Source organism: Methylosinus sp. LW3, assembly GCF_000527115.1.
Classification (GTDB): Bacteria; Pseudomonadota; Alphaproteobacteria; order Rhizobiales; family Beijerinckiaceae; genus Methylosinus.
The window spans coordinates 1-115,343 of sequence record NZ_AZUO01000005.1 but is presented as its reverse complement, the minus strand read 5'-3'; the positions used below and the strand labels follow the sequence as shown (position 1 = coordinate 115,343).

The following is a 115,343-nucleotide window of genomic DNA, read 5'->3' as shown; positions in this document are numbered from 1 at the left end:
AACAACCACGAATAGAACAACGCCCAACCAACCAAGGTGATCACGATTGGAAGCTGCTTCAGCTTCTCGACAATCTGCATGATGTTTTCTCCCCCCTGCGACGCAGGCTCGAATCGGCCGGCGCGCGCGACGGTTCACGTCCGAAATACGGAAACCAGCCACGTCGCGACGGTCACGACATTGATGAGCATGATCCCGAACATGAACTGCACGCCACAACCGCCGGCGCTGCGATTGCTGCGGCCCGCGATCACCGCATTCCATGTCAGCATCGCGAAGAAGCAGGACATCGCGCCGACGGCCTGGAAGAACCCCTGGAACAGCGTCACGATATTGACGACGGAGTCGCCAGGAGTTTGCCCCAAGATGTTCCCATTGACGGTCGGCGCCGTGTAGCTCGTCAACGCCCCGATCGACACTTGCAGATTGGTTCCGGCGGTATTGTTCGCCATCGTCAGAATCGACGGAAACGACGCGAAGGCGCCCGAGAGGACGAGCGCCACGAACGGAACCCAGGGACGGCCGCGATAGGGATTGTGGCTCTGTGATTGCGTCCAGAATCCCCATCCGGCCGACATGAACAGCGCGAGCGCCGTCAGATAACAAAAGGTCGGCAACAAAATCGCGATTGCGTTGCCGATCTCTCCTGCGAAATTGACCAATCCTTGCACGTCAGCCCCCTCCTACCGAATGCCGGAAAGCCGATCCGCTCAGCGGATCGGCCCCTTCTCCGTCTGCACGACCCATTCGGTTCCGCGCTGGCTGATCTTCGTGACGCGCCCATAGCCCGGCACATGCGCTCCGATCCCGATTTGCAGCGGGGCGATCTCGTCTCCACTGCGATCGAGTTCGGCCAGCATGGCGAGCCCCGGCGACGCCGCCTGCACACGATATCGGGCGGGCGGAGTGGGAGCGTCGGGCTCGCTCTTTGTGGACAAGGACGCCGGGACGACGCCCTTCATCGCTGCCGGCCGCGTGGTCGGGGGCGCAACGGGCGGGCTCGCCTGGTCCGGCGGCGATGTCGGAGTGGCTTTGGCCGCGTCGAGCGAGCGCTGCGCTTCGCCGAGGTTCAAGCGCCGTTCGAAATCGTTCAGCTTCGCCTCGATCGCGCGCGCCGTTCTCTTGTCGCTGTCCTGCAGCGTGGCGATCTCCTCTCTGGTGCGGCGCACCAATGTCGAGAGCTCGGTGATCATGCCGAACAATCTCGTTTCCATCTCCAGCTGCTTCTCTTCCGCCTTGATGGGCGCGTCCGGCGGCAATGACGCGACGCGTTTGACCACTTCCTCTCTCGCCGCGGTGGGTACGGCGACGGGAAGCGTCGCCGCGGGCGCTGCGGCGATCGGGGCGGGCGACGTCGAGGCGGGCGCAGCCGCCGCCTTTGCGGCGACGGCAGGCGCGACTTTCGGCGCCTCGGGAGCCGCGGTCGCGGGTCTTACGCCGACCTCTCCGACGACCCCCGGCGACACCGGAGCGGGCGCGGGCGCGGCACCGGCGGGCGGCTTTCGGTTCTCCGGGTCCTTCTCTTTTTCGGGGCTCCAGAACGCTTGGACCTCCTCCGCGATCTTCTGAGGAGGCGACGCCGCCGGCATTTCCAAGGTGCGCTCGACGCGCTCGTTCAGCGGGACAGCAGCGAGCTTCGACGCCGGAGCCATGAGCCCGGCGTCGACGCCTTTCTCCGTCACCCCGCCCTCGAAGGCTCCGCCATTCGGCAAAAGAGCGACTGCGGCGATGGCCGCGACGCCGAGAGTCGCGAGAGAAACCGAAGTCGCGAGCCTGTAGCGTTCGAACGGATCGAAGAAGTTCGTCCGCACGCCCTTTTCGTCGGCGCGCGGAGCGTTCGGCTCGGCGTCCGCGTCCGAGAAATGAGGTTCCTTCGCCGCCACAGTGGGCTTTCCTCGGGGACCGAGGAATTCCGTGCGGATGCGCGCGAAGCTGGTCGCGATCGACGCGGCCAGCGTTTTCTTTTGGGCGCCGTGGTCTTCCTCGGACTTCGGCTCGCTCGGCGCCGCTTCGGCGTCAGCCTCGGGCAGGCCGAGGGCGAGCTCGCGGCTCTCGTCGCTATCGACGAAATTCAGATTGGCGGCAACATCGCTCATTGGTGTTCTCCTACTTCGTGTTGAGACTCGCGGGATCGACGCTCACCGTTTCCGGCGCCGCGGCGACATTGGACAAGAAGATGACGCCGACGCCCGCATTGGCGGCGAGGAAGACGGTCGCTCCCTTCGGCGTTTGCTGTTGCAGCGTCTGGCCGATCTGCGCAGCCGCCGCGCCGCCGGCGATGCCCGCCTGCTGTCGGAAATCCAGCTTGCCGTAGCTCTGGACCATGCCGCCGAACGGCGTGTAGCCGATCGTCGAGTTCGACAGCGCGATCGCCTGTCCGAGACCGGCGACAAATGCCGCCGCGGTCGGCAAAGCGAAGCGCTCGATGTAATGCTGGTCGACGCTGGTCGCGACGGCGGTCTCCATGCTGTCCGGCGCGATCACCAGGCCTTGCACGTTGATCGTCTGTCCGTGGTGCTCGACCGAATTGATCCGGACAATGAGCCGCTCGGTGTCGCCGAACAGCGCGCCGACCGCCTGGTTCTTGGAGAAGGTCCCGATCATTCGGTCGCCCGCAAGCGGTCCGGTGTCCGCCTGCAGGACGATCGGTCCTCCCGTGTCGGAATTGACCGAGAGCACCGTATGGGCGTAGACGCCGCGCCCTGCCGGGACCAAGACGTTTTCCGCCGCGCGTTGCTGTGGTTGCGCGGGCGGCGCCGAGCGCGCGCTCGCGGCGCGTTGCTCGACGCGGCCGCCCTGCCCCAGCGCGAGATCGTCTCGAACATCCGTCGCCGGCGCCAAGACCAGATCCGTGCGCGGCGGGCGTCCTTCCCACTGCTTGAACAGATCGGCGACCGCCTGCTTGAATTGCTCCTCGTTCGCTCCCCCGCTCGCGTTCGTGCTCGTGGGCTCGCTGGCGGCGATCTGCTCCACGCGCGGCGCTTCCTCTTGTGGTCTTTCGGGCGGGACGTAGATCGGCGCCGGCTCTGGTATCGGGACCACTGCCGGCTCGGGCGGAGGCTCCAACACGGTGCCCTCCTCGGGCTCGCGCCGATCGACGAGCCGCAGCGGCGCGGCCGCCGGCAGGGGCGGCGTATAGGACGCCCCCGACGCGAGCGCTTTGTCCGCCTGCACCTGCGCATGTCGCTTCAGCAACGCATCCTGCGCCGGATTGCTGTGCATTCCGCCCGGAAGCGGATCGACCTCCGGCATTTTGGCGACCGACGATTCCGGCGGCGTCGGATGCGTGATCGACGAGACGCCGACGAGCAGCGCCGTCATCGACACGCCGACCGCGGCGATGGTGACGATCCGCGCCGGGCCGCCTCGGCCGCCTCGATTGAACTCACGGAGCTGCGACAGCAGCGAGATTTTCGAAAAGAGATTAGACACTCAATCCTCCGTCAAAGAGGCCGAGACGGTGCGTCCCTGATGGGAGAGCAGCACGACCGGCGTAGCGGGAAGCTGGTAGACGGTGAGGCCCCCTTCGGCGGCCTCGGACGCCGTCCATTCCGGGGAGATCAATGTGAGGCGCGTGCGCAGATAGACGCGATCGCCGAGCCGCCAGGCGCGCAGCTCATCCGGAGAGACGCCTCTGACCGACATGGGCGTCGCCTCGGCGGGGGGAACGCCGTCGAGCATAGCGGTGAGGAACGGCGCCGCCGTGTCCGGCGCGTTCGCGCGCACGGTCCCGGCCTTCGCATTTGGACCGCGCTCCGCCACCTGGATCGAGATATCGGCGTCGTAGCGGGCGCCCCCGCCGATCAGCAAGAAGCTGATCGGCTTCGGAGCGCCCTGCAGCGTCACCACGAGGCCGCCGCGCGGGTGCAGCGACATCGGCGTGATCTCCAGGACATTCGATCCCTTCGCGGGCGTGCAGACATAAAACCCCGTGGCGGCGACCGCGGGGCCGCTGGCGTTCGGCCCGGTGTTACAGTTGCCCCCTTCCGTGACGGCCGCCGGATTGCTGTTCGTGTCCCATTGGATCGGCCATGGCTCGCCGGTGCGGTCGAAGAAGGAGAGCGCCGTCGGATAGCCCTTGACGGTCTGAATGATGTTGACCGCCTGCCCCGGCGTGAACGAGACATTGACGCGCCGGCTCGCCGGCGCCGCGAACTCCGTCGTCGCCTGCTCCTGCGCACGTTTGTTGTCTCCGAAGCGCTTGCCCAGATCCCGGATCATTCCGGGCGTCAGAGGAATGAAGTTCGCGGCTCGATCGGCCGATCCCGACGCCTGCACGCCGCCGCCGTCCGCAGCTCCAGGAATGTTCGCCGATTGCTGCGCGAGACCTGGCGAAACAGTCGCCAACAGGACGACTGCCCCGCCGAATAATATGCGTTTGTTCAGCATGTTCTCGTCCTCGTTGCTATTGGCGAACCGCCACGAGCTCGTCGATCTCCAAGCCGTCCGGTCGATCCTCGTCGTTCGTTCTCGTGACGAGCGCTTTGATCACGAGATTTTGCGTGATGTTCTGCTGGCTGTTCTGGCAGGTCTGAACGATCGGAACCTGGATGCGGTAAGCGAGCGCTCCCGCGATCGTGGCGACTTCGCTGATGACGGCGGCGCGCTGCGCCTGCGCGTAGCAGAGCAGCATCGATCGTTTCATCGTGTCGAAATTCTTGGTGTCCATCACGCTGGTGGCGAAACTGTTCCAGCCGCGCTTGGAGAATCTTCGACTCGCAGCCGAAAGCTGCTGCGGATAGTCATTGTAGTTGATGTTGTAGGGCGCGAGCGCGGCGCGCGTCGACCAATCGAGCAGCTGCGCGTCGTCGACGATCGGCGTGTCGAGCGCCGTGACCTCGCGCGTCTTCCGTCCGTCGATCACAAAATATTTCGGGGTCGGCGGATGCGTCCACAGATACGCGTCGTGGACGACGAAGACCGTCGCCAGCAGCGACGATCCGATAGCCAGGCCGATGGCCTTGGATAGAAGAGACGCCTGAAAATCCGGATCGGACAATCGGCGATTGATCGCGGCGTGCTCGTTTTGCATGAAGCCATCCCTCTCGAAAAGATTCGACGTCGACGATCATCGAGAGGGTGTGTGCGAATATGAAGCGACAAATTATCGATGCACGAGGCACGCCCTCTTTCGCGAAACACAGTGTCACGACGAGGCGTCGCGATGCGACGCCGCGTGATCGTCGCGATTGAACGATATTCGTTCGTTCTGCGAATCGCCTGACGCGCGCACCCGCGCACAACGGCTCACGCGAAGCGCTTGCCATTCGCGCAGAAGCCTGCGCGCGAGAGCGCGGCGATCTATCGGTCGGCAAGGGGCAAAATCGCCTATATGTTCATGTCGAACGGTTTCAGCAGGCATTTTACGGCGCGCAGGCTCACGCCCCTGCGAATCTCGACGCCGGCCGCCAACGCATCGTCTTTCCGCTTGTGCTCGGCGGCCGCCGCGGCGGTCGCATGCTTGCCGATCCCGGCATTTCGTCTTCTCTCGTTGCTCTTCTGAACGTAGGAGGGGCCATGGTCTCCGGGCGCACGGAATATCAAGGCCCCGGTCACGCTGCACGCTGTCGGGGCCCACACCTTCAAGGCGTTCTCGTATCGCTGCCGATCGAAGGTGGAGTTGGTTGCCGTCTTCGAGCTGATATGCGTCCGCTCGACGTGGCTGCTTATGCAAGAACGGCTGAAGCCCGTCGCTTCTTCTATCGCGGCCTTCCTCATTCCGCCCAGTATCGCGATAGCCGAGGTGACGTAATTCTTCAGGGCGGGATGGCGCCCCGTGTCCACACCGGCCGGTAGTCGGTTCGCGATAAAGTCGTCGATCGCCGCAGACCACTCCGGTTGCGCGTCGGGCGACAAGGTCGAAGGCGTCACTTTCCGGCGCGTTGACTGCTTTTTCTTTTTGGCGGCGACGAACCGGCCCTTTTTTTTAGGCTCAGAGGGGCGGTCGGTCGGAGGCGTCGTGAGCGACGGATTCGCCGGTTCCTCTTGCGGCGCTGGCATTTCCTGCGTCGCCGCCGCTTCCGTCACCGGGCAATCCATAGGCGTCGATGAAACGTCCGGCGCCGTCTGCAGGATTTCCGATGTCTCTCGGGGCGCCGGCGTCGCGAATGCTTCGGGGGATTGTTGGCGTCGTGTTCGCTTCCGGTTTCCCGTCGCAGCCGCATCGGCGCCGAAGCGCGTCGTCGCCGATGCGGCGTCGGAGTTCTTTGGCCGCTTGGTCTTCCGGCGGCCGTCCGCCGGCGCCGCGCGTCGCGTCGGCAAGCCGATCCGGCGGCGCTTTCCATAGAGCGAACCCGCGGAACGTCCGAGCAATTCGGCCAGTGCCGGGACATGGACGCCACATGTCCATCCGACGATGAACAGCGTGTGATCCATCAGCGACCACGCATTGTTTCGTGGTCGGAATGGCTTTTCGAGTTGATCCAGGCCGATGGGAATCCCGCGGCTGGAGATTTCGTCGAGGATGGTCGTCCGCGCAGAGCCCAAATAGGCTGCGATGGCGTCGACGCCGAGACCGACGTGCAACATGCCTTCGATGAGGCCCTCGGCGCCAGCCAATTCTCGGCCCAACAGCGCCAAAAGCAATCCCGCCTCATTGGGCGTGGCTTTGAAAAGGGTTGTTTGGAATGAACGGTCGCAATCGAGCATCGCGTCTGCTCCAGCTCTCACCGAAGCAGACGTCTAACATCGGATACGATTAGCGTCAACAGGCCATAATTAGGCCGCTATCGATATTCCCTAATTTCCAGGCTCCAATTCCTTCATCAGCTCGAGGTAGATGAGAACCTGCTTTTCGATGTCGTCGAACGAGGAATCCACGGTCTTGCGCCGAGAACGAAGCGTCTCCAAGAGCTCTGCCGACCTGTTCGCGAGATTTTCCGACAGTCGAAACGACAACTCTACTTCGCGATCACCCTCCGGCAGCACGGTGGCCAACGACACACCCAAAGCCGACGCAACCCTTTTCAGCATCGTGATCGAACTGTTCTGCGCGCCTTTTTCGATCAGGTAGATGCCCGTCGCCGCCATCCCACACCGTTCGCCCAGCGTCCGTTGCGTCCAGCCGAGCGATGTTCTCAACGCCCGAATTCGCTCCCCGATCGCGACAAGAAGCGGGTCTCGGGTTTCTTCCGATTCCTTTCCGTCTTGTTTTTCGTCTTCTTTTTTCTTCCTGACCATCGCCCGGCGCCTCGCCTCTCCACGGTGATTTATTATTCGTCTCTCATATCCGCTACCGAATACGGCCGATCGACAACGCCGCGTCCTATAAAACGGCCGCTCCATTGCCGATTCCACTTCGTCGCGACCCGACGCCCACATCGTCGATTCGCAGTGGTCATTCGCGCAGACCGCTCGCACGCTCCCCGCATCAACGGAGACATTCCCATGCGAGCCTCAACGATCCTGCGCCTCTGTCCGACCCTGCTTTTAATATGTCTTCATGGCCCGGCAAAAGCCGATTTCGCCGTACTTCCACCCGAACAAGGAACCGCTTCCTCGCCGACGACGCCCACAGAGGCCCCGCAGCGCTCACCGATGCCGACACGCCAGGCGGCTCGAGCCTCGAAGAACAGCAAAACGGACCATTCCACACCAAAGCGTCCGCAAGCGCGAGGTTTCGGTAGAAGCATACCCCTCTCCTTCGCGGTGCGACAAATCGTACCGTCGCCGATCAAAGTCACCTTTGCCCACGAGGCCGATCGAAACGCGCTCGTCGATTGGCGCGGCGGACGAGCATGGCCGAGCGTGCTCCGCGACGCGATCCGTCCGCTCGGTCTCCGCGCGATCGTTCGCGAGCGCGTGGTTTCCATCACCCATCGATAAATCGGCTCGTCATTCGCGCACAACGCTTCGATCCTGCCGTCAAGCGGAAAAGGAGGCCGAATGCCAGATCTCGTCACCACGCATACTGGTAGCTGGCTCGATCCGAGCCAGCTCGATCTGCTGAGCGAGCTGCCCGAGGCGGCTCGTCGCGCCGAGTTGGATCCGAGCGTCGAGTCGGCGGTCGTCGCGCTCGGCGTCGCCCTGGACGACGCCGCGGCGTTCGACCCGCCAGGTCTCGCGCGATGCATTCGAACCGACCCGGCTCGAACCTTGTTCCAGTCCGTGCTCGCGCAGCTCGGGAGTGAGCGTCTCCTGCGCATGCTCGATTGGTTGACGGAACCCGACAAGCCGAACCGGCAAGCGATACTCGCCGCTCTCTTCGCGCCCGAGGCGGGAGGCGCCTCCGATGCGATCCGTAGAGCGACGCGTTTCGCGAGCAGAAACGCGCTGCTTCGTCGCATCACCGCCCACATTCGCATCCGCTCTCTCGCCTTCTGCGCGATCGAGCGCCATCGAGACAAATACAATCAAAGGGAATTCTATCGATGAAACGAACGATCATCTCGGCGACCGTTACGATTGCCCTTTCCACCGCCGCTCTGGCGCAAACCGCGCCGCCATCCGGTTCCGCCGGCGCCTGCGGCACGCTCTATCAACAAGCCGCCAGCGCCGCGTCGGCGCGGATCGCGGCGGACGACAAGGACATTGCACCGCCCCAGACCGTCAAATCGCTCACCTGTCTCGACAACATTCTGAAGGGCGTCGGCCTCAATGTCGTGGTCAATCTCCTCGACCCGACGAATCTATTCAACGCCATCGAAGGTCAGCTCTGCAACGCAGTCACCAACGCGTGGAAAAAGGCGCTCGGCAGCGCGCAATGCGGCATCACGCTCAGCGGATTCAATCTCGGCGCGTTCAACTTCGGCGGAAGTCTCGGCGGCGGTCTCTCCTGCCCCAAGCTGAGCTTCGGCGGCGGAGGACCGCCAATTGGCTACATCGGCATCGGCGGCGCCGGCGGGAGCGGCAGTCTCTACGTCAACGGCTCCGGTCGTGCGCCGACCGGATACACGCTTCCCAACTCGATCGGCCTTTGGTGAGGAGCAAATCCAATGAACAAGACCTCTCATCTTCTTTCGGCGACGACGGGCGTCGTCATCGGCGCCATCGTCTTCGGCGCGGCCCCCGCAAATGCGCAATTGGCGGTCATCGATGCGACGTCGATCGCCGTTCAGCAGGCGCTGCAAAAGCTTCAGGACCAAGCCAATAATTTCCTGAACACGATCACGAGCCAGCTCGGTCTCAGCGGTCCGCTCGCGAGTCTCCTCGGCTCCAGCACCTATGGCGATGTCACCACCCTGCTCCGTCAGGGATTTACCCAAAACGCTAATTACTCGAAGGCGCAGGTCTCTGCCCAACGACAGATCGCCGACGCGTCGAATACCGCGATGGCGCGGTTCGAACGCGACAAGCGAAACGCCGTGATCCGGGATGAGCATGTCGTCAGCCCATTGCATTGCGCCCATCTCGACAACGGACAGACCATCACTGTCGGGGCGGGCCAATCGTGGAAAGTCGCCAGCGCCATCCAGACGGTCGCCGACCAACGCGGCGAAGCGGCAAAGGGCACGCCGTCCTATTATGGAGCCTCGCAGGCCGTCGAAGCGATCAATATGCTGCACTATTCGCGTTACTGCTCCGCGGACGAAGCGGCCGCGGGCCTCTGTAGCGCTTCGCAACGGGAAAACGCCGACCAGCGCGCCTCGTCGCTGTTCGGCACAGGCACCTATGATGGCCAGGACGGCGTCAATTCCGCCAATGACTACGTCACCAATCTGATCCAGCCCATCGTGCCGACGGCGCAGCGCGGCGCGCAAATGACGTCGCTGGTCGCGAAGGAGGCGTCGGTCCGTCGCCGTCAATACGAGTCGCGCATTTCGCTGGCGCGCAGCGTGCTCAACGAGGTCCTCGCCGCGCAGTCGCCGTCGATCCCGCTCAACGCCGCGCAGAAGCAGCAGATGCAGAACGAAGGCCTGACCGCCGTCGACACCGGCTCCTGGGTGCAGGCCCTGCAGCTCGACGTGCATCGCCGCTACAGCGACGTCAATTGGGCGGCGCAGTTGCAGAGCATGACGCCTGCCGCGGTCGAACGCGAAATCGCCAATGAGCTCGCCGTCACCAATTACCTGCTCTTGGAAAACTACCGGATGGTGATGAAGAACGCGAGCGTCAACGCAACGACGCTGGCTGCGGTCGCCGAACGCGACCTTCAAACCCTGAAGCCCGCCGTCGAGCTGCCGACGCCGAACCTCTCCAACTGATCGACCCATGCTCTCCACCGCACAAAATCTTTCTCTCTTTCTCCGTTCCACGAGGCTAGAATTCCATGCCGACCGAACCCGAGAATTCCTCCCACAAGCCCGATCCGACCTCTGCTTCTGAGGACCGGCGCGTCGACCCGCCCAACGCGCAACATGTCGAGGAGCTCCGCGCCGAGCTGAACGGCGCCATGAACCCACGCGAACGCAAAGCCATCAGCGAAGAGCTGACGCGCGCTCGCGACCATCTGTCGACGGTCGATCTGCTCGCCCGGCTCGAGGAACATCGGCCCCAGATCGAAGCGCGCGATCCGCAGCTCGCCGCCCGGATCGACCGCGTCGCCGAAACGTTTCTGGATAATCCGCACGAGCGGCTCAGCGATCCCAAATTCAAGACTGATCTCGCCTATGTGCTTCAGGATGCGGAAAAACTCGTCGAACCGCTCCGCGTCGACAGGGATCTGCGCGACGAGCTCACGCAACTCGCCGCGTCGAGCCCCGGGCTCAAGAACGAGCAGATGCGCAGTCTTCTTCAAAAAACCGAGACGCTCGACGACCCCGATCTCGTCGCGCGGCTTCGCGAGAAGGCGGCGGAAATCGCCGCTAAATCGAACCAGGCGACGAAGGCTGTCCAGGGCGAAATATTCGCCCTGTCCTTCGAGGTGCTGGAGGCCAAGCGCCGAGAGCCCGCCGCAGCGCCGTCCGCCAGCAGTCCGATCGGCTCCGAGCCCGCTACGGCAAAGCCCTCTGTCGGGGACGCCGAACCGCCGTCGCCCCCTTCGAAACCCGCCGCGGATGCCGGGGCCGTCGCCGCGAGGCAGGCGGAGATCGAGGCCTTCGGCGATCCGGCCGCCTCCTCGCGGTCCGTGACGTCCAGCCGTCCTTCGCCGGATCCCGCGGGGCAATCCGAGGCCGAGAGTTCGCGAACCTCTCCCGCGGCCGCCGACGAACTTCCCCACACTGCACCCGTCGCCTCTACCGCGGCGCCGTCGGAGGCGAACGAAGCATCGGCCGCCGAGCCGGCCGAACGAGCCGCAGACATACAGTCGGCTCCTGCGGACAAAGCCAAAATCGAGATCGCGGCCTTCGACGCTTCGTCTCCAACGCCAGCGCGCCCTTCGACCACGTCCGAGCCGGTCCAGGACGTCGCGAACCCCGAGCCGAAATCTCCCCAGGCACCCTCTTCCCAAACGCCTGCGCCGGCAGCTGGAGGCGCGGCGGCGGCTTCGACGCCGGCCAATGACGACCGCAATCTTGCCGCCTCGGCCGCACGGCCGGCCTCTCCGGCGACGTCGCCGAAGGCTCCTGAGCCGCCGGAACCGGACGAGACCGATCCCACCACGAAACATGACGTGCAGATCGTTCAGGAAAAGCTCGTCGTCGGCGGGGTGTTCGGAAAGGCGCTCGGAGTCGTCGGGCGGTCCGCCAGCGCCATCGGCCGAATTCTCGAGGCCGCCACCCCGTCGGCCCAAGCAGCGCTGCAGCAAGGCGCCCAACAGCCGCGCGAATCGTCGGCGCGCGAGAAGCAGGCGAACACCGAAGACGTCCAACGGCGCCTGCAGAACTTCGAGAACACGCGCATGCAATCCAAACGAAACGACTCGATGCTCTACGCCGCCAATACGTCCGGTCGCGCGGCCCTCGACGCGATGGGCGCTCTTCGAGACGCGCCGGGAGCTTCGATCCTCAACCGTATCCAGGACGCCGCCGCCAACAACAAGGGCGGCATGAATGCGGTGATCGAGGGGATGAAGGCTGGAGGTCCGTTCGAAGGATTGCGCAAGGAATTGAAGGCTGCGATCGGTCAGAATAACTCATTTGGCGCTGCTTACGATCGCGCCGCCGAAGCGCTCACTCAATACGGAGTGGATCGTGAGCGGATTGTTTTGGCTCTCGCGTCCCATCCCAACCACTCGAACTGGAACGAGCATTTCAAAAAGCTCGACGCCGCGGTCGGTGAGGCTGCTTCCGCTCTCCCGAAGAAAGAGGGCGACGGCAGCATGCTGGAGCATCTCGGCGAAAAGGCCCGCGAGATCGTCGAAAAAGTGCTCGAAAAAATCAAAGCCGTGTTCCACCGCGATCCCGAAGCGCGGCCCTCTCCGAGCCCAGGACCCTGACGCCTTTTTTCCTTCCCGAAATCGCCTTGCCCAATCGACACGCGAGGACATCATGTCACGCCGAATCTTTCCCACTCTATCGATCGCCCTCATCGCCCTGGCTTACGCTGCGCCGGCGCTCGCCCAATCCGTCGCGCCGACGACGCCGAACTACGACATCAGCTGGACTGCCCTCGATCCCGGTCAGGATTGGGCCGCAGAAGTTATCAAAGCCGTCTTCCCCATCAACGGAAGCAGCTGCAGCAGCGGCGCCCAATCCGCGACATGTACCGGCTCCGCCGCCACCGTCATCGGCGAGCTGCTCGGGCGCTTCACCGGCTTCTCCATGGCTCTGGGCATGTTCTACGTGTGCTACCTGACCATCTGGAATATCTATCGCACCGCAGAGACCAGCAATTTCCTCACCAACTCGATGACCTCGATGTTCGTCGTGAGGATCGGCTTCGCCGCCATCATGATGTTTCCGATTACGTCCGGCTTCTCGATCGGCCAGGCCGCCGTCGTCCAGACGTCCATGTGGGGCATCGGCATGGCGGGATCGCTCTTCAAATTCGCGATCAAGGCTATGGGACCGGATGCGATGGTCATCGCTACGCCGATCATTCCCGGCACGAAAAACATCGTCCTCGGCGTCATGGAGAACGAGCTCTGCCGGGCCTTCGTCAATGAGGCGACCGCGAATCCGCAGATCGCGCCCGCCCCCACGCCGACGCTCGTATCCGGCTCGACCACCTGGGCCTACTCACTGTCCCCAGGCAATCAGACAGGCTCGCCGAGCTGCGGAACGATCACGGTCAACCAGCCGTCCGGCGCACAGCAGCCGATCGCCGGCGTCAATACGGACATGACGGGCAAGCAGAAGGATATTCTCCAGAACGTCATCACATCGGATATTCGTCCCGTCGCCGAGAGCGTCGCGAAGAGCTATTGGCAGACGAAGCAGACCTCGGCGCTCACCCCATTGCTCGCCGCCTATCAGAACGCGACCCGCGATTACACGCAGCAGCTGACTTCTGCCGCTAGCGACATTCAGAAGCAGCTGCAGAACGCCATCAAACCCCAGGATGCGCGCGCCGGGAAGCTCGGTCTCATCAACAACACGACCACCGATCTCTCGACGCTCGGATGGGCTTCGGCCGGGTCCTATTATCTGACCTTCGCCCAGCTCAACGGCCGCACGCTCTCCCTGCTCAACGATCTCCCGATCGTCAACGGTCCGAGCTACAGCGGCTGGAGCACTGCGCTCAAGACCGATCTCGCCCCGCTCATCCAAGCCAGCGACAATTTCCTCGCGCAGCTCCGCACCTATGTGAACACCGCCGACGGCTCCAACCCTCCGACCGGCAACGCCGACACATTCGGCAACGCCGCCGCTCGTGAAGGCGGCTCGTGGATCGAACGGGTGTTTCGCGCGGTCAATCTCAACGAACCGCTGTTGAACTTCATCGCCAACAGCATTTCTCCGACGTCGAACCAGTGGTCCGATCCGTTCGGCTCGCTCATCACGCTCGGGCAATATCTCATGACCGCGGCGCTGACCGCCTACGGGCTCGCCATCGCCGCGTCGTCCGGGACGGTCCAGACGGGAGCGGCCGCCTTCTCGCTCCTCACCGGCAATTTCGCGGGCGCGGCCGCCGCGGCGGGGCTGGCCACGGTCTCCGACGTCTTCAAGGCGCTGTTGACGCCTTTGTTCTTCGGCCTCCTGTCGCTTCTCATTCCCGGCATCATGATCGCCTACGTGCTTCCGCTCATCCCCTGGGTGATGTGGATCGCCGGCGTGACCGGCTATCTGATCCTCGTCATCGAGGCGGTGATCGCGGTTCCACTCATGATGGTCGCGCATATGACGTTCGACGGCGAGGGCCTGCATGGCCGCGCCATCCAGGTCTACGAGCTGCTCTTCAACGTGCTCTTCCGGCCGGTCCTCATGCTTCTCGGGCTCTTCGCCGGGTACTTCGTGTTCTCGTCGGTCTCCTGGCTCATTCGTATAAGCTTCGGAGTCGCCGTGCATTTCGTTCTCGAAAAGGGTTGGTTCGTCACCAATCTGATCGGGCTCGTGGTGCTCCTGGCGATTTTCGTCTTGCTGCATATCGTGGTCGCGATCAAAGCCTTCGGACTGATCTCTCTCATTCCACATCATGTGCCTAAGATGCTCGGCTTCTCGCCGGCGAACCGGGTCGATATGGACGAGTTCAGTAAGGCCGCCGCTTGGACGGGTACGCGAGGAACGCTGCGCACGATCGATCACTATGCGAGAAGTCGGCTATCCGACTCGGCAGGACAAAATGTCGCGAATGATGTAGGATCGTCTTCAACCCCTGCCCTTTCCGCTCCGCGGAAGGGTATTACCGGCCCCGCCAATAGCTCGACGAAAAGTGGGGGCGTGGACTCGACCTTGAGCGCACAAACTGACGTTGGAGATCATAATAAGGAGGCCTGAGATGAGTGACGATGACGAGCCCGGCTCTGGAAGCGGCCTTCTCTGGTATGAGGTCGGGCACTCTGACGGCTATTCGAGCGGTGAGACCGATGGCTTTGAGACTGGCAAAAGGAGTGGCTTTCGCAATGGCGAACAAGCGGCCCTGCGCAATCTCAACGCCCGGCAGGAAGCCGAGCACCGCGCCGGCTGGCGGTCGATCCATATCAATGATTTCAACGCCTGGATGGATGTCCTCAACAATGAGCGGAAGCGCAATGCTCAGCTGGCCTTCGAAGTCGAAACCCTGCGGGAGTCCCTGGCGATTTCCGATCGCCGGGGCGAAGAGCACCGCAGGAAGCTGTCGAAGGCGCAGGATTTCAGAAGCGGCATGGAAGAAACGCTTTTGACCCTGCTCAAAGCATCGGAGCAAGGCAAAGCGGGCCGTCCGGAATATGCGGAGCTTAAGTCGATAATGTACCAGATGTTCGACGCATGGTCGAAAGGCGAGATCCTTTTCCGCCCTGATGCTCTGGGGCCGCGCATCGCCTATCTTTGGAAAGCACTCGATGATTGACGCGCCGAGATAGGGCGCCAGATACGCGCAGCCTCATCGCATGATGGTCTCCCGAAAGGAGATCACCATGCGATATCTTTTTCTTCCCCTGCTTTGCCTGTCCGTCCCACTCGCCGCTTGTTCCTCCGGGAACGTGCGCACCGCATCCGACTATGATGCACCCCCTCCCCCGACCGTCCGGCATCCTTTCTACGATCCCTACGCCGCCTATGGCGAGGCCAACGCCACCTGGCGCCCGCCGGTGGTCGATAGAAACGGAACCGTGGTCAAGCCGGTCGAACCCTCCACCCAGGCCACACGGCCCAATTACGAATCGGCGCCATGGGCGACCGGGGGCACGGGAGGCTCCCGCAACGCTCCCCCCGGCACGTTCTGATCGGGAGCCGGCGCGAGATCCTCCGCCGCGATCGGCCGCGTCGCTCGACCGTCTGACGTCGGCGGGCCTTGCCGGAAATGTCAATCGGCATCCAAAATTGACCCCTGATCGGCGTTCAAAATTGACCCCCTTTTGGCGTAGGGCGGAACGCGAGCGCTCGCCCCGGCGGAGCTGGCGGGATAGCGCAGCCGGGGCGAGTGCGTTTCGGTTCGCGATGTGATCGGGAAGCGTCAGGCGCGGTTCTTGAAGCGCCAGCTTTCGTTGCCGGTCTCGACGATGTCGCAATGGTGAGTGAGGCGATCGAGCAGCGCGCTGGTCATTTTCGCGTCGCCGAACACGCTCGGCCATTCGCCGAATGCGAGATTGGTAGTGATGATGATAGAGGTGCGTTCGTAGAGCCGGCTGATCAGATGGAAGAGCAATTGTCCGCCAGATTGCGCGAAGGGCAAGTAGCCGAGCTCGTCGAGTATGATGAAGTCCATTCTCGTGAGATATTCCGCGAAGCGTCCCTGACGACCTCCTCGCGCTTCGGTCTCGAGCCTGGTGACGAGTTCGACGGTGTTGAAGAAGCGGCCGCGTTTTCCAGCGCGAATGCAATTTCTGGCGATCGCTATCGAAAGATGGCTCTTCCCCGTACCGGTTCCACCGACGAAAACACAATTACGTTGTTGGTCGAGGAAGCCGCCGTTCGAGAGATCGCGCACCAACCCTTCATTGATCGGCGTACCGTTGAACTGGAAGCCGTCGAAGTCCTTCGCCAGCGGCAATTTGGCGATCGTCATCTGATATTTGATGGAGCGCGCGTGCTTTTCGGCGATTTCCGCCTCGAGAAGATCGCCGACGATGCGTGGCGGCTCATGCTGCCTCTTTATGCCACTCGACATCACCTCGTCATAGGCGTTCCTCATGCCGAAGAGCTTGAGCTCTCCCATGAGATCGAAGAGCTTGGTGCGTTCCATCAGCCTGTTCTCCTCAATTGATCATAGCGGGCGCAGTCGGCGAGCGGCATGTGCAGCAGCATCAACGACTCGGGCGTCGGGATCGTCGGCGGGGGCGGCGGCTCGCGCCGGCGGGCGAGAATGTTGAGAATGACGTCGGCGGAATGGACGCCTTGGCCGAGCGCCTCCGCGCAGGCGGCTTCCACCGCGGTCAATCCGTCCTCGACGACGGCGGCCAGAACCTTGACCATCTGTCGATCGCCATCATTGCTGCCGGCGAGCTTGCGCCGCACGCGCTCGATCGCTCCCGGCAACACCCAGTCCTTGAACGGCGCGCCGTTCCGTAGCGCGCCGGGCTTGCGCGCGAGAACTGGCACATAATGCCAGGGATCGAAGATCGTCGCGCCGCGCCCGAAGGCCCGAGCATGTTCGGCGACCACCCGCCCTTTTTGGCGGAAGACGATGCGGTCGGCGTAGGCGTGGATCTCGACCGGGGCGCCGACGGCGCTCGCATTGACCGAGTATTTATTATTGTCGAAGCGCACGAGGCAAGTCTTCGACACCGACGCGGTCAGCTCGTGGAATCCGTCGAACCGCCCGCGCAGCGGAACGAGCTTCGGGCGCTCTTCTTCGAATGCCTCCCAGACCGTCTTGTCCGCGATTTCCGGATGCGGATGAGCCTTGGCGTAGGTGACGCATTTATCGAGAAGCCAGGCGTTCATATCGTCGTAGGTCTCGAACCGCAGGCGCGGCGTGAAGAACCGCTCCCGCGCCAGGCCGACTTGATTTTCGACCTGGCCTTTCTCCCAGCCGGACGCTGGCGTGCAGGCGACCGGCTCGACGAGATGATGGCTGCACATTTGCGCGAAGCGACGATTGAACTTGCGCTCCTTGCCGACGAAGATCGTCTCCACCGCCGTCTTCATATTGTCGTAGATGCCGCGCGTGCAGGCGCCCCTGAAGAAGGCAAAGGCGCGATCATGCGCGTCGAAAACCATCTCCTGCGTCTCACGCGGATAGGCGCGAACGAAAGGCATGCGGCTGTGGCACAGACGCATGTGCGCCACCTTCACGGTCGTCGTCACGCCGTCGAGCACAACGATCTCGTGGCTCCAGTCGAACTGGTAGGCTTCGCCCGGCGCAAAGCTCAACGGCACATAGGCCGCCGCCGTCGCCGCGCCTTGCTCGCTGCGCCATTTGCGCGAGTAGCGACGCACAGCGTCATAGCCGCCCGCGTAGCCCAGGCCGCTCAGATCTTCGAAAATACGGATCAGGGTTAGCCGCTCGCGCGGCGCCTTCTTCTCGTTCTCCGCGAGAACCTCATCGAGCTTGTCCGACCAAGGCCCGAGCTTGGGAAACGGCTGATTGTCGCGCTCGTAAGCGAAGGACGTTGCCTCCGACCGCAGCGCCTTGCGGACCGTGTTCCGTGAAATGCCCAGATCGCGAGCGATCTCCTTGATCGGCTTGCCCTTGACGAAATGTTCGCGACGGATTCGTCCGATCGTCTCCACAATCAACATCCCCCACCACCCGCCGTTTCAACCAAAACGGGCGGACTGTCCGGACTTCACCAGAGGGGGTCAATTTTCAACGCCGGTTCCCCTCGTATGGGGGTCAAACTTGCACGCCGAATAACACCGGAAATGCGTCGGGCGATGCGCAGATAACTTCTGCGCATCGCCCGAGCAATTTTCGCCTTGTCGCAGATCGATCGGAATTTGAAGCGCGCGGAGCTTTGCGCGGCGCGGTCCTCGACGCCGCCGAGAACAGGCGGCGTCGAGCCGACAATGAGCGCGCGTTTCAGCTCGGCCAGAATTGCTCGGGCGTGGTGAGATATTCCCACGCCGTCGCCAGCCGCCGCGTTCGGAGCTGATAATTTTGCAACGCGCTTTGGAACGCCGTCAGAAACAGAAACAAGCAGAACGGCGCAAACTCCAGCACTGGCGCGATGCTCCAGGAAGTCCACGGAGTCGTCGCAATCTCGAACAGCCAATAGGCGAAGAGCGCCCACGCCGATCCGAAGAAGATATAAGCGGCCAGCGCGGTTTGGCGTCGACGGCGCTGCAAGAGCGCCTCCACCTGCCAGACCTTCATTCCGTGCAGAAACGCCGTTGCCTGGACATCGATGCGACGATCTTCGTCGACTCTAAAGCGCGTATCGCGTCGCGCTCCACGACGAACCGCTCCGATCAATCCCGACAGCATGCGACCGCCTTCGGCGATTTCGGGCTTCGGGAATGCGCGTCCCGGAACGGAGCCGATCCACTTGACCCCGCTCCACGCTCTGTTCAGTAGCGAGACCCGTTTCGGAGTCTCGGATCGTCTCGGTTTCCATTTATCGCGCCGCATGGCTTTCGCTCCCTATCGATGCGATCACCGCGTTCCAATCCTCCGGCAACCCGTCGACGCGGCCTTCCGAGCGGTCCTGCTTGCGCCAGATCACCGTCGGCGTTCCACGCAACCCGATCGCTTCGGCGACCGCCATATTTCGTCGAAGCAGCTCTTCGGCTTCGTACGACGCCGGCCCGTTCAAATCTCCATGCGACCAGGCCGACGCCATTTGATCGGCTGGCTTGCTCAACATCGCCAAGGCGCTCTTGGTGCTGCGACCCTCATCCTCATAGTCCAGCACAGACACAGGGATGATCGCGACGAGCGCTCTACCGGCCGCGATGAAAGGCTGCAATTGCTGCAGAGCGCGGACCGAATATCCGCACAACGGATCAATGAAGACGTAGATCCTCGGCGCGGCTTCTGAGCCGATCGTTCCAAAGGTCGCGCTGCGGGCGGCCTCCAATGCCGAAACGGACGTGGTCCGGCCGGCGCCGATTACGGCTCCAGTCTCCTTCTCGCCGCCGATCGTCACCGTCGGCGCCACCCCCGGCAAAGGAGCGACTTGTTCGCGCGTGATGTTTTTTCCGCTCGCGTCCCACATCACGCCTGGGATCACGCGCTCTCCGTCAGGAGTCGCGTAGAACACCTGGAACTGTCGTCCATTGCGGACGAATAGCCCACGCATCCCGTGGCTCGAGCCGAGCTCCGTCACGCGCGAATCTTCTCGTCCTGCGATCGCCAGCAACAGATCGGCCGACAAATCGGTCTGCGCGCCCGCGACGATCGCCTCGCCATCCGGGGTAACCTGCAAGATCATGAATTCTTCGCGCTGTCGCGCGACGACCGCGCGAAGGCCATGGGCCGAGCCGGCGTCGAATAGCTGCGCGCCGCTCCTCGCGAGATGTCTGAGCGCCGGCGTCTGCTCGACAAACTCCGCCGAAAGGAAAGAAAGCTTTAACGCGCCGAGAGCCATGCCCGAGGCGCTCTTCGGCAATTCGGACGTGGGAGCGCCTCCCGGCGCGCCCACGTCATTCTCTGTTCCAGTCCTGGATATCCCAGGTTCGGCCTGGGCGAGCGTCGAGGCGAATATCGCGGCGATCGTAAGTGAATGCGATTTCATGGTGGTCTCCTTTCGACCACCAGCTTGTGAAAGCCCTGCGCGAACCGAAAGCGCTGATTACGCGACCGCGTCGAAATCTTCACATAGCGATTTCAGCAGCACGACCAGAACATTCGGCCTGCCGACGAAAAACTCCATATAGGCAGTCGCTAACGCCTTTTTCGCATCGAGATCGTCGCGCGTTCGAGATGGAATTGTTGCGAGTTCGACGAAGCGCCGATCGATGTCGTCGTCGGCCGCGACGCGGGCTATTGCCGAGGTCGTGTTCCCATAACGAGAGTACACCAACCTGATTAGGTGATCACACTTCGCTTCGAGCGTCGCCTGATCGGCGTTGTCGACGGCAATCCCTTCAATGTGTTCGTGCTTCGCCATTTCGCCGCCCCTTGATAGAAAGGCCGCCCCCTGCTCGATACCCTGAATAAAAATGTCTTTCAGATGCGCAAAATCGTGTTGTGGCTTTTGTCTTCGCCGATCGGAATCCATGCACACGCAAAGGGAGGGGGTCGGAACCGCGCGCGCCGCCTTCGTCACTGGTCTCCCCTGAGAATACAGCAAGCTGGCCCCTACGCAATGCCACGCAGCTCCTGCACCAGGCGGAGCCGTTACAGCTACGCTTCGGCTCTAACTGCTTTTCGCGACTCATTCCTTTCCTGCATTGGCCGGCTGAGCGACTCGAAATTGCCGATCCTGTCGAGTGAGTCATTTCGTCGCAGCAAAGAATCCCGCATTCGCGTCGGCGCGCCAACTTCTTGCAACATTCGCGCAGAGCCGCGCCAAAATCGATGCGCGTCGATTCGCGACGAGCGCGTCCTCCGATGCAAGGACGAGTCGGATATGAATCGAAAAGCAGAAGTGAGAGCGCCGCCATTTATTTCGGCGAATTTCCCGATTACGCTTCAGACCCCGGAGCGTTTCGGCGCCTTGTCGATTATAAGGAGCATTCATGACGTCTCCCGTCATGCCCCCGGAAGAGATTTTGCGATCCCTCACCCGCCGCTATTTTTACGATGGGCCCGTGCCCGAAGACGCGATCGAAGAAGCTTGCCGCCGACGAGACGAGATGCTTCCTCTCTTCCTCGTCGAAATCGAGAAATTTCTTTCTGCGTCTCCACGAGAACGCCTACGCAAGCCCACGCCTGTGCATCTCATCCTTTTCGTTCTCGGCGAATGGGGAGATCAGAGGGCCTATCGTCCGCTCGCCCGCTTGATCCGATGTCCCCAATTCACCGAACACCATGGCTTCGGCACCGTGTTCGACGACGTCGGCCACCGTGTCATCGCGGCCGTGTACGACGGGGATCCCGAACCTCTGTTCGAGGCGGCCCGCGACCCGAAGGCGGACAGACTCGCGCGCCACTACATCCTCTGCAACGCGCTAGCGATGCTCGTGCATCATGAGAAGATCGATCGTGAAGTCGTCGCCAATTTCTTGATCGACCTATACGAAGAACTCGGCGACTACCCCTTCGTCTGGTACGGCTGGGCGAGGCTCGCGGCGCGTCTCGGTCTGTCCGCGTTTCGGCCGCTCGTCCTCCAGGCGATCGCGGAGGAGCGATTCGACGATTATGAGATCGACGAATTCGACAAGGAGTTGAAGCTCGCGATCGCGCGACCGGGCGCTGAGGATATCGATGAAGAATTCTTGCCGTTCGAGGGCGCCTACGAGGAGATCATAGCGTATTTCCCGCCTTAGAACGCCTTTGTCCCATCGGTTACGCGGACGCCAGGTGACGCCTCTGAATGACGCGTATGCATCATTTGCAATCGGAGTCGGTCGACGACGCGTCGCCAGCCGTCTCGACCTGAACACAGCGACTACACCGTCAAACGAAGGAGAAGGAGCGATAGCGTTCGATTTTCACTGCATTGGTTTCGCCGCGTCCGTCGACGACGCATGCGGCCGAACAATTTTCAAACCAACGATCAGGAGTTTCATCACGCAAAAGAATAGGCCTCCGAAACGTCGCCGCTCCGGAAGCCCCTGAACACTCGCAACGTCAGGGAATCATTTCCGAGCATCACTGTCAAGAGTCGGCGCCGTTTCGGCGAGCGGATTTCTTTTGCCCGAACGAGAAAAGGCAAAGGATCATGCAGACACATTTAACGACGCCGTTCGGGCGGCGACCGTTGTCGCTCGCCATGGTGGCCACACAGATTGAAGCCAGCGAATTTGCGGGCCGGCCCGGCGCGACAGACGCCGTCGTCCACAAATGGCGGCTGTTTCGCTCCCTCACCGAAGCCAAGGACCTGCTTGGAATCACCGATCGGGCGCTGTCCGTCCTACACGCGCTGTTGAGTTGCCACCCGGAGACCGCGCTCGCTCTGACGGATAAAGCGGGCGCGCCCCTTGTCGTCTTTCCCTCGAACAAGGAGCTGTCGCGCCGCGCCCATGGCATGGCGCCATCGACCTTGCGCCGCCATCTCGCATGCCTCGTCGATGTCGGCCTCGTCATCCGACGGGACTCTCCCAACGGCAAACGCTATGCACGATGGCGGCAAGGAAGCGTCGATGCAGCCTTCGGCTTCGATCTCTCGCCGATCGTCGCGCGTTCGGCCGAGATCGAGCGGCTCGCTGAGAAGGTGCGAGCCGATGAGAGCGCGATCGTTCTCCTGCGTGAACGGATTTCCCTGGTGCGGCGCGACATAGTCAAAATGATCGCAACTGGCCTGGACGAGACCATTCCCGGAGATTGGGTAGAGTTGCATGGCCGATATCTGTCGCTCGCCGGACGCTACGCGAGAAATCTCTCGAGAGCCGAGCTCGACGCCCTGGCGGACGAGTTCGCCCTGCTCGTCGGAGAAATCGGTAAGCTGCTGGAAACGCGCACAAAAGAAGGAAATATGAGCGCCAATGCCGCCCCAAATGAGCACCACCAACAGAAACAAATTACAGATCTCGATGATATTGACCTCGGCCTTCGAGAAGGCAGGCCCGAAAGGACCGAGCCGAGCGGTTCGGATCCCGGCGTCCCGAGAGCGGCGCGGAGCGATCCCTCCCTCGTCCGCTGCCGGGCCGCCGGAGAGAAGCGCGTCCCGCCACGCGTCTATTCGCTCCCAATGACGCTCGCCGCCTGCCCCGATATCGTCGATTACGCCAAAGGCGGGGCTATCGGCGACTGGGCGGAGTTTCGGGCCGCCGCCGCGATCGTAAGACCCGCGCTAGGGGTCTCGCCCAACGCCTGGGCGCGGGCGCTAGAGGTTCTGGGCGAGCACGACGCGTCCATCGTCGTGGCCGCAATTCTGCAGCGCGGCGATGAAATCAAAAGCGCCGGCGGTTATTTGCGCGTCCTCACGGCCAAGGCCGAGCAAGGCGAATTCTCTGTCGGGCCGGTGTTGATGACCCTGCTCCGGCGCAGAGGGTCGAAGCCCGTCGCCTGTCGGCAAGCCAGCGGCTAACCGAAATCATTGTCTGGAAAAATGATTAGGCGGGCGAGGACGCCGTGGAGCGGATCTCGCTCGACTGCGCCGCTACGCTGCGCCCGCGCCGGCGGCGCCTCGAGTCCGTCGCCCTCGTCGGGAGACGCCATCTCCACGACACCAGGTCTGGGCGATGGCGCGGATCAGAATTCGCCGAGCATCTGCGAACGGCGCTCGAGCAGATTGCTACCGATGTTTATAGGGGATGGCGTTGCCGATCCCGATCATCCCGTTCGACATCAACGTCGGCACGCATTCAGACGCCGGTCCAGGCGGGGTCAACTTCGTTCGCCATGGTCGCAAGACGTCTTTGTGAATCCAGGCTTTGATCCCGTGGCCTCCCCAGATGATCTCGACGAAGCCGTCGACCTCGTTTAACGGCCATTTTACGAAGGCGGCCCCCCCACTATGCCCGATCAACTTGGAAGCCTCGGTTGGCGCCGCGAACACCGGAGGAACCGCGCTACGATCAAATCTCCGGTCTTCCGGAATGTAGACTCTGAAACATTTATAGCCTTCGATCGGTCTCACCGAAGTGAACTCGCCAGCCCCTCCGGTCTGCATCACGAGGAGGCTTGCGGCAAAGATCGAGCTGAACAATGGTGTCATGACGCTTTCTCCTTCGCATAATGCGGCTAATTCAGCACGGTCTGTCCGGCCGCGGGGCCGACGCGGTTGGCTATGGATTGTCGCCAATCGCCGACCGTGGTTGTCGGAGTGATGCCGTTCGCGGTCATCGCTTGAGGCGATAAGCGAACAATTGCCTCGAGGTTGTCGCCGTTCCTAGCATTCGCCAAGTCTACGGAGTTTGATGGTCCGAATTGGTAATAACCTCGCACGTCGGTGAAGGTGGGGTTGTCGATACCGTTCTCTTGCAGATATGTGGCGCCATTGTATTCGTATTGCGCTGCGCCCCAGGCTTGATTTGCAGGATCGTTTTTGCCGGCGAGGCTCGTGTCGATCCCGGCGTTTGGATTGTCCGCCGCCGCCTCATTGATCGTTTCCGTATAAGTCGCGTTAGTCATTTGAAACGCCCCCGAGACTGTGCCCGCGCCCTGGACGTTTCTGCAGCCAGATTCCATGACGCAGGTGGCCGCGAGCGACGCGCAGCTGACCCCGACGGCCGTCGCGGCGTTGCACGCCTGGCCGCCCCAGGATTGCGCATTCATCGTTTGCAGCGGATCGCAGCCGCTGCAAGCAGTGTAGTCGAGGTTGCCGCCGCCGGGATTATTCCCTCCTCCCGAGCCGACATCGGTCGAGCCGGTCGGATAGGAGAAATTTGGCGCGCCTTTTTCCTGATAGGTCGGATGCACTGTTTGCGGGAGACCTCTCTCGGCAACCGGGACAGGATCGCCGGCGAAGGCAGGAGTGGTGAACGCCACCAAGAGAGCGGCGCCGAGCCTCGTTACGTTTCGGCGGCGCGTTTTGCCGCGATAAGTTGGTCGAGTCAAAAATGACAACATGGGACCTCCTCGTGTCGGAAGACGTCCCGAGCCGAACATGGAGTTGCGCGTATCTGAATCGAAACTTCGCGATCAAGGGACGGTCTTGCAATGCAGGGAGAATTCGCGCGAAACTCTCGGTCATGCGGCGGCGTGATGATCGTCGCGGTGTTCGATTGCGGCCAGGGTCGGCGCGGCCTACGCGCTCGCCCATAATGAGTCACGATCGCGCGAACCGGTTGGCAGTCACTGAAATTTTCACCAATCTCGAAGACGGGTCCTCATGACCGACACGACAGAGCGCCGAGCACGAGACCAAGCGCGGCGCTCGATCCACAGGGAGGCGCAAAAACGCTCCCATGCCGAAGTTCGCGGGGCGCCGAGCAGGTTCTCGTCACGCTCGAGCTGGAAGAGCCTCGACGGCTCGAGACGATCGATCGTGTGCTTGCACTCGACGTTTCTCCGCTTCAACAGAAAATCGCCTTTGTCGCGGCTCTCGGCGGATCGCGCGGAGACAGCCTCTCCGCGACGGGAATCAGCAACGAAGCTTTGAAGAAACATCTCGCTGCGATTTACGCGGCCGCGGGCGTCGACAGCTGGGAGAAGCTCGCGAGAGAAATGAACCTCGGACTTGCTTGATCGCCTGGGCGAAGGGCCGCTCGGCCACGACGATGACGCCGCCACAGCGATTGTCCTCGCCCGCCGAGAACTGAGCGCCGCCCGGCAAGCGCCGCGCCCCTCGAGGAAACACATCATAAGGTTTTGCGAGATTGCGTAGTGAACGAACCCGCTACGCGGGAGGTGCGACACCCCCAATCAGCAAGGGGTCGTAGAACCGAGCCGTTGATTGTTCCTCAATACTCCTGTGGCCTCCACGCCGATGGCTGGTCAACGCGACGCGCCGAATGACGCCGTTTTCTGCGTCGGCCAGCAAGATCACACCATCAACGCGAACGACTGACGCGCTCCCTCCATCAGACAACGGCCCACGCCCTGTATCGCCCGCGTCCGGTCAACTCGCGAAGGTTCGACGAGAGTTCGTCGATCATCGTGGTCGCGGCTTGCTGAGAAACCCGGAGTTCCTTCGCGGCAAAAGGCACGGTGACGACCGGCGAAGCAAGACACAAGTCGACGAGCTGCGACATCCTCGAATTCGCTCTTCGGCCTTTGCATTTTCTGAGCAGGAGCTCGCGCGCGAGCGTCAATCTGTCGAGTTCCTTCGAGTCGGCCTTCGCCATCGTTTCGATCGCACACGCGAAAGCGACCAATCGCGATTCAAAGTCATCTCGTCCAACTCGGCGATATTTAGCCTGTCGAAATCCCGAATGCAGCGCCGTGAGACAGTGCCGAGTCTTTCCCCGGGAACGTAGCAAGGCCGCAGCGAGCAGGGGACCGAGCCAAGCGCTGTGCTGTAACGGCTCGATCTCTTCCCAAGCGTCGAGCACGACGCATGCGGCCATCAAGGGCGGAAGGATCTGAGTTCGACCCAGACGCTCGCGCCATTCGGCAAGGCGCGCCTCTTCGTCCCAATCTTCATCGTAAACCAAACCAGAGTCGTCCCGCTTCAGAGGCGCCGGCTCGCTTCGCTCTATCACGCGTGACGTTCGCGCCAGCAATTCATCGATCTCATCGAATTCTCCTGCTGGTATCGTCTCGCCGTCCTCATCATCCAGCTCCCCATCCGCGACTTCGCTTATGGCGCCCGAACCAATGGTTGGCTCGCACACTGCGCTATTCGGTCTCCATGCGCCACGCAGACTGGCGAGGCCATTGGTCGTCAACGCCCACGCCGGCTCGCGATCGGCTATGCGACGGCGCGTGAGAAGAACGGCGTGCGCCCGCACGAGTTCGTGTGTCGGCGTGCGCACGTCCATTCCGGCGTCATGAAGCACCAGGTCTTCGAGCTGCACGAATTCGCCCGCGCGCCACAGAGCGGCGCAGGCGTCGTGGAAATGCGCGCGAAGAAGGAACGCTTCGGCGACGGGACTGGAGCGAAGCCGCTCGTCGAAACGCGCGAGGGCGTCCGACGCGCTCTCGAAGGGCGCTTGCAGGCGCTCGAATGAAACAGAGGCGGGAAGATCTAACCCCATTTTAATTCCGTGCGAATCGAAACAGGCATCAAGTTAGTTCGAATTTAACTTGAGTGATAGAGGATGCCTTTTTCTCATTCGCCTGCCGGATCGAAATGCGTCGCCGCGGCGGCCGAAAGCAAGCTTCGGCACGGCTCTGGAGGCGAGCTTTCAGCCTGTAAATCGATGAAAAGGGCTGTTTTTCGAGCCTTTCTCCTGCTCGCCCCTATGTCGCAGCGGCGAACTTCAGCCTTCGGCTGCACTTTCAAACGGTCGTTTATTGAAATCCATCGCAATTGAAATTTGAACATCGGCGATATGATGCCTTCGTTACAATGAGATTGGTACGCGGTCGGCTCGAGTGCCGTCTCGGCGTGGCTGGCAGACGGGCGAGAAGTCCGCCGCGCGGGACTATCGGGACGAGGCCCGGTCGAGGCGGACCGATGGGCCATATGCAAGGTGATCACGGGTAGCTTCGTGACGTCGATGTTGTCATCGACAGGAAGCGGGGATCGCTCCGCCGAGCAGGCGCGCGATCACCACGCGATGTTCGTGCTGTTGCTCAGGCGCCGGCGGCCCAGGGGTCGATCAGGGTTAGGCCGGCGGCCGTGAACGCGCTGCCGTCGCGGGATGCAACGACGAAATCATGCGATGCGGCTATGGCGGCGATATAGCCGTCCGGGGTGGGGAACCCCTTTCCGGCAGCGCGCGCCATCACCGCCAGATCGGAATAGCGACGCGCCGCATTCGTATCGAACGGGAGGATGCGGTCCGCGAACAGCTCCAGCACGCCTTCGAGTGTGGCGGTCAACCTGTCCTTGCGCTTGCCCTTGGGAAGCGCGCCGACGCCGAACATCAGCTCAGCGATCGTGACGCTCGAGAGATAGAGCGTTTCCGCCGCCTGTTCATCGAGCCATCGACGGACCGCCGGGGCCGGTTCGGGCTTCATCGCCTCGGAGACGACATTGGTATCGAGCAGGATCATTCGAAGCGCAGCGGCTCTGCCGGCTTCTGCTCGCGGGCCTGTTCGAGGGCTTCGACGTCGGCGTTGGTCAGGCCGATCTTCCGGCTCATTTCCGCCAGCGCGCTGCCAAGGCGGAGACGATTGGCCGGGCGCACGGCGTCCTCCAGGATGTCGCGTATCTCCGCTTCCGTGCTGCGGCCGTGCTGCGCCGCACGGACCTTCAGCGCGCGATGCGTCTCTTCGGAGAGGTTGCGGATAGTGACAGCAGGCATGATGGCGTTTCTGTTTCGGGCGATAGTAATGCTATCAATATATGGCATATGATAGCATCAAGCAACTGCGCCAACTCGGCTCCTTCGTGCCGCAAAAAACAGGCGCGGCTATTATGCTCACGGATTACCGATTCGTCGTCGAGTGCAGGCTCGCGGCGCGCATCGAGGTCGAAGGTTGGAGACGAGCCTTTATCTCCCGGTCAAGCGCTTCCTCGAAGGGTTGGGGTTCGAGGCGAAAGGAGAGATATGCGGCTGCGACGTCGTGGCGGTGGATCGCGGCTCGCCGATCGCGCTCGTGATCTGCGAGTTGAAGCTGAGCTTCACGCTCGATCTTGTTCTCCAAGCCGTGGATCGATCCACGGCATGCGACGAGGTTTGGCTCGCCGTCCGTGCATCGACGCGCGGACGCGGACGCGAGTCCGACCCCCGGGTGAAGAGGCTCTGTCGAATGCTCGGCTTCGGGCTGCTCAGCGTGCTCATTTCCGGTAGGGTGGAGGTCTTGGTCGAGCCGGTTGCCTGGCGGCCGAGGCACAACGCAAAACGCCGCTCTCGGATCCTCGATGAGCACCAGCGGCGTAGGGGAGATCCGGCGACTGGAGGCGGCACGCGACGTCCCATCATGACCGCCTATCGACAGCAGGCGCTGCGATGCGCCGGGGCAATGGCGCACGCGCCGGCCCGCCCACGCGATCTGAAGGAGGCCATTCCGGACGCGCCGAAGATTTTGCTTCGCAACGTCTACGGCTGGTTCATCCGGGTCGAGCGCGGCGTCTATGCGCTCTCAGACGCCGGACAGGCCGCGTTGGTGACGTGGAGGGCGCATCTTCCCGAACCGTCCGCCACGGGCGGTGACGAGAGGCAAAAGAGGTCCGTTTTGCCCTGAAGGCACTTAAGTTTTGCGGGGCCTCGCGGGCTCGATTTCGCCGGAGGCCGTCTTGCTGCGACAAAGCTTGCGTCTTCCTACTCTTCCGCAACCGCCAATGATCCGCGCTATCATGAAGCGCGCGAACGAACCGCCTCGCTCCGAAGTTGACTGTTACTAGCCGTCCAATCTCCTGCGGCTCTCGCCGGGGATCGGATCAAGGGGCTCGACTAGGATGGAGCCCGGTTCTATCAATGCCATTATCGCGATTGGCGCGAACGGTCGCCACAGAAGATTCATAACTTCGTTTCGAGACGGCTCTCTCGTAGCTCGCGGCGCTCTCCATTTCGGACTAAGGAATCGGGGATGAAAAGATAGCGATGGCCGGGACGAACACTCCGATTCGTACTCGTCTGTCCGGCGGCGCGACCGAGCAGGCCGTCGCGGCGCTTGCCCGGGGTGATGTACCAGACGCGCTGGACAAGCTCGCTAAGGCGATCGCTTTCGAACCCCGCAACGCTTACGCATACGCGATGCGAGGACAGCTCCACTTCGACCTCGGCGATCACAATCGCGCGATCGCCGATCTGACTAGCGCCATCGAGGTGGATCCCGAAAACGCTGCTTGGCCTTCGTTTCGATCGCGTTTCTACTGGCGAATGGGCGATGTGCCTCGCGCCATCGCCGACCTCGATAGGGTGCTCGAGATCGACCCCGACGACAAGCAGGCGATTCTCGAACGAGGGGAAATGTTGCGCGGGCTGAACAAGCGCGACGCCGCCATCGCCGCTTTCACGAGGGCGCTCACGCTCGATCCCGGTTCCGACGAGGCCTACTTTTTACGAGGGTGCTGCTGGCTCCAAAATACGCGATATGACAATGCAATAGCAGATTTCACCGAATGTCTTCGAATCGACCCGACACGTGTCGATGCTTATGTAGCGCGCGGCGAGACGTTGGCGCGCCGAGCGGATCGACAGAACAGTAAGCCAGCGAAAAAGCGCCTCTATTCGAACCGCGCCATTGCGGACCTCGATCACGCCATCTCGCTCGCCCCGCACGAACCCGCGGCCTATCTGTGGCGCGCCCGCGCTCATCGATCGGCAGAACGCTTCGACGCTTCCATTGCCGACTTCACCAAGTTGCTCAGTCTATGTTCGGAAGCGGAGACGCCGGATCTCTACGTCGATCGCGCCGAGACCTATCACGCCAGATGGATGCAATCGCGAAGAGAGGAGGACTTCGACCTCGCCATCGCCGATTTGAGCGTCGCAGTCGCGCGCGATAACGATCGCGTTTTTTGGCACGATCTGCTCGTTGGGTATCATATGAATCGTGGATGCTTGCGTTTCGGAAGCGCGCAATATCAAGCGGCAATCGCCGATTACAGCAAAGCGATCGAGCTCGGCGGAAAAGCCGATCCCCATTTGGTGGCCCAAAGCTTCTTGCGGCGGGGCGGCGCTTATTTTTTGGCGGGTTTCCTTGATCTCGCCATCGCCGACTTCACCGAGACTCTCGCGCGGGAACCTGACGAGGTGGAGGCCTCTCGCCACCGCGGCCGTGCTTGGAGCGCTAAAGGCGATCTCATCAGAGCCATTGCCGATTTCACAGCGGTCATCGAGCAGTGTCCTGCCGATCTCGACGCCTATCGTTTGCGAGCTTTGGCCCGGTTTGCGAGCGGAGACAGGCCTGCGGCCGCCAGAGACCTGTCCGAAGGTATTCGTGTCGCGGATCGTGCGCCTTTCGAGACGGATCGAAAGCGACGCGATATCGCCCAGGCGCATATGCTCATGTTTGCAGGGAGGACTGACGAAGCGCGGCAGCTCTATTTGAAGTGGCGTGGCGAACTGCGCAATGAGGATATCGGAAGTCTCGCCTTCATGGCGCCGACGTGGGAGGAGACAATTCTCATGGAGTTCGATGAATTCTGCGCGGTCGGGCTCCATCATCCGTTCATGGATGAAATCGCCCCCATTTTGCGCGATCGAGCGGGCCGAGCCGGTTCAGGGACGCCGAAGAAGCTCTTGTGGACGTCGCGAACGGAGACGAGATCGTGATGCCGGTCGACGCCGCGCAATTGATGCTCGGCAGGAACGTGATCGTCGAGACAGAAATCGTAGAATAGCCAGTCCGAAGAGGCTTGCATGCCCCTCATTGCGACTTCTCCCGCAAATCGGTCTCGCGTTTCTTCGCGACCGGATCAAAGCTGTGCGGGCTCCGGCCGAGAGCAAGGCGAACCCCTGGAATGTGGGGTCTCTTCCGACGACGCCTGCGAAACTGAAATCGGCCAGCGACGCCCCTTCCCTTCAGGCCGAAGTCGGTTCCGGTCCCGGCGGGAGTGTCCGGCGCTACGCCCTCCCAATTCGAGATCAGCTGCTCGCACCTTCAGGTGAAGACTCTGAGCGGGGCAGCGCGCGGGGGGCTATTATTTTCTCGACGATGCGATCCCGTTCTATGCGCTGCGGGTCTATCCGAAGAACGAAAAGACGGATCTGTCCGCCGAGGATAAGCGGGCCGCCACGGCGCTCGTCGAGGTGATCATCCCCCCGTCGCTGCCCCTGTGCAGTCGAAACAGAGGGGCTTCGGCTCCTCTAATCGACTGAAGTCGGCGTCTCATCGATTCTTTGTTTCTGGCGCCACTAATTCTAGCCCCGGGAGAATTCGAAGCGGCGTCACGCGCCGGGTTAAGAGATCACTCGTCCGCCTCCACATCGACCATTTTGCCACAGAAAACGGAATTCAAATTTCAAAGGGCTGGCAATGAAGGCCCGTAAAGGCCTGTAGCTGCTTAAGAGTGGGGGCGCTGTTGGCCGCGGCCAACTCAACGTGCGGTCTTGCCTTAGAAAGCCCGACGAAGTCCGTTAATTTTCATTTACGATAAATTTATTGCTCTCCTGGCCGAATCGTGGCTTTTTGATACGGAAGAAATCTGATTTGACGCCTCTAACCGTATCGAGAAAAGAAGCCGTGGACACCGACGTTCGCCGTTCCAACATTGTCCCTCCGCAAGGGGAGACGTCGGATGTCCGTATTTCCGCGCAGGCAAGACTGCTGTCGGAGCAGCTTCAGTCTCTCGGAGCACGCCTCTTTCCACCGGACAGCCACAAGTCCCTACGTTCCTTCTCATCGGGTGAAGCAGCGAAGTTGTTGCGCGTCTCCGACGGATATTTGCGTCAGCTCTCGCTCGACGGGATTGGACCAATCCCCGAAACCAGCGCGTCGGGGCGGCGCTCTTATACACTGGTTCAAATCAACGAACTCCGTCGCCATATCGCCTCGGCGAAGCCACGGGAGGCTCAGGTGGTTTTGCCACGGCGGCGCCCCGGCGAGAAGATGCAGACGATCGCCTGTACAAACTTCAAGGGCGGTTCCGCAAAGACGACGACATGTCTGTATTTGGCGCAGTATCTTGCATTGTCGGGCTTTCGCGTTTTGGCCGTCGACCTCGATCCGCAAGCGTCCCTGTCGACGATGCTCGGTCTCCAGCCGGAGTTCGACCTGAAAGAAGGCGACACAATTTACGGTGCAATTAGATACGACGACCAGCGTCGGCCGATACGCGACTGCATCCTCAAGACCTACTTCGACGGCCTCGATTTGATACCTGGCAATCTCGAACTCATGGAGTTCGAGCATGAGACTCCGCAAGCGCTGTCCTTAGGCCAGCATCCGGCCGGAGGCATGTTTTTCCAGAGACTGGGACGCGCGCTTGCGGAGATTGAGACCGACTATGACGTTGTGGTCGTCGATTGTCCGCCGCAGTTGGGCTACCTCACCCTTGGAGCTTTGTGCGCCGCCACTGCCCTTTTGATCACAATTCATCCGCAGATGGTGGACGTGGCTTCCATGTCCCAATTCCTTCTCATGGCCTCGGATTTGATGGCGGTGGTTCGCAAGGCGGGGGGCGATCTTCGACATGACTTCATTCGGTATGTGATTACGAGACACGAACCGCACGACGGACCTCAGTCGCAGGTCGTGGCCTTACTTCGCGGACTGTTCGGCGATGAGGTCTTGGCCGCAACGGTTTGGAAATCGACAGCGATAGCCGACGCAGGACTGACAAAGCAGTCTCTCTACGAGCTTGATCGAGGTGCCGTTGGCCGCGCGACCTATGACCGCGCGCTCGAATCTCTCGAGGCGGTCAACAGCGAAATTCTTGGCCTCATTCTCCGCGCTTGGGGAAGGATCACATGACCCGCCGCAATGTGCTCAAGTCAATTTTCGAAGAACAGTTGGCCGCGGCCAACCCGGGGACTAAGGCCGAAGCGCAGGGTCGAGACCGCGTTCTGGCTGGGCCCGTGCGCACGATGAGCCTCACTCTCGATAAGATCGAAGAGGAGTCCCGGGTTCTCCAAGAAGCGCTGGCGACTGGAGCCTCTGTGGTCGATCTCGACCCGCAGCTCGTGGATGTTTCGTTCATTCGAGATCGTTTCCCCGCGGCCGATGATCCCGCGTTCGCCGCGCTAAAAGAATCGATGCGCGGCCATGGGCAAGAAGTCCCAATATTAGTGCGACCGCACCCAGGACAGGGCGGCCGATATCAGGCGGCATATGGGCATCGAAGAATAGCGGCGGCGCGCGAACTCGGTCTGAAGGTCAAAGCCGTCGTTCGCAGCCTGGACGACCAACAACTCGTTCTTGCCCAGGGGATCGAGAATTCGGTTCGGAGGGATCTCTCTTTCATCGAGAGGGCGATTTTCGCTAAAACTCTGGAGGATAGCGGTTACGACAGACCAGTCATCATGGCCGCCTTGTCGACCGACAAGACCGAACTTTCGAAAATGATCTCCGTGGCGCGCGCGGTCCCCGAGGATTTGGCCAAGACCATTGGTTCGGCGCCAAAGGCGGGGCGTCGCCGATGGCTGCAGTTGGCCGATCTACTGCAGAGTGAGAATGCGCTTCGCCGTGTTGAGCTCGTGCTCGCAGATCCCGACGTGACTCGCGACTCCGACGCGAGGTTCATCCGAGCGCTCAGTGCGGCCAGCGAGAGAGAGTTCGCGCGCTCGTCCACTCGAATCTGGAAAAACTCGGCAGGCACCCCGCTCGCGCGCATCAGCCGTGACAAAAAGACGACCGTCGTGCGCTTTGACGAAAAAGCGGAACCCGATTTCGCAGGTTTCGTATTAGAGCGTCTCGACGCTCTCTACGAGGAATTCCGCTCGCGTCAAAGCTGAGCGGGGAGTTGAGTTCGTTCCACGATTTGCAAAGGAGTCCATCGCAAAAGAAAAAGGCCCCCGAAACGTCGTCCCGGAAGCCCTTCTCATAGTGTCGCAACTAAGAGAATCCCACTTCCGCGAATCGCTGTCAAGAGTCGGCGCCGTTTTGGTGAGCAGATTTCTTTTGCCTGAACGAGGCAAAGGATCATGCAGATACAACCAACGACGCCCTTTGGGCGGCGGCCGCTGTCGCTTGCCATGGTGGCAAGACAGGCGGCAACCGAGAATTTCACCACCAAGCCTGGCGCATCCGAAACCGTCGTCCACAAATGGCGGCTGTTTCGGGCGCTCACCGAAGCCAAAGAGCCGCTCGGCGTCACCGAGCGCGCGCTATCGGTATTGCACGCGCTTTTGAGTTTCCATCAGGAGACCGCTCTCTCTTTGCCCAAGCGCGATTCGGGTGACGGCGAAGCGGCCCCCGGCATCGTCGTATTCCCTTCGAACAGGGAGCTGTCGATTCGCGCCCACGGCATGGCGCCAGCAACGCTGCGGCGGCATCTCGCCTGCCTCGTCGACGCAGGCTTGATCATCCGCCGAGACTCCCCGAACGGTAAACGCTTCGCCCGGAAAGGGCAGGGGGGAGCCATAGAGGACGCTTTCGGCTTCGACCTCGCGCCGCTCGTCGCGCGCTCGAGCGAAATCGAGAATCTCGCCGAGGAGGTGCGGGCCGAGAACCGCGCGATCGCGCTGCTGCGGGAAAAGATCACGCTCATTCGACGCGACATCATCAAAATGATCGAGACTGGATTGGAGGAGGGCGTTTCGGGCGACTGGGACGACGCGCATCAGCGCTATGCGGCGCTCTCGGGGCGCTATGGGCGAGGGCTTACGCACACCAATTTGGAGGCTCTGGCGGGCGAGCTGGCCACGCTGGCGACCGAAATCCACAAGTCGCTGGAAACGCACGTAAAAGCTCAAAATATGAGCGGCAATGAGTCTCAAACTGAGCGTCACATACAGAATCAAACTACAAAACTTTCTGATCTTGAACCTAGCCTTCAAAAAGGCAGGGCCAATCCGCCTGAGCCAAAGGTCGAAGAGGGCGCGGAACCGATCGCTCGTGCGCCAGGAATGTCGTCGGAACGCTGTCGGACTGTCGATCCCAAACCGCCGCTTCGAACCTATCCTCTCGGCATGGTGCTGGAGGCCTGTCCAGACATCGTCGATTACGGCAAGCGCGGCGAAATTTCCTCATGGCGAGACCTGGCGGCGGCGGGGGCGACGGTGCGCTCGGCGCTCGGCGTTTCGCCAGACGCTTGGTCGCAAGCTTTGGACGTCTTGGGTGAGCATGACGCCTCCATCGTCATCGCCGCGATCCTGCAACGCGGAGATGAGATCAAGAGCGCCGGTGGTTATCTCCGCGTACTGACCGAAAAGGCGAGGGCAGGGGAGTTCTCGCTCGGGCCTGTGCTGATGGCCTTGTTGCGCGGCAAGGCCGCGAAGGCAGCGCGCCTGCGAAAGTCTGCCGGATAAAAGGAGTCCCCAAGCAACATTTGCGCGCCGCTGGAGGTCTGCAAAGGGCATTCGGCGTTGGCGAGACGCTGGTCTGTCATCGTCGCGATCGGGCGTCACCGACTGTCGTTGCCGTCGCTCGTCACCCCTCTGCGTCACGCGGCCGGCCGGCGGCGGACAAATGCGACGCCCAGTTTCGGACGACCGTGTCGATCGTGGGGCCACTCGATCGTTCCTTGGCGCGGGTAGGGTAGGGCCGAACTCGATGAAGAGTTCGGCGGGGCGTGCCCGCGCGCCAGTTGCACTCAGCAGCGTGACGTCTTTCACGCTGCTGTTTTGGCGCGACGCTGTCCTTTGCGCGGCGTTCTCTCGCCAATTCCGGCCTCCTGGATCACCAGAGCCGGGTCGCGCGCCAGAATTCTCACCAGCATTCCTGCAGCGCCGGAAGGGGAGCGCTCGCCGCGCTCCCACTTGCGCACGGTTCCCAGCGACGCGCCCGTGACCTTCGCAAATTCTTCCTGCGTCAATCCCGCTTTGAGGCGCGTCTCGGCGATGAAGCTCCGATCGATCTTCAGCTTGTGCGCGCGGGTTCCTGCGCTCGGCTTTCCTTTGGCGTAGGCGAGAGCGTCTTCGAGACCCGAGATCATGCTTTCGAAATCTTTGCCGTCCATCGTCCTATCTCCGGAATTGGGCGCGGATCGCGTCGGTGAGCGCCGTCGCCGCTTTGCGCTGTCTGGGATCGAGGTCTGCTTGCACGTTCTTGGCGTAGACCGTGATCAGAAAGCACGGCATGTCGGCGTCGTGAAAAAATGTGATGAGGCGGGCGCCGCCTCGTTTTCCTTTTCCGCCCAGCGGAACGCGGACCTTCCGCATGCCGCCCGTGCCTTGGATCAAATCACCGGCTCGAGGGTCGGCCGCGATCATATCGATGACGGCCGTTCTCTCGGCTTCGCTCATGATCTCCGTCGCGCGCGCCAGATAGGTTTCTGTCTCGACGACGGTGATGAGGGCGGGCGAATTCATAGTCGATGCATACCCCAAAGGGGTAGCCAAATGCAAGGCGCCGGCGGGGCGTGCGGTTCGAAAGTGGGTCCGCCTGGTCACGCCGCTCCCCGGGCGACGGTCTACTGGTCAGTGCGAAACGACGCCGTGGCCGCCGGGATGGCGGGCCCGAACGAAAACCCGTCGCGCCGCTTCGGCGGCGATCGCGGCCGCCGACCTCGGGGTCCGCCCCGCCGTTCTCGAGAGGGCGATGCACGAATATCCGGGCTTCGCCAGCTGTCGGATCGTCGCAATTTCTGGAACTCGCGGTCATTGGAATCGCTGGAGTTTGCTGTTGCACAATTTCGGGAGCGAATCACAATTTCTGGGACTAGCGTCGCGTTCGATTCGTAATTTCTGGAACCAGATTTCTGCGACACGGCAAGGCTGTCCGGGGCTGTCGATAGCACCGCCCTGCGAGAGTAGACCGCGGCGCAACGGCGGGCGGAAGTTCTCTCGGAGCTCCCCGAGCGGCCTTCGGGCAAGCAAATCCGCAATGTGATGGCGGCTCTCGGGGTCGGCCAAATCGGCGTCGATTGCGGCGCAGTTCCACAAATTATGCGCGACTCCCATAAATTCCGGATCTGTTCGTCCCACAAATTGTGAATCGAAATTCCGAAATTACGCGCGATCCCGCCGCGCTGCGCGCCGAATCCCACAAATTTCGGCTTCCGACACAGTCTACCGAACCGGCGCGAAGCCAGTCCAATCAACCAGCGCAAATTCCGACGCCTGAATTCGATTTTCGGGGGCTGTGTCAGCTGACCGTTTTTCATGAGACTCCCGATTGGGCGTTTTCAAAGGGTTGGGAGATTCGGTTTTCATGAGACCGAGTCGCTTTTGTTGAGACTGGACTGTCACGTGATTCGGATATCGTGAGACTATCTGAAAACGAAGATCCGTTTGATGACCGCCGAACGCGACGAGGTCGACGAGCAGGAGTGGCGAGGCGTGCTTGCGCGCGCGGACCTTCTCCGTCGTTTATCCCCGCGACCGACCGCGGCGGAAATCGGCGACGCCACGAGGGAGCTCGAGGTCAGCCGAGCGACGCTGTTTCGTTGGCTGAAGCGATATCGAGGCGAGGAGCGTGCGGCGGCGCTGCTCAATCGAAAGTCTGGACGCCGGGCGGGCGTCGACGCCTTCGCGCCGGATCTCAAGGCGATCGTCGATGACAATGTCACGAACTTTTACGCCACGCCGGAGAAGCCGACGCTGACGCGGCTCTGGAAGCGGATTTTGACCGATTGCCGGGCAAACGAGCTGACGCCGCCGTCGATCCGGCGGCTCAAGGCCTATCTTGCGACGCTCGATGCCGAAGCCATGACGCGGCAGCGAGAGGGAAAGTCGCGCGCGGAGGCGCGGTTTTTGGGTCTTCCAGGAAACTTCGCCGCCGAACGGGCGATGCAGATCGTGCAGATCGACCACACCAAGGTCGACGTGACCGTTGTCGATCCGGTCGAACGTCTGCCGATCGGGCGTCCGATTCTGACCATCGGCGTCGACGTGTTCACGCGCATGGTCGTGGGGTTCTATCTGTCGTTGGAGGCGCCGTCCGTGACCTCGGTGGCGCTGTGTCTGACGCACGCGGTGATGGACAAGACGGCTTGGCTGGCCGAGCGCGGCATCACGGCGGAGTGGCCGACCAGCGGCTTGCCTGAATGCATCCATGTCGACAATGGCGCGGAATTCCACGCGCGCGCCTTCAAGCGCGGCTGCGCCGATCACGGCGTCACGCTCACCTATCGGCCGCCGGGAACGCCTCGCTTCGGCGGCCATATCGAGCGGCTGATCGGAACGATGATGGGCAGCGTTCACTTGGTGCCCGGCACGCATTTTTCCAGCGTGGCCGACAAGGGCGACTACGATCCAGAGGCGCGCGCCGTCATGACGATGCGCGAGCTGGAAACCTATCTCGCGCTCGAGATCGTCGGCCCTTATCACGGCGGTGTGCATCGCGGCCTGGGCCGGCCTCCGATCGCGGCTTGGCATGAGGCGAATCCGATGCGCCAGGAGCGGCGCCCGCGCGATCTTCTCGGTTTTCTTCTCGATTTCCTGCCCTTCGAGACCCGCGTGCTGCGCCGGACCGGCATCCATCTGCACAACATCTGCTACTGGTCGGATGCATTTGCCCCGTGGATCGGGCGCGGCGACGACAAGCTGATCGTCAAATACGATCCGCGCGACCTGCAACGGGTGTTCGTGCGGCTGGGCGAAGGATATGTCGCGGCGCCGACGCGCAATCTGTTGCGCCCGGCCATCACGCTGTGGGAGCAGCGGGCGGCGCTACGCGCTCTGAGGGCGCAGGGCCGGCGGGAAGTCGACGAAGAATTGATCTTTCAGGCCATCGCAGCGCAGCGCGCCCTGGTCGACAACGCCGTGCGCGACACGACCGAGATGCGCAAGCTGCGCGCGCGCCGCGTCCATCTTTCGGAGCGGCCGGCGCTTCCGGCGCCGGCATCGCCGCCGATCGACGAACAACCGATCGCGCTGCCGTATTTTCCGGTCGAGGAATGGGAATGACCGAATACGCGCATCTCGACCCCGCGCTGCGGAGTCTCGCCGACCTGTCGCAGCGCGAGCGCATCGAACGCATACGGGCGGATCGGTGGGTCGACTATCCGCGGGCGCGTGAAGCGCTCGCCCGTCTCGACGAGCTTTTTCTGTTCCCCAAGCGAGCGCGGATGCCGAATTTGTTGATTTTCGGGCCCTCCGGCATGGGCAAGACGATGATCGTTGAAAAATTCGCGCGGGCGCATCCGCCGGTTTTCGACGCGGCGAGCGGCGTCCACCGCAAGCCGGTCATCGTCTTGCAGATGATCCCGTCGCCAGACGAAGGCCGCTTCTATCACCGCTTGCTGGCCGTGATCGGCGCGCTGCCGCCGACGCGCGCCACGCTCGGTCAACTGGAGACACAGGCTCTATTCCTGCTCGGGGAAGTCAAGCCGCGGATGCTGGTGATCGACGAGGTGCAGAATCTGATGGCCGGCAGCAATCGGGAGCAGCGGCGCATGCTCAATCTCTTGCGCTTCCTCGGCAACGAGCTGCGCATTCCGCTCGTCTGCCTCGGCTCGCACGAGGCCCGCGACGCCATTCGCGGCGACGCCCATCTGAACAGCCGCTTCGATCCTTTCGGCTTGCCGCCGTGGCGCTACGACGCCGATTTCCATGGCCTGATGGGCAGCTTGCTGCGCACATTGCCGTTGCGGGCGCCGACCGAGCTCGGAGAGAGCGCGCTGAAGCGGATCGTCGAGGTGACGGGCGGCGTCACGTCGGCGATCTTTCGGCTGACCACCGATCTCGCCGTCGAGGCGATCGCCAGCGGCGCCGAGCGGATCACGCCCGCCGACATTTTCGAGCGCCGCGTCGCTTCGCCGACGCCGGAGTTGGCGTCCTGAGTCGTGGCGGCGGAGACCGGCGTTCCCTTGCCAGTCCTCGCGAAGACCGAGGTCGACGAGCGCCTGTCCTCCTGGCTGACGCGAACGGCGGCGATCTATCTCGTCTCTCCTGACGCGCTCGTCGCGCACATTGGTTTGCGCACGAAGCGAATCCACGATCTCGATCTCGATCCGCACGCCGACGACATCGCCCGTCTCGTCGCTGCGACGGGCGTCTCCGTGGCGCGACTGTCGCAGATGACCTTTCGTGACGCCCCGGAGACGTTGCGAGGCTTCATCGACGTCGAAAGCCGCGAGATTTGCCCGGCTTGCGTCGGCGAGGCGAGGCCGCGCGCGGCGCCGCGGCTCCGGGAATGGACCCATCCCTTCGCGTTCTGGTGCGCGAAGCACGGCGGCCGCCTGAAGAGCGCCGACATCGACGGCGTCGGGGTTCTCAGCGACGAAGCGTCGGCGCGCCGCGGCGCGAGATATTGGCGCGCCCTGGCGATGGGCGCCGACGAGACGACGCCGACGACCGCGGCTGTGATGAATCTGCTGCTCGCTCCTTGTCGATCGCCTTCGCCCGCCGCGCCCTGGGAGCTCGCGGGCGCGTCATCCTGGATACGCGCCGAGCTGCAAAAGGAGCCGGTCCGAACCTATCCGCGGCTCGCGTTGAGCTGCGTCGTGCCCGAATACGACCGTGCCGTCGCGGTCTGCGACCGTCGATTGCCGCGGGAGTTTCAAGCGTTGGCGTCGGCGCGGGCCGTGGAGCGGCGCGCGGTGGCGATCGGGCTCGGCCGGACGATCGCTTTCCCCGTCGAAGCCGCTGTGTGCATTCTGCAGCGCTGCGATGACTTCGGACGCCGCCGCATCGAAGACGAGCTCGCCGCCTGGCCGGCGCATCTGCGGGCCGCCATCGATCGCGCGCGGCGCCGCGTTCGGAGCGGGGGCGCCTCTACGCCTTGGCGGCGAGCCGTGGTCGATCGTGCGCCGAGGCCGACGCCGAGGTCTGGATGTAATGATGAGTTCGACGATGTCGCCCGTCTCCTCGTCGCCGAGCACGAAGCGAGCTTGCGTCATCTTCCGGTCGAGGAGCGGCTCGATCGCTTGCAGGCGTTGGCGCAGGCGGAGCTCGAAGGCCTCAGGCTTCGAGTCGATCGGGGACGACGAGGCCCAGCCGGCGCGCACGATCGAGAAGATGTTTGACCGAGGAAGCCGCCCATTGATGGCCGCCGCGCGGCGTGCGCTCCCGCATGCGCTCGAGCTGGGCGGCGATCTCGCGCAGCGTCAGCGCCGGATCGGCGATGGCGATGCCGGCGACGAGCGTCATCAGCCGATCTTCCGGCGGCCGGCGCGGCGCGCGCTCGATCAGCTCGGGCGACGCCAGGCGCTCGCGCACGAGGCGGCGCACCGAGCGGCGCAGCCGCTCGACCGTCCAGCTCTGGCCCTTGTGCTCGAGCACGCGGACCACGTCGCCCCAGCAGTGCTGCGGCCGCATGCGCTGCACGATCGGCAGAAAGCTCGGCGCGGCGTTGATGAGATCGCCGAGATAGACGCGATCGCGCGCGGCGGCGGTTGCTCGGATCGCCTCGCCGCGCCTCTCGCGCAACCCGGGATTGCCGGGAAGTCTTCCGCGCGCCTTGGCCGCCTTGATGCCGGCCCTGGTCCGCTCGGCGATCAGCGCGCGCTCGAGCTGGGCGACGGCTCCGAGCACCTGCAACGAAAACATGCCCTGCGGCGTCGAGGTGTCGATCGGATCGCTCAAGGACTTGAAATGCGCGCCGCGCTCCTCGAGCGTCTCGATGACCTGCAGCAGATGGCTGACCGAGCGCGCCAGCCGGTCGAGGCGCACGACGACGAGCACATCGCCGCGCTTGATCTCGCGCATGAGCTTGGCGAGCACGGGCCGCGCGCGCGAGGCGCCAGAGCCGTGCTCCTCGTGGACGATCGAGCAGCCGGTGGCGCGCAGCTCGTCGAGCTGGGCGTCGGTCGCCTGCTCGTCCGTCGAGACGCGGGCGTAGCCGACGAGGCGGCGGGCGGGTCGGAGCGGGGGAGGGGCGATCATGGGTCGAATCGGGGCTCTCGGGGGGCGTTTTGGAGCCGTTTGTACACTCACGACGGCTGTGAGCAACTGACCAGTTGCAGGCGTGTTTTATCGACCGATTTTGCGAGCCCGTGAGGCGTTAATTCGGCTTCGAAGCGCCTGGAAGCACCGAAGCCGAAAAGGCGCACAGACAAGCCTTTTGCGCCGAAATCCACCCGATGTGACGGCCTGCGATCAGTGTGCGAGGGGCCCTCTCGTCGAAGCGCTCGGAAGCCGCCATGAGTTCCGGGGCCGGTCTGCGGAAAGCAGAGCGGAAATCGTGCGACTGCCTGGACAAGGGCTCCTGCCCAATGAACGGGGCCGACCAGATTTTCAATGACTTACGGCGAATTGAATCGGAAATCGTGAGACCACGCGGAAGCGCCACGTGAACGAGCCGACGTGGAAAAGAACGACTGTTATTTCAGTATGTTACTAGCTGCGTTGAATCGGTTTTCATGAGACTCGGTCTCACGAAAGCGACTCTTTCTCTCAGCTAACCCCTTGAGTCTCAACAATTCCGCTCGGCTGACAGGCGAAATCGCGTCCGCAGCCCCGGAAATGCGGCGTCTTCGAATCACGTCCGATAAGCGCAGATTATCGGACATGGAATCGGCCCGACAAGCGCGGCGGTTCCGCCGCGAAAGCACCCACTAAAACGCCGCCTTCGGCTGCGATTCCCGCATGCGCCGATTCGACCCCTCCGACCCGATCGATCCCGTCGCCGCGCCGCCGCCGGCCCGCCCGCCGGCGTCCGGCGCGCGCCTCCTGCCTCGACGCGGAACAACCATCCAACAATTGATTTTATTCGCTTATCCGTCATGGGCGGCACCGCCGGCGCGTGGCGCCGCCGCGGCCGACATCGCCGGTGGCCACCGCAAGCCGCTCGCGGTTATGAAAAGCGCGCTTCGCGAGCGGTTTGCTCCCGAACTGCTACACCACCGGAGGGGGGCACGACCACGAAATGGAACCGGAGGACGGAGTGATCTGGGTCGATGGCGCGGCGATCATGAGATCCTCGCCTTCACCGACTTCGGCGTCGAGAACCTCGTCGAACTCGTCAAAATCCGCAAAGAGCTCAAATCACGTCGCGAACCCTAACTGGCAACCGCCGCCCCTGCAGCCTACACCGGTCTACGGCGTGGGGATAGGGCAAGGGGAAAATTGGGAAGCAACAGACGTCTTGGTTCCAGCAGCGGCGGCCGAATGACGCAAGCGCCTTCGACGCTACTCTTCAAGATTCCTGTCTTGAGCCGCTCGAATTTCAGTCAATGACAGCATGCGCACACGGCAATGCCGCGTTAGCGGCCTGACTAACCTTGAACGGCAATAGCACGTGCCGAAGTTCGATGATTGAGGTGCTGGCGCGTTGATGAAGCGTAGAGAAACGCTTGGCCCCCTGAAACGCTTGGCTGGTCGGTAGTTCCTCAATACTTCCGAGTGCCGACTTATTTGCCTTGATCGCGCCGTTAATTTGCTCGGTTGCGAAGGTCAAGTCACCGTCCATCACATATCCCAGCATGCAGCCAACAGGCAGGCCTTCTGCATACTGCTCGGTCAGGAATCTCATCATGCCGTCTCTCACGTAGCGTGTCGCGAGCGAGCCACGCGTCCCGCCATGAATCACATTGAGGCGCTTGCACTCGTACGCGACATAGCGTTCGCGCTCCTGATCCAGAAGAACAGCCAGGTCGATCTTCCCTTTGCTGTACTTAGCTCCGTTAGTGTGCGTTCCGAACGGCTCATGTTGATAGACAATAAAATAACATATTCGCCGAACAACGGCGTCCTGCGACAACAAAGCAACGAGATTGATGGTAATGCTGTCTTCTTCCGGTTGCTCAGGAAGAAGCGCCAAGCACGTAGGCCAGACGTGCAAAATGCGGCGCAATAGCCGCTCATCGAGCGAAATGAACCGGGCTTTCCACTCGTGAGCGTCGCCAAGGGTCATCCGACACTCGCTCTCCGGGCATCGACATCAATAGCGTGCTGCAAATCCCCCGCAATCGCATCCGAGTCGGCGAGCGCCGTCGAACGGAGCCAAAAGCGCCGTTGCATCGGCTTCACAAGGTAAAGATCCTTATCGATGAAGAGCCGGAGGTCTGGCATCAACTGAAAATTGCCGGCGATCGGCTGGCGAACGTGCTGCATGATTTTCGAGAGCGCGTCGCTAACTAGAATGGCATCTTTCTCTGCATAAGCTGAGCTCTTGGTTGAGTCGCTGAACGACAGTCGCAGCACGCCCAAGTCGGCATTGCTCGCCTCCAAGCTTGCGTGAAGCGGCGTATCGGGCTGCAGCCATTCTGCGGTGCTATTGATCAGCCATGTCGCGTATTGCTGTCGCTCCTTCTCCGTCGGCGCCTTCCACAATTCGGGGAAGCTCCCTTGGTGTGGCTGAACTGCCGGTATGATGCACTCGATCATGTCCTCGATGAGGACAATCTCATCTTGAGACAGGCAGAAATACTCGTAAGCCCACTTATCGATTTCAGAAAGCAGCGAATCTTGACCGCTATCCAGCACGAGAGGAGCGTTCGCCTTGGTAATCTCGCGGTTTACAAGCGCCACGAGATTAGCAGCAGCCACCTGCGCACGCTCGGGTTCTGGCAGATCATGGAGTGCGGGGAACGGCAATTGGACCACCCCGGACTGCTTGACCTCAGGGCGTTCTGAGCCGAAGGACGCAGTCCCATGGAACGAATACCAGGCCGCTATTTTACTATTCAGCAGCGCAACCAAGAGCTTGCCCCGCTCTTTCTCCCCATCCGGCACGGTGATACCAAGAATAATATCCTGGAACGTCAGGTCCGCTTCAGTGTACGAAGCACGTAAACGACCTAGAGAAATAGTCCGGGGGACGAGGATACGCGCTCCTCTAAATGCTTCTTCGAATCCCTTCCGGTGGACAAGCTTCGAAGCGGCCGGCCGCAAGCCAGTCGTGACCTGCGAAACCGATGTGAAGGAGTCAATCGGCAAATCGGGCAGAATGCCCACGAACTTACTCGTGGAGTGATCCACCGTAGATCGCTCGTCATCGACGTCGTGATATGGCTTGTAGCCAACGCCGATCACCCAATGGCCCGCGGCACTCAGACGCCGACGGCTGAACTCCTTATATTCCTTCACGAGCGCGCTAAGCTTGGGAAGTGTCGAAAGATAGGCGAATAGCTTTGCGTCAGGCTCTCGCATCCAAAGGCGATGCTTGAAAGCCAACACATCAGACGCGGCTGTCGCCGAGTTCATGATCACGCGGTCCGCGCTGCTCAGCGTAATGGTACGCTTGATCTGAAGGTTCAAGTCCGCCTTGGGTGCCCAGTACTCGAAGCGATATTCCGCATTCTCGACCGAGTTAGGGCCGAAGAGAAAGAGCGCAGTCGGACGTATGGCACTGTCGAACAATTGGAAGCGTAGATCCGCGAAATTGATGATGCGGAGAACACGACTCCTGCCCATGAACAGCTTACGTGCAGCGAGAGATGTGTCCGCGATGTTATGTAGAAATCCCATCGCCGGAAGCAGAAATGCCACTTGGCCATCACTCTTGAGATGGCGTAGAGCCTTCCACACAAAGGCCCACGCATCCTCGCGATCGGGCATCGGCAGGCTGTTTTTCCTGCACCAATGCACCGAAGACCGGTCTGGTCCGCGCCGGCTGGTCCAAGGCGGGTTGCCGACGACTACATCGAAGGACGTCCCCTCTTTTTCCAACGCATCAAAGAAATCACGCTGAACCAACGTACCTTCCCACAACTCTGGAAGTATCTTCTTATTCTTAATCAACGCTTGCAAATCTGGGGGGTCGACCTCTTCAAGCAAAGCCACATACAGCGAGAATACAGCGACGCGCACCGCGCCACCGTTCAAGTCCCAGCCGTGAATTCGCCGCAGAATGGCGAGAAGGCTTGGCCATCGGATCTTTTTTGACTGATGCTTCACACGCCAGTGTTCACAAAGGCGTTGGAATGAACGCACCAGAAAAACGCCTGAGCCGCAAGCTGGATCAAGGAATTGCCCTTTGTCCTTCACCTCTGGCGGCAACACATCCCAGAGCTGGGATACGACGGTATCCGCAAGGTACATAGGCGTGTAGTACGCGCCTTGTGCTTTGCGATCCTCCTCCTTCTCGCCGAGAAAGCGATCATAGACAGCGCTGACGAGTTCAATAGGGATATATCGAAAATCATATCCCCAGAAACGGTAATAACCCTTTGTCATTTCCTCACGGCCCGCACGGAAGCTAGCTATCACGTCAAGATGTGACGCGTTAACAGTTGGTGCTTTAGCTCGCTGATCAAAGGAGCAAGGAGCTACGAACAAATCGCCGTTGAAATCGTCCCGCAACGTAGCAAAGAGAAGCTTCAATAGCTTCACGTCTCTCTTCGCCAAGAGGGCAGCGAAGCTATCTGCGGCCTTGTTAGTAGCACTCAACACATACTCAGGTGTAATGATCTTTCGATCCTCCAAATAGGCGATGAACATTGCCTGGATCAAAAGGGCTTGCGCGGCGTCCGACGGAAGACTCCCGCCGAGCAGCTTGTGTGACTGCGTTAAATTATCGAGCAGAACTTGGTCGATGCGCTCTTTGGTCTGAAAGTAGTCGGCATGTTCTTTCCAAAGCCGGCCAGACTCGGCACCATAGACAAGGTCGCGTATTTCAAGGGCTTGCGATGCCGCGTTCAGGGTCTCAATAAGGCAGCGGCGATCGAAGTTTTCTCCCCATTCCTTCTGCGGCTTCCGAGCCAGAGAATACACACGCAAAACATCGCCTGCGGTGACGAGCAGCAGGCTCGCCAACCCTTGATTCCAGAGTGCGCCGTGCAGATCGACGACGCGTGCCGGATCGAACGATGTCATGTTGAGAATGGCGATGGTTGGCACACCCTGGACGCAGAAGATTGCCGAAAGGCCCAACTCATCGAGTGCGGTCCGAATCGCGAGCGCGTGCGGCGTATCCGCCACCGTCGAAGCGGATTCATAAAACTCCGGTGCACTGCGGCTGCCAAGCCCCAGCCGGTCCTTCCAAGTTTCGTCGCGCTTAGGTACGTGCGTAACGCTCATGCGCGCCGCCTTTGCGAACGCGCTTCGTTGACGGTGACCGGCGGAAAGCGCAGGTGCTGCTGAGCTACAGTAGATATTCTACGCGATAGCTCTTCTCGGATTTGGGCAATGATTCCTTCAAGTGGACAAACGACCACGGCGTCTTGAATCGGAGCGATATCAACGCTTCTGACCACATCGCACGACTGCCTTCGGATATCGATGATGAGGACCTTGTCCTGGAGGGAAGCCCAAAGTTCCTTGTTGCAGAGGTCGACGACAGCTCGGGAAATTTCAGGGAGATGTCCAGCGCGTACACCACAGCGATCCGTCAGACGGCTCAAAACTCCAGCAGCCAGGAGATCTCCGAGCGTGAATTTTTTCCGACACGAAAACGGCGGGAGAACTCGCTTCCAGTGGCGAAATGTCTCCACCGAAATGCCGATCGTCTCCCTTAGCTGCACCTGATTGAATTGCACCACACACCCTAGAAAAAAATATGGGGTGAACCCCAGATTCGACCGTAGATGGGATTCGGCCTTCGGTCAAGAGTTTGTTCTTTCTCTGTTCACTTTCGGGGCGCCACCTCGGAACAGAAACCCGCTTGCGCATCACCTTGGCCGAAATCTGCGCCGCCTTCCCGGACTTCCCGTCGTCGCGATCCAGGGCGGAGACATCGTTGATATCCGCGGCGGCGGCGCCAACCCCTACGCCTGACACTCAACAGACCGGGCAAGCCAAGAAGCTCGGGACGAAAGGCGTTGCCGTCGCAGATCAGTCGGCCCAGTGGACAGCACGGATGAAGTCATCGCGCGAAAGCTCGCCCAACGCGAACTCGCCGCGCTGAAATGGGCCGCCCAATCGTTGGGCCGCCGTCTCGCTGGCAAGATAGAGAATATGACCGCCCCAATCGAAGAATACGTGCGCGCGAGCACGCTTCCATTTTTCGAGGAATTGAACGCTCCGCCCATCCAATGCATCACCGCGAAGGTCTTGCCGCCGAGCTCGACGCGGCGCGTTGAAAAATCCATCGACATCCCGAAATCATGCGCGAGGAAGGAGCTTTCGCTGTGGATCAGCCAGAACATCCGGCGTTCCTGACGGTAGAAGGCCTCCCTCGCGGCGCGTTCCTCCTCTGTGATCGAGGAGTGCTGCAGCTCCAGCACCGTCGCCCTTGGCGTGCCGGCGCCGCACAAAATGTCAGCGCGATGGCGCTCCCCTGTCGCAGTGTCGATCAGGACGATCTCCCGGCACGAGAGATCGAACCGCTCCTTCCAACCAAGATTCCACGGTCCTTCGGGCTCGCTCCAGCGATCGCAGTCTCCAGCCTTGTGCCGCCAGTGGGGACGTTCTCGACCGGCATGACCGCACTCAGCAGGCCGCCGCAGTCGCGGCAGGCCGTGCGTTCGCCCTTTGCGCGCGGCGCGCACTTCTCGTCGTCAACCCAAGCGTACGACATCGGCCTGGCCGCTCCGGCGGCCATATGAGCGATCGACTCCATCGTGCGGCCGGCATCGCAAGACCTAAAAATCAGGCTCCCGCTTCTCCCAGCGCCGGCGCGAGACGTTGAATTCGTCGGTCTTGAACTCGACGCGGCGCACCTGATGCACCGTCACACTATCGAGGACGACCCGCAGGCTAGCGTCGCGCCAATCCGGGTCGTGCGGCTCCCACGGCATCGCGGCCATCGCAGCGAAATCCGGCCAACCGGGCTTAGGCTTCGCTTCCGCCGCCGGCTCTTTTGGCGCGGGCGGCACCTCCTCGATCACCTCGTAGTCTTCCTCCCAGCCATCCTCTTCCATGTGGCCGTTTCGCGCCTTGATCTCGGTTCCCTTCGGCAAAGCCAAGGCCTCGACGCGCGCTGCCTTGTGAAACAGCACTACGTTGAGGACGTCTCCTGCCGCCTGGACCGAAGGGAAGATGATCCCATCGATCGGAACCGACGACTCGGTTGCCAGGAAATCGGCAACGGCTTGCGTCGCCAGATATTCGAAATGCTCGTCGTCCGGCATGACCGGCCTTGTGATCCTTGCACTCAGCGTCCGCAGAAACATCGCGCGTTCCATCCGGCCGGCATGATCCGGATCGAAAATGCTCCCCGTCACGCTCACGGCGGTCAACGCCGTCAGGTCGAGCAGGCGCAGCGGCCTGATGATCTCAAACCGCGCCACAGCCACCTGGCTGCCGACAGGCGGACGCACCTCCGCAATCGCGACCTTTGAATCGTTGGCGCCATAGAAGACGGAAATGCCGCGGGCATTCATGCGCCCGGCGGCCGCAACGGAGGCAGGCGGCGAGCCGAGATGGATGTCGGGACGGCACAGCGCCTCTTCGAGCTTGTCCTCGGACTGAAACACCCTCGCTCGATAGACCGAATGGAAATCCGTGCCTGGTCCAGCATCCACCACCAAGGGCTGGCCGCTTTGTGTGCGAAGGTCATCGATACCATCGAAGATCGATGCGAGGTGACGTGCTGCCGTCCGGCTGAAAAACCGTGCCTCAGTCTTCAACGAGCTCTCGAAGTTTCGCCACTCCTCCTGCCAGACACGATCGCTCGTGCCTTTCTCTTCGTATTGGGAGTCGCTCGAGAACTCGGTCTCTTCACCCATCGCGGCGGAATCAAAATCGTCGTGCTCGGCCTCAAGAATCTGCTGGATGTCCTCCGCCGCCTCCTGCGGGATTTCTGCGGCGTTCGCTATTGCGTCAGTGATTGGCTCACCGTCACGTGACCAGTCGTAGCTCGACTCACGGTCGCTCATCAGCGTGTACTGCCACGACGTCGGCTGGTCGGACGTGCGAATATAGTGCTGCTCGAATGCGACCTGCACACGCTCGGCGACATCGCCCACGCCGTAACAGCGCCGCGTCTTGCCGCAGTAGGAACACTTCGCGCACTCGCCCTCCCTGGCAATCTCGCCACTCAGATAAGCCTCGCCAACGCAGGCATGGCAAAGCATCTTCGCCTTCAGTTCGTCCGCCTCATCCTGATGCACATCGCCCCCCAGCGCCTTTCCAGCGCATTCGACAATCTCTGCCGTGGCGAGCGCTTTTGCTGGCACCGCCGGCGGGTCTTCCTCGCTTCCTATTGCGCCGTTGATCGACCCGGGGAGAGACCATAGCTTAGCCGTATGGAAAGAAAATCGATTTGGTCCCTCGGGCAGGGCCAGGTGGCTGGGCAGCGAGTAGCGGATTTCGGCGGCGGCCGTCGGGTTGAACCGCGCCGGGTTCGTCGGAGGCTCGGAGCGACGTTCGTCGACCCGGCACTGCTCAACGCCGCGGAGAAGCTTTAATACGAGGGCTATCTGCGCCGCGAAGAAGCCAACGCCGCCGTTCTTGCACGGGCCGAGCGTGGCGCGCCGATCAAAGAGATCGCGCGGGAGACGGGCCATAGTCGAGGGCTTGTCCGAAAGATTCTGCGCGGCCAGCGCTCGGAAGTTTTCCGCACGCGGGAGAGTTTACTCGAGCCGCATCTTCCATGGCTCGACACGCAATGAGCTGCCGGCTGTCACAATGGCGCTGAACTGTGGCGACGTCTCCAGGCCGCCGGTTTTCGCGGATCGTTGCGTGTCGTCTCCGAATGGGCGAGTCGGCGCCGGCGCTCGGAAAAGATGGACGAGGCAGGCCTGCGGCGTACGCCCTCGGTGAGAACTATCGCACACTTGATGACGACTGGTCGTGACGCGCTGTCGAAGCCGGAGACACTGACGATCGCGGCGATCGAGGACAGCGTTCCTGCGCTTGTCGAAGCGCGCGCCGCCGTCGCCGCGTTCCAAGCCACGAACCGCAAGAAGGCCGGAGACGAACTCGACAGCTGGATCGACCGTGCGAAAGCCGGCCTCCTGGCTTCCTTCGCGAGCGGCGTCACAAAGGACCACGCCGCCGTCGCGGCGGCGATCACGAACCCCTGGTCGAACGGCCAGACTGAAGGCCAGATCACCCGGCTGAAGTTGATCAAGCGCCAAATGTATGGGCGCGCAAAACTCGATCTCCTCGAAGCCCGGCTTATCGGAGCGGACTGACGAAAAACTGCACCAAAACTGCGTCAGAGCCCGCAATAGGCGCAACGCGTCCGAGGCGATTTATAGAGCTGCCGCCTTTCAAGCGGGTCGCGCAATTGCACTGGATGGGAGTGGCCAACGACCCACGCCGGCGGAATATTTTCATGCAGACAGAACGAGAAATCAATCGGCGCATGCCAATCAGGCAGATTGCAGGTGCGTCTTGTCCATTCGCTCAGCATCTTGCGCGCAAACGCGATACGGGTAGCGGGTGTGGCGACGCTAAGCGGCAGGTCTACCTCGATCATGGTAGGCACGCCGGTCTTCAGCAGAACATGTCGGCCGCGCCCGAGCACAGCCGTGATCCACTCGCTACCGTATATGAGATAGTGAGCGGCACGCTCCAGAAGCGCGGTGTCATCCGCGACGACGAAGAGACGGCCAATATCCAGTGTAATATCGACCTCGGCAATTGAAATATCCAGACGAGTTCTCATCCCTGCGAGTTCGTCATTTTGATCGACGATCGCGATCAGTCGTTGTTTCATCGCGTCTCGATCATGGAGGCGAAGCCCCTCCCTGAAATAGCTGCCCGCATCATCGGTACGGCAGCCGTGAAACGTTCGGAGAATCGAGAATTCGAGGGCGTTCGCCAATGTTTCCGCGTGATATTCAATGCCGGCGGCAAGACAACGACCAAGCAAGGCGAGCCATTCGGGATCATCCCACGGGAGGTCACGGAAGCCGCCGGGATTCAAGCGTCGTAAGCCGTCTTTCCTGAATTTCGGAGCCAGCCAAGCCGAAAGTTGGGGCATCCAGGTGCCCGCGTCCTTCCAACAGAATTTATGCATTTTCCAGACCGGATCATCCCCCTTTCGCGATATAATAGGGGGATCAAACGGGGTGTCTGCGCGCGAATCAATGTCGTGCATGTTCTCGATCTTACCGATTTAACCGCGCTCAATGATGATGACGCGGAAAATTAACGACACCATCCGAAGGATGGGTGGATTGTGCCCCCTGGGCTGGCTGTCGCTCTGGTCGACCATCGAGGGACTCCGGCAGCGGCCGACTTGATCAAGTGGCCGTGGGCAGGCAACTCGTCGACGAGATCATCACGCAGACCGGCGATCGTTTCCGGCGTCATGACGCATTTTCTCGGAATTCATGAGTTTCGAAAAATTCGGATTACCGGCGCTCCTTTCGGCACCGGCTCCGAGTGTCCTTGGCTAGAGCTGATAGACATAGGACTTGCTGACCTTGTGTCGCTTGGCGATCTCGGCGACGGGAACGCCGTTTTTGCGTTCCGCGCGTAACGTTCTGCGGAAAGCTGCGAGTTCCTTTCCAGACCGTCGGATGCTGGTCCTGCCGGCAGAAGCGCGGGTAGCTTTTTTCTGCTCGCTCGGCCGGGAACCCTGCTTCTCTTCCGCCGCGAGAATTGCCTGCACGGTCTCGACGACCTTCTCTAACTGGCTAATTTGACGTTTGCTGAGCGCCATAGTTCACTCCCGAATCAGGTTGACGACAGCTACACGAACTTTGCATCAACGCAAGTTGATCCTCCATATCGCTTATAGCTTCGGGGATCGCAGGGCCGGACGACTAAGGGGGTTCGATAGGAAGGCGGGACTCGCGACCGCGCGCCGCCGGTGACTGCGCGTCCAATCGAAATTCGTCCCACCAATGAAAACGATCTTCGCGCCAATATGAAGCGCCCACGTTACGCCTGACGGGAGAAAGCCTTGAGGCCTTTAGCCGAAGCCGACATCTCGGAGTTTCGCAACATCCGCTTCGTGCTGACCGACATGGATGAGACCCTGACCTTTCGGGGCCGTCTCGGCGCACGCACCTATGATGCGCTCGAACGCCTGCAGAGAGCCAGCGTGAAAGTGATCCCCGTTACCGCGGCGCCCGCCGGCTGGTGTGATCAGATGGCCCGCATGTGGCCGGTCGACGGCGTGATCGGCGAGAACGGCGGCTTCTTCTTCGAGAGGGCTGAAGGCCACGGCCTCGTGCGCACCTTTTGGCACGGCGCGGATGATCGGGCCACCGTGTCCGGCCGCCTCGCCGAGATCGCGCGAGATGTTCTTGCCGCCATTCCGGGCGCCACTTTCGCCGAGGATCAGCCCTTCCGGCTGACGAGTATCGCCTTCGCCCGGCCAGAAGACGTGGATGCACGCGCTGCAATCTCTTCGGAAATGCGCGCCGCCGGAGCCGACGTGACGGACAATAACCTGTGGGTGCTTGGGTGGCTCGGCGGCTACGACAAGCTCGCCATGACTCGTCGCGTCCTAGCGACACGCTACGGCGTCGACATCGAAGTGGAGCGCGATGCCGTGCTCTATGTCGGGGACTCGGTCAACGACGCGCCTATGTTCGGCTTCTTCCGGCACACAGTCGGGGTCAGCACGGTCACGCGCGACCTTCCACAGATACCGACTCCTCCAACATGGGTTAGCGAGGGGCCGGGGGGCGACGGCTTCGTTGAGGCCGCTGATGCGGTCTTGATGGCAAGGTCCGAGCTGTCTCGGAAGGCTGCGGCCAACGTAGTTGGCGGACACACGACTTCATGTCGGTAAGCATCGTATGAAACCGCCTGCGTGCAGCCCTTGCTTCTCGAATCGGCGGGCAATGCTCCTGGGCGTTGCGGCGTTAGCCTCGACGTGGCGACGGTGGTTGCGGTCGTGCGCCCGAGAGCCGATCTTCATCTCTCGCCAACCCGATGACATCGAGCTAAAGGACGGACAATCCACATAGGGCACGAAGCCTGATAGGGCGCCTGACCTTCGACGGCATTTCAGGCTTCTTTCTTGCAACGGTAAGCCGTGCCGACTATGTTGTACTCGATCCACTAGGGGCAAACATGCTTCGTCTGGTCCGAGTTCTGATCCTGCTCCTACCCGTGGTGGCCCTTCTGGCCGCGGGGAACAGTTTTGCTCGGACGGGCAAAGGTCCGCACAAGTGCGAAGGCATGGTCGCAGGCCTGAATATGGACGATTGTATGCGAGATGGGAGCGGGGCGGCGCCTGACTGCCCCCCTGGGGACTGCCTATCGCCTCAAATCTTTTTACTCCCGACGAACAATTTTCTTCCGAACTTAATCATACGGATCGTGGCTGCTCCCACGCCGCGAAACGAGGCGAGTCTTGGCGGCCTCTCCGGGCCGCCAGATCTGCGCCCTCCCATCGGCTGAAGCCTGATCGCGTTGCTCACCCGCGGAGAATTCTGCGGCTGAACGCGTATCTAGTCACGCCAATGCCGGGGAGCCGGCAAGAGCACAAAACTCCGTAAGGCCGGGACAGGGGTTGTCTTGCCAAAGAGCAAGATCCTCGGGGATCCTCGCTCAGCAGACGGTCTGCATGCGCCCGTCAATCGGGACAGCAAAGGCTGGCGGTCAGCTGAGCCCGCTCTGACGGAAGCCAGAGAGAAATTCATGCGTTCAGCAGCATTCAACGGACGCCGCGCGCTTTCGCTCGCAGCGCTTGCAGGCGTTGAGCTCGTCTTTGGCGCGACGCCAAACGCACGCGCGGACATCAAGGATTATGAATTCCGTCTCGTCGAGAAGGAGGCCAAGGCTGGGAAGGCGATCGTCGCCGTCCGCCTCATTCAAAAGATCGACGGCAAACCAATCCCCGACGCTGTAATCTTCGCGACGAGGCTCGACATGGCCCCGGAGGGCATGGAGTCCATGAAGGGCGCCATCGAACCCGCGCCGAATGGCGAACCGGGCGTCTACCGTTTCAAGGTCGACCTTGCGATGGAGGGAAAGTGGCGGCTTTCCTTGGCGGCGAAAGTTCAAGGCGAAATAGGCACGGTTGAAAACCGGCTCATTTTCGACGCGACGCCATGACGGCAAAGTGCCCTCCTGAGCGGCTCGCCGCACTCGGCCTCGCCGCATGTTGGTTGTGGTCCGCTCCACTGCTCGCGGCGGAAGGAAGCCCTCCTGGCGTGACGCTCGAAAGCGTCGTCACTCTGGCGCGACAGCTCAATCCCGATCTTGCGGCGTCGGTCTTGGACGCGGATTCGGCCGCTCACAAGGTTGCTGCCGCCGGCGCGCTTCCCGATCCGACTGTCGCGCTCGAGGCATGGGACGTAAACGATCGTGGCGTTGGTCAACGTCGCATTGGCGTCGAACAAGAGTTCAAGCTTTGGGGCAAGCGCGACCTTGAACGAAGCGTCGCTGCGGCTGACGCCGAGGCGGCACGACATCAGAGCCGAGGCGTCGAGGCCGATCTGATCGCACGGGTGAAGATGGCTTACGCGCAGTACTACGCGGCGCAAAGGGCGGTCGAGCTCTCACTCTCGATAGCGAAGCGAGTCGACGAAGCCTTGAATCTACTGCGCTTACGCTATGGGGCGACTTCGGTCGAGCAACAGGACGTGATCAAGGCCGAGATGGAGGCGGCGACGGCCGAAGCGGAAGTGACGCGTCTGCAAGGCGAGACCAAATCTGCCGCAGCTCGATTGAACGCCTTGATCGGACGAAGGTCGCAAGCTCCGCTCGCAATTGCGAAAGGCTTCCGTCCGCTCAAATCTAAGCTCACACTCGCCGGTGTGCAGGCCGTGGCCCTGGAAACCAATCCGACGGTCGCGGCGACGGGCGCAGAGGTGCGTTCGGCCACGAGCGCAAAGGAACTCACCGATCTCAACTACTACCCGGACGTCACCCTCGGCGCACGCTTCGTGCAACGGCCGACCGGCAATAACGCGGGTGAATTCCTGCTTGGATTCAAAGTGCCGTTGCAATTCGAATCCAAGGACGCGGAACAGCGCGCCGCGAGTTCGAAGCTCGGCGCGGCGCAGGCGCGCAGCGACGCCATTCGCGTGAAGCTCGACGGCGCCGTCGCCGAAGCCTGGTTCGGCCTTGAAGCGATCAGAAAAGCGATCCGCATTTACGAGCAGCGACAACTGCCGCCCGCGCGCCTGTCTGTCGAAACGGTTCGCGCCGGATTTCAGGCCGGGACGAGCGACCTCGCCGCCGTCTTCGAAGCGGAGCGTCGATTGCGCGCCGTCGAACTCGAACTCTTGAAACTCAGGGTCGAAGAGCAGGCGAAATACGCCGAGCTCGAACGTTTGGCGGGGGGCTCCCTATGACGCGGCGCGCTGTCATTCTCTCATTCGCCGCGGCGCTTCTCGCTGTCGGCGCCGCGAAATTGCTTGAAGGGCGATTCACATGGCCCTCTCGATCGAGCGATCGTCCGACGTCGACCCAAAATGAGCCGTGGCGCTCCGCTACTTCGTCAGCGGGGCCAATCCTTTACTACCGCGATCCTGACGGACGGCCGCTCTACTCCTCCGAGGCGAAGAAAACCCCCGACGGTCGCGACTATGTCGCCGTGCGCGCCGGCGAAGACGTCAGCTTCGACGACAAGTCGCCGCCGGCGCCGGCTCATGGTGGCGGCGAGCGGCGCGTTCGCTTTTATCGGCATCCCATGGGATTGCCGGACACTTCACCTGTTCCAAAGAAGGATTCGATGGGGATGGACTATGTCGCCGTCTATGAGGACGAAGCTCAGGACGCCTCGACGGTGACCGTCAGCCCGGGCAAGCTGCAAAAGACGGGCGTACGCTCCGAGCCGGTCGAGTGGCGGACATTAAGCGCTCCCGTGCGGGCGGCGGGCAAGGTCGCTTTTGATCCGAGCCGGACGTCGGTCGTCTCGCTGCGCTTCGAAGCCTTCGTCGAAAAAGTCGAAAAAGTCGCCGAAGGCGATTACGTCCGCAAGGGCCAGCCGCTCCTGCATCTCTATGGCCCCGCCCTCTCGAGCGCCGCGGCGGAATATGTCGCCGTGCTGCACGCCGGACGCAATATCGAAAGAGGCGACGAACGCCTTAACGGCGCGAGGCGGCGTCTCGCCAATCTTGGCCTGACCGACGCCGCGATCGCGGCCATCGCCCGTGCGCGCGCCGTGCCCCGCACGCTCGCCTGGCCTGCGCCGCAGGACGGCCACATCATGGAGCGCGCCGCCTTCAACGGCATGCGCGCAGCGCCCGGCGACGCCTTGTTTCGCATTGTCGATCACTCCACCGTCTGGGTTCTCGCCGACGTTTCCGAGCGCGACATCGGGCTGGTTGCGCCGGGTCAAACCGCCAGCGTGCGGCCGCGCGCCTTTCCGGACCGCGCGTTCAGCGGACGCGTCGCGTTGATCTATCCGCATCTCAACATGGAGACGCGCACCGCGCGCGTGCGTATCGAATTGGCGAACCCCGACGGCCTGCTGCGCGGCGACATGTACGCCGATGTCGAAATCGCCGCCGCGGTGGGCGAAAAAGGCCTAAGCGTCCCGGAAAGCGCCGTCATCGACACGGGCGCGAAACAAGTGGTGATCCTTGACAAGGGAGAGGGGCGCTTTCAGCCGCGCGAGGTCGCGCTTGGGCGCCGCGGAGACGGTTTCGTCGAAATCAGGAAGGGCGTCAGCGAGGGAGATCGTGTCGTCACCTCCGCGCTGTTCCTCATCGACGCCGAGAGCAATCTGAAGGCGGCGTTACGCACGCTCGATCAGCCGGAGGACGGAAAATGATCGCACGCCTCATCGCCTGGTCCGCGCGAAATCTGGTTTTCATCTTCGTCGGAGCCGCCTTTTTGATCGCCGCAGGCGTTTATGCGCTGCGGTCGCTGCCGCTCGACGCCATTCCCGATCTCTCCGACGTTCAAGCGATCGTCTACACGGAATATCCCGGACAGGCGCCGCAGGTCGTCGAAGATCAGGTCACCTATCCGCTGACCAGCTCAATGCTCACTGTGCCGCGGTCGAAAGTGGTGCGCGGCTTTTCCTTCTTCGGCGTCTCCTTCGTCTATGTGATTTTCGAAGACGGCGTCGACATTTATTGGGCGCGCTCGCGCGTGCTCGAATATTTGAGCACGGCGAGCAAGAAGCTGCCGCAAGGGGTGACGCCGGTGCTGGGCCCGGACGCCACGGGCGTTGGCTGGGTCTATCAATATGCACTGATCGCGAAGGACATGACGCTCGCGGAATTGCGGTCGATCCAGGACTGGACCATCCGCTACGGCCTCGCAAAGGCCGAGGGCGTCGCCGAGGTCGCGAGCATCGGCGGCTTCGTCAAGCAATATAATGTCGTCGTCGATCCTAATCGGCTGCGCGCGCTGAATATTCCCTTATCGAGACTGCGCGAAGCGATTCGCGCGAGCAACGCCGACGTCGGCGGGCGGACGGTGGAGCTCTCTGAATTCGAGTTCATCGTGCGCGGACGCGGCTATCTTCGCGGCGAGGCCGATCTCGAAAACATTGTCCTACGCGCCGAAGGCGGAACGCCGCTGCTGCTGAAAGACGTGGCGCGCGTCGAACTCGGGCCGGACGAGCGGCGCGGCATCGCCGAACTCAATGGCGACGGCGAGGTCGCCGGCGGCATTGTGCTGCAACGCTTCGGCGCCAACGCCCTCACCGTGATCGACAATGTCAAATCGGCGTTGGCGCAAATGGCGACCGGTCTGCCGAAAGGCGTCGAGATCGTGTCGGTATACGACCGTTCGCAGCTCATTCACGCGGCGATTGAGACGCTGAAGGGCACGCTTATCGAGGAGAGCGCCATCGTCGCGCTCGTCTGCATCGTGTTCCTGCTGCATTTGCGCAGCGCGCTCGTCGCCATCATCATGCTGCCGATCGGCGTGCTGATGGCTTTTGCCGCGATGAAGGCGCTGGGGCTCGGCTCCAATATTATGAGCCTCGGCGGCATCGCGATCGCCATCGGCGCCATGGTCGACGCAGCGATCGTCATGATCGAAAACGCGCATAAGCATCTCGAGCGCGCGCCCGAGGGCAAGCCGCGCGTCGACATATTGATCGACGCCGCGACAGAAGTCGGGCCGGCGCTGTTTTTCAGCCTGCTGATCATCACCGTGTCGTTCCTGCCGATCTTTACACTCGAGGCGCAGGAGGGGCGTCTGTTCAGCCCGCTCGCCTTCACCAAGACGTTTTCGATGGCGGCGGCGGCGCTCTTGTCCGTGACGCTCGTCCCGGCGCTGATGGTCGTTTTCGTGCGCGGCAAAGTTGTTCCAGAAGCGAAGAATCCGATCAACCGGGCGCTGATCTTCCTCTATCGTCCGATCATCGATCTCGTCCTGCGCGCAAAGGTTCTCACCATTCTTATGGCTTTGGGAGCGCTCGCAGTGACAATCATTCCCGCGCGCCAGCTTGGCAGCGAATTCATGCCGGCGCTCAACGAAGGCGCCCTTCTCTATATGCCGACAACCCTGCCGGGACTGTCGGTCACAAAGGCGGCGGAGCTGCTTCAAATGCAGGACCGCATCATCAAATCCTTCCCCGAAGTCGAATCCGCCTATGGCAAGGCCGGGCGCGCGCTGAGCGCGACCGATCCCGCGCCGCTCGAAATGTCCGAGACCGTCATTCAACTAAAGCCAAAGGATCAGTGGCGGGCCGGAATGACGCTCGAAAAGCTGATCTCCGAGATGAATTCGGCGCTCGAATTTCCCGGCGTGTCCAACGCCTGGACGATGCCGATCAAGGCGCGGCTCGACATGCTGGCGACCGGCATCAGAACGCCTATTGGCGTGAAGGTGTTCGCGCGCAATCTGATGCAGATCGATACGTTGGCGCGCGAGATCGAAACAAAGCTGAAGGCCATTCCGGGCACGTCGAGCGCTTATGCGGAACGCCATGTCGGCGGCTATTATCTCGAAATCGCGCCCGACCGCGCCGCGCTCGCGCGCTACGGCCTGATGATCGGCGACGTGCAGGAAGTGATCGCCACGGCGCTTGGCGGCGACACGGTGACGACGACGGTGGAGGGGCGTGAGCGTTATGGAGTCACGATCCGCTACCCGCGCAATTTGCGCTCCGACCCGCGCATGATTGCGACTGCGGTGCTTGTTCCTCTGCCGAGCGGGGGGAGCGTGCCGCTGGCGGAGGTTGCGAAAATCGACCTTGTTCGCGGCCCGACGACCGTTCACACCGAAAACGGCCAGCTCGCCGGCTATATTTTCGTCGATATTCGCGATCGCGATCTTGGCGGCTATATCGCCGAAGCGCGCAAGGTCGTCGCCGACACGGTCAAATTTCCTCCTGGCGCCTATGTGACCTGGAGCGGACAGTTCGAATATATGGAGCGGGCCGCGGCGCGCATGAAGATTGTCGTGCCGCTCACGCTGATGATCATTTTCCTCCTCCTGTATATCAACTTCCAGCGCATGACCGAGACGCTGATCGTCATGGCGTCGCTCCCGTTTGCGCTCGTCGGCGGCGTCTGGCTGATGTGGGCGCTCGGCTTCAATATTTCGGTCGCCGTCGCGGTCGGCTTCATTGCGCTCGCCGGCGTCGCCGCCGAAACCGGCGTCGTGATGCTGATCTATCTCGACCAAGCGATGCAGGAGGTCAAAGCGGAACGCGACGCCGAGGGCGCGCCCTTCACCAGGGCCGATCTGCATGAAGCGATCATGCTCGGCGCGGTGGAGCGCGTGCGGCCGAAGATGATGACCGTCGTCGCCATCATGGCCGGTCTGCTGCCGATCCTCTGGAGCACCGGCGCCGGCTCCGAGGTCATGCAGCGCATCGCCGTGCCGATGATCGGCGGTATGACGTCATCGACCATTCTGACTCTCGTCGTCATCCCGGCGATCTATGCGCTCATTAAAGGTTTTTCGCTTGCGCCTGGTGGGCGACCCGCCCCCCTCAGGGCGCTTCATGTCTCAACCGACCAATGATAGCCAGGAAGGAGAAGGGCAATGCCCTACCTCAATCTTTCTTTCGCTACCAAGGGGTCTATGCTTCTGGTCCACGCCTTCGCCGCGGTTTTCTTCCATTATTGGCACTGGCAACGTTTCCCAACCCGCGCCAGCGCAGTCTTTGATGACGGATCGACGCTCAGGACGGCGATAAAGCTGGGTCCGCCACGGAGAATAACATGCTGAAAGCGAAACTAGGCTTCTCCTTCATCGTCGCTTTTGCCTTGACGACGCCTCCGGCTGCGTTCGCGCAAGAGATATCCATATGGCGTCGGCCGTCTTGCGGATGCTGTCATTTGTGGGCGAAACGCCTCGATGCGGCTTCGATGAAGATCACGATGATCGACGCGAACGATATTGAGACGTGCAACTCATGAAACGGGACGGGTCGACAGAAGTGTTCGCTCATTATCCGTGAAGGGAACCGTGTGCTTAGGCTTGTCAAGGAGAAACGAGATGCTCAGCTCTAACAAACATGCCGCTACAATCTTCGGTGTTCTTGCGATCGCCGCTATAGTTTCAGTGACAGTCGCCTACGCAGGGGACGCTAGCCGCGCGCTTATCGTGGCCCAAGCGGCAGAAAAAGCAGAAGGAGAAGGCGTTATCAAAGGAGTCGTCGCGGGCGAGCGCAAGCTTCAAATCGCGCACGGGCCAATTGCGGCATTGAATTGGCCGGGAATGACGATGGCCTTCGGCGTTGCGCCCGGCGTCGATGTCTCTGGCCTTATGCCGGGTGCGAAGGTGAGGTTCACGCTGAGTCGTGACGCAAAGGGTCTCTACGTGATCGAAAGCATTCGGCGCATAGAGTGATCTCGCGCATCAACAAATGGAGATTCCGTCATGATGGAGCCGGAAGGAATGATGAGCGGCTCAGGCATGTGGGGCATGGGCCTTTTTTGGATCTTGATCCTGATAGCGCTCGTTCTCGCGATAGCCGCTGCTCGACGCGCGGCAGATGAGCAGGATAGGCGCGCGCGGCGCGGCCGGCGCGCTCCCTGGTCGCCGGGCGCCCCGAGCGGCGCGCGCGATCGTCCTCGCGCTCCTGGACTTCGGCGATCGCGATCTCGATATCTTCCAGAACGAGCTGCAACTGATCGGGATCGAGCTTCTCCGAACGCTTGCCGAAGCGCGCGCGTTCATATTCCCTGACGAGCAATTGCAGACGTTCGACCGTCTCCTTCGACGCCGCAAGCTCGCTCTCGATGTGAAGGCGCGCGGCGAGCTCATGATCGGCGCGGATGCGTTCAGCTTCGAGCATGGCGCGCTGCGCTTCGAACATTGCGCGTAGCTCGGCGCGCAGATCGGCAGGCAGCTCTGCGAGTCTGGCGGGATCGAAGCTCGGCGTCATGTCGGCGAATCTATCGCAAGCAAGGCGCCGAATGAAGCCGAAGTTGCGATCAGTTCGCCGCGGTCGGCGTCGCCACGATCCGCTCGCCGACGCGCTTCCAGTTGAGCCCGTCGAACGAAGGGGTTCAGGAATATCCCCTCTGAGCAGTCTGATGAATCATTGGTCGAGGTCGTACAGGTTCATGATCCGCGCCATCCACTCTATGGGCGATCCTTCCGCGTCGTCGGGCGCGCCAGATGTCCTGGCAGCGTTGTGTCGCCGTCGTATGAAGTCGAATATCGAAAAGGCGGCAGTCTACTGATCCCTATAGCTGTAACTGAGCCCTATGAAGGAGAGACGAATCAGACTAAGCTGAGCATAGAGGCGCTTCGCGAACTTATTTCAGTCGCCGAATGTCTCGAAGGCCATGAACATGGATCCGAAGGATCTTTGGGCGACGTTGCCATACGCTCTGCGCCGCCAAGTCGTCGACGACGTCGCGGCAGTTCTGGCGGAGCTCTCCCATGATGTCCGAACTGGTCAAGCCGACCCACTTGGCGCGCAAGGCCGTCGTCTATATCCGTCAGTCGACGCCTCATCAGGTGGTGAGCAATCAAGAAAGCTTGAGGCTGCAATACGCCCTCCGCCAGCGCGCTCGCGAGCTCGGATGGCATGAAGCCGACATCGACGTGATCGACGCCGACCTCGGCCTCAGTGGAGCGTCCGCCGTCAAACGCAGCGGGTTCAAGGAACTCGTGGGTCGAGTCGGGCTCAGCGAGGTTGGGCTGATCCTGTCGATCGACGTGACCCGTCTCGCGCGCAATTGTTCGGACTGGTATCCGCTCCTGGATATCTGCGGCCTGCGCGGCTGCCTCATCGCCGATCGGGACGGCGTCTATGATCCCGGCAGCGCCAATGGTCGTCTGCTGCTCGGCCTGAAAGGGACCATATCGGAACTCGAGCTTCATACCATTCGCAGTCGGCTCACTGCCGGCCTGCTCGCAAAGGCCGAGCGTGGCGAGCTCGCGCTCAATCTGCCGGTCGGTTTGATGCGCGATCCGACGGGCGCCGTCGTCAAAGATCCCGATATATCGGTTCAAGAACGTCTCGGGCTGGTGTTCGAGTTGTTTCTGAAGCTGGGCGCCGCCGCCAAGGTCATGCGCATGCTCAACGAGCGAGGTCTCGATCTGCCGCGTCGCGACAGGCGCGGCAATTTCTGCTGGGCGCGGGCGACGGTCTCGTCCGTGACGTCGATTCTGAAGAACCCCGCTTATGCGGGCGCCTTCGTCTATGGACGGACGCGGATGCGAGCGGGCCGTGAAGGCGCACCGAAGTTGAAGGCGTCGCAGCCTGTGGATGAATGGCGTATCGTCGTGAAGGACCGATATCCCGCCTACATCGATTGGCCAACCTATGAAAAAATCAACGCCGCCCTGAAGGACAACCGAGCCGAATACATGCGCATCAAAACCAGAGGCGCGCCTCGCGACGGCGATCTCCTGCTGCATGGGATCGCTTGGTGTGCGCGTTGCGGATACAAGATGTACGTCCGCTACAAGAGCGGCGGCGAATATGCCTGCAATCATCTCCGCTCCAACGAAGGCATGCCGGCCTGCCAACATGTTCGGGCGACGCCGATCGACGCCGCCGTCGCCGACGCATTCCTGACCGCTCTGGCGCCGGCGGAGCTCGACGCCTTGTCGAAGGCGCGCCGCGCGCGATCACAGGTCGATGCTGCGCTGCGGACGAGCGCCGAGCGCCAGCTCGAACGAAAGCGATACGAGGCCACACTGGCCGAGCGGCAGTTCAATCGGGTGGACCCGGACAATCGTCTCGTCGCCGCCGAACTCGAACGCCGCTGGGAAGCGGCGCTGAACGAAGTTCGGGTGGCTGAGGAGGCGTTCGCCCGGCAAGCTTCGCCTCAGAGCGGCGCGCAGCTCGGGATCGGCAAATCGCTGGAAGGCAAAGTCATCAACCTCGCGGGACGTTTGCCGCAAATTTGGGACGACCCGGCCACTTCCGACACCCGCCGAAAGGCGCTGTTGCGATGTCTCATCGACAAGGTCATCCTCGACCGCGGCGAACACGATATCGCGATCGTCCGCATCGTCTGGCGCGGCGGGGCCGTAACCCGCCTCGAGGTCAAAATGAGGGTCAGCTCCCTATCCAAGCTCGCGCGCGGCGAAGAAATGCGCCAGCGTGCTCTCGTCTTGGCGCGCGAGGGCCTGAACGATGACGCGATCGCCGCCGTTCTCACAAACGAAGGGCATCGCTCGCCAACCTGCGAGGACAAGGTCCTCTCCGTCACTGTGCAGAAGATCCGGCTCGCCGCGAATGTCGAGCTGCGACGCCCACGCACGCGATGGACCCATGGCAGGGAAGTTCTGTCCGCGCCGGAACTGGCCGCCAAGCTGAGCATCCCCGTGAACTGGCTCTATGTGCAAATCCGAAAACAGCGGCTGATGGTCGATCGACAGCCCAACGGCGCGTATATTTTCAGCGACACCGAGGACGTCCTGAAGGGAGTTCGAGATCTCCGATACCACACGATCGGCAGCCTCGATCTCAGAATCTGTCAGCCTGACCAGGAGGGGCATCAACATGGGTGATCGAATAGAGCTTCGAACTGCACCCGGCTCAATTGCAGGACGCCGTCGCTGACCTGCGGCCAAGAAAAACCGTTATCGCCAAGACGCTTGTAGATCAGCACGAGTCCGGTTCCGTCCCACAACAAAATCTTCAAGCGATCCCTTCGCTTCGAGCGGAACACGACGATGAGGCCGGAATGCGGATCGAGTCCGAGCTTGTTTTGCACCAGAGCGGCCAGCGCATCATGCCCGCAGCGAAAATCGACGGGACGCACGGCAAGCACGATCCGCAACCCTTGCGACGGAATGATCACGCGCCACGCTCCAGCGCCGTCATGATCTCGGCGATGCGCGTCGACGCGGTGTCCTGCTCCAGCCGCAACACGACCTTGCCGATGACGATCTCGATCTTCGTATCACCTTCGCTGCGAGCGGCGGGTTGCTCGAGCTCGATCTCCACGAACTCCGCGGGACCGTCGGTCACGAGCGCGAGCCGCCCGGTGCGCGCCTGGCGGCGCCATTGCGTCAATTGCTGCGCGCATATCCGATATTTGCGGGCGACATCGGCGACGCGCGTTCCAGGCGCGAGGCTCTCTCGCACGATCCGGCCCTTCAGCTCCTTCGACCACTGCCGATTGCCCGAACGTGAACGACGAAAATCCACACGTCCGACAAATCCTGCGCCAAAAGCCGTTTCGATCGTCGCATTCTCGTTCATCTTCGGATCCTTCCAGAGACATGGCTGTCCCTCGGAAGAATCTCACATCCCAAAATCCGCCCGAACCCGAAAAATCAATGGGGCCGCAACGGCGCTTACTGATCCTGGTTCATGACGGCGTCGAGCCTCCAGTGTAGCCGACTTTCCACGCCCCAATGCGAACGGACGACCTCGTTGAGACGTTCGGGCGACAGCGGCATGCTGAGCAGGTAATAGGCCGTTTCGCGTGAGGTTTTGCCGTCGCTTTCGCGGATGTGCTCCACCTTGCCCACGGCTTTCACGCCCGACCACCGATGGGTTTCCACCAGCCAGGCGATATCCGATCCTCTTGTTCCATATGGGCCAGATCAACGTCGTCGAACGTCGTCTCGAATTTGCACGATCGTGATCACCCCGCCATCGTCGGCGATTCGAATTAGAACATGATCGCCGACTTCGTATTTGGCGATGTCTGCGATATCCCGCAACAAAAAACTTACTGTCGCAGCAGGCAAATCTACTATTGGAATGGGATCGTGAAAAATCGTCAGCTTCCCTGCGGCGATATCGATCACTTTAATTTCTGCGGCGATCCACTGACGTTCGTCAACTCCGTATTTCTTATATTTCTGGTCTCTCTTGTATTGCTCATATCTTTTTCGTGTCGAGTCGATTCGCTGATACCAGTCTTGCGTCGACATCCCGGCCGTTTGTTGAGCGGTCGCTGAGCTCGTCACCGCGGGCGCGAAGAGCGTCGCCGCCACTGCCACGGCGATCATTCGTAGATATCTCGACATATCCCAACCCCAGCAAGCTTGACGGCCTGTAAATTACTGGTCCTCTCGAAATCTTTCAACAGACGAAATAGGCTAGGTATGGAAATTGCCACGTTCGAACGACCAATCGTCGCCTTCCGACTTACATAACCCAGTTGAGCCCGAGTCATGGGCGTGGGCAGCGCCTATGAGCGTCAATGCTGTCCACCAACTGCATCCGATTCGATTTTTCGTTGAAACTCTGCGTGAGAATGCCGCACTTCGCTCCACCATTTCCAAAGAACATATATGGCGGGATAAATTAACAGCTCAAGAATAAAACTCGTGACGACTCCCCCAACCATCGGGGCGGCGATCCGCTTCATCACATCGGACCCCGTTCCGCCGGACCACATGATCGGCAGCAGGCCCATCAGGATCGCGAGGACTGTCATCATCTTGGGGCGAACACGCTGGACGGCGCCTTCCATGACGGCGCCCTCCAGTTCGCCGATGCTGTTCATCCGGCGCTCCCGCTTCCAGCGTTCGAAGGCCACATCCAAATATAGGAGCATCACCATGCCGGTCTCGGCGTCCACGCCAGCCAAGGCGATGATCCCCACCCAGACAGCCACACTGAGATGATATCCCAACAGCCACAACAGCAGGAACGCGCCGACAAGGGAAAAAGGGACGGCAGTCAGCACGATGAGAACTTTAGGCAGCGACCGAGCGTTCAAGTAGAGCAGCACCGAGATGAGGACCAGCGTGATGGGAATGACGTATTTCAGCCGCTCCCCTGCCCGCTGCATGCCCTCGAACGAACCGCTCCATTCCAGCCTGTAGCCCGGAGGCAATTTCACCATCCCGGCGACCGCCTTGCGGGCATCATTCATGTAGCTGCCAGTGTCCCGCCCCGCCACATCCACATAGACGTAGCCGACGAGCTGCGCCGCTTCGCTCTTGATCAAGGTCGGGCCATCCACGAAACGCAGGTCGGCCAGCTCCTCCAACGGCACTTGAGCCCCCGTCGGCGTAGCGACCAACACCCGCCGCAACTTGCTGAGATCATCGCGCAGTTCGCGCCCATATCGGACGTTCACAGGGAACCGCTGGCGGCCCTCGATCGTCTGCGTGAGATTGGCGCCGCCCACCGCCGCCACAATGACGTCCTGCACGTCCATTACCGATAGCCCATAGCGGGCAATGGCCTCGCGATTGATGTCGAAGTCTAGGTAGTAGCCTTGGCTCACGCGTTCGGCGAAGGCGCTTCGCGTGCCCGGGACTGAGCTTACAGCGTCTTCCACTTGCGAAAGGATCCGCCCTATTTCCGCGAGGTCGGGCCCGAACACTTTGACCCCGATGGGAGTCCGAATGCCAGTGGAGAGCATGTCGATGCGCGCTTTGATCGGCATGGTCCAGGCGTTGGTGAAGCCCGGCATGTTCGTTTTCAGCGCTTGGTTCATTTCGCCGATGAGCTTCTCGGGGGTCATGCCCTTGCGCCACTGGTCCTCGGGCTTGAGGTCGATGACCGTCTCGACCATTTCCAGCGGCGCTGGGTCGGTGGCGCTATTGGCCCGCCCGGCCTTGGCGAAAACGCTCCTCACTTCGGGGAACTCCATCAGGATTTTGTCCTGCTCCTGGATGGTCTGCTTCATCGTCTGGATCGACGACCCCGGCAGAGTCGCGGGCATGTATAGGATCGTTTCCTCCCAGAGCGGCGGCATGAATTCGCTGCCCAGACTGGAGTAGATCGGCACAATGGCGGCAATGGCGAGGGCCGCCACGACGACCATCACGTAACGGAATTTCAACGCCAGCTTGGCGACCGGATGGTAGATCCAAATCAAGAAGCGGTTGATTGGATTTGATTCTTCGGGTGGAAGCCTGCCCCGGATCAGCAGCGCCATGAGAAATGGCGTTACGGAGATCGACAGAAGCGCCGCAAAGAACATGCTGAACGACTTTGTGTAGGCAAGCGGCTTGAAGAGCCGGCCTTCCTGGTCCTGAAGGGCGAACACCGGCAGGAAGCTGACTGTGATGATCAAAAGCGAGAAGAACAGCGAGGGCCCCACCTCCCTGCCGGCTTCGATAACGACTTCCAGGCGCGGGCGACGCTCGTCGGGACGCTTTGTCTGCTCACGCTCGATGTGTTTGTGGGCGTTCTCGATCATCACGATGGCTGCGTCCACCATTGCCCCGATGGCGATGGCGATGCCGCCCAAGCTCATTATGTTGCTCGTAAGCCCGATCCATTGCATCGCCACCAGCGCCATGAGGACCGCTAGGGGCAACGTAATGATCGCGACCAGGGCGCTCCGGAGGTGGAACAAGAACACGAGGCAGACCAGGCTGACGATGAGGCCCTCCTCGATGAGCTTCTCGCGCAGTGTCTCCACCGAGTGCTTGATAAGCTCGGACCGATCATAAGTGACAACCAACTCGACGCCTTCAGGCAGCGACGGCTGGACCGTGTCTTTGATGACCTCCTTGACGCGATTCAAGACCTCGTAGACGCTAACGCCATAGCGGACTACGACAATGCCGCCGGCAACATCGCCCATGCCATTGAGGTCCGCCACTCCCCGGCGGATATCCGGGCCGATCTGGACGAAGCCCAAGTCCCGCACGAGAATGGGCGTCCCGTCGGACTGCGCCCCCACCGCCACGTTCTCGATGTCGGCGGGCTTTTGGATATAGCCTCTGCCGCGCACCATGTATTCTTTGCCAGTGAACTCCAATACACGCCCACCGACCTCTTGGTTGCTTCGGCGAACTTGTTCGACCACCTTATTGATCGGAATATTGTAGGCCAGCAACTTATCGGGGTCGATCGTGACCTGATACTGCTTCACGAGGCCTCCCACGGGGGCCACTTCGGCGACACCTGGAACGGCACGAATTTGGTATTGGACCTGCCAATCCTGCAACGTGCGAAGATCGGCCAACGAGTGTTTCCCAGTCTTATCGATCAGGGCGTATTCCAGCGCCCATCCGACCCCAGTCGCGTCCGGTCCGAGCTTGGGTGAGACGCCTTGCGGCAGCTTGCCGGCCATGCCGCTGAGATATTCCAACACCCTGGTGCGCGCCCAATAGAGGTCGGTTCCATCCTCAAAGATAACATAAACCAAAGACTCGCCATAGAAGCTACTGGCCCGCACCGCTTTGACGTGGGAGGTAGAAAGGAGCTGCGTGACGATGGGATAGGTAATTTGGTCTTCGATGATATTGGGGCTGCGGTCTTCCCATTCGGTGGCGACGATCACCTGCACGTCCGAAAGGTCCGGAAGCGCGTCCAGGGGCGTTTTGAAGACAGCCCATAACCCGCCCCCGAGGATCGCGACGATCAGCAAGAGGACGAGGAAAGCGTTGCGGGCGCTGAATTCGATGATGCGGGCGATCATGGCCTACCCCTTTGAGCCGTGGATTCGGGAGGCGACGTCAATGCCGCATCTTGGAGTGATCGGCGCCGTCCGCCGGCGCGCCCTTCTTGTCCTTTTGCTTCTCGGAGGGCTTTTCGCCGGCGCCTTTTTCATCCGTGCCCATTCCAGGCATGCCGACCATGCCCCCACCGCCGGCTCGCAATCGGCTTTCCGAATCGATGAGGAAGTTCGCAGAAGTGACCACTTCGTCCCCGGCTTTGACCCCTTTGAGAATTTGAAATCGGTCGTCGAACCGCAAGGGGCTGATCTCGACCTGCACCGGCACGAAGCGATCGGCTGAGACGGCGCGAAAGACGATGTCGCGCTCGCCGGTGCGAATGACGGCGGATGTTGGAACGGTCAAGCCACTACCCATGGCGTGGGTAATCAAGACATTAGCAAACATGCCAGGCTTGATCAGTCCGTCGGAATTGGGCACTTCCACGCGAACCTGCACCGATCGGGTCATCTCGTCCACGACTGGGTCGATGAACACGATTTTGCCAGCGAAAGGTCGCGCCGCCAACGACGGCAATGTGACGGTCGCCGGCATCCCGAGCGCAATATGCGGCAATTCATACGCGAAGACCTTGCCCTGCACCCATACTGTCGAAAGGTCGGCAACCACATACAGTTCGCCTTGAGGCATGACATATTGGCCTTCGAACGCCTTCTTTTCTATGATTGTCCCCGAAATCGGGCTGCGCAAGATAAGTGATTTACTCGGCTTGCCCGTCTTCTCCAAAACCTCGATCGTGCTCTTTGGAACGTCCCACAACGCCAACCGTTGGCGAGCGGTGTCGACCACGTTTTGCTGCCCCGACGAGGGCGCGGCCTTGCTGTATTGCAGCGCGACCAAGAACTCCCGCTGCGCCGCAAAGAAGGCGGGGCTATAAATCGAGAGCATCGGATCGCCGGCTTTCACTTTTTGCCCCGTGAAGGAGATGAACAGCTTTTCGACCCAGCCTTCGGTCTTCAGGTGAATATGCGCGAGCTTGGTTTCATCGGGACGCACGATGCCGACGGTGCGTATCGTCATCGTCAATGGCGTCCGCTGAACGACCCCCAGAGTGACCCCGATACGTTGCTGGACCTCGGGAGCAATGCGGACCTCCGCATATCCCGACGGAAGCAGGACGCTTCCGTCGCCGCTCGATTGGGGCATCTTCATTCCCGGCATCGTCTTGTCCGACGTCGAAGTCCGCTCTTCGCCGACGCCCTGCGAGACGCCGTGAAACAGCAGCGCGATCAGCGCCAATCCGATCCGACTTCCGCCTCGCATCGATGACATGCAATTCCCCTGCATTCTTGCCACGGCCACGCTATTGCAGAGAGGCTCCATCAGGCTGCTCCGCTTGGGCAATCTCGGGCTGACCGAGTGTCTCTACGTCTACGCCGGCAAGCGCTTCGAGTTCCGCGAGCCTCTTCTCCCGCTCGATCCTGACTTCGGCGACCATGAGCCGGACCGAGATATATGTCCGCTGACTGTCGATTAGCTCAGCGAAGTTCACCGTCCCCGCCGCATACGCTTGCCGCGAACTGTTGAGCAACTGCTCTACGATCGGAAAGAGCCGCCGACGATAAAAAAACACTTGTCGTTCGGCGTTGCGCATGATGACGAGGTTTGCCACAAAGCTCGCAGCGCGATCGTGCGCGGTTTGCCGCAAGATCGCTTCCGACGACCGCGTCATGCTCTCCGCATCACGAATATTAGCGAGGATCGCGGGCACGGTCGTCGGCAACATTACGAACATTTCCGCAACTCTTTCAATATTGCCAGTAATGCTCCCAGCGGGCACGAAATCTGGCAGGAAGGCCAGCATCGCCACATTGACGGCGTCCTTTCGTCCAGCCACTTGCCGCGCCAACCCGGCGAGTTCCGGGTTCTTGTCGACCCCCGCCTCGATGAGGCGGGCGTCGTCGACGCCTATCGGGCGCGGCGGCGGCAAGGCTCCTGGAAGCGCGAGCGGCGCGCCGGGATCACGGGCGATCATTCCGTTGAGCCTGCTACCCCCAACATGGACTTCGGCTTCCAAATTCCTGAGGTTGTTCTTTGCTTGTTCCCAGTTGGCCTGAGCTTTCAGCATGTCTTGAAGCGGAGCGCCGGCCTGAGCGCGCGCGGCGGCCGACTTCGTCAAGAGTTCGAGGAGCATTACGTTGGCGCGCTCAATACGAACTTTTTCTTCGGCCAGCGCCAAGTCCAAATAAGCGTTGAGGACCTTCCGCTGGAGCTCGAATTTGACTGCGCGAAATTTTTCGCTGGCCTCTCTGGCCGCCTGCAACGCTACTTGTCCGGCAGCCAGCGTTTTAATCGGCAACTGCAAGGTCACCGACGGCATGAATGTGCCGCTCAGCGTTATGCGGTTCCAGGTCTTCATCTGTTCAGGCGAGAACATGTAGCGGAAACCGAACATGAAATTGCTGTTGGGCCACGTCGCTTCCCGGTCGATCCGGGCCAAAGCCGCTTTCCACTCGAAATAGGCCGCCTCTAACTCGCCATTGGCGAGAAATGCGCGGTGCAGAACGTCGCGCCAGGTCGCTCGCGCCGGCAAAATCGGCAGTTCCCGAACCTCCGCCGGCGGTTCGAAGAGTGGCGAAACCGAATCGAGCTTTGCCGCCTCCTCTGGCGTGCCCCATGGGGCGAGCACGCAGCCGGAGAGCCCCAGCGCCATCAACCATGCGATCATGACGGCGGACGGTCGTCTGCTGAGCATCGGGGGGGGCGTCCAGGATGAAAGGCTATGAAGTCTAGTGGAGACTGCACAATAAGCAGGGTCAAAGCAACCCATCCGCTACTAAATCTATGTTTTTCCACTGTCCGGGCGCGGTGCGGCCGTCGGGCACGCCCTTCTCATATTGTTGGAAACGATGGGCGGCGGCGAGACCCACACATCGAAGCCGCAAAACGACAGGAGGTGAATAAGCCTCCGCCGAAGGCCGTCTGGCGATCGGTGCTGACGTCGGCGATATGCGCCAATGCGTCCAGTCGATCTGCATGGGCTTGTTCGCGGAACGCGGCGGCTTCGACATCCCCGCCACCATCACCGCGGGCGTCGCCTTTGACGTGCTGCCAACCTTCACGCTGCTCGCCGACTGGCGGCATATCTTCTATTCTCAGGTCGCCTCGGTCGGCAATTCCTCGCAGCAGCCCTATCTGTTCGGCTTGCCGAATGGACCGGGCTTTGGTTGGCGCGACGTCGACGCGATCAAATTCGGCGCCGAATGGCGGGCGACCCCCAACTGGACCTTCCGCATCGGCTATTCGCATAATAACAACCCCATTCAAGCGCGCGATGTGACGATCAATATTCTCGCGCCGGGCGTCGTGACCGACCATATCAGCGGCGGCCTCAGCTATCGCGTGACGCCGAGTTCGACAATCGATCTCGCGGCGATCGTCTCACCCCGGCACGCCGTCTCCGGCATCGAGGTCACGCCCGCAGGTCCCAATCCGTTCCGCATCATCACCATTCATTTGAGCGAGTTCGAAGTCACGGCCGGCTGGACATACAAATTCGACACCGCGCCAACGCCAGCCGTCGTCGCGAAATACTGACGGTCAGCGTCGAGTCTCCCGATTTGAGTAGGGTCCCTTCAAAAGGGTTCACTTCTGAGCTGCGTCACCCACGAATGGGGCGGCGCCGCTGGGGGGCATCAACAGGAGGAGATGCGATCCGCGCGCGGTCTCAAACGCCCGTGCTCGTTTCTTCGTTCATGTTGATTTCGCCATGGTCGGATCTTCGCGCGGATCGGTCCCGTTAGAATGGCCAACTCGAATGTCCGTCCGAATCGGGCGGAGAAAGGCCATCGAACATGGGGGGCCGAAACGCTGCATGTCCTTGCAGCAACTACTCCGGCGGCGACTAGAGCGGATTCGTCTTAACCCGGCTCATATCCTGAGGCGGCGAAGAAATTTGCGCATTCCGCTGGCGCGAATTCCTTCAGCAATTCGCCGATCCTGTTCCATAGGGCGTCGACGGTCCGCTCGGCGGCTTTGCGGAGCAGAGCTTTGAGCTTGGAGAAGGCCTTCTCGATCGGATTGAAGTCTGGGCTGTAGGGCGGAAGATAGAGCAGCGTCGCACCGACCGCTTCGATGGCCTTGCGCACGCCGACTCCCTTGTGGCTCCCCAGATTGTCCATCACGACAACGTCGCCCGGCGAGAGCGTCGGAACCAGGACCTGATCGACATAGGCCTGGAACCATTGACCGTTGATCGGGCCATCGAGAACCATCGGCGCCGTCATTCCGGTCAGGCGCAGGCCGGCGACGAATGTCGTCGTCTTCCAATGCCCATGCGGAACGCCGGCGCGCAGCCGCTCGCCTTTCGGCGCGCGCCCGTTCTTGCGCGCCATATTGGTCGTCGTCCAGGTCTCGTCGATGAAGACGAGCTTTTCGGGATCGAGATCGAGCTGGCTGTCGAACCAGGCTTCGCGCCGCTCTTTCACATCCTCCCGATCCTGCTCGCTCGCATGGGCGGTCTTTTATGGAATGGCCCGCCCCTCCTTCCGGCGTAGTAGGCTCGCCGGAGATAGAACGGAGGGATTGGTCATGAAGACGAAGGTTTCCGTGCTCGGGGTCGACATCGGCAAGAATATTTGCAGTCTCGTTGGCCTCGACGCGGCCGGGACGGTGGTCATGCGGCGGCGGGCGACGCGGGAGACGCTGATCGGCTTGGCGGCGAAGCTGCCGGCCTGTGTCGTCGCGATGGAGGCGTGCTGCGGCGCTCATCATCTGGGGCGCGTCTTCGCGGCTCATGGCCACGAGGTTCGGCTGATGTCGCCCGAATATGTTCGCCCTTATGTGAAAGCGCAGAAGAACGACGATCGCGACGCCGAAGGGATCGCCGAGGCGGCGACGCGGCCGACCATGCGCTTTGTGGAACTGAAGACCCAGGATCAGCTCGACATCCAGACGTTGCATCGGTCTCGCGACCGACTGGTCGGCGAGCGGACGGCGCTGATCAACCAACTGCGGGCGATCCTCCTGGAGCGCGGCATCGTCGTTCCCAAAGGTAAACGTCATCTCGAGGGTTATCTCGCCGTCCTGCTGGACGAAGGGGGCGGACACACTCTGAGCGATCGGATGCACAGGCTCGTCGACGACGCTCGTACGCAATGGCGTGAGCTGGACAAGCGTATCGCCGCCTTCGATGCGGAGTTCACGGCTTTCGCCAAAGAGAGCGAGGACGCCCGGCGACTGGCGACAATACCGGGCGTCGGCGCGCTGATCGCTTCAGCCTTGCTGGCGGCGATCGGAAAAGCCGAGACTTTCGAGCATGGTCGCGATCTTGCCGCTTGGCTCGGCCTGGTCCCACGTCAGGCGACGACGGGCGGCAAGCCGAAATTGCTCGGGATCAGCAAGCGCGGCGTAAGCGTGATCTGACGACCGCCTACCGGGACTCATTTGGAGTGGGTTAGGTGTCCACCATCGAACAGGTGGACACCAAATGTCGGCGGCGAAGAATGGCGGCACACGGCGCACGTGGAGCCTCGAGGAACGGCAGCGGATTGTCGCGGAGGCGTTGGCGCCTGGTGCGTCCGTAGCGGCGGTTGCGCGGCGGCACGGATTGAACGCCAATCTGATTTTCAAATGGCTGCGGCGTTCGCGCGAAGGCTGGCTGGATCGCCGGTGTGCGCCGGCGAAAGAGACGGCGGCCGCGAGAATGTCGCCGGAGCTGACCGCACAGACCTTCGTTCCGGTCGAGTTGCTGGCGTTGAAATCGGCTCCGGTGCTCCCGGCTCTTGCGCCGTCGTCGGCGCCGGTCGCGAGGATGGCCGCCACGCCGGCGCGGGGGGCGCGCAAGAGCGTGCGGCGCGGCGCTATGGAAGTCAGCCTGCCGAATGGCGCGCGCTTGTCGCTCGACGCGGATGTGGACACGGAAGCTCTGCGCCGCGTGTTGTCTGCGCTGGGCGATCTTTGATGCTTCAGTTCGCGCCCGGGATGAAGGTCTATCTGGCGCTGAAGCCCGTCGACATGCGGCGCGGCTTCGACGGACTCGCCGCCGACGTGGCGCAGGTTCTGCGCAACGATCCTTTTTCTGGCGCGGCCTTCGTGTTCCGCAGCAAGCGCGGCGACTACGTGAAGATTTTGACCTGGGACGGGTCGGGCCTGTGTCTTTTCGCCAACGATCTGCATTCATACTACACCTCTTCCAGCTTCAGCTGATCGTTTATGCCGCGCTGGCGTTTTGTGCGCGGGCAGCGGCTCGGTCAACGAGACGGTTCCATCGGCTGCATTGTTTTTGCGGTAAGTCTTTGTCGGGAATTTCGTAGAGGCAATAGTGCCCGTTGTAGGAATGCCCGGTGACGAGGCCATGTTTGACCCAGCTCGTGAGGGTGGTCTCGTGGATATTCAGACGCGCCGCGGCTTCCTTCTTGGTCAGCATTCCCCGCTCTCTCAGTCGATCGTAGCGGGGACGCAGTTTGTATTCGTGAACGAGATAGGCAACCCGTTTGGGGGTGAAGCGGGCGTCGTGGCGCCCTCGGCGCGCAGCCTCGCCCGGGCGATATCCTTGCTGGTTGAGGAGTTCGGCGATCTCGGAATAGACGTGGTCGTCGAGCAGCTTGTCGACCAGTTCGACGATGCCGGGCTGTGTCTTGACCTGCTGGGCGGACGATTTCGGGCTCGAGGTCGTGAGCGTCTGGATTTTGCCGCCCTTGAACCGAACATGAACCTTGGTGGTTCCTTCCGCCTGTAGCTTGACGAGGGTGACGTCTTCGATGACGTGGGCGAGCAGCCGCTTGCGTTCTCGGTTTGGGGTATCGGGATCGGCCCAAAGCTTCTTGAAGTCCACCGTCATGGCGATGAGCCGCTCATGGATGGCGTCGTCAAGAACGAATTGATCGTGCTCCAGGGCGCGCTGGCGCTCCTCGCGGGCGTTGGCCAATATGCGGAGTTTGTCGTTCCACTCGCCTTCGAGCGTGTCGGCGACGAGGCGATTGTTGGGGTCGACCAGCATGAAGCGGCGCTGAGCGAGATCGGCTTCGGTTTGGGCGCGCTCGATCGCACGGCAACGCAACCGGTCGGCTTCCTCATGACGCGCCTGAATCTCCCTGCGCACTTCGAGCGCCAGTTCGACGGCCAACGGCGTCATCTCGTCGGCAATCAGCATGCCGACAGCTTGATCGACGGGAGGTCCGGCGATCGACTGGCACGAGGGTTCGCCGCGATAGTTGTGGGGGCGATCGCAAACATACCACGCCTCCTGTCGGCCGCGCCGGGCAGCATAGCGGACGCTAAAATGCCCGCCGCATCGACCACAGATGGCCCGTCCTTGCAGCAGCGCCGGGCCTTCTCTCGGAATTGACGTTCGCGCCGCGTCATAGCCATGGCCGTTCGCCTTGAGAACCTTCAAGTTCTCCTGGTGCCGCTCCCAACTGATATAGCCGGGATGGGCGCCGGGAATGCGGGCCAGCCAATCGTCATCGTCTCTGGCGCGCACGGTTTTCTTGCCCTCGATCGTGCGCCGGAACTGTCGTCGGCCATAGGTGTAGGCGCCGGCGTAGCGCGGATTGGTTAGGACGCGCATCGCCGTGGAAGCCGTCAGTGGCCGAAAGACCGTCTCGCTGTTGTGCAGGCGCGAGGGGAATAGAAGACCTTCCTTGCGAAAGGTCTTGACGGTCTGGGACGCGGAGCCGACGCGCGAGAAGGTCTCGAAGAAATGAGCGATCGTCTCCCTGACCTGGAGGTCCGGATCCAGCGCCACGTTGCCGGAGAGGTCATAGACCAGCCCGGTCGGCAGCGGGCAGCGGAACTCGCCACGCTTCGCCTTGTTGAGGATACCGCCGCGCAGCCTCGCCTTGATGACATGGAGTTCGGCTTCGCTCATCGTACCCTTCAAACCCAACAAAAGCCTGTCGTTGAAGCTGGCCGGATCGTAGACGCCATCCTCGTCGAGGATCAGGGTGTCGGCAAGGGCGCAGATCTCCAGCAGGCGCTGCCAATCGGCGTTGTTGCGCGCCAGACGGGAGACTTCCAGGCCCATCACGATTCCGGCGCGTCCCAGGCCGACATCGCTGACCAGCCGCTGGAATCCCTCGCGCCAAGCCGCCGATGCGCCGGACTCGCCCTGATCGTTGTCGATGACGATGATCTGCTCGTCGCGCCAACCCAGGGCGACAGCGCGTCCGCGCAGCGCATATTGCCGCTTGGCGCTCTCGGCATTCTCGACGACTTGCCGCATCGACGACTGGCGGATGTAGAGGTAAGCGCCGCGTTCGAGATGGTGACGCTGAACTTTGATCTGTGCGTTCATGGGAATATCCCCTCATGTAAGCCAGCGTGGTTTGTGCCGGCGGCGATTGTCGCGAGCACATGAACGACGGCGCCGTACCCGCCCGGCCTCGATGAGACGAACGGGCGCCGGTCGATCGGTTCTGGAGTGGGGTCTGCCGCCGCCGTCAGCGCCTTCGCCCATCCCCACATGCCACGGCGCAGAAACAGCATGAGGCCGCTGCGGGCCATGAGCGGCAGCGCTTCGCCGAGAGCGGCGGCGCGCAGCACCTCGTAATCGGACGCAAGAGCCGACGACGGGATCGAACAAGTCGAGGTCGCGGCGATGTTCACCGGCCCGTTTTTTTTAACGCCCGCTCGATCGTTCTCGGATGAAGCTCGACATTGAGTTCGTTGCGGACCAGCGTGGCGAGCTCCCGGGCGCGAACAGGTTCGCCAGGAACCAGTCGCGCCCTCAGGAAGACCATGATGTCGTCGTCGAGCTTGTGGGGACCGCGGGGGCCTGGCTTGGCCTGGACCAAGCCGGCAATCCCGGCGGTGTCGAAGTTCGCCTTGGCCTGATAGTAGGTCGGCCTGGAGACGCCGTATTCGTCGGCAGCCTCCGTGATCGACAGCTTGTCGACGGAGACGCGGCGCAGCATCTCGTATTTGACCTGCACGGCGTCGTGCGGATCGAAGAACTCGCCGCCGCGGAACTTCGGATCGCGCACCTTGTCCGGGGTGGGATTGAATGTGCCCTCCTCGATGAGGGCGTCCCTCTTCGATCGCTTGCTGTCGGGCATCGCTGGCGCCGGGCGCATGATTCGATATTGACGTAAATATATTTACGCCGCCATCTGAACCAGCGTCAAGACTGCACCTACCATTTTCCGCCGGCTTATGTTCGATGTTGCGCAGGTTTTTGTCCATGAGAATCACGTTCGGGGAAGGGTTGCGGCGCAATCTGCTTTACAATAGCGGCATAATTGCCTTTACATACCGCTTCGTGGCCGCCTCGCTGATTTGCCACTGAGGCGGCTAACCAGATCGGCAAGCTCCAGGAAATCGGAAACCCGCAAAAGCGATCGCCCATGACCCATGACGACGTCCGGGTCGGGGCTCGCAACATCAGTCCATCCCGGGGGGACCGACCAAACGGCGCCGTTGCGATCTTGCAGCAAAAGCCGTTCGCCATATCGGTTGTAGCGCCTGCCGACGCACGGCAGTTGCTGCGCAAACAGAGGATGAAACGGATGCGTCACCCGCACTAACTGCTGAGCTGTGCTTGGGGCGGCTGCATTTTCCGGTGAGTTACAAGCGTCTCGAGGATGGCGAGTTCCGTTGGCCGAAGATCGAGGACGGCGTGATGCGCTTGTCGGCGGCGCAATTTTCGGCGCTGCTCGATCACCCATGTTGATGCCCCTCCTGGTCAGGCTGACAGATTCTGAGATCGAGGCTGCCGATCGTGTGGTATCGGAGATCTCGAACTCCCTTCAGGACGTCCTCGGTGTCGCTGAAAATATACGCGCCGTTGGGCTGTCGATCGACCATCAGCCGCTGTTTTCGGATTTGCACATAGAGCCAGTTCACGGGGATGCTCAGCTTGGCGGCCAGTTCCGGCGCGGACAGAACTTCCCTGCCATGGGTCCATCGCGTGCGTGGGCGTCGCAGCTCGACATTCGCGGCGAGCCGGATCTTCTGCACAGTGACGGAGAGGACCTTGTCCTCGCAGGTTGGCGAGCGATGCCCTTCGTTTGTGAGAACGGCGGCGATCGCGTCATCGTTCAGGCCCTCGCGCGCCAAGACGAGAGCACGCTGGCGCATTTCTTCGCCGCGCGCGAGCTTGGATAGGGAGCTGACCCTCATTTTGACCTCGAGGCGGGTTACGGCCCCGCCGCGCCAGACGATGCGGACGATCGCGATATCGTGTTCGCCGCGGTCGAGGATGACCTTGTCGATGAGACATCGCAACAGCGCCTTTCGGCGGGTGTCGGAAGTGGCCGGGTCGTCCCAAATTTGCGGCAAACGTCCCGCGAGGTTGATGACTTTGCCTTCCAGCGATTTGCCGATCCCGAGCTGCGCGCCGCTCTGAGGCGAAGCTTGCCGGGCGAACGCCTCCTCAGCCACCCGAACTTCGTTCAGCGCCGCTTCCCAGCGGCGTTCGAGTTCGGCGGCGACGAGACGATTGTCCGGGTCCACCCGATTGAACTGCCGCTCGGCCAGTGTGGCCTCGTATCGCTTTCGTTCGAGCTGGCGCTCGGCGCTCGTCCGCAGCGCAGCATCGACCTGTGATCGCGCGCGGCGCGCCTTCGACAAGGCGTCGAGCTCCGCCGGCGCCAGAGCGGTCAGGAATGCGTCGGCGACGGCGGCGTCGATCGGCGTCGCCCGAACATGTTGGCAGGCCGGCATGCCTTCGTTGGAGCGGAGATGATTGCAGGCATATTCGCCGCCGCTCTTGTAGCGGACGTACATCTTGTATCCGCAACGCGCACACCAAGCGATCCCATGCAGCAGGAGATCGCCGTCGCGAGGCGCGCCTCTGGTTTTGATGCGCATGTATTCGGCTCGGTTGTCCTTCAGGGCGGCGTTGATTTTTTCATAGGTTGGCCAATCGATGTAGGCGGGATATCGGTCCTTCACGACGATACGCCATTCATCCACAGGCTGCGACGCCTTCAACTTCGGTGCGCCTTCACGGCCCGCTCGCATCCGCGTCCGTCCATAGACGAAGGCGCCCGCATAAGCGGGGTTCTTCAGAATCGACGTCACGGACGAGACCGTCGCCCGCGCCCAGCAGAAATTGCCGCGCCTGTCGCGACGCGGCAGATCGAGACCTCGCTCGTTGAGCATGCGCATGACCTTGGCGGCGGCGCCCAGCTTCAGAAACAACTCGAACACCAGCCCGAGACGTTCTTGAACCGATATATCGGGATCTTTGACGACGGCGCCCGTCGGATCGCGCATCAAACCGACCGGCAGATTGAGCGCGAGCTCGCCACGCTCGGCCTTTGCGAGCAGGCCGGCAGTGAGCCGACTGCGAATGGTATGAAGCTCGAGTTCCGATATGGTCCCTTTCAGGCCGAGCAGCAGACGACCATTGGCGCTGCCGGGATCATAGACGCCGTCCCGATCGGCGATGAGGCAGCCGCGCAGGCCGCAGATATCCAGGAGCGGATACCAGTCCGAACAATTGCGCGCGAGACGGGTCACGTCGATCGACAGGATCAGCCCAACCTCGCTGAGCCCGACTCGACCCACGAGTTCCTTGAACCCGCTGCGTTTGACGGCGGACGCTCCACTGAGGCCGAGGTCGGCGTCGATCACGTCGATGTCGGCTTCATGCCATCCGAGCTCGCGAGCGCGCTGGCGGAGGGCGTATTGCAGCCTCAAGCTTTCTTGATTGCTCACCACCTGATGAGGCGTCGACTGACGGATATAGACGACGGCCTTGCGCGCCAAGTGGGTCGGCTTGACCAGTTCGGACATCATGGGAGAGCTCCGCCAGAACTGCCGCGACGTCGTCGACGACTTGGCGGCGCAGAGCGTATGGCAACGTCGCCCAAAGATCCTTCGGATCCATGTTCATGGCCTTCGAGACATTCGGCGACTGAAATAAGTTCGCGAAGCGCCTCTATGCTCAGCTTAGTCTGATTCGTCTCTCCTTCATAGGGCTCAGTTACAGCTATAGGGATCAGTAGACTGCCGCCTTTTCGATATTCGACTTCATACGACGGCGACACAACGCTGCCAGGACATCTGGCGCGCCCGACGACGCGGAAGGATCGCCCATAGAGTGGATGGCGCGGATCATGAACCTGTACGACCTCGACCAATGATTCATCAGACTGCTCAGAGGGGATATTCCTGAACCCCTTCGTTCGAAGGGCTCGACTGGCGGCGCGTGCGCGCGGCGAAAGAGACGCCGGCGCCGGCGGCGCCCGGATAAGCCGCGACACAGTGAATCAGGGAGTCGAAGATGATCGAAAACTGCCGGAAAATATGATCTCCTGCGGGTATGGCGCAGGCAGTCGAAAAGCTTCCCGACGATCCGAACGAGCTGAAGGCGATGCTTCTCGCCGAACGCGCGCGCAACGAGCGCCTCGTTCAGATCATCAAGGAGATGCAACGACACCGCTTCGGGCGCAGCGCCGAGACGCTTCCCGAAGACCAGATGCTGCTCGCGCTCGAAGAGGTCGAGCAGGCAGAGGCTGGCGCGGCGGCGGAAGTGGAGGCCGGCTCTGCGCCGGAACGTGAGAAGGCGGCCAAGAAGCGCCGCACGAACCGGGGCGCGCTGCCCGCACATCTGCCGCGCATCGAGACCGTCGTCGATATCGAAGACAAGTTTTGCCCCTGCTGCAAAGGCGCGCTCCACCGGATCGGCGAGGATGTCTCCGAGCGTCTGGACATCGTGCCGGCGCAGTTCCGCGTGCTGGTGACGCGGCGTCCCAAATACGCCTGCCGCGCCTGCGAGGGCGCCGTGGTCCAGGCGCCGGCCCCAGCGCGGCTGATCGAAGGCGGTCTGCCGACCGAGGCGACCGTCGCCCATGTGCTGGTCTCCAAATATGCAGATCATCTGCCGCTCTATCGTCAGGCGCAAATCTACGCCCGGCAGGGGATCGCGCTCGATCGCTCGACGCTCGCCGACTGGGTCGGCCGCGCCGCCTGGCATTTGCGGCCCGTGCATGAGCGCCTTCTGGAACACATCAGATCGTCGACGAAAATCTTTGCCGACGAAACGAGGGCGCCGGTGCTCGACCCCGGGCGTGGACGCACCAAGAACGGTCAGCTTTGGGCTTATGTGAGAGACGATCGGCCATCGTGCGGCTCGGATCCGCCGATCGCCGTCTACGTCTATGCGCAAAACCGTAAATCCGAGCAGCCGCTCGCGCATCTTGCCGGCTTCGCCGGCGTCGTGCAGGTCGATGGCTACGCTGGCTATCGTGCGCTGGCGCAGAAGAACAGCGTGGCGCTCGCCTTCTGTTGGGCGCATGTCCGCAGGCGCTTTTACGAACTCGCCGCCGCCGGCCCAGCGCCAATCGCCAGCGAGGCGCTCGAACGTATCGGCGCGCTCTACGCGGTCGAAAGCGAAATCCGCGGGCGAAGCTCCGACCAGCGTCGTGATGCGCGACAGGAAAAATCTCGTCCCATCCTCGACGCGCTCGAGCCCTGGCTGCGAGAAAAGCTCGCGCTGATCAGCCAGAAGACCAAGCTCGCCGAGGCGATCCGCTACGCGTTGTCACGCTGGGACGGACTGACGCGTTTCATCGACGATGGGCGCATCGAGATCGACTCCAATGTCGTCGAGCGCGCGATCCGGCCGATCGCTCTCAATCGTAAAAACGCTCTCTTCGCCGGATCAGACGGCGGGGCCGAGAACTGGGCGATTGTCGCCTCGCTCATCGAGACATGTAAGCTCAATGGCGTCGATCCGCAGGCATACATGCCTGACGTTCTCACGAAGATCGTCGACGGCCATCTCGCGAGCAAACTCGATGAACTCATGCCGTGGGCCTACGCCGCGCCCGCTGCGCCGAAAGACGTGGCCTGAAAACAGCGCTTACCCCTCTCCGTCATCCACATGACGTAAGGAATCAGGCCCTCGCCGATTCGGGAATCCCGTTTTGAATCGGAAAATGACGAACCCGCTCTAGGGGATCGCCGCTGCTTGGCCTGTCGTCAGAACCGGAGAACATCCGGCGCGAAAGCTTCTGTTCTGAGCTTGAATCAGGCACTTGAATTCTATTGCTTTGTTCTTGGTTCATGGCGCTGGAAAAGCGATCCGCCGGGGAGGAGGATCGCAAGTTCAACCGTTGGTCAGAGCCTCGGCGCCGGTAATGAGGTCGATGAGTTCTGTTGTGATCTCCAATTGGCGCGCTTGGCGGGCTTCCTGGTAGAGTTCCTCCAACTTCTTCGACACATTGTCGTGCGCGGATCCCATGGCGGCGAAGCGCGCTGCATTTTCGCTTGCGATCGACTCGACCACTGCTTCGGTCAGGAGTGCGAACACATATTCCGCCATCAGCTTCTCGTGGAGTGGAATAGGTTCCAAGGTGTGAAGCGGCGGCTGGCGTGGTTGCTTGGCGGAGAGCAAGACGACATCGAGCGGCAATAGGAGACGTCGTTCAATTGCGGGGGCGCTCCCTTGGCGGTAACGGGCGAACATCACTTCGACGCGCGAAAGAGCGCCGAGGGCAATCCCGCGATACAGCTCATTCAACAATGGGCGGATCGTTCCAGGCGCGCCAGCGCATCGGCTCGCAGTCGGATGCGTCCAGGCTGGCCGTTGTAAACGTTCGGATGCAAGCGCAGCGCCCCGGCTGCCGAGCACGAGCAAGGCGTCCTCCGGTCCGAGCCAGGCCTTAGCGTCGGCAATAAGACGTTCGTTGAAGCCGCCAACAAAGCCATGTTCGGAGGTGCAGAGGACAAGCGCCCGCCTCCCGCGCGCTGCCGGCCTCGGCGCCGGCTCCCTCATGAGGAGCAGGGTGCTGGCGAGTGCCGCTTCCACTGCCTCAGCATAGCGACGGACGCCGGGGAGCGCGCGCTGTGCCTCTTGCACGCGCATGCCGGAGAGTGAGCGCATGGCGCCGATAATGTCGCGCAATTCGCCTATGCTGTCGATCTTGGCCTGGATGTCGGCAAGGCGGGTCATGGCGGCGCGCTTGGTGGTCCAAGAGAGTGGGCCAGCAATTCGAGCGATGCCTTGATACGCGAACGGAGATCCTCTCGCAGCACCTCTGCCCGGTCGTCGAGTGCTGCAGCCTCGGGACAGTGCTCGGCCAGCCAGGAACCGAGGTTGGTTCGGAAAGTTCCTACTCGCTCCAGCGGTAGCCCGTCGAGGATGCCTTCGCTCAGCGCCAATAATAGCGCTACCTGCTCGCCGAGCGGCAGGGGAGCAAACTGCTGCTGGCTGAGGACCGCGCGTATGCGCCGACCGTGCTCAATCACTTTGTGTGTGCGTTCGTCGACCATGCTGCCGAAACGAGTGAACATTTCAAGTTCGAGAAACTGAGCATATTCGAGTCGCAGGCTTTCGGACAAGCTCTTAAGTACCGCTGCCTGCGTCTTCCCGCCGACACGCGACACGCTCTTCCCAACGTCGACAGCTGGCTTCTGGTCTTCGTAGAAAAGGCGCGGATCGAGATAAATCTGGCCATCCGTTATCGAAATCAAGTTAGTCGGAATATAGGCGCTGATATTGCCGGCCTGGGTCTCGGCGATTGGCAGCGCCGTCAGTGATCCCCCGCCAAGCTCGGGCGCCAGGCGCGCCGCCCGCTCCAGCAACCGCGAGTGAATGTAGAAAATGTCGCCAGGGTAGGCTTCACGTCCCGGCGGCCGGCGTAGCAGGAGCGACACTTGACGATAGACAGCTGCGTGCTTGGTGAGATCGTCGATCACGAGGAGCACGTCCCTGCCGCGTGCCATGAAATACTCGGCCATGGCGCAGGCGGCATAGGGCGTCAGCCACTGCAATCCTGGCGCTGCGTCGGCTTCACCTATGACGAACAGACAGCGATCCGGAGCGCCGTATCGGCGTACCGCTTCGACCACTTGTGAGACTGACGACGCTTTTTGCCCGACTGCGGCGTAAACGCATATGACATCGCTCGAACGCTGGTTGATGATGGTGTCAACCGCGATCGCGGTCTTTCCGGTTGCACGATCGCCGATAATCAGTTCGCGCTGCCCGCGGCCGAGTGGAATCATAGCATCGACCACCAGGAGTCCGGTCGCCAGCGGCCGCGCGACGAGTGCGCGATCGATGATTGCCGGCGCAGGCTGCTCGACCGGCGCGAAGGCCTCGGCTGCAACCGGACTTCCACCGTCCAATGGCGCGCCGAGCGCGTCGACGACGCGGCCCAGCAAGGCCTCACCGACGGGAATGCGCGCAACTTGTCCTGTACCACGAACGAGGCTTCCGGAGGAAATAGTGCTGGCGTCGCCCAGTAGCACGCACCCGATCGTATGCTCGCCGAGATCGACCGCCAAGCCGTGAATGCCGCCTTCGAACACGAGCAGTTCATCGAGCCGTGTTTCGGGCAAGCCGATCACCGTCGCCACGCCGTCCCCGATCTCGACGACTCGGCCGATCTGTTCGATCTGAGGTTCGAGCGCAAAGGCAATCAAGCGATTCCGACTGTGGTCGAGCGACCTGCGAAGATCCTCCGCGAGCGTGGTCATGGGGCGTCGACCTCTGCGCGCGCCGTCGCAAGCGCACTTTGCCATGAGAAACGCAAGACGGCGCTGGGGAAATGCAATTCTGCGCCCGCGACAAGGCCTGGGTCCACATCGAAGGCAATGGCGATGAGGTCGCCCAGGGATCGATGAAGGCGGGTGCGCCAAGTTTCGGCCGTTTCCAATGCGAGCGGCAATGCCGTTACCACCTCGAGGACAGAGCCATCTTCGAGCTGCCGAGCAAGCGCTTCGATCTCGGTTCTAGGAAGGGCGGCAAGATATTGCTCGATCCGTTCGAGCCAAGCTTCCGTGCGCAGCTTTGCCGGCGCCTCGGCGAGCAGGCGACCCGCGAAAGCGACACCCAAATCCAGACACAGTTTTCGTGCTTCCGCAAGTGCTTTATCCCGCTCTACGGCAAGCGTCTTGCGCGCGCCGTCGAGGAGCGCCGCGGCTTCGCGGTCCGCCAGAGCGCGCCGCTCCCTAGCCAATCCTTCTGCTTGCGCCGTCGCAGCCTGGAGCGCGATCTCACGCTCGTTGACGATGCCTGTGCGTTCGGCTTGGACGGCTGCGAGCAGTTCTTTCGCTTTGGCGTCGGCCGCGCGGGCGTCGGCGTATTGCATTTCGATCTCAGCATGGCGCGCATCGAGCATACGTAGCACCGGCGTGTACAGGAAGCGCTGCATCAGCCACACGAGCACGGCGAAGTTGACTGTCTGCAGCGCGAGAGTCCACCAGTCGAAGCGCATGATCAGCCCGCATACGGATTGGCGAAAAGCAGCAGGAGCGCCACGACTAAGCAGTAGATCGCCATAGTTTCGATCATGGCGAGACCGACGAAGAGGGTGCGCGAAATGGTTCCGGCCGCCTCCGGCTGGCGAGCGATCGCGTCCATGGCGGCGGCGACGGCCCGGCCCTCCGCCAGCGCCGGCCCAATCGCGCCGGCCGAGACGGCGATCACCGCGCCGATGATGCTGATGAGCTTCGGTTCCATGAAATCTCCTTTAGCCTTAGCCTTGTTCGATGCTGCCGATAGCGGCGCCGATGAAGACCGTCGAGAGCACGGTAAAAATATAAGCCTGGACGAGGCCAACCAGAACCTCGAGAGCCATAAGCGGGATCGGAACGAAGAGCCCCGCCAGCGCCACGACGAGAGCGATGGTGAATTCTCCGCTCATGACGTTGCCGAAGAGGCGCACCATGAGCGAGAACGTCCGCGTCACTTGCGAAACGATGTTGAGCGGCAGCATGATCAGTTTCGGCTTCGCGAAGCTCGCGAGATAACCCAGGGGGCCTTGTGTGCGCACGCCGAAATAATGCACCGAGACGAACACGACTAGCGCCAACGCGGCCGGCGTCTCGAGCTTGCTCGTCGGCGCCTCGGCCCCCGGTAGAAGCCCCGAGAGATTAGCCGTCGCAAGGAAGATGAACAGCGTGCCGAGCAGCGGGAGGAATGGCCGCGGGTCCGTTCGGATGACGTCCTCGATCTGCCCCATAATGCCCGTCACGACAACTTCGAGCACAGCTCCTCGTCGATCGGCGCGCTGTCGAAGCCGGCGCGTCCCGAGCCACGAGAAGATTGTCAAGACGAGCATTATGGCCCATGTCGTCACGACAGGCTGGGTAATGGAGACCGGGCCCACACTGAATAGAACGGTGCTCGCGAGAGGTGAGGGCCGTTCCTGTCGACCCCCAGGCGGCGTCGCCGGGGGCCTAGGAGGGGACGTCGGAGCCGCAGGGGGTGCGGCGCCCTTGGCGATGAGTTCATCCACGTCCTCGAGGGCTTTCTTTGCCGAGGTGAGATTCGGATCGAGCTTTAACGCGGCTTCGAGGTCCTGCTTCGCGCGCTCGATATCCTGTTTGCCGCGATAGGCGCTGGCTCGGCCGAGGAGCGCTTCCGCGAGCCGGGGGGCGCGCTCGACGACAATAGTGTAATCGGCAATAGCCTGATCGAAATCATCTCTCGCCAGATGGAGAGCGGCGCGGTCGAGTCGGAAGGAGACCGACTCCGGATCGAGTTCGACGGCTTCGTCAAAATCGGCCAAAGCCTTGTCGAGATCGCTCTTATCGCGATAAGCCTTGGCGCGACCACTGTACGCCGCCGCGACTTTCGGATCGACCTGCAGGCCCTTGTCATAATCCGCGATGGCGCGGTCGAGATCTCCCCTTGCCTGGTGGATCGAAGCGCGATCTAAAAGTGCGGAAGCCGATTTCGGGGCCAGTTGCAGCGCCTTATCGAGATCGGCGATGGCGCGATCGAAGTCGCCCTTGACCCGATAGGCGCCGCTCCGACTAATGAACGCCGCGATCCGACTGCGTTTGGTTTCCCGATTTCCACGAGCGATGATTTCCGTACAACCGGTAATCCGCGTAACGGCGTCTGCGGCGCGACATCTTGTCCAGCGATCACTCTCGGCGAAGGCCGTCGCACCGAGCGAAACGCAAAAGAGTCCCGCGACCGTCAACCGGGCGACGAAGCACCTCTCGGATTTAGCCGGAGAGGAAAAGATCGAATGGCGAGCCATACGTAGCCGTAGTTCCTGATAGGATGATCGAAGCTGTGTTCTTCGGCAATTGGAGCGAGCAGCCGAATTCCCACGCCCCGCCGTTGGCAGCTCATCCTTGCTTCTTTTGGCTCCCCGCACAAGCCTAAGCCCTACGGCAAGCGGTGCGTCATTCCTGGAATGTTCGCTAAGGTCAGAATACAGCTCTTTTCGGCCGAGACCAGACCATCGCGTAACAAATGGGAGACGTTTGAGATCGACCGGCGCGCCGGCTCGAGCGGCGCCGGCGTTATTGCGACGATGAGATGAATATTGACAAACCGGCAGCAACTCGATCGCGTCGGATTTGCCCGCGTAGCTCGGCGCTCTTCGAAAAGCCCGCGAGGACAAGTATGGTCGGAATGCTAGCCACCCTTCACTGGGATCATCGCCTTCTGATGGCCGTCGCCACGTGCATCCCCGCGCGCTTCAGGCAGACGTGGCAGATCACGAAGGACGACGAAGAGTTCGGGCCGCGTCAATTGCCCCTAACCTCACCGCTTGCAGGGCGACGACGCGTGCCGCGAGAAAACCGAGAAACGTGGCCAGCAGCGGGATGGCGCCGAGCCTCGCGGCGAGCGTGAAAAGGATCGCGGCCACCCCGTAGCGACCTATCGTGAGTGCCGAGAGAAACAGTCGGCCGTTCCCTCCGGCTACGCCGTCCACGGTTCGGCGCAACGCTGCGAAATAGACGAGCCCAAGGGCGAATCCTGCGGACGCCATCGCCAATGCGAGTGCCGCGTTCGAAGCAAAGGTTTCGTCAGTCATTCGTGATGCATGTGCCTCCACGCAAGCGCGCATCCGAACGCCAAGCCGATCATGAACAAGCCGAGCGTCCAAAATATCCCCGAAGAGAACCGCGCGTCGAGCCAGCGCCCGGCGAAGATGCCGAGCAGGGTTGGCGTCACGATGGTCCAGCCGAGCACGCCGATCATTGCCAAGTTCTGGCCGACCGACCGTTCGCCCTCGCGCTGCCAAAGTGCGCGCCGTTCTCGCCGTATCCTGACGGCCTCATGAAGCCGATCGTTGTTTCCCGGCTCTTGGGTCATTGAACGAGACGATCGAACGAAACGCCCGGCCCACCGGGAGCGGTCGGAGCGCGTTCAGACTTGAGGAAATGGCAGATCTGCCGAATTGCCTCGAGATGGAGCCGTTGGCTATCGGTTCGTGCCACTCGCTCTTCTTCGAGCTTTCGGCGAAAAACGACGAGCACCTCGGTTTCGAGGTGGCGCAAGTCGTCTCCCAAAACCGCTTCCGGCGTCGCAACAACGATCGTGTCGCCGCCCCGCACCTCGAGCATTCCGCCGTGGACGGCGACGTGATGCTCCTCTCCGCGCTGGTCACGCCAAGTCACTACTGACACCGCGAGAGCAGTCAGAAAGTCGGCATGGCCGGGCAGGAGGCCGAAAGCTCCAGTCTCGTCCTCGGCTCGCAGATGCGCCACGTAATCGGCTTCGACGACAACCGCGAGCGGCGTCGCGACGGTGAGTTTCATGGGGTCGCCCTGCTTATTTGGCTTTCTTTGCGCCGTGCCTCGTCCAGATCGCCGACCATATAGAGCGAGCTCTCGGCCCAATCGTCGGTCTCGCCGTCCAGAATCGCTCGACAACCAGCGAGCGTCGCCTCGAGTTCGACCGATCGTCCGGATTTGCCAGTGAAAGCGACGGTCACCATGAAAGGCTGGGTCAGAAAACGCATGAGTCGTCGTGCGCGTTTAACAGCGCTGCGGTCCGCAGCGCTCAACTCCTCGATGCCGAGCAGCGCGATAATTTCCCTGAGTTCACGGTAATGGGCGATCGTTTTTCGAACCTCTTGAGCCGTCCGGTAATGAGCTTCGCCGACGAGTCGGGGATCGAGAAGGCTCGAAGTAGAGGCGAGTGGATCGACCGCGGGATACATGCCTTCGCTCGCCATCTCTCGGGACAGCACGATCGATGAATCGAGGTGGCTGAAAATCTCCGCCACTGCAGGGTCGGTGAAGTCGTCCGCTGGAACATAGACCGCTTGAATCGATGTGATGGCGGCGCCCGCGACGGAGGCAATTCGTTCCTCGAGCTCGGCAATTTCACTGGCGAGCGTTGGTTGGTAACCGACGCGGGACGGCAGTCGGCCGAGCAGCCCCGACACCTCGCTTCCGGCTTGAACCAGGCGATAGATGTTGTCGATGAGCAACAGCACGTTCTCGTGGGCTGTGTCTCGAAAATATTCGGCCATACTGAGCGCCGTGAGTCCCGCTCGCCAGCGGGCGCCCGGGGGCTCATTCATTTGCCCGAATACGAGGGCGGTGCGCTCCAATACGCCGGATTGCCGAAGTTCGAGCAACAGTTCATGCCCTTCGCGCGAGCGCTCGCCGATCCCCGCGAAAACAGAAATTCCAGAGTGGCGCTCGACCGTCGTGCGGATCAATTCCATGATCAGCACAGTCTTGCCGACGCCGGCGCCGCCGAACATGGCTGCTTTGCCGCCCTTCACGAGCGGCGCCAGGAGGTCGATGACCTTGATGCCCGTGTAAAAAGTTTCGAGTGTTCCGACGAAGCTATCGATGCGAGGCGCTGTCGTATGGATGGGCCTGCGGTCGATCTCGGCAGGAAGTGCAGGCCCTCGATCAGCGGGTTCGCCAATCGAGTTGAGGAGCCGCCCAAGGATAGCGTTTCCGACAGGCACGCGAATGGGCGTTCCCAGACCACGAGCTGCCCTGCCGCGGTTGAGGCCGCTTGTGCTTTCGAGCGCCACGGCGCGCACGGTGTGGTCATTTAGATGCTTTTGGACCTCGGCGATGAGAGGCCGGCCGATATCCCACTCGATTGCTACGGCTTCGTTGATGGCCGGCAATGCGCCCGATGCGAATCGTATATCGATCACGGAGCCGTGAACAGCAATCACATGGCCAAAAGCCGCGCCGCTCTCATCCTCTTGTTCAAAGGCCATTGTCTGCACCGAAGATAGAGCTTAGTCGCCTCAAGGGAGCGCAAAATCGGCCAATGGAGACGCGGTTTCGCCGCCAACTGTCAACACTCCTTCGGTCGATGACGCAGACGTGCTCCAGTAAAGCAATTTACCCATAGCTTGGGAGAGCGCGCAACCGTAATTGTGATCGAGCTCGTTCATCTTATTTCATGGCTTGGCCGATTTGCCCTACAAATGGACCCGGTACGCTGGCTAGCACGAACTATGCCCGGACGCGCCCCAATCCTGACCTGTACGCTATGCCCCTGATGTGAAAATTCAGCAATCATAATGTGCGCGAAATGGCTTGGATGCCTTTCAAACCGGTTCCGAACCGCGCGATAGCATCACGATGGTTTTCCAGCTCTCCATAAGGCAAGAAGCGCACTTGCAGATCTCCGATGCGGCTAAACGCCGGACGCCGAAGTTGCGTTTTGACCTCGTTCTCACGCGCATCGGGCGCGACCAGAAAGAGTCCGGCGGCCGTCTGCAAATCGCCGAAGGCGAGATCGAGCATGCGGACAATGCCGGAATAGATCGACGTCGTGTGCTCGACCTCGAAGGCGGCGACCGCGTTTGCGCTTTCCTTGTCGATCCAGAGGACGTCGATCAGACGAATCGACTCTCCTGCGGGTACGCTTTCGAGCGAAGCGGGAAGGTAAGCCAAGCATCCGGTTCCGAGCGGTTCGCCGTTATAGGTCCGTCCGCGGTCATTAGCGGCAACCCATACGTCGTAGCCGAGCGCTCGGCCGAGATCTCTGAGCCAAGCCTGAATCTGAGTGTGAGTAAGGTCGCCTTCTCGACCGGCGGCGAGGGACGCCTCGAATCTTCTTGCGGACTCGCGCGCCTTCGATAGCTCGGCGAGCCAAGCGTTGCGCGCCGACTCGTCGCAAACGATGGGAGGCGGAGAATAACGCCCGATGCCCACATCGAAAAGGAAGCCGGCGACAGCACCGAGATCATTGGATAAAAGATCTCGATAAGCTTGGTTGAGGTTGATCATTCCAGCCCGCATCGCAAGATACTGGTCCCATCGGCCAAGCTTCACTTTAGAACCTGTCACCGCGTTGTACCCATTGACGATCGCGGTATTGAACGGCGGCATCAACGTCGGATGCAGGAAGTAGAGAAGGTTTGCTACGGCCGGCCCGAGGCCTTTGATTGCGAGCCTGTCGATCGCATTTATCCCGTCGACGATTTCCTGTGCGGAATTGCAGCACACGCAATGGTTGAGGAGGCGCCCAAACGCCCGCAGGTTGTCATCGTTCTCGTATATGTCGGGAATCCGCAGCTTCGGTTTCCACAGGAAAGCATGATCCGCGCCCCTGAAGATTTGCCGCTGCTCGGCGATTGAGCCGACAATCGTCTCGAGCGACGAGCCTTTGTAGACATTACCGAATGTTCCCGCCTCGATCTCTTGAACCACTTGGGCGATCCCGCGCCTGATCGACCGGAAATTTTTGAGTCGCTCCTCCCACAGGAACCATGTCTTATAAGTCGATCCGAGATCGTCTTTCCAACGTTCGATCAGAACACGAAGCAGATCGGACAAGGGGATTTCTCCAAGTTGCTTCACCTACCGAAAAAACAGGCAGGTCGTCGCACATCGTCATCGCATTCAGGAAAGTCGGCTCCACGTCGAAAAGTCAACAGTGGCTCGCGATATTAACGAAGTACGGCCGCTCAGCCGACTACCGAGCTGCTATTGTGGCCAGTGCGGTCTGCAAAAGGGATTTGCAGAAGTCAGCACTCAAGCCACACTTTGCTTTCAGGGAACGAGCATATCTGATCAGTTTTTTTCCCGTGCCTGCAGCGATACGAGAGTTCGGTCGAGGTTTTTCATCACAAGTTCGTGCTCATGGGGCGCTCGCTCGGTGGTCCATTCTTTAAGCGCCTCACGGAATGCCGCGAGTGCTTCCCTCAACCTACCGGCTTCATTTTTTCTTTCGCCGAGGATGGCAAGGGTGCTGCCAAGATTGTTCTGCATCCTGGCCCATCTGGCCGGCTCCGCTTCTCGATTCAATTCTTTCAAGGTCTCACGATAGATTGAAACCGCCTCCTCGAGTCTCCCTGAGTTGTTTTCACGCTCGCCGATGCGCTTGAGCATGCTCCCCAGACCTTCTCGCGCCATGGCCCACTGGAGCGGGGTGCTCTGGCGGGTGAACGCCTTCAGCGCTTCAGTGTAAGCCTCGACAGCTTCAACCAAGTTTGCTGTTGTGTTTTCTCGCCGACCGAGACTTCCCAGCGCATCACCCAGATTTAGTTGCGCTGTCGCCCATTCAAGAGGCGCGCGGTCTGGCGTCAATTCCTTGAGGGCCTCGCGAAAAGCCGCGATCGCTTCCGTCAGCACTCCGGCATGGTTTTGTCGTTCGCCAAGAATGGCAAGAGTATTGCCTAGATTTTTCTGCATCCAGGCCCATCGGGTGGGAGCCTTCTCTCGCGTCAGTTCTTGCAATGCTTCACGGTAGCTCGACACCGCTTCCTCGAGCTTCCCTGTGCCGAATTCGCGTTCTCCGAGACGCGCGAGTGCGCCGCCCAGCCTTCCTTGTGTTGTTACCCATTGCTGTGATGTCCGATCTCGGCTGAATTCTTTCAACGCCAGACGGTAGGCCTCGACTGCTTCCTCCAAATTTGCCGTTGTACTCTCGCGCCGGGCGAGGATTTCGAGCGCCGTACCCAGATCCGATTGCGTAACGGCCCACTGCAAAGGCGCTCGTTCTTGCGTGATTTCTTTCAGGGCTTGGCGAAATGCCGAAATGGCGTCGGTAAGAGTCCTTGCGTCACCTGTCCCTTGTCCTAAATTTATCAACGCAACACCCAGATTATTCTGCGTCGTGGCCCAGTCGACAGGCGTCCGTTCGCGCGTCCTTTCCTCGAGGGCGGCACGAAATGCAGCAACGGCCTCCGTGATCGTAGTCACGTTGTGTTCTTTTTCGCCGAGGAGTGCGAGCGCACTGCCTAGGTTATTTTGTGTCGCCGCCCATTGGAGCGGTACCCGCTTGCGACTGCGGGAAAGTTCGTCTAGCGCTGCGCGATAAGCGCCGATCGCCTCGTTGAGCCGTGCCGTCCCATTTTCGCGCTCTGCGAGCTTGAGAAGGGCGTCACCAAGATTATGTTGTGCCTCCGCCCATTGAAGCGCCGCTCGTCCGCGAGCGATTTTCTTCAGTGTGTCGCGATAGCGCTCGACCCCGTTGTCGTCTATGACGGCCGCGGGAGCTACGGTCACAGCACCGCTTCCGCCAGCTAACAAGAGACATAGGCATAGGACTCTCGCCGAGGATGAGTTCCGTGCGCAAACCAAGATCGCTTTCGGCAGCACAGTCGAAAAAAGCTCGGTTAGGGGCATGGAATCCTCGCTCTGTCGGGGAGACCCCTTTTCAAGGGATGTCCGCTTGATTTTGGTTGGGCGCGGTGAGTTGGTCAATTGAGACCTTATGCAGGCTTCGTGGCTCGAACAAGGTGCATGGGCGAAGGGGCGTTGTCACATTAACGGGTGGGTAAGCCGACAAGGGCGATCTTCCCGCCATGAGACAGTCGCCCGTGAGCTACTAGCGCCATCGGGACTGTCAGGAATCTTGTGTGCGGGGCCTGGTTCCCATCACGCCGCGACGAAGCGATCGTCGAACATGATGGCGAATTGATTTTTCGCCTCGCACCATTCGCGCGGCGCCATTTTCCACTCTCCTGCGACTTGGCGCAAGACGAGATAGAGGAGCTTCATCGCCGCATCGTCGGTCGGAAAATGCCCTCTCGTCCGCACGGCGCGCCGCAGCTTCGCATTCAAGGATTCTATGGCGTTCGTCGTGTATATGATCCGCCGCACCGCGATCGGAAAGGCGAAAAACGGGATGACCTGCTCCCAATTGCGCCGCCACCCCTGCGCGATCGACGGATATTTCTTGCCCCAATGGCCGCCGTCGAAGGCCTCCAACGCCTCTTTGGCCGCCTCGGCGGTCGGGGCGCGATAGATCGTCTTCAGCACGCCGGCGATCGCCTTGCGGTCCTTGTATGAGGCGAATTCCATCGAGTTTCGAATGAGATGCACGATGCAGGTCTGAACGGTCGTCTGCGGAAACACCGCATTGATCGCCTCCGGAAAGCCCTTCAGGCCGTCGACAACGGCGATCAGAATGTCGCCGACGCCGCGGTTCTTCAGCTCGTTCATCACCCGAAGCCAGAATTTGGCGCCCTCCGAGGTTTCGATCCAAAGCCCCAGAATGTCCTTCGTTCCGTCCGGCGTGACGCCGAGCGCCACATAGACCGCCTTGTTGCGAACCAGGCCCTCATCGCGGATTTTGACGCGCAGCGCGTCGAAGAAAACCAAGGGATACATCGCCTCGAGCGGCCGGTTCTGCCATTCGGCGACGGTCTCCAGCACGGCGTCGGTGACCGTCGAGATCAGATCGGGCGAGACCTCCAGGCCGTAGAGTTCGAGCAAATGGCCCTGGATCTCGCGCACCGTCATGCCACGCGCATACATCGACACGATTTTCTCGTTGAAGCCGGGAAAGCGGCGCTGATAGCGCGCGATCAGCTTGGGATCGAAGCTCCCCTCCCGGTCCCGCGGGACCCTGATGTCGATCTTCGACGTCTCGGTCAGCACGGTCTTCTTCGAATAGCCATTGCGGTGGTTCGCCTTGCCCGCCGCCGTCTCGCTTTCGAGATGGTCGTCCATCTCCGCGTTCAGAACCCGTTCCGCCAACGCCTTCTTCAGCTCATCGAACAGGCCGTCCTTGGAAAAAACCTCCTTCGGATCGCGTCCCGACAGCAACTGATCCAGTGTGTCCTTCTTGATCGCCATAGCCCGCCTCCTGCGGTTCTACTATGGCCCCACACACAAGATTCCTGACAGTCCCGCGCCATCGCTTCCCGCCGCAGATCATTGCCCATGCCGTCTGGCTCTATTTCCGATTTCCACTCGTCCCGCGGCTGGTCGAGGAAATGCTCCTCGAACGCGGGATCGACCTCTCCTACGAAACCGTCCGCCATTGGGCCAAAAATTCGGACCCGATTACATCGGTCGGCTGAAGCGCAAGAAGCCTGGACGGCGTGACGTTTGGCATCTCGACGAAATCGTCGTTCTCGATCAGCGGCGAAAAGCGCTTTCTCTGGCGCGCGGTCGACCAGGATGGATACGTTCTCGACGAAATCGTCTAGGTTCGTCGTAACGCCAAAGTGGCTCGCAGCGACGAGCTATGGCGGAATCTGGATGATGAGGGCGTGAGGAATGCGTATTCCGACGATGCCGGCCATGCATTCCAATTTGAAGCCGGCCACCTGTTCCGATCCGAAGCCGGCCAGCGTTCCGATTTGATGTCGGCCACCGGCGTCGTGCGTGCGCAGATCGATTTGGATGATGTTTCGCGTCGTGGACGCGGTCAAGCCTGTTCGAGTTTCGCGGGCGCCGAGCGGCGCTTGCGGAGGCTGTCGCCGGAGAGCTCGAGCCGGTAGGCGTTATGGATGACGCGGTCGAGGATAGCGTCGGCGAGCGTCGGTATGCCGATCATCTCGTGCCAACGATCGACCGGAACCTGGCTGGTGATGACGAGGGAGCCGGCGTCGTAGCGGTCCTCGACGATCTCCAGCAGATCGCGCGCCTGGTCGCCGACGAGCGCCTCCGGTCCCCAATCATCGAGGATCAGCAGTCGCGCGCGTGCGATCTTGCGCAGCAGCCGGCTGTAGCTTCCATCGCCATGCGCGACGGCGAGATCGGTGAACAGCCGAGGCACGCGATAATAGAGCACCGATATGTCTTGCCGGCAGGCCTTTTGGCCGAGCGCGCAGGCGAGCCAACTTTTGCCGAGGCCGCTCGCCCCGGTGATCAGCAGATTGCGCCGTTCGGCGATCCAGTCGCAGGCGGCGAGCTTCAGGAACAGAGCCCGGTCGAGACCGCGTGTGCTCTGATAATCCACATCCTCGACGCTGGCCGGATGGCGCAGGCGAGCGGCGCGGGAGCGCGTCTCGAAGCGCTTCTGACGACGCAGCGTCAGCTCGTATTCGAGCAGCAGGCCGAGCCATTCGGCGTGCTCGAGGCCTCGGGCCTCGGCCTTGTGCTCGAGTTCCTTGAACCCTTTGGCGAGGCCATAGAGACCGAGCGCGTTCAATAGATCGAGTGTCGGATGGGCGAGCATCGATGGATTCCTTTCAGTGGTAATAGCCGGGACCGCGAAGATTTTCGTGATCGAGCAGCGTTGCCGGAGCGCCGTCCCTCGCGCCGGAAGCCCTGCATTTGCCGGCGAGCAATGCGGCGACGCTCTTGCAATTGAAGGCGCCGATTTCCAGCGCGCGGGCGGAGACGGCTTCGGCCTGGGCGGCCTCGACGCCGCGATAGAGCTTCAGCAGCCCGAGGCAGGTCCGAAAGCCCTGCTCGGGATGACGCCGCGCGGCGAGCACGGCGACGATGAGCCCTTCGGTGTGCGGCCCGATCGTCGCCGCCCAGCGGCGGAAGCGATCCGGCGTCCAGGCGGCGTAACGCCGGTGCGCGCTCGGCATGTGCTCCGGGGCCGTGCCGTGCCGGGCGCCCATGTAGCGGCGCTCATGCAGGCCGACGCGTTGACCGCGGTGAAAAATCTCGATCATCCGCTCGGTGACGCGCACGTCGACCTCGGCGTGGATGAGGGCGTGCGGAACCGAGTAGAAGAAGCTCTCGACCTCGATGTGATAATCGATATTGACGCGCGCCCGCTTCCACTCGGCGAACTCCCACTCTGTCGCAGGCAAGGGGCCGAGGGCGTCGCGCTCTATTTTCTCGAACAGCTCTCTGCGGCTGATCCCGAGCTTGCGCATCGGCCGGCCGTTCATCGTCTCCATGGCGCGCGCGATGGCGGCGTTGCATTCGGCGAGCGAGAAGAAGGTCTGCCGCCGCAGGCGTCCCAGAATGTAGAACTGCGTGAACCCGGTGACTGGCGAGATCCGTGAGGCGGAGATTTTCGTCGCCGTGCTCGGCGCCTCCAATCTCACCTACGCCGAGGCGAGCTTTAAGAAGACGAAGATCGAAGGCAAGCCGGACATGGCGCACGTCTCGACCTCCTATGTCGAGCGCGCGAACCTCACGATGCGGATGCACAATCGCCGCTTCACGCGCCTGACGAATGCGTTCTCGAAAAAATTCGAGAACCATTCGCATATGGTCGCGATCTATACCGTTTGGTACAACTGGATTCGCATCCATAAGAGCCTTCGCGTCACGCCTGCGATGGCCGCTGGAATTTCCGAGACGGTCATGAACTGGACGGATAACCGCTGGATCGGCTTTCCCGTGCGATCGCAGCCGATAACGTCGAAACGATTTTTTCCAAGATCGATTCCATAGATAGCTGCATCAAGAGGTCGGTTGCGCATGTTGGCTCTCCCTGTCGATTCGAATCAGCCACGACGCCATTATCGTGGATCTCGAGGAGCCGGGGCGGGCCATCTCATTAATGGTAGGGCCCGCCGTCAAGCGCGAAGCCGTCGCGCACCTTCAGGCCGTCATGGGCCTGTCGGAACGTCGGGCCTGCCGGATTGTCGCCATCGATCGCAAGACGGCGCGCTACACGTCGACGCGCCCGGCCGACGCCGAGCTTCGCGCCGAGCTGCGCGATCTCGCCAATGCGCGTCGGCGTTTCGGCTACCGGCGGCTGTTTGTCTTGCTTCGTCAGCGGGGCGAGCGCTCGGGCAAGAATCGCATCTATCGGCTCTACCGCGAGGAAGGGCTGACAGTGAGGAAGCGCCGCGCGCGCCGCCGCGCCGTGGGAACACGGGCGCCGATCCTCGTCGAGGCGAAACCGAATGCCCGATGGTCTCTCGACTTCGTGCACGACCAGCTCGCCAGTGACCGACGATTCCGCATCCTGAACATCGTCGACGACGTGACGCGTGAATGCCTGGCGGCGATCCCGGACACGTCGATCTCCGGCAAGCGGGTGGCGCGCGAGCTGTCGGCGCTGATCGAAAGGCGCGGCAAGCCCGGCATGATCGTTTCCGACAATGGGACGGAGTTCACCTCGAACGCCGTCCTGTCCTGGTCGGAGGAAAACAAGGTCGAATGGCATTTCATCATGCCCGGCAAGCCGATGCAGAACGGCTTCTGCGAGAGCTTCAACGGTCGCATGCGGGACGAGCTGCTCAATGAGACGCTGTTCTTCGGCCTCGACCATGCAAGAAAGAAAGTTCGCTCTTCGGTTCACGATTATAACCACCAGCGCCCGCACTCTTCCCTCGGCTATGCGACGCCGGCGGACTATGCAGCCGCGCTCACCGCAACAGGCGATCGGCTGCGCAACCCCGACCAGCTCCGCCGATCGCCTGTTGCTCACCCCACGCCCGCGGGCGTATCAACCGCCGGGACTCAACTCGCCGCTGGATGAAACTTCGGGGGCATGTCAGCTACACCACCGGTAGGGGCACGACCCCCTCAAAAAGGCCTCACGCCATACGAGTTCATCTGCAAATGCTGGACTTCCGCGCCCGAACGATTCCCACTCGATCCGCTCCAGAATGCCGGGACTATACACCTAGACAGAACCGACTGCGGAGTCTCAAAAGGGAGTCGGAAGGAGCTGCGCGGGCATGATTAGCTCGACGAGCCCCCACGCGGAATCGGTTGATGCGTCAAAGGATTCCAAACGACGTTGCGCTTCCTCAGCGTCAAGCCGTGAATTGCCAACCAAGCGGTGATCTCATTGCGACCATTTTTACCTAAACTACGGATAGCTCGCAGGTCGCCCTCGTCGAGATTAGCTACGACCCAGTTAGGTGTAATTTCTTCCAAACGCACGGAAACAATGCCATTATTGAGAAGACCATTAACGCTGCGAACAGACAAGGCGCCCGTCGGCAATTTGGAACGATGTTCGTGGGCATTTTCGCTCGCAATGAGCTGGTGGACACGAGTCAATGAAATCGAATACTCTCTGGCGAGGCTCGGAGCGGTCTCGCCATTGTGGAAGCGTTCCCAAATTTCGCGATTTCGTTCCTTGAGGGATGACATTTTCAAAATTCTCGCTCTTCTCCTATCGTGTCGACCGCTCAAGCGGATTCGCCCGGTGTCTAACCGCACCATACGTTTCTTGCGCAAGATATTTCGTGTTTGCGCGGCAGAGGGTATAAGCTGCTGCTCCGTACTCGTGAATTGAGTAGAAATGAGATCGTCTGGGGCAGGCTCGCAGCGGAGAATCGGCCCTGAATTGTTGGGTACCCACAGGAGTGCTGGGCGAGTTTCATTTTGCGACAAAAATTCTCGAGCTGAAAGCACGTTTGGGGACAAAAAGACCCGCGCTACGCGTTTGGTCCACGCTCGGTCTCCGCTTCCGCCGTATTCTCACTTAAGGCGGTTTGAGGCTATCCGCCGCGAGCCCGCACCCGCTCGCGACGGAACATCGCCTATCGGAAGCTTTACTTTATCGTGAACGGCACGATCACGTCCATGGCGAACATGCCCGTTGAGCGTTTCGGTCCGTTTGGACCGAAGAAAGGCGCCGTTCCGTTCACAGACGTGTCCCAACGCAGCTCCGGCCTCAGGATCAGCCCGGTGATGAAGGGATTCTTCGGAACCTCGGGAGTGATCGTCAGCCCGGCCGTCAGCCCGAGATAGCTTGTCCCGACCCCAGCTGGCCGAAAGATCGCCGACGGAGTAAAGAAGCCATGCTGGATGTTCGCGAAGTCGAAGTAGCCGGGATAGCCGGCCACGAAGAAGTTCTTGTTGTCGCGCCAGAACTCGACACGACCGTTGACCTTCACCACGTCGTTGACCTTGTAGGAGGCATATTGCGCGACGCCATAGCCTTCGACCCCCTGCGGCCGGTTAGGCAGACCGGACAGATTCGTCCCGAACCGCGTGTCGATCGCAGCGAGCGTCCCCCCCGGCAGACCAGTGACCGAAATCAGGTTCCATCCATCATCCCTGATGTAGTTCAGGTCTGTGATAAAGGTTAGATCCTCGGTCGCTTTCCAGGTGATGGTAATGTCATTGATATAACGCAGGGTGCTGCTAGGCTTGCAGGCGCACGCGACAGGGACGCCGCCAACGACGCCGCCCGGCCATCCGACACCCAGCGGATCCAACTGCTTGGGGTTTTCCGGACCGATATGAGTGGTCGCAAGGACAGTCAAATTGCCGTCCAGAAGGTTGAATCCGACGCCGCCATGGAATGAGACGCCGGCATTGTTATCACCTGGCCAGCCGAGACTCGTATTCACGCCGGAAGTGACGCCGGCATGCACAAGCAGCCAGTCCGTCAGGTCGGCATGCACCATTACACCGGTATGCTTGAGCGGTATGCCGAAATTGAAGATGTAGGAGTGAGTGTAGAACAGGTTGTCTGGCGCGGTGATCACCTCCGCGCCTTCCAGCGTTACGAACTGACCGACTTTCACGTCGATGCCATTAGCCGTGAACCACGGCAAATGGGCGACCGCATAGGCCTCGACGATATCGAGCTGGGTTCGGTCATGGATCGCGTAATCAAGCTCGCCCAGGAAATGCGTGTAACGCGCGTCCGTGCCGATCAGCCCCTGGACCTTGAACCCGAAATCGTAACCTTTCTCTTTTGGGTCCAACGGGCGCTGAACCGTCAGAACTCCCTGGTTGAACTGGGGCGTATTCGCCCGGTCAGTGAACAGGTGCCCCCAGTTGAGCCTGTTGAAAGGATTTGCGAAATTGACGGCCACGCCCCCGTCGAGATAGCCGGTCACGGTCAGGGTGTCCAACCAGGAAGATTGCGGGGCAGGTTTCTCGTGGTGGGTATGAGCTGAGCGCTCCTCCGACGCCTTCGCCACCTGCTGCTCGGCCGGGTCTTCCGCCGCGAGGGCCGCATTAGCCGCGAGGATCGCCACGGCGACGCTCGTCGAAAGTCTGAATTTCATTGGGTCAGCTCCCCGTCTTGAATCAATTGCCGAAAGAATTTTGCGCCAAAGTCTCCGGCCACAGCAAGCTGATGCAACGGGCATCTGCCTAAAAAATGGTCAGCTAAGGAGTGGCGGAACGATTTTTATTAATCATGTGGCCGAAATGTCACAAACCGAAGACGGATGTCGTGGGATCGCTGTTGCCTGATCCGCGGCCATCTCCGCAAGCGCTATTCTCGAGAGAAAGCTCTCCGAGATCGGCAATGACGATGTCTGCTCCGTGCTCCCGGAGATCGAGTGCGTGAGCGCCCCGGCCGATGCCTATCACGAGCTTGAAATTCCCCGCGCGTCCGGCTTCGATGCCGACGAGTGCGTCTTCGATCACAACGGCGCGGGCAGGTGGAACGCCGAGCCGTTTGGCGGCTTCCAAATAGAAATCTGGCGCGGGCTTGCCCAGGAGCCCCAGCCTTCGACCATCACTTCCGTCAACGAAAGCATCGAACAACTGGGTAAGGCTCGATGCTTTTAGCACAGCCGCACAGTTTTTCGAGGATGAGACGACGGCGGTCCGGACGCCTCTGGCGCGCGCTTCGCGTATGAATCTCACCGAGCCTTCGTAGACCTCGACGCCATGTTGCTGAAGTGCGTCATGGAAATAACGGTCTTTCCGATTGGCTAGCCCTTTCAGCGTCTCCAACTCGGGCCCATCATCGGGAGTTCCAGCGAGAAGACTGATGCCCCGAGCTTCGAGGAAGCTCCTTAATCCTTCTTCTCGCGGCCGCCCGTCGACGAAGTTCTGGTAATCTCCCACGGCGTCGAACGGCACGAAGACAGTGTTCTGGGCGCGGGTGCGCTTCTCTAAGAACTCGTCGAAGAGCCGCTTCCAGGCAAGAGCATGGACCGTGGCGGTGCGAGTGACCACGCCGTCGAGATCGAACAGGAAAGCTTCGAGTTTGCACAAGTCAATGCGCTTCGGGGACGGTATCACGATCGCACCCGGAAAACGATGACAGGGCAGGGGGCGCCGCGAAGCACGTGCCGCATCGTCTGTGCACACCGGGGTTCGGCGCATCCGCGCCATGCGACGGCGATTAGATCGCTTCCATGGCGGTATGCGAATTCGAGGATGGCGGAGCTGACATCTCCTTGGCCTAACACAAGGCGAATCTTTGCGGTTTCCGCAAGATGACAACAGCACCGAACGCGTCCCAGGAATTCGTGAGCCCACATCGGCCATTCGTGGTGTGGTTGGTCGAGATAGCGCGGCGTTGTGAATGTCCCTGGCTCCGTGGGGCGCGCGGCGTCCGGCGTTGCGACGTGAATTACGACGAGATCAGCGCCGGCCCTAGAGGCGAGGTCGGCCGTCGGGCCGATCGCCGCAGCGCTGATGGGCGTCCCATCGTGCGGCAGTACTAGTTGACGCAATGCCCAGGAGCATCGGCGTTGGTCGGAAGGAACGAGGACAACAGGGCACGGCGCCCCCCGCAGCACGTCTCCAGGCAAGCCTCCAAATGGATATGATGGGTCGGCCGGCTGCACGCCTAGCACAACGAAGGCAGCATGGTGTGGTGAGACCGCATGGACGATGGTGTCTGCCAGCGGACCGGCAAGGGGTTCGATTATCAACCCAAGAGCATCGTCAGCTGAAAGCCCATTACGGCTGAAGAGTTCTTCCGGCGACAATGGCTCGCGCCCGACATAGATGAGTGTTACGGTGGCGCCGATCACGTGGGCGAGGCCACGAGCGACTATCAGCGCAGCCACCGCATTGGAAGAGCCGTCGAGGGGAACCAGCACTGTCGGGACATCCGTCATCCATCAGCCTCCTTCCAGGCTCCCCATGCCAAACCCTCGCGCTCCACAATGTAGCGCCGGCCTGGATGCCCGAAGCAAAACGGACCGTCGACGATCGCAATCTTCAGCTCGCCAGAATCTTGCGTTTCGATGCCGACCTCGACGGTATCGACGCCGATCACCAGCCTTAGGATGCGCCCCCGCCACCGGACGGAACAGCTCATTTCTGTCCATCCGGGTAACAAGTGAGGATCGAGAGCGATTCCATCCTCTCGGATCCGGAGGCCCGCCACTCCGAAGACCGCGGCTTGCCAGAGCCCGCCGAGCGCTGCCATATGTACGCCTCCGGCGGCGTTGCCCATGTTGTTGGCCAAGTCGATTTCTGCACCTTGCCGAAAATAGTCCAGAGCGTGCTCCACCCGGCCCAATCGAGCGGCGACGAGAGCATGCAGCGCCGGGCTCAGCGAGCTACCGTGGGCGGCTTGCGGCTCGTAGTAGTCGAAGTTGGCCTGATGGACAGCGTCAGGCCACTCGTCCCACAGCAGAGCGCTGAGCGTTATGACATCTGCTTGCTTGATCGCCTTCGACAGACGGGTGCGCTCTGGCCCTAGGCAAAGATCAATCGGCATCGCGCAGTTCCGATGAGAGACGACATCGACCGGTTCGAGCTCGAAATAGCCCTGGAACTGCTCGAAAAGCCCCGAGTCTGGATGGAAGCCTGTTACAAGCGCTGCGGCCACACGCCGCCACGCCGCTGGCTCGTCGGCCGCGAGGGCGAGGCGCTTTGATTGCTGTTCCCAGTCCGCTGGCCTCTCGTGCTTCAGGAGGGATACGGCGTCGGCTGCGCGGTTGAGATTCCAGCGCGCCATCATATTGGTATATGCGTTATCGTCGACGGCCTCATGGTATTCATCCGGCCCGATGACGCCACGGATATGAGCACATCCATCCGCGTCCATCTGTGCCCGGCTCGCCCAAAATCGTGCGGTTTCGATCAGAATGTCTCCGCCGGCGTCGACCATGAAGTCCTCGTCCCCAGTTACCAGCCAGTACTGCCAGACTGCGTAGGCGACATCTGCGCTGACGTGGTGCTCCTGCTCGCTAGTCAGAATGGAAACAATACGGCCATCAGGCGCTACAGTCGTCCGCGGGGTCGTCTCTTCGCCCGTGTCGGCCGATTCCCAAGCATAGAGAGCGCCCTCATATCCGTGCGCTTTCGCTTTCCGGCGCGCAGCATCTAGCGTGTGATATCGATACATCAGGAGAGTGCGTGCTGTCGGGGGATCGGTGAGAAGATAAAATGGCAGCATGTATATCTCGGTGTCCCAGAAGATATGGCCACCATAGGCTCGGCCGGTGAGGCCGCGAGCGCCGATGGAAACATGCTCATCAGCGGGATTCGCGGCCGCCATTAGGTGATACGCGGCGAATCGAAGGGCCCGCTGAGCCTCGTCGTCGCCCAGAATCTGGATGTCGGCGATGCTCCAGTGAACACGCCAGGCGTCGACATGGGCTCGGACGAGTGCCGATACCCCCCGGTCCAGGATCTCAGCGAGGTGGAGTCGCGCCGCGTTGGTAGGGTCTTCAGCATCACGCGACGTGTACACGGCAGCCACTCGATCCAGGCGGACCGCTTCGCCAGGACCCACCTCCCATGACCAGCGCTCTTTTGTGTGATCAGACAAACGATCCTCACCGGCGCTTCCCCGGTTAGACGGCGGTTGTGGAACCCATCCCTTGGCGATGGCGATGCTCGTCTTTCCCGCGCGAACAGTAACCATCGCAGGGTCATACGCACTGGATACCAGCGGTGCTTTCTGTTCGCTTCGTGCGTCGGCATTGCCGAAAGGAGCGAACAGCTCGACTCGCTCCGAATAGTTTTCGGCTTTTATTACGACCGATTGAATGATCACATGCCTATCCGCCAGCGATGCGAGGCGAAGAAAACGAACTTGACTGATCCGCCCCATCGAATCCTGTTGACGCCACTCGCGCCAAAGCAAGCCCTGACGGAGATCGAGTATGCGTCGGTGCTCGAGCACCTTTCCTGTCTCAAGCGACAGCAGTTCATCGGCGATAGCTATCTCGAGGTGCGCGCAATCGGGTAGTCTGGCGAGAGACGGGCCGAGTTCGGCGGCGGGCTCATTGATGTAGATTCCCGCGGCGAACGTGTCTGGTTGTGAGAGACGGCTTCCTTCTTCGAGCGATGCGCGTGTGCCGAGGTATCCGTTGGCAAGGGCAAAAATCGATTCGACTTCGTGCTCTCGAACGAGATTGAAACCTTCCTCGATCATTTGCCACTCCGGATCACTGAAGAGCGCCATCGGGAGGTCGATCGCCATGACATCTTGGCCAGCAACGCCGCTTAAGTTCTGCCCAATTTCTCGATCTCGCATTAACGTCTTACCTCGTCGGGAGAGGGTGCAAGATCTACGAATCTTAGAAAGCGACCAGAATTCATTCGAGTCCCAAGCTTGCGCTTACGTCGCCACGAAAAATCGGCGAAGTGTTCCTCCAAAGAAACTCGTCCGGCCAACTTGATGTCGCATTATTCTTTCTGTTCGTCCGACAGTCGACCCAGCGTCTGGGTCGAGGCGCGCTCCACATGTCGAATGGCGCTCTATCTAGGGTGAATGTTCTTGCTGTCAATCGTGCGGGGACGCCCCGTGGAATGCAAGCTGCTTTTCATTGGAATGAGCATGTGGTCACGCGCTTTCGTGTGTCCGGCCTCATAATGCGGCCGATCACCCGCCGCGGGCCTGTATGGAAAGTACGCGGGCCGGGTCCAAATCGGCATTGCGCGTTCGAAACGCTCCGATTGACGCTGGTTTTCCCGCCCCCGTCTTATTGACCGTTTGCCCTTTCCCTCTGATCGACCTACTCACACTCTCGCCGACCTCGAATGCGATCGATGCTTTATGCGGCGACCGCGTTCGAAGCCTTCACACGCGCCGATCTGCAGGAAGCGATCATGTTCGGCGCGGTTGAACGCGAGCGCCCGAAGATGATGACCGTCACGGCCATCATCACCGGCCTGTTGCCGATCCTCTGGAGCACTGGCGCAGGCTCGGAGGTCATGCAGCGCATCGCCGTGCCGATGATCGGCGGTATGACGTCATCGACCATTCTGACTCTCGTCGTCATCCCGGCGATCTATGCGCTCATTAAAGGTTTTTCGCTTGCGCCTGGTGGGCGACCCGCCCCCTCAGGGCGCTTCATGTCTCAACCGACCAATGATAGCCAGGAAGGAGAAGGGCAATGCCCAACCTCAATCTTTCTTTCGCTACCAAGGGGTCTATGCCTCTGGTCCACGCCTTCGCCGCGGTTTTCTTCCATTATTGGCACTGGCAACGTTTCCCAACCCGCGCCAGCGCAGTCTTTGATGACGGATCGACGCTCAGGACGGCGATAAAGCTGGGTCCGCCACGGAGAATAACATGCTGAAAGCGAAACTAGGCTTCTCCTTCATCGTCGCTTTTGCCTTGACGACGCCTCCGGCTGCGTTCGCGCAAGAGATATCCATATGGCGTCGGCCGTCTTGCGGATGCTGTCATTTGTGGGCGAAACGCCTCGATGGTAATTGCTCAGGCTCGATCCGCGGTTGTGCTGTGAGGCGGCGGCAAGCCGGCATCGGAGCGGTCGAATTTGGGGCGGGCGGGAGAGATTTCGGCTCGTGCAGGGGCGTTCATGATGGGACGGGCGGCGCGAGCGGCTTTCCGGCGAGGGTCAGGCGGATCGCCTCGAGGGCGTCGATGGCGCGGCGGCGTCCCGTCTCGATGACCGAGCGGATGTCGGCGTAGAGCTCGGCGCCCCAGCCGCTGCGAAAGCAATAGGTGACCTTGCGGAAGATAACGCAGGGTCGGATCGCCCGCTCGGAGCCGTTGTTGGTCGGCGGCAATTCGCGGTTGGTCAGGAACACGAACAGGAAGCGTCGCGTCCGCTTGATCATCGCCGCGAGAGCGACGCCGGCGCTGTGCGTGGGCGTGCGCGCCATGAGACGGTCGAGGCGCGCTTCCAGCCGGTATTTGTAGCTTTTCAGCGTCGCGTCCGACAGATCGGCGCGCCGGGCGCCGATCCCGCAAGCCTCCTCCAGCAGACGCCGTAGATCGGGGCCGAGCACGTCGTCACCGCAGTCGATGGCGTATTGCACGTCGTGAATGAGATGCGCGAGGCAGACCTGATGATCTTTCGTCGCCCATCCCATCTGGCCGGCGTAGCGATCCGAGACCCAGTAATCTGGCCTTACCTCGCCCTGAAAATCGGAGACGACGGTCTGCGCGCGCGTGGGCTTGGCGACGAAGACGGCGCTGTCCTCGTGATGGAACACCCACAGATACCAATTGGCCTTGCCGACGCGCAGGCCGGTCTCGTCCGATTGCAGCACTGTTCCCGACAGCAGCCGCGCGCGGATCGCCTCGCGCTGCGCGGCGAAGGCCGTGCGCGCGGCCCGCAGCATGTCGACGATCGCGCCCTCACTGACGTCGAGCCCGAACAGCGTGGAGAGCAGCGTCGACAGCCGCTCCATGGCGATGTTCTGCGCAAAGCGCAGATAGAGGACGAGGGCGCGCAGATTATCGCCGAAGGGCGACCCCTTCGGCATGTCGGCGGGCGGCGCGGCCTTGAATTTCTTCGCGCAGCTCGGAAAGGTCCCGCCGTGCAGATTGATGCGGGTCACGTCGGGGCTTATCGGCGGAATCTCGATATGGTCATAGTCCTCGCAAACGCGCTGCGCCGCGCCCGATACGTCGGCGCCGAAATGCTGGCAGGCGCAGGCGAGCATGTCACGCGTCTTCGTCGGGTTCGGATGCAGCGGACGATGCGCGCCAGGATGCGATTTGCGCGTCTTCGCCGTCTTGTCGGAGGCCGGCGCCGAAGGCTTCTGGCCTTTGCTCGGCGGCGTGCTGGAATTGTCCGGGGTTTTCGTCGGCAGACCGAGCTTGGCTTCGAGCTCGGCGACGCGTTTGGTCAGACGCTCGATGATCTCCGCCTGCGCCAAGATCAGGCGGATCAGAGCTTCCTTGTCGAGCGAATCAAGCGCGGAGCGATCCATTCGCAGCTTGAATCAAGCCGCGATTCCCGCGTCAATCACAAACCGGAAACCCCGCCGAAAGCCGAGGGTGAGCAGTTACCCTCGATGCGGCTTCGATGAAGATCACGATGATCGACGCGAACGATATTGAGACGTGCAACTCATGAAACGGGACGGGTCGACAGAAGTGTTCGCCCATTATCCGTGAAGGGAACCGTGTGCTTAGGCTTGTCAAGGAGAAACGAGATGCTCAGCTCTAACAAACATGCCGCTACAATCTTCAGTGTTCTTGCGATCGCCGCTATAGTTTCAGTGACAGTCGCCTACGCAGGGGAGGCTAGCCGCACGCTTATCGTGGCCCAAGCGGCAGAAAAAGCAGAAGGAGAAGGCATTATCAAAGGAGTCGTCGCGGGCGAGCGCAAGCTTCAAATCGCGCACGGGCCAATTGCGGCATTGAATTGGCCGGGAATGACGATGGCCTTTGGCGTTGCGTCCGGCGTCGATGTCTCTGGCCTTATGCCGGGGGCGAAGGTGAGGTTCACGCTGAGTCGTGACGCAAAGGGTCTCTACGTGATCGAAAGCATTCGGCGCATAGAGTGATCTAGCGCATCAACAAATGGAGATTCCGTCATGATGTGGCCGGAAGGAATGATGAGCGGCTCAGGCATGTGGGGCATGGGCCTTTTTTGGATCTTGATCCTGATAGCGCTCGTTCTCGCGATAGCCGCTCTCATCAAATATCTGAGGAAGTGAATCGGCACGCCGAGATAGCGACAGTGAGGCGGCCAGGAACGACACCGTCATCGCGGCAACGTCGACGGCGCCTTCGTTTCCGGTTGCCCGAACCGAACATGACGACTTGGCATAACATGCGTGCATTGTCCCCCTGCAGTGGAACGCGCGCTGGGGGCATTCCAAGAAGTCGTCGCGGCACGGGCGAATCTTGCGAACAAGATTGCCGCGATCGACGATGATTGCAATCGAGCCAGGATAATCGACCTTGTATAAGGTGATTCGGACCGGCGGATACGTCCCCGGCGCGGCCGAAATTCGCCTTCTCGTTTCGCAATTGGATAGTACGTCCTGCGTGATCAAGATCGAGTTCGCTCTGAAGGCGTAACCCTCCGCCGATGCTTTCAATTACCCACAAACCGCCGATGGCCATCTGGCGATTGGGGCTGACGGTGGCGATAGTCGAGTGCGTGGCGCGGGGGGATCGTATCCGCTGTCGATGACGGACAGGATCTCCGATTGCCGTGGCGGACGAACACGGATCGGCGGGTTTCGGGGGCGGTGGCGCTATGGCCTCAACGCGAGTCGTTTGTTCACTTGGCGCGGCGTTTCGCTGCTGGCGACGTGATCGCGACCGGCAAAATCGCTTGTGGCTCGTGCACGTCGCCAGCGGCAAACCGTCACCGTTGCTTCGCTTACATCGGCGAGCTTCCACTCGTCGAGCGGACCTCTGCCCTGGAGAGCCCGTTCGCGACGCCTCGTGCGCGATTATGAAAAGTGCATCGACGTCTCGAGGCAATGCTCCAGGTAGCAATGCGTAGATCGGTCACCAAACCCAATTCGGACCCTAATAGCTTTCTTCGCATGAGCGAGATAACTTCGTTCGAAGTGATTCGGTGGCTGGCGTTTGAATCCCCTGCGACCGAGGCTTCTCTATGTCATGGCGAACGCAGACATCCACGGCTAGGCTGCGGCCGCAGATTTTGTTCTTTATCCAGATTCTCGACAAGCTCAGCGCTGCTTTATTGATTGTCGGAACAGTTCATAGCTGCACTCCAATTCCGCTGCCGTTTGTCGCCCCTGAACCGTTCGACGCCGGGGCGCCTGCGCCCGCCACGCGTTACCGATCTACGATCGGCACGTACCTCAGCCAACGACCGGTCCGACCAGGTTCCTGGACAGAGCAAAATGCGCAGCTGGCTCGATCGTCGGAGCAAGCCGGTCACGGCGGCTCGGAGCATGAGCATTGACTCCGCTCCGATGCTCTCCGATGAGGTCGCGACGGCGTCGGCTAGGCCAGAGGCTTCGAGCCGGCGCGGCGCTGCTCTCGGCCATGGCGCTCTCCGCTTGCGTCGGCTTTTCGGATGATGGAGGCATGAGCATTGTCGCGGGCGTCGCCGGTGGTCCGCTCGAAAAAGATGTGCTCGCGATCCGCACGCCGGAGGACGCTGCGTCCGCTCGAGCTCGTGTCGAGCTTCTACTCTCCAGAGCGCTGACCGCCGACTCGGCTGTGCAAATCGCCCTGCTCGAGAATCGCGGCCTCCAAGCGGCGTATAACGCATTGGGCTCCGCGGAAGCGACGATGGTGAAAGCGATCCTTCCGCCAAACCCGACCTTTTCCATTTCGCGGATCGCCGGACCGCTGAAATTGGAGCTCGAGGCGATTATCGCCGCCGATATTCTCGCATTGGCGACTTTGCCGGCGCGGGCGGAGATCGCTGAAGATCGATTTCATCAAGCGCAGCTGCGCGCCGCCGAGGAAACACTCCGGCTCGCGACCCGAGCGCGCAAAGACTATTATCGTGCCGTCGCGGCGGAGGAGCTCGTTGCTTTTCTCGCCAAAGCGAATTCGACGGCCGAATCGGCCGCGCAGCTCGCCAGAGCGTTGGGCGGAACCGGCGCGATGAACAAGCTCGATCAGGCGCGCGAGCAAGTGTTCTACGCCGATCTTACTGCTCAGCTCGCGAAGGCTCGCCAGCGAGCGATCGCCGAGCGCGAGCAGCTGATTCGGTCGCTGGGCCTGTGGGGCGCTGATCTCGATTTCAAACTTCCTAGCTCCTTGCCGGCGTCGCCCTCTCGTCCAAAGAGCATGCCCATGGTCGAGCAGGAAGCGGTGGCGCGCCGCCCCGATCTTTTCGTGGCGGGCATAGAACTCGACGCGCTCGCAAAGTCGTACGGGCTCGTCGAAGCGACCCGCTTCGTCAATGTCTTCCAATTGTCCGGCATCTACAAGGACACTCGGGAAATCGTCACCAGAGTTTCGAGCGACGGGACGATCGACACCGAGAGAGTTCGATTCAGGGTTTTCGGCCCAGGCGCCACGATCGAAATTCCGATTTTCGACTTTGGCGAGGCGCGCACGCGCGAGGCGGAGCAGAACTTGATGCAGGCATTCAACCGCCTCGCCGCGAAAGCCGTCGACGTTCGGTCGGAAGCGCGCCTCGCGTACCAAAGCTATCGCTCCGCATGGGACGTAGCGAATCATTATCAGCGCGAGATTTTGCCGCTGCGCAAAATCATCACGGATGAGAGCCTGCGGCGCTATAATGCGATGCTGATCGACGTCTTCCCGCTGCTCGCCGAGGTGCGCCAGAGGATAATGGCGAACATCGCAGCGATCGAAGCCAAACGCGATTTCTGGCTCGCCAATGCCGATCTTCGGGCCGCGGTCATCGGCGGAGCCGAAACGCGAGTCGAAGAGGGACCCGTATCGCGGATGGATGCGATCGGCCAGTGACGCATGAGGGGAGACAGACAATGATGTCTCGAAGGAACTTCATCGGCGCCGCGGCTGGATTTGTGAGCGCCGCCGCTCTGAGCGGCCGCGCGCAGGCGGCGAGCATCCCGGAGGCGCATTATGCGACGAGCGCGGAGACGCAACCTCCGCTCTCTCCTTCGAATGGTCCCGAATACCAACCCGTCGTGACGCTGAACGGGTGGAGCTTGCCGTGGCGCATGAAGGACGGCTTCAAAGAGTTCCATCTCGTCGCGGAAGCGGTCGTGCGTGAGTTCGCGCCCGGGATGAAAGTGCATCTTTGGGGCTATAACGGCCAATCGCCGGGTCCGACCATAGAGGCCGTCGAAGGCGATAAAGTCCGAATTTTCGTGACGAACAAGCTGCCGGAACCGACCTCGGTCCACTGGCATGGAATCTTGTTGCCGAACGGCATGGACGGCGTGGCCGGCGTCACGCAGCCTCATATTCCGTCGGGCAAGACCTTCGTCTATGAATTCGAGCTGAAGACGAGCGGAACCTTCATGTACCACACGCATTCCGACGAAATGGTGCAGATGGCGATGGGCTTGATGGGAATGATCGTCGTGCATCCGCGCGATCCCGAGCAGCATAGGGTCGATCGCGATTTCGTCTTCATGCTGGCTACCTATGACGTCGATCCGGGGACCTATGTGCCCAAGGTCGTGGAGATGACGAACTTCAATATGTGGACATTCAACAACCGGGTCTTTCCCGGCATCGATCCGCTCGTCGTGCGCTTGAACGATCGGGTGCGCGTGCGGATGGGCAATCTCAGCATGACTAATCATCCGATTCACCTGCATGGCCACCATTTTGTCGTCACCGGCACGGATGGGGGCTGGATTCCTCTATCCGCTCAATTGCCCGAAGCGACCGTCGACGTCCCTGTCGGAACGATTCGCGCCTTCGAGCTCGTCGCGAACAACCCGGGCGATTGGGCTCTGCACTGTCACAAGTCGCATCACACGATGAACGCCATGGGACATGATTTGAGAACTTTCATCGGAGCGAAACAGAGCCCTCGCATTGTCAAAGCCATCAGCAAATTGGTTCCGGATTACATGCCCATGGGTTCGTCCGGGATGGGCGACATGGCGTCGATGCACATGTCTGGACCAGATAATGCGCTTCCCATGATGACCGGAACAGGCCAATTCGGGCCTATCGAAATGGGCGGCATGTTCACGCTCATGAAAATCCGAGAGGGACTGGCGAGCAACGACTTTAAGGACCCGGGTCCGTACAAGTTTCCGGAAGGAACTGTGGCTCACGACGTCGAGGGTCGACCGGCGGAGCCGTCGCGGCATAATGGAGTGGAGAGCACGAAAAGCCCTGCGGCGAGGCCTTCCGGCCACGACCACCATGAGCATAATTGAAAAAAGAAAATTGTATATGCAAGCCGGTGTCGGCTCGCCGCGGCGGAGCTCTACTTCGGCAGCGGGCCGCAAGCGGCTTCTGATTGCGGCGCGCAGCATGGATGCGCTTCGGGCGACAAAAGCCGTTTCGACAGCTTCGGCCGGCCGTGGAACATTAGAGACGCTAAGGCGAGGGATGAAAGCCGCGCCGCGAGCGTGTCGGCGCGAGAGGTCAAGACAACAGGCGCCGACAAGCCGACCACGACGCCGGCAGACACGCCTCCCGCTAGATATCCGAGGTTTTTCGCGAGGATGTTGCCGGAAACGAGGTCAGGAACCAGCAGAATGTCAGCGTCGCCGGCGACCTCCGAGACGATGCCTTTCTCCTTCGCCGCCACAGCGGAGATCGCATTGTCAAATGCGAGTGGCCCGTCGACGATAGATCCCTGCAGTTGACCGCGACGCGCCATGAGCGTCAGGCAGGCTGCGTCCATCGTCGAAACGATTGCCGGGTTGACGGTTTCGACGGCCGAAAGAACCGCAACCTTCGGCCGATCGATGCCGATAAGCGTGAAAAGCTCAACGGCATTCTGCAAGATTTCTGCCTTGGCGTTGAGATCGGGCGTGATGTTGATCGCTGCGTCCGTCACTCCTAGGAGCTTTGGATATGAGGGCGTTTCAACGACGAAGACATGGCTCACCCGCCGCCCTGGAACGCGCAAGCCGTGCTCCTTGTCGAGCAAGACATGCATCAGCGTATCAGTATGAAGGCGCCCCTTCATGATCGCGTCGGCCTTGTCTTCTCGCACCAGCTCCGCGGCGACCATCGCAGCTTCGGCGTCGCCCGCCGCAGCGACGATCCAATCGTCCTTGACGGGCCAGCCGACTTGTACGGCGATCCGCTGAATAGCCTCTGGCGCGCCGATTAGGCGCGGTTCAGATAGGCCGAGCTCATGCGCCTCGCGCAAGGTCTCGATGACCACTTCCTGCTCGGCGTCGACGACAGCGATGCGCATGGCGCCGGAGGCCTTGGCCTTCTCGATCAGTTGTTGCAGGGATCGTGGAGGAGACATCATGAAGATCCGCCTTTGCCCTCAGTCGCGCCATAGAACATAGCAAAGGCATGTTCCTCGAGCGCATCCCGCAGTTTACGGGCGTCTTCGATCGCTTTGGACGTCTGTCGGATCGCGCTTCGTTCGCGCGCGATCCGCGGATCGTCGGATCGAAGCGGCGCCCTGCGCT

The 115,343-nt window shown here is 61.4% G+C and carries 95 protein-coding genes and 8 pseudogenes (1 of these 103 running past the window's edge); 40 read left to right on the top strand and 63 right to left on the bottom strand.

The genetic code is table 11. The annotated features are described in order from the left end of the window. The 8 genes from METLW3_RS0124430 to METLW3_RS0124395 form a co-directional block, all read right to left on the bottom strand. Positions 1-80 carry the beginning of a hypothetical protein gene (locus METLW3_RS0124430; RefSeq protein ID WP_024882333.1) on the bottom strand. The gene continues 271 nt to the left of window position 1, outside the view, so the window shows 80 of its 351 coding nt (coding positions 1-80); its start codon is at positions 78-80; the stop codon falls past the left edge of the window. 54 nt (positions 81-134) lie between these two features. Then, positions 135-671 carry a hypothetical protein gene (locus METLW3_RS0124425; RefSeq protein WP_024882332.1) on the bottom strand — a complete coding sequence of 179 codons (537 nt, stop codon included), beginning with the start codon at positions 669-671 and terminating at the stop codon, positions 135-137. A gap of 39 nt (positions 672-710) precedes the next feature. Then, positions 711-2,096: a hypothetical protein gene (locus tag METLW3_RS0124420; RefSeq protein ID WP_024882331.1), complete on the bottom strand. Its 1,386-nt coding sequence runs from the start codon at positions 2,094-2,096 to the stop codon at positions 711-713. Positions 2,097-2,106: 10 nt separating this feature from the next. Beyond that, on the bottom strand, positions 2,107-3,432 hold the full coding sequence (locus METLW3_RS0124415; protein WP_024882330.1) for a DotG/IcmE/VirB10 family protein: 1,326 nt from the start codon (positions 3,430-3,432) through the stop codon (positions 2,107-2,109). Further along, entirely contained in the window at positions 3,433-4,389 is a 957-nt protein-coding gene (locus tag METLW3_RS0124410) for a DotH/IcmK family type IV secretion protein (protein ID WP_024882329.1), read from the bottom strand. It lies immediately after the preceding gene. A gap of 16 nt (positions 4,390-4,405) precedes the next feature. Next, positions 4,406-5,032 carry a DotI/IcmL/TraM family protein gene (locus METLW3_RS0124405; RefSeq protein ID WP_024882328.1) on the bottom strand — a complete coding sequence of 209 codons (627 nt, stop codon included), beginning with the start codon at positions 5,030-5,032 and terminating at the stop codon, positions 4,406-4,408. Between the two features lie 296 nt (positions 5,033-5,328). Next, a complete protein-coding gene (locus tag METLW3_RS0124400; protein ID WP_024882327.1) occupies positions 5,329-6,648 on the bottom strand; it encodes a hypothetical protein in 1,320 nt (439 codons plus the stop codon). A gap of 90 nt (positions 6,649-6,738) precedes the next feature. Beyond that, a complete protein-coding gene (locus METLW3_RS0124395) occupies positions 6,739-7,179 on the bottom strand; it encodes a helix-turn-helix domain-containing protein (RefSeq protein ID WP_024882326.1) in 441 nt (146 codons plus the stop codon). A gap of 705 nt (positions 7,180-7,884) precedes the next feature. Here METLW3_RS0124395 and METLW3_RS0124385 point away from each other — a divergent pair. The 6 genes from METLW3_RS0124385 (at position 7,885) to METLW3_RS0124360 (ending at position 15,249) form a co-directional block, all read left to right on the top strand. Further along, the gene (locus tag METLW3_RS0124385) at positions 7,885-8,373 is read left to right on the top strand and encodes a hypothetical protein (protein ID WP_024882325.1); all 489 of its coding nucleotides are present in this window, start codon (positions 7,885-7,887) and stop codon (positions 8,371-8,373) included. Beyond that, positions 8,370-8,921: a hypothetical protein gene (locus tag METLW3_RS0124380; protein ID WP_051465650.1), complete on the top strand. Its 552-nt coding sequence runs from the start codon at positions 8,370-8,372 to the stop codon at positions 8,919-8,921. Before METLW3_RS0124385 ends, METLW3_RS0124380 begins: the two co-directional genes overlap by 4 nt. A gap of 99 nt (positions 8,922-9,020) precedes the next feature. Next, on the top strand, positions 9,021-10,142 hold the full coding sequence (locus METLW3_RS0124375) for a hypothetical protein (RefSeq protein ID WP_245267515.1): 1,122 nt from the start codon (positions 9,021-9,023) through the stop codon (positions 10,140-10,142). 65 nt (positions 10,143-10,207) lie between these two features. Next, positions 10,208-12,256 carry a hypothetical protein gene (locus METLW3_RS0124370; protein WP_024882322.1) on the top strand — a complete coding sequence of 683 codons (2,049 nt, stop codon included), beginning with the start codon at positions 10,208-10,210 and terminating at the stop codon, positions 12,254-12,256. Between the two features lie 52 nt (positions 12,257-12,308). Further along, positions 12,309-14,696 carry a DotA/TraY family protein gene (locus METLW3_RS0124365; protein WP_024882321.1) on the top strand — a complete coding sequence of 796 codons (2,388 nt, stop codon included), beginning with the start codon at positions 12,309-12,311 and terminating at the stop codon, positions 14,694-14,696. 1 nt (position 14,697) lies between these two features. Beyond that, a complete protein-coding gene (locus tag METLW3_RS0124360) occupies positions 14,698-15,249 on the top strand; it encodes a hypothetical protein (RefSeq protein ID WP_036310469.1) in 552 nt (183 codons plus the stop codon). Positions 15,250-15,855: 606 nt separating this feature from the next. Here METLW3_RS0124360 and istB (METLW3_RS0124355) read toward each other — a convergent pair. The 5 genes from istB (METLW3_RS0124355) to METLW3_RS28665 all read right to left on the bottom strand — a co-directional run bounded on the left by istB (METLW3_RS0124355) (position 15,856) and on the right by METLW3_RS28665 (position 20,551). Then, on the bottom strand, positions 15,856-16,584 hold the full coding sequence (istB, locus tag METLW3_RS0124355; RefSeq protein ID WP_024882319.1) for an IS21-like element helper ATPase IstB: 729 nt from the start codon (positions 16,582-16,584) through the stop codon (positions 15,856-15,858). Next, positions 16,584-18,083: an IS21 family transposase gene (gene istA / locus METLW3_RS0124350; protein WP_024882318.1), complete on the bottom strand. Its 1,500-nt coding sequence runs from the start codon at positions 18,081-18,083 to the stop codon at positions 16,584-16,586. The genes istB (METLW3_RS0124355) and istA overlap by 1 nt, the downstream gene beginning before the upstream one ends. Positions 18,084-18,363: 280 nt before the next feature. Beyond that, positions 18,364-18,657, bottom strand: a complete 294-nt coding sequence (locus tag METLW3_RS0124345) for a hypothetical protein (RefSeq protein WP_157516688.1) — start codon at positions 18,655-18,657, stop codon at positions 18,364-18,366. Between the two features lie 241 nt (positions 18,658-18,898). Next, positions 18,899-20,017, bottom strand: a complete 1,119-nt coding sequence (locus tag METLW3_RS0124340; RefSeq protein ID WP_024882316.1) for a hypothetical protein — start codon at positions 20,015-20,017, stop codon at positions 18,899-18,901. 57 nt (positions 20,018-20,074) lie between these two features. After that, a complete protein-coding gene (locus tag METLW3_RS28665; protein ID WP_157516687.1) occupies positions 20,075-20,551 on the bottom strand; it encodes a hypothetical protein in 477 nt (158 codons plus the stop codon). A 412-nt stretch (positions 20,552-20,963) separates the two neighbouring features. Between METLW3_RS28665 and METLW3_RS0124325 the strand changes: the two genes are divergently transcribed. Continuing rightward, positions 20,964-21,713, top strand: a complete 750-nt coding sequence (locus METLW3_RS0124325) for a DUF1186 domain-containing protein (RefSeq protein WP_036310465.1) — start codon at positions 20,964-20,966, stop codon at positions 21,711-21,713. Positions 21,714-22,108: 395 nt separating this feature from the next. Beyond that, positions 22,109-23,416: a plasmid replication protein RepC gene (repC, locus tag METLW3_RS0124320; RefSeq protein ID WP_051465647.1), complete on the top strand. Its 1,308-nt coding sequence runs from the start codon at positions 22,109-22,111 to the stop codon at positions 23,414-23,416. A gap of 207 nt (positions 23,417-23,623) precedes the next feature. On the opposite strand, the gene METLW3_RS0124310 is transcribed toward repC (METLW3_RS0124320), so the two are convergent. The 6 genes from METLW3_RS0124310 to METLW3_RS0124285 all read right to left on the bottom strand — a co-directional run bounded on the left by METLW3_RS0124310 (position 23,624) and on the right by METLW3_RS0124285 (position 28,184). Continuing rightward, the gene (locus METLW3_RS0124310; RefSeq protein WP_036310462.1) at positions 23,624-24,046 is read right to left on the bottom strand and encodes a hypothetical protein; all 423 of its coding nucleotides are present in this window, start codon (positions 24,044-24,046) and stop codon (positions 23,624-23,626) included. A gap of 26 nt (positions 24,047-24,072) precedes the next feature. Then, on the bottom strand, positions 24,073-24,900 hold the full coding sequence (locus tag METLW3_RS0124305) for a hypothetical protein (RefSeq protein WP_024882311.1): 828 nt from the start codon (positions 24,898-24,900) through the stop codon (positions 24,073-24,075). Positions 24,901-25,853: 953 nt separating this feature from the next. Further along, the gene (locus METLW3_RS0124295; protein WP_024882309.1) at positions 25,854-26,969 is read right to left on the bottom strand and encodes an RHE_PE00001 family protein; all 1,116 of its coding nucleotides are present in this window, start codon (positions 26,967-26,969) and stop codon (positions 25,854-25,856) included. Between the two features lie 74 nt (positions 26,970-27,043). Continuing rightward, the gene (locus METLW3_RS28655) at positions 27,044-27,259 is read right to left on the bottom strand and encodes a hypothetical protein (protein WP_157516685.1); all 216 of its coding nucleotides are present in this window, start codon (positions 27,257-27,259) and stop codon (positions 27,044-27,046) included. Positions 27,260-27,510: 251 nt separating this feature from the next. Then, the gene (locus tag METLW3_RS0124290) at positions 27,511-27,933 is read right to left on the bottom strand and encodes a type II toxin-antitoxin system VapC family toxin (protein ID WP_024882308.1); all 423 of its coding nucleotides are present in this window, start codon (positions 27,931-27,933) and stop codon (positions 27,511-27,513) included. Next, the gene (locus METLW3_RS0124285) at positions 27,930-28,184 is read right to left on the bottom strand and encodes a plasmid stabilization protein (protein WP_024882307.1); all 255 of its coding nucleotides are present in this window, start codon (positions 28,182-28,184) and stop codon (positions 27,930-27,932) included. The genes METLW3_RS0124290 and METLW3_RS0124285 overlap by 4 nt, the downstream gene beginning before the upstream one ends. A gap of 175 nt (positions 28,185-28,359) precedes the next feature. On the opposite strand from METLW3_RS0124285, the gene METLW3_RS0124280 reads away from it, so the two are divergent. The 5 genes from METLW3_RS0124280 (at position 28,360) to repC (METLW3_RS0124260) (ending at position 35,738) form a co-directional block, all read left to right on the top strand. Then, a complete protein-coding gene (locus METLW3_RS0124280; protein ID WP_024882306.1) occupies positions 28,360-29,067 on the top strand; it encodes a DUF2161 family putative PD-(D/E)XK-type phosphodiesterase in 708 nt (235 codons plus the stop codon). 359 nt (positions 29,068-29,426) lie between these two features. Further along, positions 29,427-31,103 (top strand): tetratricopeptide repeat protein, encoded by a 1,677-nt coding sequence (locus tag METLW3_RS0124275; RefSeq protein WP_084484996.1) that lies wholly within the window; start codon positions 29,427-29,429, stop codon positions 31,101-31,103. 937 nt (positions 31,104-32,040) lie between these two features. After that, entirely contained in the window at positions 32,041-33,243 is a 1,203-nt protein-coding gene (gene repA, locus METLW3_RS0124270; RefSeq protein ID WP_036310537.1) for a plasmid partitioning protein RepA, read from the top strand. Beyond that, positions 33,240-34,223 (top strand): plasmid partitioning protein RepB, encoded by a 984-nt coding sequence (repB, locus tag METLW3_RS0124265; protein ID WP_024882303.1) that lies wholly within the window; start codon positions 33,240-33,242, stop codon positions 34,221-34,223. The genes repA and repB overlap by 4 nt, the downstream gene beginning before the upstream one ends. Before the next feature lie 189 nt (positions 34,224-34,412). Further along, positions 34,413-35,738 (top strand): plasmid replication protein RepC, encoded by a 1,326-nt coding sequence (gene repC / locus METLW3_RS0124260; protein ID WP_084484994.1) that lies wholly within the window; start codon positions 34,413-34,415, stop codon positions 35,736-35,738. 302 nt (positions 35,739-36,040) lie between these two features. On the opposite strand, the gene METLW3_RS0124255 is transcribed toward repC (METLW3_RS0124260), so the two are convergent. Together METLW3_RS0124255 and METLW3_RS0124250 are read right to left on the bottom strand one after the other, a co-directional pair. Next, entirely contained in the window at positions 36,041-36,388 is a 348-nt protein-coding gene (locus tag METLW3_RS0124255) for a helix-turn-helix domain-containing protein (protein WP_024882301.1), read from the bottom strand. Between the two features lie 4 nt (positions 36,389-36,392). Further along, positions 36,393-36,821: a type II toxin-antitoxin system RelE/ParE family toxin gene (locus METLW3_RS0124250; protein ID WP_245267514.1), complete on the bottom strand. Its 429-nt coding sequence runs from the start codon at positions 36,819-36,821 to the stop codon at positions 36,393-36,395. Between the two features lie 843 nt (positions 36,822-37,664). Between METLW3_RS0124250 and METLW3_RS0124245 the strand changes: the two genes are divergently transcribed. The 3 genes from METLW3_RS0124245 to METLW3_RS0124235 are packed head-to-tail and all read left to right on the top strand — an operon-like array spanning position 37,665 to position 41,338. Further along, on the top strand, positions 37,665-39,278 hold the full coding sequence (locus tag METLW3_RS0124245) for a Mu transposase C-terminal domain-containing protein (RefSeq protein ID WP_036310459.1): 1,614 nt from the start codon (positions 37,665-37,667) through the stop codon (positions 39,276-39,278). Beyond that, the gene (locus METLW3_RS0124240; RefSeq protein ID WP_024882298.1) at positions 39,275-40,153 is read left to right on the top strand and encodes a TniB family NTP-binding protein; all 879 of its coding nucleotides are present in this window, start codon (positions 39,275-39,277) and stop codon (positions 40,151-40,153) included. Before METLW3_RS0124245 ends, METLW3_RS0124240 begins: the two co-directional genes overlap by 4 nt. A 3-nt stretch (positions 40,154-40,156) precedes the next feature. Next, a complete protein-coding gene (locus METLW3_RS0124235; protein ID WP_024882297.1) occupies positions 40,157-41,338 on the top strand; it encodes a TniQ family protein in 1,182 nt (393 codons plus the stop codon). Here METLW3_RS0124235 and METLW3_RS0124230 read toward each other — a convergent pair. Further along, complete coding sequence (locus tag METLW3_RS0124230) at positions 41,274-42,197, bottom strand: recombinase family protein (protein ID WP_024882296.1); 924 nt, start codon at positions 42,195-42,197, stop codon at positions 41,274-41,276. The two genes, METLW3_RS0124235 and METLW3_RS0124230, sit on opposite strands and share 65 nt — an antisense overlap. A 702-nt stretch (positions 42,198-42,899) precedes the next feature. On the opposite strand from METLW3_RS0124230, the gene METLW3_RS28990 reads away from it, so the two are divergent. Next, entirely contained in the window at positions 42,900-43,316 is a 417-nt protein-coding gene (locus METLW3_RS28990; RefSeq protein ID WP_198022910.1) for a hypothetical protein, read from the top strand. Between the two features lie 163 nt (positions 43,317-43,479). Here the strand turns inward: METLW3_RS28990 and METLW3_RS0124225 are convergent, their stop codons facing one another. The 4 genes from METLW3_RS0124225 to METLW3_RS0124205 all read right to left on the bottom strand — a co-directional run bounded on the left by METLW3_RS0124225 (position 43,480) and on the right by METLW3_RS0124205 (position 50,641). Then, the gene (locus tag METLW3_RS0124225; RefSeq protein WP_024882295.1) at positions 43,480-44,166 is read right to left on the bottom strand and encodes a hypothetical protein; all 687 of its coding nucleotides are present in this window, start codon (positions 44,164-44,166) and stop codon (positions 43,480-43,482) included. Further along, complete coding sequence (locus METLW3_RS0124220) at positions 44,163-47,273, bottom strand: N-6 DNA methylase (RefSeq protein ID WP_024882294.1); 3,111 nt, start codon at positions 47,271-47,273, stop codon at positions 44,163-44,165. The genes METLW3_RS0124225 and METLW3_RS0124220 overlap by 4 nt, the downstream gene beginning before the upstream one ends. A gap of 686 nt (positions 47,274-47,959) precedes the next feature. Beyond that, positions 47,960-48,682, bottom strand: coding sequence for a hypothetical protein (locus METLW3_RS26580; protein ID WP_245267513.1), 723 nt, complete (start codon positions 48,680-48,682; stop codon positions 47,960-47,962). Between the two features lie 93 nt (positions 48,683-48,775). Further along, on the bottom strand, positions 48,776-50,641 hold the full coding sequence (locus METLW3_RS0124205; protein WP_245267512.1) for an RES family NAD+ phosphorylase: 1,866 nt from the start codon (positions 50,639-50,641) through the stop codon (positions 48,776-48,778). Between the two features lie 171 nt (positions 50,642-50,812). Between METLW3_RS0124205 and METLW3_RS0124200 the strand changes: the two genes are divergently transcribed. After that, entirely contained in the window at positions 50,813-51,271 is a 459-nt protein-coding gene (locus METLW3_RS0124200; protein ID WP_084484992.1) for a transposase, read from the top strand. A gap of 23 nt (positions 51,272-51,294) precedes the next feature. On the opposite strand, the gene METLW3_RS28645 is transcribed toward METLW3_RS0124200, so the two are convergent. Then, positions 51,295-52,182, bottom strand: a complete 888-nt coding sequence (locus METLW3_RS28645) for a hypothetical protein (protein WP_157516682.1) — start codon at positions 52,180-52,182, stop codon at positions 51,295-51,297. A 297-nt stretch (positions 52,183-52,479) separates the two neighbouring features. Beyond that, positions 52,480-52,749 carry a hypothetical protein gene (locus METLW3_RS0124180; RefSeq protein ID WP_024882287.1) on the bottom strand — a complete coding sequence of 90 codons (270 nt, stop codon included), beginning with the start codon at positions 52,747-52,749 and terminating at the stop codon, positions 52,480-52,482. Positions 52,750-52,992: 243 nt separating this feature from the next. Between METLW3_RS0124180 and METLW3_RS0124175 the strand changes: the two genes are divergently transcribed. The 7 genes from METLW3_RS0124175 (at position 52,993) to METLW3_RS0124145 (ending at position 61,757) form a co-directional block, all read left to right on the top strand. After that, positions 52,993-53,829: an HAD-IIB family hydrolase gene (locus METLW3_RS0124175; protein ID WP_024882286.1), complete on the top strand. Its 837-nt coding sequence runs from the start codon at positions 52,993-52,995 to the stop codon at positions 53,827-53,829. An 854-nt stretch (positions 53,830-54,683) separates the two neighbouring features. Further along, positions 54,684-55,100: a FixH family protein gene (locus tag METLW3_RS0124170; RefSeq protein WP_024882285.1), complete on the top strand. Its 417-nt coding sequence runs from the start codon at positions 54,684-54,686 to the stop codon at positions 55,098-55,100. Positions 55,101-55,198: 98 nt separating this feature from the next. Then, entirely contained in the window at positions 55,199-56,344 is a 1,146-nt protein-coding gene (locus tag METLW3_RS0124165; protein ID WP_245267511.1) for a TolC family protein, read from the top strand. 386 nt (positions 56,345-56,730) lie between these two features. Then, the gene (locus tag METLW3_RS0124160) at positions 56,731-57,768 is read left to right on the top strand and encodes an efflux RND transporter periplasmic adaptor subunit (RefSeq protein WP_245267510.1); all 1,038 of its coding nucleotides are present in this window, start codon (positions 56,731-56,733) and stop codon (positions 57,766-57,768) included. Beyond that, positions 57,765-60,926, top strand: coding sequence for a CusA/CzcA family heavy metal efflux RND transporter (locus tag METLW3_RS0124155; RefSeq protein WP_024882282.1), 3,162 nt, complete (start codon positions 57,765-57,767; stop codon positions 60,924-60,926). The genes METLW3_RS0124160 and METLW3_RS0124155 overlap by 4 nt, the downstream gene beginning before the upstream one ends. A 200-nt stretch (positions 60,927-61,126) precedes the next feature. After that, the gene (locus METLW3_RS0124150; protein WP_024882281.1) at positions 61,127-61,324 is read left to right on the top strand and encodes a hypothetical protein; all 198 of its coding nucleotides are present in this window, start codon (positions 61,127-61,129) and stop codon (positions 61,322-61,324) included. Between the two features lie 79 nt (positions 61,325-61,403). Beyond that, on the top strand, positions 61,404-61,757 hold the full coding sequence (locus tag METLW3_RS0124145; protein ID WP_084485020.1) for a copper-binding protein: 354 nt from the start codon (positions 61,404-61,406) through the stop codon (positions 61,755-61,757). Positions 61,758-61,785: 28 nt separating this feature from the next. Here the strand turns inward: METLW3_RS0124145 and METLW3_RS27980 are convergent, their stop codons facing one another. Further along, positions 61,786-62,295 (bottom strand): transposase, encoded by a 510-nt coding sequence (locus METLW3_RS27980; RefSeq protein WP_245267509.1) that lies wholly within the window; start codon positions 62,293-62,295, stop codon positions 61,786-61,788. Positions 62,296-62,798: 503 nt separating this feature from the next. On the opposite strand from METLW3_RS27980, the gene METLW3_RS0124135 reads away from it, so the two are divergent. Beyond that, positions 62,799-64,883 (top strand): recombinase family protein, encoded by a 2,085-nt coding sequence (locus METLW3_RS0124135; protein ID WP_024882264.1) that lies wholly within the window; start codon positions 62,799-62,801, stop codon positions 64,881-64,883. Here the strand turns inward: METLW3_RS0124135 and tnpB (METLW3_RS0124130) are convergent. From tnpB (METLW3_RS0124130) to METLW3_RS0124100, 7 genes and pseudogenes are all read right to left on the bottom strand, one after another. Beyond that, the gene (gene tnpB, locus METLW3_RS0124130) at positions 64,871-65,176 is read right to left on the bottom strand and encodes an IS66 family insertion sequence element accessory protein TnpB (RefSeq protein WP_024882278.1); all 306 of its coding nucleotides are present in this window, start codon (positions 65,174-65,176) and stop codon (positions 64,871-64,873) included. The genes METLW3_RS0124135 and tnpB (METLW3_RS0124130) overlap by 13 nt on opposite strands. Continuing rightward, entirely contained in the window at positions 65,173-65,580 is a 408-nt protein-coding gene (locus METLW3_RS0124125) for a transposase (RefSeq protein ID WP_024882277.1), read from the bottom strand. Before METLW3_RS0124125 ends, tnpB (METLW3_RS0124130) begins: the two co-directional genes overlap by 4 nt. Before the next feature lie 98 nt (positions 65,581-65,678). Further along, a pseudogene (locus tag METLW3_RS0124120) lies at positions 65,679-65,900 on the bottom strand (ISAs1 family transposase); the annotation flags it as partial. A gap of 27 nt (positions 65,901-65,927) precedes the next feature. Next, positions 65,928-66,338, bottom strand: a complete 411-nt coding sequence (locus METLW3_RS0124115; protein WP_024882275.1) for a copper-binding protein — start codon at positions 66,336-66,338, stop codon at positions 65,928-65,930. Between the two features lie 191 nt (positions 66,339-66,529). Continuing rightward, positions 66,530-69,718, bottom strand: coding sequence for a CusA/CzcA family heavy metal efflux RND transporter (locus METLW3_RS0124110; RefSeq protein ID WP_024882274.1), 3,189 nt, complete (start codon positions 69,716-69,718; stop codon positions 66,530-66,532). Between the two features lie 37 nt (positions 69,719-69,755). Next, a complete protein-coding gene (locus METLW3_RS0124105; RefSeq protein WP_245267508.1) occupies positions 69,756-70,994 on the bottom strand; it encodes an efflux RND transporter periplasmic adaptor subunit in 1,239 nt (412 codons plus the stop codon). Between the two features lie 64 nt (positions 70,995-71,058). Beyond that, positions 71,059-72,423: a TolC family protein gene (locus tag METLW3_RS0124100; RefSeq protein WP_024882272.1), complete on the bottom strand. Its 1,365-nt coding sequence runs from the start codon at positions 72,421-72,423 to the stop codon at positions 71,059-71,061. A 281-nt stretch (positions 72,424-72,704) separates the two neighbouring features. On the opposite strand from METLW3_RS0124100, the gene METLW3_RS0124095 reads away from it, so the two are divergent. After that, positions 72,705-73,292, top strand: a complete 588-nt coding sequence (locus METLW3_RS0124095; protein ID WP_084484989.1) for an outer membrane protein transport protein — start codon at positions 72,705-72,707, stop codon at positions 73,290-73,292. Positions 73,293-73,615: 323 nt separating this feature from the next. On the opposite strand, the pseudogene METLW3_RS0124090 reads toward METLW3_RS0124095, so the two are convergent. Then, positions 73,616-74,218: pseudogene (locus tag METLW3_RS0124090) on the bottom strand (IS630 family transposase); the annotation flags it as partial. A gap of 67 nt (positions 74,219-74,285) precedes the next feature. On the opposite strand from METLW3_RS0124090, the pseudogene METLW3_RS0124085 reads away from it, so the two are divergent. From METLW3_RS0124085 to tnpB (METLW3_RS0124075), 3 genes and pseudogenes are all read left to right on the top strand, one after another. Then, positions 74,286-75,104, top strand: a pseudogene (locus tag METLW3_RS0124085) (IS110 family transposase); the annotation flags it as partial. A 79-nt stretch (positions 75,105-75,183) separates the two neighbouring features. Next, positions 75,184-75,657 carry a transposase gene (locus tag METLW3_RS0124080; RefSeq protein ID WP_084484988.1) on the top strand — a complete coding sequence of 158 codons (474 nt, stop codon included), beginning with the start codon at positions 75,184-75,186 and terminating at the stop codon, positions 75,655-75,657. After that, positions 75,657-75,902 carry an IS66 family insertion sequence element accessory protein TnpB gene (gene tnpB / locus METLW3_RS0124075; RefSeq protein WP_024882267.1) on the top strand — a complete coding sequence of 82 codons (246 nt, stop codon included), beginning with the start codon at positions 75,657-75,659 and terminating at the stop codon, positions 75,900-75,902. The genes METLW3_RS0124080 and tnpB (METLW3_RS0124075) overlap by 1 nt, the downstream gene beginning before the upstream one ends. A 4-nt stretch (positions 75,903-75,906) precedes the next feature. Here tnpB (METLW3_RS0124075) and METLW3_RS26575 read toward each other — a convergent pair whose 3' ends face one another. The 3 genes from METLW3_RS26575 to METLW3_RS0124060 are packed head-to-tail and all read right to left on the bottom strand — an operon-like array spanning position 75,907 to position 78,751. Then, on the bottom strand, positions 75,907-77,991 hold the full coding sequence (locus METLW3_RS26575) for a recombinase family protein (protein WP_036310447.1): 2,085 nt from the start codon (positions 77,989-77,991) through the stop codon (positions 75,907-75,909). Then, positions 77,988-78,302 (bottom strand): hypothetical protein, encoded by a 315-nt coding sequence (locus tag METLW3_RS0124065; RefSeq protein ID WP_024882266.1) that lies wholly within the window; start codon positions 78,300-78,302, stop codon positions 77,988-77,990. The genes METLW3_RS26575 and METLW3_RS0124065 overlap by 4 nt, the downstream gene beginning before the upstream one ends. Continuing rightward, on the bottom strand, positions 78,299-78,751 hold the full coding sequence (locus tag METLW3_RS0124060; RefSeq protein WP_024882265.1) for a helix-turn-helix domain-containing protein: 453 nt from the start codon (positions 78,749-78,751) through the stop codon (positions 78,299-78,301). Before METLW3_RS0124060 ends, METLW3_RS0124065 begins: the two co-directional genes overlap by 4 nt. A 503-nt stretch (positions 78,752-79,254) precedes the next feature. On the opposite strand from METLW3_RS0124060, the gene tnpB (METLW3_RS28980) reads away from it, so the two are divergent. Beyond that, the gene (gene tnpB, locus METLW3_RS28980) at positions 79,255-79,365 is read left to right on the top strand and encodes an IS66 family insertion sequence element accessory protein TnpB (RefSeq protein WP_198022904.1); all 111 of its coding nucleotides are present in this window, start codon (positions 79,255-79,257) and stop codon (positions 79,363-79,365) included. On the opposite strand, the gene METLW3_RS0124045 is transcribed toward tnpB (METLW3_RS28980), so the two are convergent. Then, positions 79,353-81,434: a recombinase family protein gene (locus tag METLW3_RS0124045; protein ID WP_245267521.1), complete on the bottom strand. Its 2,082-nt coding sequence runs from the start codon at positions 81,432-81,434 to the stop codon at positions 79,353-79,355. The two genes, tnpB (METLW3_RS28980) and METLW3_RS0124045, sit on opposite strands and share 13 nt — an antisense overlap. A gap of 529 nt (positions 81,435-81,963) precedes the next feature. Between METLW3_RS0124045 and METLW3_RS0124040 the strand changes: the two genes are divergently transcribed. Then, positions 81,964-83,496, top strand: a complete 1,533-nt coding sequence (locus METLW3_RS0124040) for an IS66 family transposase (RefSeq protein WP_024882263.1) — start codon at positions 81,964-81,966, stop codon at positions 83,494-83,496. Between the two features lie 255 nt (positions 83,497-83,751). Here METLW3_RS0124040 and METLW3_RS0124035 read toward each other — a convergent pair whose 3' ends face one another. The 12 genes from METLW3_RS0124035 to METLW3_RS0123980 form a co-directional block, all read right to left on the bottom strand. Further along, on the bottom strand, positions 83,752-84,597 hold the full coding sequence (locus tag METLW3_RS0124035) for a F0F1 ATP synthase subunit gamma (RefSeq protein WP_024882262.1): 846 nt from the start codon (positions 84,595-84,597) through the stop codon (positions 83,752-83,754). Beyond that, positions 84,594-86,126, bottom strand: a complete 1,533-nt coding sequence (locus METLW3_RS0124030) for a F0F1 ATP synthase subunit alpha (RefSeq protein WP_024882261.1) — start codon at positions 86,124-86,126, stop codon at positions 84,594-84,596. Before METLW3_RS0124030 ends, METLW3_RS0124035 begins: the two co-directional genes overlap by 4 nt. Further along, positions 86,123-86,866 carry a hypothetical protein gene (locus METLW3_RS27975; RefSeq protein ID WP_084484984.1) on the bottom strand — a complete coding sequence of 248 codons (744 nt, stop codon included), beginning with the start codon at positions 86,864-86,866 and terminating at the stop codon, positions 86,123-86,125. The genes METLW3_RS0124030 and METLW3_RS27975 overlap by 4 nt, the downstream gene beginning before the upstream one ends. Positions 86,867-86,868: 2 nt before the next feature. Beyond that, the gene (locus METLW3_RS0124020) at positions 86,869-87,111 is read right to left on the bottom strand and encodes a F0F1 ATP synthase subunit C (protein ID WP_024882259.1); all 243 of its coding nucleotides are present in this window, start codon (positions 87,109-87,111) and stop codon (positions 86,869-86,871) included. Positions 87,112-87,127: 16 nt separating this feature from the next. After that, positions 87,128-88,642: a F0F1 ATP synthase subunit A gene (locus METLW3_RS29390; RefSeq protein WP_024882258.1), complete on the bottom strand. Its 1,515-nt coding sequence runs from the start codon at positions 88,640-88,642 to the stop codon at positions 87,128-87,130. Between the two features lie 465 nt (positions 88,643-89,107). Next, positions 89,108-89,428 (bottom strand): ATP synthase subunit I, encoded by a 321-nt coding sequence (locus tag METLW3_RS26560; protein WP_024882257.1) that lies wholly within the window; start codon positions 89,426-89,428, stop codon positions 89,108-89,110. Continuing rightward, positions 89,425-89,709: an AtpZ/AtpI family protein gene (locus METLW3_RS0124005; protein WP_024882256.1), complete on the bottom strand. Its 285-nt coding sequence runs from the start codon at positions 89,707-89,709 to the stop codon at positions 89,425-89,427. The genes METLW3_RS26560 and METLW3_RS0124005 overlap by 4 nt, the downstream gene beginning before the upstream one ends. Then, complete coding sequence (locus METLW3_RS0124000; protein WP_024882255.1) at positions 89,706-90,155, bottom strand: F0F1 ATP synthase subunit epsilon; 450 nt, start codon at positions 90,153-90,155, stop codon at positions 89,706-89,708. Before METLW3_RS0124000 ends, METLW3_RS0124005 begins: the two co-directional genes overlap by 4 nt. After that, positions 90,152-91,588, bottom strand: coding sequence for a F0F1 ATP synthase subunit beta (gene atpD, locus METLW3_RS0123995; RefSeq protein WP_024882254.1), 1,437 nt, complete (start codon positions 91,586-91,588; stop codon positions 90,152-90,154). The genes METLW3_RS0124000 and atpD overlap by 4 nt, the downstream gene beginning before the upstream one ends. A gap of 304 nt (positions 91,589-91,892) precedes the next feature. After that, positions 91,893-93,158, bottom strand: a complete 1,266-nt coding sequence (locus METLW3_RS0123990) for a hypothetical protein (RefSeq protein ID WP_024882253.1) — start codon at positions 93,156-93,158, stop codon at positions 91,893-91,895. A gap of 237 nt (positions 93,159-93,395) precedes the next feature. Then, a complete protein-coding gene (locus tag METLW3_RS0123985) occupies positions 93,396-94,832 on the bottom strand; it encodes a tetratricopeptide repeat protein (protein WP_024882252.1) in 1,437 nt (478 codons plus the stop codon). A gap of 372 nt (positions 94,833-95,204) precedes the next feature. After that, positions 95,205-96,407, bottom strand: a complete 1,203-nt coding sequence (locus tag METLW3_RS0123980; protein ID WP_024882251.1) for an IS256 family transposase — start codon at positions 96,405-96,407, stop codon at positions 95,205-95,207. Between the two features lie 23 nt (positions 96,408-96,430). Here METLW3_RS0123980 and METLW3_RS29250 point away from each other — a divergent pair. Beyond that, positions 96,431-96,760, top strand: a pseudogene (locus METLW3_RS29250) (DDE-type integrase/transposase/recombinase); the annotation flags it as partial. A 39-nt stretch (positions 96,761-96,799) separates the two neighbouring features. Here the strand turns inward: METLW3_RS29250 and METLW3_RS28635 are convergent. Genes METLW3_RS28635 through METLW3_RS0123960 form a run of 3 tightly spaced genes read right to left on the bottom strand, consistent with a single transcriptional unit; the run spans position 96,800 to position 98,416 of the window. Continuing rightward, positions 96,800-96,988 (bottom strand): hypothetical protein, encoded by a 189-nt coding sequence (locus METLW3_RS28635; RefSeq protein WP_024882250.1) that lies wholly within the window; start codon positions 96,986-96,988, stop codon positions 96,800-96,802. Then, positions 96,985-97,737 carry an IS21-like element helper ATPase IstB gene (gene istB / locus METLW3_RS0123965; protein WP_024882249.1) on the bottom strand — a complete coding sequence of 251 codons (753 nt, stop codon included), beginning with the start codon at positions 97,735-97,737 and terminating at the stop codon, positions 96,985-96,987. The genes METLW3_RS28635 and istB (METLW3_RS0123965) overlap by 4 nt, the downstream gene beginning before the upstream one ends. A 13-nt stretch (positions 97,738-97,750) precedes the next feature. Then, positions 97,751-98,416, bottom strand: coding sequence for a hypothetical protein (locus tag METLW3_RS0123960; protein ID WP_084484980.1), 666 nt, complete (start codon positions 98,414-98,416; stop codon positions 97,751-97,753). Positions 98,417-98,588: 172 nt separating this feature from the next. Here METLW3_RS0123960 and METLW3_RS29245 point away from each other — a divergent pair. The 3 pseudogenes from METLW3_RS29245 to METLW3_RS29240 all read left to right on the top strand — a co-directional run. After that, a pseudogene (locus METLW3_RS29245) lies at positions 98,589-98,819 on the top strand (IS1 family transposase); the annotation flags it as partial. 208 nt (positions 98,820-99,027) lie between these two features. Then, a pseudogene (locus METLW3_RS0123950) lies at positions 99,028-99,954 on the top strand (IS3 family transposase); the annotation flags it as partial. Between the two features lie 51 nt (positions 99,955-100,005). Next, positions 100,006-100,164, top strand: a pseudogene (locus METLW3_RS29240) (IS481 family transposase); the annotation flags it as partial. Here METLW3_RS29240 and METLW3_RS28625 read toward each other — a convergent pair. The 4 genes from METLW3_RS28625 to METLW3_RS0123930 form a co-directional block, all read right to left on the bottom strand. After that, positions 100,161-100,577, bottom strand: coding sequence for a Mor transcription activator family protein (locus METLW3_RS28625; RefSeq protein WP_157516678.1), 417 nt, complete (start codon positions 100,575-100,577; stop codon positions 100,161-100,163). The pseudogene METLW3_RS29240 and the gene METLW3_RS28625 overlap by 4 nt on opposite strands. A gap of 404 nt (positions 100,578-100,981) precedes the next feature. Continuing rightward, positions 100,982-102,451 carry an outer membrane beta-barrel protein gene (locus METLW3_RS0123945; RefSeq protein ID WP_024882245.1) on the bottom strand — a complete coding sequence of 490 codons (1,470 nt, stop codon included), beginning with the start codon at positions 102,449-102,451 and terminating at the stop codon, positions 100,982-100,984. A gap of 148 nt (positions 102,452-102,599) precedes the next feature. Further along, positions 102,600-103,394, bottom strand: a complete 795-nt coding sequence (locus tag METLW3_RS0123940; RefSeq protein WP_024882244.1) for a beta-phosphoglucomutase family hydrolase — start codon at positions 103,392-103,394, stop codon at positions 102,600-102,602. 850 nt (positions 103,395-104,244) lie between these two features. Next, complete coding sequence (locus tag METLW3_RS0123930; RefSeq protein WP_051465642.1) at positions 104,245-106,569, bottom strand: glycosyl hydrolase family 65 protein; 2,325 nt, start codon at positions 106,567-106,569, stop codon at positions 104,245-104,247. Between the two features lie 599 nt (positions 106,570-107,168). On the opposite strand from METLW3_RS0123930, the pseudogene METLW3_RS28620 reads away from it, so the two are divergent. Further along, positions 107,169-107,402: pseudogene (locus METLW3_RS28620) on the top strand (efflux RND transporter permease subunit); the annotation flags it as partial. 510 nt (positions 107,403-107,912) lie between these two features. On the opposite strand, the gene METLW3_RS0123920 reads toward METLW3_RS28620, so the two are convergent. Then, the gene (locus tag METLW3_RS0123920; protein ID WP_024882241.1) at positions 107,913-109,277 is read right to left on the bottom strand and encodes an IS66 family transposase; all 1,365 of its coding nucleotides are present in this window, start codon (positions 109,275-109,277) and stop codon (positions 107,913-107,915) included. 225 nt (positions 109,278-109,502) lie between these two features. Between METLW3_RS0123920 and METLW3_RS0123915 the strand changes: the two genes are divergently transcribed. Continuing rightward, positions 109,503-109,856, top strand: a complete 354-nt coding sequence (locus tag METLW3_RS0123915; protein WP_036310493.1) for a copper-binding protein — start codon at positions 109,503-109,505, stop codon at positions 109,854-109,856. Positions 109,857-109,916: 60 nt separating this feature from the next. On the opposite strand, the gene METLW3_RS29235 is transcribed toward METLW3_RS0123915, so the two are convergent. Next, on the bottom strand, positions 109,917-110,351 hold the full coding sequence (locus METLW3_RS29235; RefSeq protein ID WP_245267522.1) for a hypothetical protein: 435 nt from the start codon (positions 110,349-110,351) through the stop codon (positions 109,917-109,919). 1,012 nt (positions 110,352-111,363) lie between these two features. Between METLW3_RS29235 and METLW3_RS0123900 the strand changes: the two genes are divergently transcribed. Next, positions 111,364-112,725, top strand: coding sequence for a TolC family protein (locus METLW3_RS0123900; protein WP_245267507.1), 1,362 nt, complete (start codon positions 111,364-111,366; stop codon positions 112,723-112,725). Between the two features lie 20 nt (positions 112,726-112,745). Further along, positions 112,746-114,122 (top strand): copper oxidase, encoded by a 1,377-nt coding sequence (locus tag METLW3_RS0123895; protein ID WP_024882238.1) that lies wholly within the window; start codon positions 112,746-112,748, stop codon positions 114,120-114,122. Between the two features lie 50 nt (positions 114,123-114,172). Here METLW3_RS0123895 and METLW3_RS0123890 read toward each other — a convergent pair whose 3' ends face one another. Continuing rightward, positions 114,173-115,174: a bifunctional enoyl-CoA hydratase/phosphate acetyltransferase gene (locus METLW3_RS0123890; RefSeq protein WP_051465655.1), complete on the bottom strand. Its 1,002-nt coding sequence runs from the start codon at positions 115,172-115,174 to the stop codon at positions 114,173-114,175. Between the last annotated feature and the right edge of the window lie 169 nt (positions 115,175-115,343).

Excerpts from the sequence above, each read along its gene's own strand:
- METLW3_RS0124080 (WP_084484988.1), top strand. The coding sequence starts at position 75,184 with ATGTCGGCGGCGAAGAATGGCGGCACACGGCGCACGTGGAGCCTCGAG.
- METLW3_RS0124060 (WP_024882265.1), bottom strand. The coding sequence starts at position 78,751 with ATGCCCGACAGCAAGCGATCGAAGAGGGACGCCCTCATCGAGGAGGGC.
- METLW3_RS0123980 (WP_024882251.1), bottom strand. The coding sequence starts at position 96,407 with ATGGCGATCAAGAAGGACACACTGGATCAGTTGCTGTCGGGACGCGAT.
- METLW3_RS0124400 (WP_024882327.1), bottom strand. The coding sequence starts at position 6,648 with ATGCTCGATTGCGACCGTTCATTCCAAACAACCCTTTTCAAAGCCACG.
- METLW3_RS0124040 (WP_024882263.1), top strand. The coding sequence starts at position 81,964 with ATGGCGCAGGCAGTCGAAAAGCTTCCCGACGATCCGAACGAGCTGAAG.
- METLW3_RS26575 (WP_036310447.1), bottom strand. The coding sequence starts at position 77,991 with ATGAACGCACAGATCAAAGTTCAGCGTCACCATCTCGAACGCGGCGCT.
- METLW3_RS0123900 (WP_245267507.1), top strand. The coding sequence starts at position 111,364 with ATGAGCATTGTCGCGGGCGTCGCCGGTGGTCCGCTCGAAAAAGATGTG.
- METLW3_RS0123930 (WP_051465642.1), bottom strand. The coding sequence starts at position 106,569 with ATGGCGATCGACCTCCCGATGGCGCTCTTCAGTGATCCGGAGTGGCAA.
- METLW3_RS28655 (WP_157516685.1), bottom strand. The coding sequence starts at position 27,259 with ATGTTCAAATTTCAATTGCGATGGATTTCAATAAACGACCGTTTGAAA.
- METLW3_RS0124310 (WP_036310462.1), bottom strand. The coding sequence starts at position 24,046 with ATGACACCATTGTTCAGCTCGATCTTTGCCGCAAGCCTCCTCGTGATG.
- METLW3_RS0124370 (WP_024882322.1), top strand. The coding sequence starts at position 10,208 with ATGCCGACCGAACCCGAGAATTCCTCCCACAAGCCCGATCCGACCTCT.
- METLW3_RS28645 (WP_157516682.1), bottom strand. The coding sequence starts at position 52,182 with ATGCACGACATTGATTCGCGCGCAGACACCCCGTTTGATCCCCCTATT.
- repB (WP_024882303.1), top strand. The coding sequence starts at position 33,240 with ATGACCCGCCGCAATGTGCTCAAGTCAATTTTCGAAGAACAGTTGGCC.
- METLW3_RS0124020 (WP_024882259.1), bottom strand. The coding sequence starts at position 87,111 with ATGGAACCGAAGCTCATCAGCATCATCGGCGCGGTGATCGCCGTCTCG.
- METLW3_RS0124240 (WP_024882298.1), top strand. The coding sequence starts at position 39,275 with ATGACCGAATACGCGCATCTCGACCCCGCGCTGCGGAGTCTCGCCGAC.
- tnpB (WP_024882267.1), top strand. The coding sequence starts at position 75,657 with ATGCTTCAGTTCGCGCCCGGGATGAAGGTCTATCTGGCGCTGAAGCCC.
- METLW3_RS0123920 (WP_024882241.1), bottom strand. The coding sequence starts at position 109,277 with ATGGATCGCTCCGCGCTTGATTCGCTCGACAAGGAAGCTCTGATCCGC.
- METLW3_RS0124115 (WP_024882275.1), bottom strand. The coding sequence starts at position 66,338 with ATGATCGCCGTGGCAGTGGCGGCGACGCTCTTCGCGCCCGCGGTGACG.
- METLW3_RS0123890 (WP_051465655.1), bottom strand. The coding sequence starts at position 115,174 with ATGTCTCCTCCACGATCCCTGCAACAACTGATCGAGAAGGCCAAGGCC.
- METLW3_RS0124035 (WP_024882262.1), bottom strand. The coding sequence starts at position 84,597 with ATGACCCGCCTTGCCGACATCCAGGCCAAGATCGACAGCATAGGCGAA.
- METLW3_RS0124230 (WP_024882296.1), bottom strand. The coding sequence starts at position 42,197 with ATGATCGCCCCTCCCCCGCTCCGACCCGCCCGCCGCCTCGTCGGCTAC.
- METLW3_RS0124325 (WP_036310465.1), top strand. The coding sequence starts at position 20,964 with ATGACGTCTCCCGTCATGCCCCCGGAAGAGATTTTGCGATCCCTCACC.
- istA (WP_024882318.1), bottom strand. The coding sequence starts at position 18,083 with ATGTTGATTGTGGAGACGATCGGACGAATCCGTCGCGAACATTTCGTC.
- istB (WP_024882249.1), bottom strand. The coding sequence starts at position 97,737 with ATGCTCGCCCATCCGACACTCGATCTATTGAACGCGCTCGGTCTCTAT.
- METLW3_RS0124030 (WP_024882261.1), bottom strand. The coding sequence starts at position 86,126 with ATGACCACGCTCGCGGAGGATCTTCGCAGGTCGCTCGACCACAGTCGG.
- METLW3_RS0123945 (WP_024882245.1), bottom strand. The coding sequence starts at position 102,451 with ATGAAATTCAGACTTTCGACGAGCGTCGCCGTGGCGATCCTCGCGGCT.
- METLW3_RS0124005 (WP_024882256.1), bottom strand. The coding sequence starts at position 89,709 with ATGACCCAAGAGCCGGGAAACAACGATCGGCTTCATGAGGCCGTCAGG.
- atpD (WP_024882254.1), bottom strand. The coding sequence starts at position 91,588 with ATGGCCTTTGAACAAGAGGATGAGAGCGGCGCGGCTTTTGGCCATGTG.
- METLW3_RS0124275 (WP_084484996.1), top strand. The coding sequence starts at position 29,427 with ATGGCCGGGACGAACACTCCGATTCGTACTCGTCTGTCCGGCGGCGCG.
- METLW3_RS0124000 (WP_024882255.1), bottom strand. The coding sequence starts at position 90,155 with ATGAAACTCACCGTCGCGACGCCGCTCGCGGTTGTCGTCGAAGCCGAT.
- METLW3_RS0124410 (WP_024882329.1), bottom strand. The coding sequence starts at position 4,389 with ATGCTGAACAAACGCATATTATTCGGCGGGGCAGTCGTCCTGTTGGCG.
- METLW3_RS0124290 (WP_024882308.1), bottom strand. The coding sequence starts at position 27,933 with ATGATCCTGCTCGATACCAATGTCGTCTCCGAGGCGATGAAGCCCGAA.
- METLW3_RS26560 (WP_024882257.1), bottom strand. The coding sequence starts at position 89,428 with ATGACTGACGAAACCTTTGCTTCGAACGCGGCACTCGCATTGGCGATG.
- repC (WP_084484994.1), top strand. The coding sequence starts at position 34,413 with ATGCAGATACAACCAACGACGCCCTTTGGGCGGCGGCCGCTGTCGCTT.
- METLW3_RS0124155 (WP_024882282.1), top strand. The coding sequence starts at position 57,765 with ATGATCGCACGCCTCATCGCCTGGTCCGCGCGAAATCTGGTTTTCATC.
- repC (WP_051465647.1), top strand. The coding sequence starts at position 22,109 with ATGCAGACACATTTAACGACGCCGTTCGGGCGGCGACCGTTGTCGCTC.
- METLW3_RS0123915 (WP_036310493.1), top strand. The coding sequence starts at position 109,503 with ATGCTCAGCTCTAACAAACATGCCGCTACAATCTTCAGTGTTCTTGCG.
- METLW3_RS0124395 (WP_024882326.1), bottom strand. The coding sequence starts at position 7,179 with ATGGTCAGGAAGAAAAAAGAAGACGAAAAACAAGACGGAAAGGAATCG.
- METLW3_RS0124045 (WP_245267521.1), bottom strand. The coding sequence starts at position 81,434 with ATGTCCGAACTGGTCAAGCCGACCCACTTGGCGCGCAAGGCCGTCGTC.
- METLW3_RS0124180 (WP_024882287.1), bottom strand. The coding sequence starts at position 52,749 with ATGGCGCTCAGCAAACGTCAAATTAGCCAGTTAGAGAAGGTCGTCGAG.
- METLW3_RS0123960 (WP_084484980.1), bottom strand. The coding sequence starts at position 98,416 with ATGGAGACGATGAACGGCCGGCCGATGCGCAAGCTCGGGATCAGCCGC.
- METLW3_RS28625 (WP_157516678.1), bottom strand. The coding sequence starts at position 100,577 with ATGTCATCCCTCAAGGAACGAAATCGCGAAATTTGGGAACGCTTCCAC.
- METLW3_RS27975 (WP_084484984.1), bottom strand. The coding sequence starts at position 86,866 with ATGCGCTTCGACTGGTGGACTCTCGCGCTGCAGACAGTCAACTTCGCC.
- METLW3_RS0124135 (WP_024882264.1), top strand. The coding sequence starts at position 62,799 with ATGATGTCCGAACTGGTCAAGCCGACCCACTTGGCGCGCAAGGCCGTC.
- METLW3_RS0123895 (WP_024882238.1), top strand. The coding sequence starts at position 112,746 with ATGATGTCTCGAAGGAACTTCATCGGCGCCGCGGCTGGATTTGTGAGC.
- METLW3_RS0124255 (WP_024882301.1), bottom strand. The coding sequence starts at position 36,388 with ATGGACGGCAAAGATTTCGAAAGCATGATCTCGGGTCTCGAAGACGCT.
- METLW3_RS0124100 (WP_024882272.1), bottom strand. The coding sequence starts at position 72,423 with ATGATCGCATGGTTGATGGCGCTGGGGCTCTCCGGCTGCGTGCTCGCC.
- METLW3_RS0124125 (WP_024882277.1), bottom strand. The coding sequence starts at position 65,580 with ATGAACGAGAATGCGACGATCGAAACGGCTTTTGGCGCAGGATTTGTC.
- METLW3_RS0124170 (WP_024882285.1), top strand. The coding sequence starts at position 54,684 with ATGCGTTCAGCAGCATTCAACGGACGCCGCGCGCTTTCGCTCGCAGCG.
- METLW3_RS0124345 (WP_157516688.1), bottom strand. The coding sequence starts at position 18,657 with ATGAAGGTCTGGCAGGTGGAGGCGCTCTTGCAGCGCCGTCGACGCCAA.
- METLW3_RS0124205 (WP_245267512.1), bottom strand. The coding sequence starts at position 50,641 with ATGGCCCGTCTCCCGCGCGATCTCTTTGATCGGCGCGCCACGCTCGGC.
- METLW3_RS0124405 (WP_024882328.1), bottom strand. The coding sequence starts at position 5,032 with ATGCAAAACGAGCACGCCGCGATCAATCGCCGATTGTCCGATCCGGAT.
- METLW3_RS0124245 (WP_036310459.1), top strand. The coding sequence starts at position 37,665 with ATGACCGCCGAACGCGACGAGGTCGACGAGCAGGAGTGGCGAGGCGTG.
- METLW3_RS0124380 (WP_051465650.1), top strand. The coding sequence starts at position 8,370 with ATGAAACGAACGATCATCTCGGCGACCGTTACGATTGCCCTTTCCACC.
- METLW3_RS0124295 (WP_024882309.1), bottom strand. The coding sequence starts at position 26,969 with ATGGGGTTAGATCTTCCCGCCTCTGTTTCATTCGAGCGCCTGCAAGCG.
- METLW3_RS0124305 (WP_024882311.1), bottom strand. The coding sequence starts at position 24,900 with ATGTTGTCATTTTTGACTCGACCAACTTATCGCGGCAAAACGCGCCGC.
- METLW3_RS0124360 (WP_036310469.1), top strand. The coding sequence starts at position 14,698 with ATGAGTGACGATGACGAGCCCGGCTCTGGAAGCGGCCTTCTCTGGTAT.
- istB (WP_024882319.1), bottom strand. The coding sequence starts at position 16,584 with ATGGAACGCACCAAGCTCTTCGATCTCATGGGAGAGCTCAAGCTCTTC.
- METLW3_RS0124145 (WP_084485020.1), top strand. The coding sequence starts at position 61,404 with ATGCTCAGCTCTAACAAACATGCCGCTACAATCTTCGGTGTTCTTGCG.
- METLW3_RS0124225 (WP_024882295.1), bottom strand. The coding sequence starts at position 44,166 with ATGACCCTTGGCGACGCTCACGAGTGGAAAGCCCGGTTCATTTCGCTC.
- METLW3_RS27980 (WP_245267509.1), bottom strand. The coding sequence starts at position 62,295 with ATGACGCCGAGCTTCGATCCCGCCAGACTCGCAGAGCTGCCTGCCGAT.
- METLW3_RS0124385 (WP_024882325.1), top strand. The coding sequence starts at position 7,885 with ATGCCAGATCTCGTCACCACGCATACTGGTAGCTGGCTCGATCCGAGC.
- METLW3_RS0124160 (WP_245267510.1), top strand. The coding sequence starts at position 56,731 with ATGGACTATGTCGCCGTCTATGAGGACGAAGCTCAGGACGCCTCGACG.
- METLW3_RS0124220 (WP_024882294.1), bottom strand. The coding sequence starts at position 47,273 with ATGAGCGTTACGCACGTACCTAAGCGCGACGAAACTTGGAAGGACCGG.
- METLW3_RS29390 (WP_024882258.1), bottom strand. The coding sequence starts at position 88,642 with ATGGCTCGCCATTCGATCTTTTCCTCTCCGGCTAAATCCGAGAGGTGC.
- METLW3_RS28990 (WP_198022910.1), top strand. The coding sequence starts at position 42,900 with ATGCGCCGATTCGACCCCTCCGACCCGATCGATCCCGTCGCCGCGCCG.
- METLW3_RS0124150 (WP_024882281.1), top strand. The coding sequence starts at position 61,127 with ATGCTGAAAGCGAAACTAGGCTTCTCCTTCATCGTCGCTTTTGCCTTG.
- METLW3_RS0124110 (WP_024882274.1), bottom strand. The coding sequence starts at position 69,718 with ATGATCGCCCGCATCATCGAATTCAGCGCCCGCAACGCTTTCCTCGTC.
- METLW3_RS0124285 (WP_024882307.1), bottom strand. The coding sequence starts at position 28,184 with ATGCCTGCTGTCACTATCCGCAACCTCTCCGAAGAGACGCATCGCGCG.
- METLW3_RS0124420 (WP_024882331.1), bottom strand. The coding sequence starts at position 2,096 with ATGAGCGATGTTGCCGCCAATCTGAATTTCGTCGATAGCGACGAGAGC.
- METLW3_RS0124340 (WP_024882316.1), bottom strand. The coding sequence starts at position 20,017 with ATGAAATCGCATTCACTTACGATCGCCGCGATATTCGCCTCGACGCTC.
- METLW3_RS0124365 (WP_024882321.1), top strand. The coding sequence starts at position 12,309 with ATGTCACGCCGAATCTTTCCCACTCTATCGATCGCCCTCATCGCCCTG.
- METLW3_RS0124095 (WP_084484989.1), top strand. The coding sequence starts at position 72,705 with ATGCGCCAATGCGTCCAGTCGATCTGCATGGGCTTGTTCGCGGAACGC.